At 57.8% G+C, this 111,017-nt stretch carries 129 protein-coding genes and 1 tRNA gene (2 of these 130 cut by a window edge); 94 read left to right on the plus strand and 36 right to left on the minus strand.

Annotated elements, in window-relative coordinates; translation table 11 throughout:
- The 6 genes from cbiE to BMY55_RS02520 all read left to right on the plus strand — a co-directional run.
- A protein-coding gene (cbiE, locus tag BMY55_RS02495; protein WP_091428020.1) for a precorrin-6y C5,15-methyltransferase (decarboxylating) subunit CbiE crosses the window boundary here: on the plus strand, positions 1–1,121 show its 3' portion. It extends 79 nt beyond the left edge of the window; 1,121 of the gene's 1,200 nt are visible here — the last part of the coding sequence; its start codon lies off the left edge, out of view; the stop codon is at positions 1,119–1,121.
- Complete coding sequence (gene cobI / locus BMY55_RS02500) at positions 1,118–1,819, plus strand: precorrin-2 C(20)-methyltransferase (protein ID WP_091428022.1); 702 nt, start codon at positions 1,118–1,120, stop codon at positions 1,817–1,819. The genes cbiE and cobI overlap by 4 nt, the downstream gene beginning before the upstream one ends.
- Positions 1,810–3,609 (plus strand): precorrin-3B C(17)-methyltransferase, encoded by a 1,800-nt coding sequence (cobJ, locus tag BMY55_RS02505; protein WP_091428024.1) that lies wholly within the window; start codon positions 1,810–1,812, stop codon positions 3,607–3,609. The genes cobI and cobJ overlap by 10 nt, the downstream gene beginning before the upstream one ends.
- On the plus strand, positions 3,606–4,397 hold the full coding sequence (gene cobM, locus BMY55_RS02510) for a precorrin-4 C(11)-methyltransferase (RefSeq protein WP_091428026.1): 792 nt from the start codon (positions 3,606–3,608) through the stop codon (positions 4,395–4,397). The genes cobJ and cobM overlap by 4 nt, the downstream gene beginning before the upstream one ends.
- 59 nt (positions 4,398–4,456) lie before the next feature.
- Positions 4,457–5,926, plus strand: coding sequence for a cryptochrome/photolyase family protein (locus tag BMY55_RS02515; RefSeq protein WP_091428028.1), 1,470 nt, complete (start codon positions 4,457–4,459; stop codon positions 5,924–5,926).
- A gap of 75 nt (positions 5,927–6,001) precedes the next feature.
- The gene (locus BMY55_RS02520) at positions 6,002–6,355 is read left to right on the plus strand and encodes a hypothetical protein (RefSeq protein WP_091428030.1); all 354 of its coding nucleotides are present in this window, start codon (positions 6,002–6,004) and stop codon (positions 6,353–6,355) included.
- A gap of 18 nt (positions 6,356–6,373) precedes the next feature.
- On the opposite strand, the gene BMY55_RS02525 is transcribed toward BMY55_RS02520, so the two are convergent.
- A complete protein-coding gene (locus tag BMY55_RS02525) occupies positions 6,374–6,916 on the minus strand; it encodes a L,D-transpeptidase family protein (protein ID WP_091428032.1) in 543 nt (180 codons plus the stop codon).
- A gap of 87 nt (positions 6,917–7,003) precedes the next feature.
- Positions 7,004–8,176 (minus strand): MalY/PatB family protein, encoded by a 1,173-nt coding sequence (locus tag BMY55_RS02530; protein WP_091428034.1) that lies wholly within the window; start codon positions 8,174–8,176, stop codon positions 7,004–7,006.
- A gap of 138 nt (positions 8,177–8,314) precedes the next feature.
- Here BMY55_RS02530 and def (BMY55_RS02535) point away from each other — a divergent pair, with 138 nt between their 5' ends.
- The 5 genes from def (BMY55_RS02535) to BMY55_RS02555 all read left to right on the plus strand — a co-directional run bounded on the left by def (BMY55_RS02535) (position 8,315) and on the right by BMY55_RS02555 (position 11,269).
- The gene (gene def / locus BMY55_RS02535; protein WP_091428035.1) at positions 8,315–8,836 is read left to right on the plus strand and encodes a peptide deformylase; all 522 of its coding nucleotides are present in this window, start codon (positions 8,315–8,317) and stop codon (positions 8,834–8,836) included.
- On the plus strand, positions 8,833–9,330 hold the full coding sequence (def, locus tag BMY55_RS02540) for a peptide deformylase (protein ID WP_091428037.1): 498 nt from the start codon (positions 8,833–8,835) through the stop codon (positions 9,328–9,330). Before def (BMY55_RS02535) ends, def (BMY55_RS02540) begins: the two co-directional genes overlap by 4 nt.
- Complete coding sequence (gene fmt, locus BMY55_RS02545; protein ID WP_091428039.1) at positions 9,327–10,226, plus strand: methionyl-tRNA formyltransferase; 900 nt, start codon at positions 9,327–9,329, stop codon at positions 10,224–10,226. Before def (BMY55_RS02540) ends, fmt begins: the two co-directional genes overlap by 4 nt.
- Positions 10,227–10,264: 38 nt before the next feature.
- The gene (locus BMY55_RS02550) at positions 10,265–10,504 is read left to right on the plus strand and encodes a GlsB/YeaQ/YmgE family stress response membrane protein (RefSeq protein ID WP_091428041.1); all 240 of its coding nucleotides are present in this window, start codon (positions 10,265–10,267) and stop codon (positions 10,502–10,504) included.
- 105 nt (positions 10,505–10,609) lie between these two features.
- Complete coding sequence (locus BMY55_RS02555; RefSeq protein ID WP_143064271.1) at positions 10,610–11,269, plus strand: porin family protein; 660 nt, start codon at positions 10,610–10,612, stop codon at positions 11,267–11,269.
- Positions 11,270–11,272: 3 nt separating this feature from the next.
- Here BMY55_RS02555 and rnhA read toward each other — a convergent pair whose 3' ends face one another.
- The 4 genes from rnhA to BMY55_RS02575 form a co-directional block, all read right to left on the minus strand.
- Entirely contained in the window at positions 11,273–11,728 is a 456-nt protein-coding gene (rnhA, locus tag BMY55_RS02560) for a ribonuclease HI (protein ID WP_091428044.1), read from the minus strand.
- A complete protein-coding gene (locus tag BMY55_RS02565; protein WP_091428046.1) occupies positions 11,721–12,341 on the minus strand; it encodes a glutathione S-transferase family protein in 621 nt (206 codons plus the stop codon). Before BMY55_RS02565 ends, rnhA begins: the two co-directional genes overlap by 8 nt.
- A 27-nt stretch (positions 12,342–12,368) precedes the next feature.
- Positions 12,369–13,319 (minus strand): 4-hydroxy-3-methylbut-2-enyl diphosphate reductase, encoded by a 951-nt coding sequence (ispH, locus tag BMY55_RS02570; RefSeq protein ID WP_091428048.1) that lies wholly within the window; start codon positions 13,317–13,319, stop codon positions 12,369–12,371.
- A gap of 129 nt (positions 13,320–13,448) precedes the next feature.
- On the minus strand, positions 13,449–14,009 hold the full coding sequence (locus BMY55_RS02575; RefSeq protein ID WP_091428050.1) for a LabA-like NYN domain-containing protein: 561 nt from the start codon (positions 14,007–14,009) through the stop codon (positions 13,449–13,451).
- 101 nt (positions 14,010–14,110) lie between these two features.
- Between BMY55_RS02575 and folK the strand changes: the two genes are divergently transcribed.
- From folK to recO, 11 genes are all read left to right on the plus strand, one after another.
- The gene (gene folK, locus BMY55_RS02580) at positions 14,111–14,707 is read left to right on the plus strand and encodes a 2-amino-4-hydroxy-6-hydroxymethyldihydropteridine diphosphokinase (protein WP_245744630.1); all 597 of its coding nucleotides are present in this window, start codon (positions 14,111–14,113) and stop codon (positions 14,705–14,707) included.
- A gap of 84 nt (positions 14,708–14,791) precedes the next feature.
- Positions 14,792–15,148 carry a DNA-directed RNA polymerase subunit omega gene (gene rpoZ, locus BMY55_RS02585; RefSeq protein WP_091428052.1) on the plus strand — a complete coding sequence of 119 codons (357 nt, stop codon included), beginning with the start codon at positions 14,792–14,794 and terminating at the stop codon, positions 15,146–15,148.
- Positions 15,149–15,182: 34 nt separating this feature from the next.
- A complete protein-coding gene (locus BMY55_RS02590; protein WP_091428053.1) occupies positions 15,183–17,321 on the plus strand; it encodes a RelA/SpoT family protein in 2,139 nt (712 codons plus the stop codon).
- 30 nt (positions 17,322–17,351) lie between these two features.
- Positions 17,352–17,999, plus strand: coding sequence for a DUF2062 domain-containing protein (locus tag BMY55_RS02595; protein ID WP_091428055.1), 648 nt, complete (start codon positions 17,352–17,354; stop codon positions 17,997–17,999).
- 43 nt (positions 18,000–18,042) lie between these two features.
- The gene (locus BMY55_RS02600) at positions 18,043–18,795 is read left to right on the plus strand and encodes a pyridoxine 5'-phosphate synthase (protein ID WP_091428057.1); all 753 of its coding nucleotides are present in this window, start codon (positions 18,043–18,045) and stop codon (positions 18,793–18,795) included.
- A gap of 31 nt (positions 18,796–18,826) precedes the next feature.
- Complete coding sequence (gene acpS / locus BMY55_RS02605; protein ID WP_091431947.1) at positions 18,827–19,240, plus strand: holo-ACP synthase; 414 nt, start codon at positions 18,827–18,829, stop codon at positions 19,238–19,240.
- A gap of 87 nt (positions 19,241–19,327) precedes the next feature.
- On the plus strand, positions 19,328–20,128 hold the full coding sequence (gene lepB / locus BMY55_RS02610) for a signal peptidase I (protein WP_407638992.1): 801 nt from the start codon (positions 19,328–19,330) through the stop codon (positions 20,126–20,128).
- Positions 20,125–20,811, plus strand: coding sequence for a ribonuclease III (gene rnc, locus BMY55_RS02615; RefSeq protein WP_091428059.1), 687 nt, complete (start codon positions 20,125–20,127; stop codon positions 20,809–20,811). Before lepB ends, rnc begins: the two co-directional genes overlap by 4 nt.
- Entirely contained in the window at positions 20,808–21,725 is a 918-nt protein-coding gene (era, locus tag BMY55_RS02620) for a GTPase Era (protein ID WP_091428060.1), read from the plus strand. The genes rnc and era overlap by 4 nt, the downstream gene beginning before the upstream one ends.
- Positions 21,722–22,054 (plus strand): DUF1491 family protein, encoded by a 333-nt coding sequence (locus tag BMY55_RS02625; RefSeq protein WP_091428062.1) that lies wholly within the window; start codon positions 21,722–21,724, stop codon positions 22,052–22,054. The genes era and BMY55_RS02625 overlap by 4 nt, the downstream gene beginning before the upstream one ends.
- Before the next feature lie 55 nt (positions 22,055–22,109).
- Positions 22,110–22,841 carry a DNA repair protein RecO gene (gene recO / locus BMY55_RS02630; RefSeq protein WP_091428064.1) on the plus strand — a complete coding sequence of 244 codons (732 nt, stop codon included), beginning with the start codon at positions 22,110–22,112 and terminating at the stop codon, positions 22,839–22,841.
- Positions 22,842–22,851: 10 nt separating this feature from the next.
- Here the strand turns inward: recO and BMY55_RS02635 are convergent, their stop codons facing one another.
- The 3 genes from BMY55_RS02635 to BMY55_RS02645 form a co-directional block, all read right to left on the minus strand.
- Positions 22,852–23,250, minus strand: coding sequence for an META domain-containing protein (locus tag BMY55_RS02635; protein ID WP_091428065.1), 399 nt, complete (start codon positions 23,248–23,250; stop codon positions 22,852–22,854).
- Positions 23,251–23,290: 40 nt separating this feature from the next.
- Positions 23,291–23,851: a TetR/AcrR family transcriptional regulator gene (locus BMY55_RS02640; protein ID WP_091428067.1), complete on the minus strand. Its 561-nt coding sequence runs from the start codon at positions 23,849–23,851 to the stop codon at positions 23,291–23,293.
- A gap of 146 nt (positions 23,852–23,997) precedes the next feature.
- The gene (locus tag BMY55_RS02645; RefSeq protein WP_091428069.1) at positions 23,998–25,647 is read right to left on the minus strand and encodes an acyl-CoA dehydrogenase family protein; all 1,650 of its coding nucleotides are present in this window, start codon (positions 25,645–25,647) and stop codon (positions 23,998–24,000) included.
- 229 nt (positions 25,648–25,876) lie between these two features.
- Between BMY55_RS02645 and BMY55_RS02650 the strand changes: the two genes are divergently transcribed.
- The gene (locus BMY55_RS02650; RefSeq protein WP_245744631.1) at positions 25,877–26,617 is read left to right on the plus strand and encodes a sulfite exporter TauE/SafE family protein; all 741 of its coding nucleotides are present in this window, start codon (positions 25,877–25,879) and stop codon (positions 26,615–26,617) included.
- 60 nt (positions 26,618–26,677) lie between these two features.
- Here BMY55_RS02650 and BMY55_RS02655 read toward each other — a convergent pair whose 3' ends face one another.
- A complete protein-coding gene (locus tag BMY55_RS02655; protein ID WP_091428072.1) occupies positions 26,678–28,276 on the minus strand; it encodes a phosphoenolpyruvate carboxykinase in 1,599 nt (532 codons plus the stop codon).
- A 361-nt stretch (positions 28,277–28,637) separates the two neighbouring features.
- On the opposite strand from BMY55_RS02655, the gene BMY55_RS02660 reads away from it, so the two are divergent.
- From BMY55_RS02660 to BMY55_RS02690, 7 genes are read left to right on the plus strand one after another with little or no spacing between them, the layout of a single operon-like run.
- Complete coding sequence (locus BMY55_RS02660; RefSeq protein ID WP_091431951.1) at positions 28,638–29,342, plus strand: response regulator transcription factor; 705 nt, start codon at positions 28,638–28,640, stop codon at positions 29,340–29,342.
- Between the two features lie 20 nt (positions 29,343–29,362).
- Positions 29,363–31,141: a sensor histidine kinase gene (locus tag BMY55_RS02665; RefSeq protein WP_091431953.1), complete on the plus strand. Its 1,779-nt coding sequence runs from the start codon at positions 29,363–29,365 to the stop codon at positions 31,139–31,141.
- On the plus strand, positions 31,138–31,587 hold the full coding sequence (locus BMY55_RS02670) for an HPr kinase/phosphorylase (RefSeq protein ID WP_091428073.1): 450 nt from the start codon (positions 31,138–31,140) through the stop codon (positions 31,585–31,587). Before BMY55_RS02665 ends, BMY55_RS02670 begins: the two co-directional genes overlap by 4 nt.
- A gap of 9 nt (positions 31,588–31,596) precedes the next feature.
- On the plus strand, positions 31,597–32,505 hold the full coding sequence (gene rapZ, locus BMY55_RS02675) for an RNase adapter RapZ (protein WP_407638993.1): 909 nt from the start codon (positions 31,597–31,599) through the stop codon (positions 32,503–32,505).
- 5 nt (positions 32,506–32,510) lie between these two features.
- Entirely contained in the window at positions 32,511–32,906 is a 396-nt protein-coding gene (locus tag BMY55_RS02680) for a PTS sugar transporter subunit IIA (protein ID WP_091428076.1), read from the plus strand.
- A gap of 3 nt (positions 32,907–32,909) precedes the next feature.
- A complete protein-coding gene (locus tag BMY55_RS02685; RefSeq protein WP_091428078.1) occupies positions 32,910–33,182 on the plus strand; it encodes an HPr family phosphocarrier protein in 273 nt (90 codons plus the stop codon).
- Between the two features lie 57 nt (positions 33,183–33,239).
- On the plus strand, positions 33,240–34,103 hold the full coding sequence (locus BMY55_RS02690) for a lysophospholipid acyltransferase family protein (protein ID WP_245744757.1): 864 nt from the start codon (positions 33,240–33,242) through the stop codon (positions 34,101–34,103).
- Between the two features lie 11 nt (positions 34,104–34,114).
- Here BMY55_RS02690 and BMY55_RS02695 read toward each other — a convergent pair whose 3' ends face one another.
- Positions 34,115–34,990 carry a 3-hydroxybutyryl-CoA dehydrogenase gene (locus BMY55_RS02695; protein WP_091428081.1) on the minus strand — a complete coding sequence of 292 codons (876 nt, stop codon included), beginning with the start codon at positions 34,988–34,990 and terminating at the stop codon, positions 34,115–34,117.
- 160 nt (positions 34,991–35,150) lie between these two features.
- Here BMY55_RS02695 and BMY55_RS02700 point away from each other — a divergent pair, with 160 nt between their 5' ends.
- The gene (locus tag BMY55_RS02700) at positions 35,151–35,978 is read left to right on the plus strand and encodes a DUF6473 family protein (RefSeq protein ID WP_091428083.1); all 828 of its coding nucleotides are present in this window, start codon (positions 35,151–35,153) and stop codon (positions 35,976–35,978) included.
- A gap of 61 nt (positions 35,979–36,039) precedes the next feature.
- Here BMY55_RS02700 and BMY55_RS02705 read toward each other — a convergent pair whose 3' ends face one another.
- The 6 genes from BMY55_RS02705 to BMY55_RS02730 form a co-directional block, all read right to left on the minus strand.
- On the minus strand, positions 36,040–36,966 hold the full coding sequence (locus BMY55_RS02705) for an electron transfer flavoprotein subunit alpha/FixB family protein (RefSeq protein ID WP_091428084.1): 927 nt from the start codon (positions 36,964–36,966) through the stop codon (positions 36,040–36,042).
- Positions 36,966–37,724 carry an electron transfer flavoprotein subunit beta/FixA family protein gene (locus tag BMY55_RS02710; RefSeq protein ID WP_091428086.1) on the minus strand — a complete coding sequence of 253 codons (759 nt, stop codon included), beginning with the start codon at positions 37,722–37,724 and terminating at the stop codon, positions 36,966–36,968. Before BMY55_RS02710 ends, BMY55_RS02705 begins: the two co-directional genes overlap by 1 nt.
- A gap of 192 nt (positions 37,725–37,916) precedes the next feature.
- Complete coding sequence (locus BMY55_RS02715; RefSeq protein WP_091428088.1) at positions 37,917–38,489, minus strand: cob(I)yrinic acid a,c-diamide adenosyltransferase; 573 nt, start codon at positions 38,487–38,489, stop codon at positions 37,917–37,919.
- Positions 38,489–38,695, minus strand: coding sequence for a twin transmembrane helix small protein (locus BMY55_RS02720; protein ID WP_091428089.1), 207 nt, complete (start codon positions 38,693–38,695; stop codon positions 38,489–38,491). Before BMY55_RS02720 ends, BMY55_RS02715 begins: the two co-directional genes overlap by 1 nt.
- A gap of 73 nt (positions 38,696–38,768) precedes the next feature.
- Positions 38,769–39,599 carry an SDR family NAD(P)-dependent oxidoreductase gene (locus BMY55_RS02725; RefSeq protein ID WP_091428091.1) on the minus strand — a complete coding sequence of 277 codons (831 nt, stop codon included), beginning with the start codon at positions 39,597–39,599 and terminating at the stop codon, positions 38,769–38,771.
- A gap of 130 nt (positions 39,600–39,729) precedes the next feature.
- Positions 39,730–40,323, minus strand: a complete 594-nt coding sequence (locus BMY55_RS02730; RefSeq protein WP_091428093.1) for an SH3 domain-containing protein — start codon at positions 40,321–40,323, stop codon at positions 39,730–39,732.
- Between the two features lie 237 nt (positions 40,324–40,560).
- Between BMY55_RS02730 and parC the strand changes: the two genes are divergently transcribed.
- From parC to BMY55_RS02755, 5 genes are all read left to right on the plus strand, one after another.
- A complete protein-coding gene (parC, locus tag BMY55_RS02735; protein ID WP_091428095.1) occupies positions 40,561–42,894 on the plus strand; it encodes a DNA topoisomerase IV subunit A in 2,334 nt (777 codons plus the stop codon).
- 3 nt (positions 42,895–42,897) lie between these two features.
- Positions 42,898–44,073, plus strand: a complete 1,176-nt coding sequence (locus BMY55_RS02740) for a DUF898 family protein (RefSeq protein ID WP_091428096.1) — start codon at positions 42,898–42,900, stop codon at positions 44,071–44,073.
- Positions 44,070–45,245 (plus strand): M48 family metalloprotease, encoded by a 1,176-nt coding sequence (locus BMY55_RS02745; protein ID WP_091428098.1) that lies wholly within the window; start codon positions 44,070–44,072, stop codon positions 45,243–45,245. The genes BMY55_RS02740 and BMY55_RS02745 overlap by 4 nt, the downstream gene beginning before the upstream one ends.
- A gap of 172 nt (positions 45,246–45,417) precedes the next feature.
- A complete protein-coding gene (gene tuf / locus BMY55_RS02750; protein ID WP_091428100.1) occupies positions 45,418–46,593 on the plus strand; it encodes an elongation factor Tu in 1,176 nt (391 codons plus the stop codon).
- A gap of 270 nt (positions 46,594–46,863) precedes the next feature.
- Complete coding sequence (locus tag BMY55_RS02755) at positions 46,864–47,502, plus strand: NYN domain-containing protein (protein WP_091428103.1); 639 nt, start codon at positions 46,864–46,866, stop codon at positions 47,500–47,502.
- A gap of 24 nt (positions 47,503–47,526) precedes the next feature.
- Here BMY55_RS02755 and BMY55_RS02760 read toward each other — a convergent pair whose 3' ends face one another.
- Positions 47,527–48,369 carry a class I SAM-dependent methyltransferase gene (locus tag BMY55_RS02760; RefSeq protein WP_091428104.1) on the minus strand — a complete coding sequence of 281 codons (843 nt, stop codon included), beginning with the start codon at positions 48,367–48,369 and terminating at the stop codon, positions 47,527–47,529.
- A 132-nt stretch (positions 48,370–48,501) separates the two neighbouring features.
- Between BMY55_RS02760 and BMY55_RS02765 the strand changes: the two genes are divergently transcribed.
- The 14 genes from BMY55_RS02765 to tuf (BMY55_RS02830) all read left to right on the plus strand — a co-directional run bounded on the left by BMY55_RS02765 (position 48,502) and on the right by tuf (BMY55_RS02830) (position 66,484).
- Positions 48,502–48,577: transfer RNA gene (locus BMY55_RS02765), tRNA-Trp, on the plus strand.
- Between the two features lie 130 nt (positions 48,578–48,707).
- On the plus strand, positions 48,708–48,899 hold the full coding sequence (gene secE / locus BMY55_RS02770; protein ID WP_091428105.1) for a preprotein translocase subunit SecE: 192 nt from the start codon (positions 48,708–48,710) through the stop codon (positions 48,897–48,899).
- A 153-nt stretch (positions 48,900–49,052) separates the two neighbouring features.
- Positions 49,053–49,586 carry a transcription termination/antitermination protein NusG gene (gene nusG, locus BMY55_RS02775; protein ID WP_091431954.1) on the plus strand — a complete coding sequence of 178 codons (534 nt, stop codon included), beginning with the start codon at positions 49,053–49,055 and terminating at the stop codon, positions 49,584–49,586.
- A 119-nt stretch (positions 49,587–49,705) separates the two neighbouring features.
- Complete coding sequence (gene rplK, locus BMY55_RS02780; RefSeq protein ID WP_091428107.1) at positions 49,706–50,131, plus strand: 50S ribosomal protein L11; 426 nt, start codon at positions 49,706–49,708, stop codon at positions 50,129–50,131.
- Position 50,132: 1 nt separating this feature from the next.
- Positions 50,133–50,831, plus strand: a complete 699-nt coding sequence (gene rplA, locus BMY55_RS02785; protein WP_091428108.1) for a 50S ribosomal protein L1 — start codon at positions 50,133–50,135, stop codon at positions 50,829–50,831.
- Positions 50,832–51,275: 444 nt separating this feature from the next.
- Complete coding sequence (gene rplJ, locus BMY55_RS02790) at positions 51,276–51,788, plus strand: 50S ribosomal protein L10 (RefSeq protein ID WP_091428110.1); 513 nt, start codon at positions 51,276–51,278, stop codon at positions 51,786–51,788.
- Between the two features lie 69 nt (positions 51,789–51,857).
- On the plus strand, positions 51,858–52,232 hold the full coding sequence (rplL, locus tag BMY55_RS02795) for a 50S ribosomal protein L7/L12 (RefSeq protein WP_091428111.1): 375 nt from the start codon (positions 51,858–51,860) through the stop codon (positions 52,230–52,232).
- A gap of 247 nt (positions 52,233–52,479) precedes the next feature.
- On the plus strand, positions 52,480–56,616 hold the full coding sequence (rpoB, locus tag BMY55_RS02800; RefSeq protein WP_091428113.1) for a DNA-directed RNA polymerase subunit beta: 4,137 nt from the start codon (positions 52,480–52,482) through the stop codon (positions 56,614–56,616).
- Between the two features lie 50 nt (positions 56,617–56,666).
- A complete protein-coding gene (gene rpoC, locus BMY55_RS02805) occupies positions 56,667–60,923 on the plus strand; it encodes a DNA-directed RNA polymerase subunit beta' (RefSeq protein ID WP_091428114.1) in 4,257 nt (1,418 codons plus the stop codon).
- Between the two features lie 148 nt (positions 60,924–61,071).
- A complete protein-coding gene (locus BMY55_RS02810; RefSeq protein WP_091428116.1) occupies positions 61,072–61,974 on the plus strand; it encodes a DMT family transporter in 903 nt (300 codons plus the stop codon).
- A 279-nt stretch (positions 61,975–62,253) separates the two neighbouring features.
- Positions 62,254–62,625: a 30S ribosomal protein S12 gene (rpsL, locus tag BMY55_RS02815; protein WP_091428117.1), complete on the plus strand. Its 372-nt coding sequence runs from the start codon at positions 62,254–62,256 to the stop codon at positions 62,623–62,625.
- Positions 62,626–62,637: 12 nt separating this feature from the next.
- Complete coding sequence (gene rpsG / locus BMY55_RS02820; RefSeq protein WP_091428120.1) at positions 62,638–63,108, plus strand: 30S ribosomal protein S7; 471 nt, start codon at positions 62,638–62,640, stop codon at positions 63,106–63,108.
- Positions 63,109–63,129: 21 nt separating this feature from the next.
- On the plus strand, positions 63,130–65,250 hold the full coding sequence (gene fusA / locus BMY55_RS02825; protein ID WP_091428124.1) for an elongation factor G: 2,121 nt from the start codon (positions 63,130–63,132) through the stop codon (positions 65,248–65,250).
- A gap of 58 nt (positions 65,251–65,308) precedes the next feature.
- Positions 65,309–66,484 (plus strand): elongation factor Tu, encoded by a 1,176-nt coding sequence (tuf, locus tag BMY55_RS02830; RefSeq protein ID WP_091428100.1) that lies wholly within the window; start codon positions 65,309–65,311, stop codon positions 66,482–66,484.
- Positions 66,485–66,747: 263 nt separating this feature from the next.
- Here tuf (BMY55_RS02830) and BMY55_RS02835 read toward each other — a convergent pair whose 3' ends face one another.
- Positions 66,748–67,239 (minus strand): hypothetical protein, encoded by a 492-nt coding sequence (locus tag BMY55_RS02835; RefSeq protein ID WP_091428127.1) that lies wholly within the window; start codon positions 67,237–67,239, stop codon positions 66,748–66,750.
- A gap of 310 nt (positions 67,240–67,549) precedes the next feature.
- Between BMY55_RS02835 and rpsJ the strand changes: the two genes are divergently transcribed.
- The 5 genes from rpsJ (at position 67,550) to BMY55_RS02860 (ending at position 70,417) form a co-directional block, all read left to right on the plus strand.
- A complete protein-coding gene (rpsJ, locus tag BMY55_RS02840; protein WP_091428130.1) occupies positions 67,550–67,858 on the plus strand; it encodes a 30S ribosomal protein S10 in 309 nt (102 codons plus the stop codon).
- 14 nt (positions 67,859–67,872) lie between these two features.
- On the plus strand, positions 67,873–68,607 hold the full coding sequence (rplC, locus tag BMY55_RS02845; protein WP_091428133.1) for a 50S ribosomal protein L3: 735 nt from the start codon (positions 67,873–67,875) through the stop codon (positions 68,605–68,607).
- The gene (gene rplD / locus BMY55_RS02850) at positions 68,604–69,221 is read left to right on the plus strand and encodes a 50S ribosomal protein L4 (RefSeq protein ID WP_091428135.1); all 618 of its coding nucleotides are present in this window, start codon (positions 68,604–68,606) and stop codon (positions 69,219–69,221) included. The genes rplC and rplD overlap by 4 nt, the downstream gene beginning before the upstream one ends.
- Positions 69,218–69,514, plus strand: coding sequence for a 50S ribosomal protein L23 (locus BMY55_RS02855; RefSeq protein ID WP_091428137.1), 297 nt, complete (start codon positions 69,218–69,220; stop codon positions 69,512–69,514). The genes rplD and BMY55_RS02855 overlap by 4 nt, the downstream gene beginning before the upstream one ends.
- A gap of 186 nt (positions 69,515–69,700) precedes the next feature.
- Positions 69,701–70,417 carry a L,D-transpeptidase gene (locus BMY55_RS02860; RefSeq protein WP_091428139.1) on the plus strand — a complete coding sequence of 239 codons (717 nt, stop codon included), beginning with the start codon at positions 69,701–69,703 and terminating at the stop codon, positions 70,415–70,417.
- 29 nt (positions 70,418–70,446) lie between these two features.
- Here BMY55_RS02860 and BMY55_RS02865 read toward each other — a convergent pair whose 3' ends face one another.
- The 3 genes from BMY55_RS02865 to BMY55_RS02875 all read right to left on the minus strand — a co-directional run bounded on the left by BMY55_RS02865 (position 70,447) and on the right by BMY55_RS02875 (position 71,838).
- A complete protein-coding gene (locus tag BMY55_RS02865; protein WP_143064272.1) occupies positions 70,447–70,722 on the minus strand; it encodes a hypothetical protein in 276 nt (91 codons plus the stop codon).
- 170 nt (positions 70,723–70,892) lie between these two features.
- Positions 70,893–71,159 carry a DUF6552 family protein gene (locus tag BMY55_RS17010; RefSeq protein WP_245744758.1) on the minus strand — a complete coding sequence of 89 codons (267 nt, stop codon included), beginning with the start codon at positions 71,157–71,159 and terminating at the stop codon, positions 70,893–70,895.
- Entirely contained in the window at positions 71,134–71,838 is a 705-nt protein-coding gene (locus BMY55_RS02875; protein ID WP_091428143.1) for an SDR family oxidoreductase, read from the minus strand. The genes BMY55_RS17010 and BMY55_RS02875 overlap by 26 nt, the downstream gene beginning before the upstream one ends.
- A gap of 97 nt (positions 71,839–71,935) precedes the next feature.
- Here BMY55_RS02875 and BMY55_RS02880 point away from each other — a divergent pair, with 97 nt between their 5' ends.
- The 6 genes from BMY55_RS02880 (at position 71,936) to rplP (ending at position 75,758) form a co-directional block, all read left to right on the plus strand.
- The gene (locus BMY55_RS02880; RefSeq protein WP_091428144.1) at positions 71,936–72,814 is read left to right on the plus strand and encodes a LysR substrate-binding domain-containing protein; all 879 of its coding nucleotides are present in this window, start codon (positions 71,936–71,938) and stop codon (positions 72,812–72,814) included.
- Between the two features lie 301 nt (positions 72,815–73,115).
- Complete coding sequence (gene rplB / locus BMY55_RS02885) at positions 73,116–73,958, plus strand: 50S ribosomal protein L2 (RefSeq protein WP_091428146.1); 843 nt, start codon at positions 73,116–73,118, stop codon at positions 73,956–73,958.
- Between the two features lie 3 nt (positions 73,959–73,961).
- Entirely contained in the window at positions 73,962–74,240 is a 279-nt protein-coding gene (gene rpsS, locus BMY55_RS02890) for a 30S ribosomal protein S19 (protein ID WP_091428147.1), read from the plus strand.
- A gap of 3 nt (positions 74,241–74,243) precedes the next feature.
- Complete coding sequence (gene rplV, locus BMY55_RS02895) at positions 74,244–74,624, plus strand: 50S ribosomal protein L22 (protein ID WP_091428149.1); 381 nt, start codon at positions 74,244–74,246, stop codon at positions 74,622–74,624.
- The gene (gene rpsC, locus BMY55_RS02900; RefSeq protein ID WP_091428151.1) at positions 74,624–75,331 is read left to right on the plus strand and encodes a 30S ribosomal protein S3; all 708 of its coding nucleotides are present in this window, start codon (positions 74,624–74,626) and stop codon (positions 75,329–75,331) included. Before rplV ends, rpsC begins: the two co-directional genes overlap by 1 nt.
- 13 nt (positions 75,332–75,344) lie before the next feature.
- Positions 75,345–75,758, plus strand: coding sequence for a 50S ribosomal protein L16 (rplP, locus tag BMY55_RS02905; protein ID WP_091428153.1), 414 nt, complete (start codon positions 75,345–75,347; stop codon positions 75,756–75,758).
- Between the two features lie 181 nt (positions 75,759–75,939).
- Here the strand turns inward: rplP and BMY55_RS02910 are convergent, their stop codons facing one another.
- Complete coding sequence (locus tag BMY55_RS02910; RefSeq protein WP_245744632.1) at positions 75,940–76,308, minus strand: hypothetical protein; 369 nt, start codon at positions 76,306–76,308, stop codon at positions 75,940–75,942.
- Positions 76,309–76,498: 190 nt separating this feature from the next.
- The gene (locus tag BMY55_RS02915) at positions 76,499–77,122 is read right to left on the minus strand and encodes a TIGR02466 family protein (RefSeq protein WP_091428155.1); all 624 of its coding nucleotides are present in this window, start codon (positions 77,120–77,122) and stop codon (positions 76,499–76,501) included.
- Positions 77,123–77,319: 197 nt separating this feature from the next.
- On the opposite strand from BMY55_RS02915, the gene rpmC reads away from it, so the two are divergent.
- The 30 genes from rpmC to BMY55_RS03060 all read left to right on the plus strand — a co-directional run bounded on the left by rpmC (position 77,320) and on the right by BMY55_RS03060 (position 98,949).
- Positions 77,320–77,520 carry a 50S ribosomal protein L29 gene (rpmC, locus tag BMY55_RS02920; RefSeq protein WP_091428157.1) on the plus strand — a complete coding sequence of 67 codons (201 nt, stop codon included), beginning with the start codon at positions 77,320–77,322 and terminating at the stop codon, positions 77,518–77,520.
- A 14-nt stretch (positions 77,521–77,534) separates the two neighbouring features.
- Positions 77,535–77,765, plus strand: a complete 231-nt coding sequence (gene rpsQ, locus BMY55_RS02925) for a 30S ribosomal protein S17 (protein WP_091428159.1) — start codon at positions 77,535–77,537, stop codon at positions 77,763–77,765.
- 84 nt (positions 77,766–77,849) lie between these two features.
- A complete protein-coding gene (rplN, locus tag BMY55_RS02930) occupies positions 77,850–78,218 on the plus strand; it encodes a 50S ribosomal protein L14 (RefSeq protein ID WP_011567679.1) in 369 nt (122 codons plus the stop codon).
- A 1-nt stretch (position 78,219) separates the two neighbouring features.
- On the plus strand, positions 78,220–78,525 hold the full coding sequence (gene rplX, locus BMY55_RS02935) for a 50S ribosomal protein L24 (protein ID WP_091428161.1): 306 nt from the start codon (positions 78,220–78,222) through the stop codon (positions 78,523–78,525).
- Positions 78,525–79,088 (plus strand): 50S ribosomal protein L5, encoded by a 564-nt coding sequence (gene rplE / locus BMY55_RS02940; RefSeq protein ID WP_091428162.1) that lies wholly within the window; start codon positions 78,525–78,527, stop codon positions 79,086–79,088. The genes rplX and rplE overlap by 1 nt, the downstream gene beginning before the upstream one ends.
- Before the next feature lie 19 nt (positions 79,089–79,107).
- The gene (rpsN, locus tag BMY55_RS02945; RefSeq protein WP_091428164.1) at positions 79,108–79,413 is read left to right on the plus strand and encodes a 30S ribosomal protein S14; all 306 of its coding nucleotides are present in this window, start codon (positions 79,108–79,110) and stop codon (positions 79,411–79,413) included.
- Between the two features lie 13 nt (positions 79,414–79,426).
- Positions 79,427–79,819 carry a 30S ribosomal protein S8 gene (rpsH, locus tag BMY55_RS02950; protein ID WP_091428166.1) on the plus strand — a complete coding sequence of 131 codons (393 nt, stop codon included), beginning with the start codon at positions 79,427–79,429 and terminating at the stop codon, positions 79,817–79,819.
- A gap of 12 nt (positions 79,820–79,831) precedes the next feature.
- Entirely contained in the window at positions 79,832–80,365 is a 534-nt protein-coding gene (rplF, locus tag BMY55_RS02955) for a 50S ribosomal protein L6 (RefSeq protein ID WP_091428168.1), read from the plus strand.
- Positions 80,366–80,376: 11 nt separating this feature from the next.
- Positions 80,377–80,736: a 50S ribosomal protein L18 gene (gene rplR, locus BMY55_RS02960; RefSeq protein WP_091428169.1), complete on the plus strand. Its 360-nt coding sequence runs from the start codon at positions 80,377–80,379 to the stop codon at positions 80,734–80,736.
- Between the two features lie 105 nt (positions 80,737–80,841).
- Complete coding sequence (gene rpsE / locus BMY55_RS02965) at positions 80,842–81,411, plus strand: 30S ribosomal protein S5 (protein WP_091428170.1); 570 nt, start codon at positions 80,842–80,844, stop codon at positions 81,409–81,411.
- A gap of 12 nt (positions 81,412–81,423) precedes the next feature.
- Positions 81,424–81,612, plus strand: coding sequence for a 50S ribosomal protein L30 (rpmD, locus tag BMY55_RS02970; protein ID WP_091428172.1), 189 nt, complete (start codon positions 81,424–81,426; stop codon positions 81,610–81,612).
- 830 nt (positions 81,613–82,442) lie between these two features.
- Complete coding sequence (locus tag BMY55_RS16865) at positions 82,443–82,586, plus strand: hypothetical protein (protein ID WP_177179276.1); 144 nt, start codon at positions 82,443–82,445, stop codon at positions 82,584–82,586.
- A 130-nt stretch (positions 82,587–82,716) separates the two neighbouring features.
- Complete coding sequence (locus BMY55_RS02975; protein WP_091428174.1) at positions 82,717–83,553, plus strand: DMT family transporter; 837 nt, start codon at positions 82,717–82,719, stop codon at positions 83,551–83,553.
- 135 nt (positions 83,554–83,688) lie between these two features.
- Positions 83,689–84,159, plus strand: coding sequence for a 50S ribosomal protein L15 (gene rplO, locus BMY55_RS02980; protein WP_091428176.1), 471 nt, complete (start codon positions 83,689–83,691; stop codon positions 84,157–84,159).
- 104 nt (positions 84,160–84,263) lie between these two features.
- Complete coding sequence (gene secY / locus BMY55_RS02985; protein WP_091428178.1) at positions 84,264–85,619, plus strand: preprotein translocase subunit SecY; 1,356 nt, start codon at positions 84,264–84,266, stop codon at positions 85,617–85,619.
- Entirely contained in the window at positions 85,616–86,260 is a 645-nt protein-coding gene (locus BMY55_RS02990) for an adenylate kinase (protein ID WP_091428180.1), read from the plus strand. The genes secY and BMY55_RS02990 overlap by 4 nt, the downstream gene beginning before the upstream one ends.
- 248 nt (positions 86,261–86,508) lie before the next feature.
- Positions 86,509–86,877 carry a 30S ribosomal protein S13 gene (gene rpsM, locus BMY55_RS02995; protein ID WP_091428182.1) on the plus strand — a complete coding sequence of 123 codons (369 nt, stop codon included), beginning with the start codon at positions 86,509–86,511 and terminating at the stop codon, positions 86,875–86,877.
- A 15-nt stretch (positions 86,878–86,892) separates the two neighbouring features.
- Positions 86,893–87,282 carry a 30S ribosomal protein S11 gene (gene rpsK / locus BMY55_RS03000; protein ID WP_091428184.1) on the plus strand — a complete coding sequence of 130 codons (390 nt, stop codon included), beginning with the start codon at positions 86,893–86,895 and terminating at the stop codon, positions 87,280–87,282.
- Positions 87,283–87,388: 106 nt separating this feature from the next.
- Positions 87,389–88,405, plus strand: a complete 1,017-nt coding sequence (locus BMY55_RS03005; RefSeq protein WP_091431958.1) for a DNA-directed RNA polymerase subunit alpha — start codon at positions 87,389–87,391, stop codon at positions 88,403–88,405.
- 147 nt (positions 88,406–88,552) lie between these two features.
- On the plus strand, positions 88,553–88,981 hold the full coding sequence (rplQ, locus tag BMY55_RS03010) for a 50S ribosomal protein L17 (RefSeq protein WP_091428186.1): 429 nt from the start codon (positions 88,553–88,555) through the stop codon (positions 88,979–88,981).
- A 184-nt stretch (positions 88,982–89,165) separates the two neighbouring features.
- A complete protein-coding gene (locus BMY55_RS03015; protein ID WP_091428187.1) occupies positions 89,166–89,777 on the plus strand; it encodes a helix-turn-helix transcriptional regulator in 612 nt (203 codons plus the stop codon).
- A gap of 60 nt (positions 89,778–89,837) precedes the next feature.
- Positions 89,838–91,160, plus strand: a complete 1,323-nt coding sequence (locus BMY55_RS03020) for a replication-associated recombination protein A (protein WP_091428189.1) — start codon at positions 89,838–89,840, stop codon at positions 91,158–91,160.
- A 78-nt stretch (positions 91,161–91,238) separates the two neighbouring features.
- A complete protein-coding gene (gene crcB, locus BMY55_RS03025) occupies positions 91,239–91,616 on the plus strand; it encodes a fluoride efflux transporter CrcB (RefSeq protein WP_091431960.1) in 378 nt (125 codons plus the stop codon).
- On the plus strand, positions 91,613–92,662 hold the full coding sequence (locus BMY55_RS03030) for an RluA family pseudouridine synthase (protein WP_091428190.1): 1,050 nt from the start codon (positions 91,613–91,615) through the stop codon (positions 92,660–92,662). The genes crcB and BMY55_RS03030 overlap by 4 nt, the downstream gene beginning before the upstream one ends.
- Positions 92,659–93,348, plus strand: a complete 690-nt coding sequence (locus tag BMY55_RS03035; protein ID WP_091428192.1) for an HAD-IA family hydrolase — start codon at positions 92,659–92,661, stop codon at positions 93,346–93,348. The genes BMY55_RS03030 and BMY55_RS03035 overlap by 4 nt, the downstream gene beginning before the upstream one ends.
- Positions 93,345–94,061, plus strand: coding sequence for an ATP12 family chaperone protein (locus BMY55_RS03040; protein ID WP_091428194.1), 717 nt, complete (start codon positions 93,345–93,347; stop codon positions 94,059–94,061). The genes BMY55_RS03035 and BMY55_RS03040 overlap by 4 nt, the downstream gene beginning before the upstream one ends.
- Before the next feature lie 207 nt (positions 94,062–94,268).
- Entirely contained in the window at positions 94,269–95,288 is a 1,020-nt protein-coding gene (locus tag BMY55_RS03045) for an amino acid ABC transporter substrate-binding protein (protein ID WP_091428196.1), read from the plus strand.
- Positions 95,289–95,409: 121 nt separating this feature from the next.
- Positions 95,410–96,672: an amino acid ABC transporter permease gene (locus BMY55_RS03050; protein ID WP_091428198.1), complete on the plus strand. Its 1,263-nt coding sequence runs from the start codon at positions 95,410–95,412 to the stop codon at positions 96,670–96,672.
- 1 nt (position 96,673) lies between these two features.
- A complete protein-coding gene (locus BMY55_RS03055; RefSeq protein WP_091428200.1) occupies positions 96,674–98,152 on the plus strand; it encodes an amino acid ABC transporter permease in 1,479 nt (492 codons plus the stop codon).
- An 11-nt stretch (positions 98,153–98,163) separates the two neighbouring features.
- The gene (locus BMY55_RS03060; RefSeq protein WP_091428201.1) at positions 98,164–98,949 is read left to right on the plus strand and encodes an amino acid ABC transporter ATP-binding protein; all 786 of its coding nucleotides are present in this window, start codon (positions 98,164–98,166) and stop codon (positions 98,947–98,949) included.
- Between the two features lie 143 nt (positions 98,950–99,092).
- Here the strand turns inward: BMY55_RS03060 and BMY55_RS03065 are convergent, their stop codons facing one another.
- From BMY55_RS03065 to argB, 4 genes are all read right to left on the minus strand, one after another.
- On the minus strand, positions 99,093–99,596 hold the full coding sequence (locus BMY55_RS03065) for a SixA phosphatase family protein (RefSeq protein ID WP_091428203.1): 504 nt from the start codon (positions 99,594–99,596) through the stop codon (positions 99,093–99,095).
- Positions 99,593–100,219: a ferredoxin gene (locus BMY55_RS03070; RefSeq protein WP_245744633.1), complete on the minus strand. Its 627-nt coding sequence runs from the start codon at positions 100,217–100,219 to the stop codon at positions 99,593–99,595. Before BMY55_RS03070 ends, BMY55_RS03065 begins: the two co-directional genes overlap by 4 nt.
- The gene (locus BMY55_RS03075; RefSeq protein WP_091428205.1) at positions 100,216–101,010 is read right to left on the minus strand and encodes a sterol desaturase family protein; all 795 of its coding nucleotides are present in this window, start codon (positions 101,008–101,010) and stop codon (positions 100,216–100,218) included. Before BMY55_RS03075 ends, BMY55_RS03070 begins: the two co-directional genes overlap by 4 nt.
- 67 nt (positions 101,011–101,077) lie before the next feature.
- Positions 101,078–101,938, minus strand: a complete 861-nt coding sequence (gene argB / locus BMY55_RS03080) for an acetylglutamate kinase (protein WP_091428206.1) — start codon at positions 101,936–101,938, stop codon at positions 101,078–101,080.
- Positions 101,939–102,054: 116 nt separating this feature from the next.
- Between argB and BMY55_RS03085 the strand changes: the two genes are divergently transcribed.
- Positions 102,055–102,789 (plus strand): SDR family NAD(P)-dependent oxidoreductase, encoded by a 735-nt coding sequence (locus tag BMY55_RS03085; protein ID WP_091431963.1) that lies wholly within the window; start codon positions 102,055–102,057, stop codon positions 102,787–102,789.
- A 7-nt stretch (positions 102,790–102,796) separates the two neighbouring features.
- Here BMY55_RS03085 and yihA read toward each other — a convergent pair whose 3' ends face one another.
- From yihA to rpmH, 8 genes are all read right to left on the minus strand, one after another.
- Positions 102,797–103,450, minus strand: coding sequence for a ribosome biogenesis GTP-binding protein YihA/YsxC (gene yihA, locus BMY55_RS03090; protein WP_091428208.1), 654 nt, complete (start codon positions 103,448–103,450; stop codon positions 102,797–102,799).
- A complete protein-coding gene (locus BMY55_RS03095) occupies positions 103,447–104,202 on the minus strand; it encodes an MOSC domain-containing protein (protein ID WP_407639073.1) in 756 nt (251 codons plus the stop codon). The genes yihA and BMY55_RS03095 overlap by 4 nt, the downstream gene beginning before the upstream one ends.
- Positions 104,199–106,010: a membrane protein insertase YidC gene (yidC, locus tag BMY55_RS03100; RefSeq protein ID WP_091428211.1), complete on the minus strand. Its 1,812-nt coding sequence runs from the start codon at positions 106,008–106,010 to the stop codon at positions 104,199–104,201. The genes BMY55_RS03095 and yidC overlap by 4 nt, the downstream gene beginning before the upstream one ends.
- A gap of 108 nt (positions 106,011–106,118) precedes the next feature.
- Positions 106,119–107,651, minus strand: a complete 1,533-nt coding sequence (locus BMY55_RS03105; RefSeq protein ID WP_091428213.1) for a putative bifunctional diguanylate cyclase/phosphodiesterase — start codon at positions 107,649–107,651, stop codon at positions 106,119–106,121.
- Between the two features lie 113 nt (positions 107,652–107,764).
- Entirely contained in the window at positions 107,765–108,616 is an 852-nt protein-coding gene (gene ttcA, locus BMY55_RS03110) for a tRNA 2-thiocytidine(32) synthetase TtcA (protein WP_091431965.1), read from the minus strand.
- A 143-nt stretch (positions 108,617–108,759) separates the two neighbouring features.
- The gene (gene yidD / locus BMY55_RS03115; protein ID WP_091428215.1) at positions 108,760–109,008 is read right to left on the minus strand and encodes a membrane protein insertion efficiency factor YidD; all 249 of its coding nucleotides are present in this window, start codon (positions 109,006–109,008) and stop codon (positions 108,760–108,762) included.
- Positions 109,005–109,445 (minus strand): ribonuclease P protein component, encoded by a 441-nt coding sequence (rnpA, locus tag BMY55_RS03120; RefSeq protein WP_091428217.1) that lies wholly within the window; start codon positions 109,443–109,445, stop codon positions 109,005–109,007. Before rnpA ends, yidD begins: the two co-directional genes overlap by 4 nt.
- Before the next feature lie 17 nt (positions 109,446–109,462).
- The gene (rpmH, locus tag BMY55_RS03125; protein ID WP_091428219.1) at positions 109,463–109,597 is read right to left on the minus strand and encodes a 50S ribosomal protein L34; all 135 of its coding nucleotides are present in this window, start codon (positions 109,595–109,597) and stop codon (positions 109,463–109,465) included.
- Between the two features lie 257 nt (positions 109,598–109,854).
- On the opposite strand from rpmH, the gene BMY55_RS03130 reads away from it, so the two are divergent.
- Both BMY55_RS03130 and BMY55_RS03135 read left to right on the plus strand, forming a co-directional pair.
- Entirely contained in the window at positions 109,855–110,592 is a 738-nt protein-coding gene (locus BMY55_RS03130; protein ID WP_091431966.1) for a TVP38/TMEM64 family protein, read from the plus strand.
- A 1-nt stretch (position 110,593) separates the two neighbouring features.
- Positions 110,594–111,017, plus strand: partial view of a dihydrolipoyl dehydrogenase family protein gene (locus BMY55_RS03135; protein ID WP_091428221.1) — the 5' end (the start) only. Its footprint extends 947 nt past the window's final position; only the first 424 of its 1,371 coding nucleotides appear in the window; it begins with the start codon at positions 110,594–110,596; the stop codon falls past the right edge of the window.

The following is a 111,017-nucleotide window of genomic DNA, read 5'->3' on the forward strand; positions in this document are numbered from 1 at the left end:
TTGACGCTGCTGAAGTGATCGTCGGCGGCACCCGCCACCACGACCTGATAGATGGTGATGCAGAGCGCTTGGCCTGGCCGTCGCCTTTCGACAGTCTGATTGACGAACTGACCCAACGATCCGGCAAGCGCGTGGTTGTGCTGGCTACGGGTGATCCGCTTTGGTATTCGGTCGGGGCAAAAATTGGCCGTCACATTGACCCGGCGCAGATCGTTTATCACCCGCAAGTGGGCGCGTTCCAACTGGCCGCCGCGCGCATGGGCTGGTCGATGGCCGATCTGGAAACGCTGACCGTGCATGGCCGCCCGGTCGAGCAGATGATCGCCTTCATTCAGCCTGATATCCGGCTTCTGATCCTGACCACCGGTGCGGAAACGCCAGGCCAGATCGCGCGCTTTCTGAGCGAACGCGGCTTCGGCAAGTCACGTATGACCGTGCTGGCCCATATGGGTGGCAAGGACGAGGCACGCTTTGATGGTCTGGCAGAAAGCTGGAACCACGAGGTGCCGGAGTTCAACACGCTCGCCGTCGAATGCGTCGCCGCCCCCGATGCGGCCTTGCTGCCGCGTGTGCCGGGGCTGGCGGACAAGCTGTTCCAGAGCGACGGCACCATGACCAAGCAAGAGGTGAGGGCGATCACACTTGCCAAGCTGATGCCGATGCGTGGCGCGCTTTTGTGGGACATCGGCACTGGCTGCGGCTCGATCGCCATCGAATGGATGCGCGGCGCACGCTATGCCCGCGCCATCGGGATCGAACCGCGCGCCGACCGCCGTGCAATGGCCGCCGCGAACGCCTTGGCGCTAGGTGTGCCGAAGCTGGATTTGGTCGAAGGCGAAGTGCCCGCCGCGCTGGACGGTTTGGAAGCGCCCGACGCGATTTTCATCGGCGGTGGGCTGTCGGAACAGGTTTTCGATGCCGCTTGGGCCGAGTTGAAACCCTTGGGGAGACTGGTCGCAAACACCGTCACCATCGAAAGCGAGATGTGCCTGACCGCGCTGCATCAAAAACATGGTGGCCAACTGGTGAAGCTGTCCGTCGAACGCGCAGAGCCTTTGGGTCCGCATTCCGGCTGGAAACCCTTGCGCCCCGTCACCCAGTGGAGCCTGATCAAAAGATGAGCGGAACACTTTATGGTGTGGGTCTTGGGCCGGGCGATCCCGACTTGATGACCCTTAGGGCTGCGCGGCTGATCGGGGCTGCCAAAGTGGTCGCCTTCCCGACGCTGGAAGGCGGTGCCAGTTTTGCCCGCTCTATTGCTGCGCATCTGATCGCCAAGGACGCGGATGAAATCGCGATGGACATTCCGATGACCGTCGAGCGCGCCCCTGCGCAAAAGGCATATGATGCGGGTGCGGCCAAGATCGCCGCACGGCTTGACGCTGGGGACGACGTGGTTGTTCTGTGTGAAGGGGACCCGTTCTTTTATGGCTCGTTCATGTATCTGTTTGCGCGGTTGGCAGATCGGTTCCAGACTGAAATCGTCCCGGGTGTCACATCCGTCACTGCCTGTGCGGCCCGCGCCCGCAGCCCCTTGGTGGCGCGGAACGAGCGGTTGACCGTCTTGCCCGGCCCGCTTCCAGAAGACGAGTTGCGCGCCCGTATCGAAGGGGCCGAAAGCGTTGCCATCATGAAAGTTGGCCGCCACCTGCCCAAGATTCGCGGCGTGATCGAAGCGCTGGGTCTAGTTGACAAAGCCACCTATATCGAGCGTGCTTCACTGCCGGAGGAGGTCGTGCTTCCGCTGGCGGACGCCCCCGAAAAGGCCCCCTATTTCTCGATGATCCTTCTTGCGAAAGGAAATGATCCATGGCTGTGATGCCTGTTGTAATTTGCCTGAACAGGTCGGGTGAAAACCTGGCTCATCGCGTTGCAAACATATTGGGCGCTCAGGTGCATGGACGTGAGGGTCGTGTCAAAAAGGCGGATGCGTTTTTCCCCAACGCGCTGGATCACGTGCGGATGTTGTTTGCCGCAGGCACACCCATCGTGGGTGTCTGTGCTGCCGGGATATTGATCCGCGCCGTTGCCCCCCTTCTGGCCGACAAAACGACCGAACCGCCGGTTGTGTCCGTGGCCGATGATGGGTCGGTCGTGGTGCCGCTTCTGGGCGGGCATCGCGGGGCGAACCGTTTGGCCAGCCGCATCGCGGAAGACATCGGAGCGACCGCTGCCGTCACCACCGCGGGCGATGTGTCGTTGGGTGTTGCGCTGGACGAACCGCCTTTGGGCTATCGCCTTGCCAACCCCGAAGACGCGAAAGAGGCGATGGCGGAACTGCTTTCAGGCCGGGGCGTGTCCATCGTGGGAGAAAACATTTTCGACATTGAAGACACCGGCGGCGCGGTCGAACTGATCGTGACCGAAGCACCGGTTCAGACCGGCCCGACCCGTCTGGCCTATCACCCGCAACGCTTTGCGCTGGGCGTGGGCTGCGCGCGGGGGGCGGACCCGGACGAGCTTTGGCAGAACGTCTCCGCACAGCTTGACGCGGCCAATATCGCGCCGGGCGCGATTGCCTGCGTGACCTCGCTGGACCTGAAGGCGGACGAGCCTGCGATGAACGTTCTGGCCGCGCGTCTGGGGGTGCCCTTCCGCGTCTTCACCGCCGCAGAACTGGAAGCCGAAACCCCACGTCTCGACAACCCGTCCGACGTGGTGTTTGCCGAGGTCGGCTGCCACGGCGTGTCAGAAGGCGCCGCGCTGGCCGCCGCAGGCCCGGATGCCGAACTTGTCGTGCCCAAGGTGAAAACCGCCAACACCACCTGCGCCATTGCGCGAACGCTTGCGCCGATCACCGAAATGCGCGGTCGGTCGCGCGGCAAGCTGTCCATCGTCTCGATCGGCCCCGGTCAGCACACATGGCGCACGCCCGAGGCCAGCCGCTTGTTGCAAGAGGCCGAGGAGCTTGTGGGCTACGGTCTCTATATCGACCTGATCGGCCCGCTGGCCGCAGGTAAAACCCGGTCTGACTTCCCGCTGGGCGGCGAAGAAGATCGCTGCCGCTATGCGTTGGAACAGGCGGGCAAGGGCAAGAACGTCGCGCTGGTCTGTTCGGGTGATGCTGGCATCTATGCGATGGGGGCCTTGGTCTACGAATTGTTGGATCGCGGCCCCGAAGAAAAAGGCGTCAGCGCCGCCGCGCGCCGGGTTGAAGTTGTGTCCACCCCCGGTGTGTCCGCGTTGCAAGGCGCTGCCGCGCGTGCCGGTGCGCCACTTGGTCACGATTTCTGCGCCATATCGCTGTCCGATCTTCTGACACACCGCGAAGACATCGTGAAGCGTTTGCATGCCGCTGCCGAAAGCGATTTCGTCATCGCCTTCTACAACCCCGTATCGAAGAAACGCCGCACCCTGCTGGCCGAGGCGCGCGATATTCTGTTGAAGCACCGCCCGGCAGATACGCCGGTGATGCTGGCATCCAATCTGGGTCGCCCCACGGAACATATCCGCTATCGCAAGCTGTCCGAGCTTGAGGTGGACGAGGTTGATATGCTGACCGTGGTTCTGGTTGGATCGTCAAACTCGCGCCTTGCCCAATTGGGCGAAGGTCCCCGCATGTTCACGCCGCGCGGCTATGCCCGCCGCATTGATGGAGATCTGTCATGACCGTCTATTTCATCGGCGCCGGTCCCGGCGATCCCGAACTTTTGACCCTGAAAGCGCAGCGCATCATCGGCGAATGCCCGGTCTGCCTTTACGCGGGCTCTCTGGTGCCGCCAGAGGTCGTCGCCTGCGCGCCCGAAGGGGCCAAGGTGATGGACACGGCGGCGATGACGCTGGACGACACACATGCCGAGATCAAGGCGGCCCACACGCGCGGTCAGGATGTGGCGCGGGTGCATTCCGGCGATCCCTCGCTGTATGGCGCGATTGCCGAACAGATCCGGCGTCTGAACGCCGACGGGATCGACTATCATGTCATCCCCGGCGTGCCTGCCTATGCGGCTGCCGCTGCGGCCTTGGGGCAGGAACTGACCATCCCCGAGATTGCGCAATCCATCGTGCTGACGCGGATGTCGATGCAGTCCACCTCGATGCCTGAAGGGGAGACGCTTGAGAACTTCGCCAAGACCGGCGCGACGCTCGCCATCCACCTTGCCGTCCGTAACATGCGCGAGATCGAGCGGGTGCTGACCCCCTACTACGGTGCTGATTGTCCCGTCGTCGTGGCCTATCGGGTCGGCTGGCCGGATGAGATGTTCATTCGCGGCACCGTCGCCGATATCCGCAAAAAAGTGCGGGCCGAGAAGATCACCCGCACCGCGCTGATCCTTGTCGGCCCTGCGCTGGATCGTGGGCGAGATTTCAAGGATTCGGCGCTTTATGATCCGGCCAGACCGCATGTGTTGCGCCCTGTGGTCGGTGTCGATCTGGTCGAGGATCACAACACCTGATCCAAACCCGGCAGTTGCGCGTATAACTCCTTAGACGTGGCCCAACACAAGGACAGGGGATGAGCACATCTGAGCCTTCCAATGCGATCTTGCTGTTTCGCGATGATCTGCGGCTGTCGGATCACCCCGCCCTGACCGCTGCGGCGCAGTCCGGCCAGTGCCTGACCTGTGCATTCATTCTGGACCCGAATGCACCCTATCCGCCCGGTGGCGCGCGGCGCTGGTGGCTTCACCACGCCTTGAACGCATTGACCGCGCAACTGGCCGATCTGGGTGGGAAACTGGTGCTGCGCACCGGCGCGACGGCTGATGTTCTGGCCGACCTGCGCAAAGAAACCGGCGCGACCCATATCTATTGGAGCAGACGCTATACGCCCGATGAGATCGCCAGCGACACCGCGTTGAAGGCCGATCTGACTGCCGCAGGCTGCACGGTGCAGAGCCATCCCGGCCGATACCTGTTGGAGCCTTGGCGGGTCACGACAAAATCCGGCACGCCGTTCAAGGTGTTTTCGCCTTTCTGGCGCGCCAGCCGCGATGAAATTCGCGCCGTGGGGCTTGGCGACCCGTTGCCGGTGCCGAAAAACATCACGTTCGCCGATGAAGTCGCTACCGCTTCGCTTGAGGATTTCGACCTGCTGCCGACCGCGCCCAACTGGGCAAAAGGGTTCGAGGCGCTGTGGCACCCCGGCGAAGAGGGCGCGATGGCACGGCTGGACGCGTTTCTGGAAGAGGGCGCGCAAGGCTATGCCAAGGGCCGGGACTTCCCAGCAGAACCGCACACCTCGCGCCTGTCGCCTTACTTGCAGTCCGGCAATATCAGCCCCCGTCAGATTTGGGCGGCGCTCGATCGCGCCGAACATCTGGGCCAGATGTCTGGTCGCGACGCCGAGAAATTCCGCGCAGAGTTGGGCTGGCGTGACTTCGCAGCCTATCTGCTGTTTCACAACCGCGACTTCGAAGATACCGAGTTTCAGCCCAAGTTCCGTAGCTTCCCATGGCGCCATGACACGGACGCCCTGATCGCGTGGCAACGCGGCCAGTCGGGCTATCCCATCGTTGATGCCGGGATGCGCGAGCTTTGGCAGACGGGGTATATGCACAACCGCGTTCGCATGGTGGTCGCGTCCTTTTTGGTGAAGCATCTGCGGATCGACTGGCGCGCCGGGCGCGATTGGTTCTGGGACACGCTGCTGGACGGTGATCTAGCATCGAACGCGGCAAGTTGGCAGTGGGTGGCGGGATGCGGGGCGGATGCAGCCCCCTATTTCCGCGTTTTCAACCCGATGACGCAGGCCGAAAAATTCGACCCGGATGGCGGCTATATCCGTCAGTATGTGCCTGAAATTGCGGCCCTGCCCGACAGATATCTGGCTGCCCCATGGAAGGCCCCTGAAGATGTGCGCGCCAAGGCGGGCGTCGAGATTGGCCGGACCTATCCGGCCCCGATGGTGGATCACGCCACCGCCCGCCGCGCCGCATTGGAGGCGTTTGAAAGCCTGCCCTCGCCGGGTGATGATCTGGTTTGAACGCCGATCAGATTCAAAACCTTCACTTGACCGTTACACTTTCCATGCCATCATGTGTTGGGTTCGGAGGGGAACATGTTGGAATTTTTGCCAAAAGAAGTGCGTGAGGGACTGGAAGCCGCACGTAAGAAGGACCTCAAGAAGAAAAGTAGGCTTCGGATTCGTGTGAATGAAGAAGTCTTTCCGGTGCTCGATTTCTGGGAGGGCGGCTTCGCTCTTGATGCCGAACGAGCGCCCCACCTGCGCGGACTTGTTGACCTGTATGACGGATCACGCCACCTGTATCAGTGCCTGATCATCGCGTCCGAAGAAGACAACGGCCAAATGAGATACGAATTCAAATGGCGGGCCGAAGCCCATGACAAAGCCCCCCTGGATTTTGCGCAGGAAGAAAACGCGCCGGTTGCGCTGATTGAAGGGGAAGGCTGACCGGTCTGCCCTCAGAGGTCAGGGTCTGATCTCGACGAGTGTTCCGATGGGGGTGACGGCCCAAAGCTCTTCTATTTCGGCATTGGACAACGCGATGCTGCCATTGGTCCAGTCCTTTGTGATCGGATCCGGGCTGTTTCGCTTGTTTGGTTGGCCGTGGATGAAAATATCCCCGCCAGAATCACCCCCGTCGGCAATGGTGCGCGCGCGATCCTTGGGCAAGGGGTAGTCGATGCCCAGCGACAAGTGAAACGCACTTTTTTCGTTGCGGCGATCAATCCTGAATATGCCTTCCGGGGTCATGCCATCCCCTTGTAATGCCTTGTCACCTACGGGCGAAAAGCCCAATGCAATCTCATAGGTGCGGACAGCGGTGTCGGCCTGAAACACGATCATCCTGCGGTCTGATTTTTCAATCACGATACGGTCGATCTGGCCGATGATCGGCTCAAGTGTCGTGGGGGGTGCAGGGGGCGTGTAGCGATCCCAAAGGAAGAAGCCCAACACGCCGATAAAGACAAGAAGTGAAAGTCGAGAAAAGAAATGCGCCAAACCGTTCATGGCGCGCGTGTGTGCCAAGCGCGCCTTGTGTTCAAGGAATAACTTGCGGTGAATTTCGCGTTAGGCGGTTCTCTGCCGGTCGAAATGCTATTGTAGGTCGCTGAAAGCCTGCTTCATTCGCGTTACGGCTTCTTCCACCCGCGCGCCTTGTGTGGCGAGGTTGAAACGCTGATACCCATCGCCGCCCGTGCCGAAGCCGGGGCCGGGGCTGACGGCAATGCGTGCGTCGTCGCGGATACGCGCCGCAACCTCTTCATGCGACATGCCGGTACCGGAGAAATTGACCCAGGCCAGATAAGTGGCCTGCAACGGCATCGAGGACACACCCGGAATGCTGTTGATGCCTTCGTCAAACAGGGCTTTGTTTCGCGTCAGGTGGGCGATCTGTTCGTCAACCCACGCCGCCCCTTCAGGCGAATACGCGGCGGTGATCATCGCCAAAGCCAACATGCCGGGTGCATAGTCAAGTTTACTAAGCTGATTGTGCATCTCGGCCCTGAGCCTGCTGTCCGCAATGATCAAGTTGCCGGTGCGCTGACCGGCGATGTTGAAGGTCTTTGACGGTGCAGTTAGTGTCACCAACCGCGATCGTGCGTCAGGTGCCGCGACGGCCATCGGAACGAACGTGTTTCCAGGATAGACCAGATCGTGGTGGACTTCATCTGACACCAGTAACAACCCATTGCGATCTGCAAAATTGGCAACAGCACGCAGTTCATCTTTGGTCCAGACCCGGCCTGATGGGTTCTGTGGCGAACACCAAAGGAGAATCTTTTCGTTGCCTGTCAGGCGCGACTGCGCGTCGTCCAGATCAAGCTCGTACTGGTCCCCGGCCAGGGCCAGCGGACACTCCACCACCTGGCGGTTGTTCTTTCTGATCTTCAGTGCAAACTCATGGTAAACGGGTGTGAAGATCACGATCCCGTCGCCCGGTTCGCTCCAGACGTTCAGGCACAGTGCAATCGCGTTGCCCAAACCCTGACTGGTCAGGACCCAATTCGGGTCGACATCCCAGCCGTGCCGGGTCTTCATCCACCAAGCGACGGCGTTCAGATACTCGGGATATTCCCAGGAATAGCCAAAAACACCATGATCTGCGGCGCGCTTCACCGCGTCAATCACGCAAGGGGCGGTGGGATAGTCGCTGTCAGCGGTCCACATTGCCAACCCGTCTTCGGGAGATACGCCAAACAACTTCTCCATCTTGTCCCACTTGGACGAATGGGTGCCGCGACGGTCGGTGATCTTGTCGAAACTCATTGGGTCTCCTTTCTGGTGGCACGGTAGCGGTTTGGACGTCAGGCGCAAGTCGAGTTGCGCCATGTGTGACAAGAGGTTTCACCGCTTCGCCCTGACGCAACCATTGCGCAGCGCGCGCTCATCCCCTAAATCCTCCGCATGAGTATTAAACCGATCCTTATTCACCCCGATCCACGGCTTAAAAAAGTCGCCGAAGTGGTGCCAGATTTGTCTGACGACCTGCGCCAATTGGCCGACGACATGCTGGAAACTATGTATGACGCGCCGGGCATTGGTCTGGCCGCGCCGCAGGTGGGCGTGCTGACGCGACTGATCGTGATGGACTGCGTGCGTGAGGATGACGAGCCTCCGCAGCCTGTGGTCATGTTCAATCCCGAGGTCATATTGTCCTCGGATGATCTGAACACCTATGAAGAAGGCTGTCTGTCGATCCCCGAGCAATATGCCGAAGTCACCCGCCCCAAAGAGGTTTCGGTCCGCTGGGTCGACCGTGACGGCAACGTGCAGGAGCAGGACTTTGACGGGCTGTGGGCCACTTGCGTGCAGCACGAGATCGACCACCTGAATGGCAAGCTGTTCATCGACTATCTGAAACCGCTGAAACGGCAGATGATCACGCGCAAAATGCAAAAACTGAAACGTGAAATGGCGCGGATGTGACCCATCGCCCGTTTCTGAGATATCCGCACAAATGCCTGCGCACCGCAGCTGATCCGGTGACCGAGGTGACGGATGACACCCGCGCGATATGGGACGAGATGATCGAGGCGATGGACGCCATGCCGGGCGTTGGTCTGGCGGCGCCCCAACTCGGGATTATGCAGCGTTTGGCGGTGGTGGATGCCTCAAACGAACGCGGCAAGGCGGTCAGGATGGCGAACCCGGAGATACTGTATCGGTCCATCGAGTTTCGTGAGCACGAGGAAGCCAGCCCGAACTTGCCCGGTGTTTCGGCGGTGATAAGTCGCCCGCGCGCGGTGACGGTTCGGTTTCTTGACGAAAACGGAGCAGCGCAGGAGCAGGATTTTGTCGGCATCTGGGCCACCTCGGTTCAACACCAGATCGACCATTTGAACGGGCGGATGTATTTCGATCACCTGTCCAAGGTGAAGCGCGATATGCTAATCAAGAAAGCAAGGAAACTGGCGCGATGAGGCTTGTGTTCATGGGCTCGCCCGATTTCTCGGTGCCGGTGCTGGAGGCTCTGGTGGATGCCGGCCACGAGATCGCCGCTGTCTATTGCCAGCCACCACGCCCCGCCGGGCGCGGCAAGAAGGACAGGCCCGGTCCGGTCCATGCCCGGGCCGCGGAACTGGGGCTTCAGGTGCGCCATCCGGTGTCGTTGAAGGATGCCGATGAGCAGGCGGCGTTTGCCGCGTTGAACGCTGACGTTGCGGTGGTCGTGGCCTATGGCCTGATCCTGCCGCAAGCGGTTCTTGATGCGCCCAAGCATGGCTGTCTGAACATCCATGCGTCGCTTCTGCCGCGCTGGCGTGGGGCAGCGCCCATTCATCGCGCGATCATGGCAGGAGATCCGGAAACCGGCGTTTGCATCATGCAGATGGAGGCTGGATTGGACACCGGCCCTGTTCTGCTGCACGAGGTGACACCGATCGGCGCACAGGAAACCACGGCGGAACTGCATGACCGCCTGTCGGCCATCGGTGCACGTCTGATCGTCGAGGCGTTGGGCCGCCTGCCCGATCTGACCCGGGTGCCGCAAGCTGAAGACGGTGTCACCTATGCCCACAAGATCGACAAGGCCGAGGCGCAGATTGACTGGACCCGTCCGGCCGTTGAAGTGGATCGCCTGATCCGCGGGTTGTCGCCATTCCCCGGTGCGAAATGCGATATGGGGGGCGAACAGGTAAAGTTGCTCGCTTCACGTGTCTTGGATGGTTCGGGCAAGCCCGGTCAGGTTCTGGACGGGTTCACCATTGCCTGCGGTGAGGGCGCGGTTGAAATCCATCGCGCCCAACGTCCCGGCAAACGTGCGATGGAAGCCGAGGATTTCCTGCGGGGTTTTGACCTGCCCGACACGGTGAAATAGCTCTTACATTCCGGGGCGAAGCGCCCCATATTTCAGACATGCCGGTAATCATGCTGATCATCTTCGGAGCCGCCGCCGGGTTCTTGGCGACAAGGATCATGAATCTGCGCACCGACGTGCCGACCACCATTGCCATTGGCGTGGCCGGGGCGTTGATCGGAGGGTTTGTCCTGCGGTCCATTGCAATGATTGGTGGTCTGGCCTTTGGTTTTGTAGGCGCGGTCGTGGGTGCCATTCTCCTGATCTGGATTTGGCAGAAGTATAAGGACCGAAAGTAAGGCGTTACGGGCTTAAGGTGCGGCGTTGTTTGGGCGCGAAAAGCCTTGTCTTGAAATGTTTTCTTAATCATTGATTAACCAATCGCCAGCAACCTGACGACTATGGTGCTTCGGTTTTTCATCTGCGTTCTGCCAATGCTTTTTGCGTCCGGCGATCTTGCCCAAGCGGGTGCGTGGCCGCGCGACAAGGGCGGGGCGTTTTTGTCCGGGCAAGCGCGACAGAACGCCGACACGTTGGACGAAGCTCCGGTGATCAGCGTCTATGGTGAATACGGGCTGACGGATCGTTGGACCATTGGTGGCAAGCTGGATTATGCGCTTGCCTCCAATGATATATTGCAAATGAAAGCCTTTGCGCGATGGCATCTGCCAAACAGCGACGAGCCGTGGCAAAAAGCGGTCAGTTTGGCGGTCGAAGGGACCAAGGACGACCCCTACGTCTCGCCTTCGTTCCATTTGGGGCGGGGGATTGAGACCGCGATTGGCCCCGGTTGGCTGGATATAGAGTTGACGACCACTTTGTCCGTCTTGGATGCGCAGATGGACTACAGTGCGTTTGCGCAGATTGGCGTGAAACCAAGTCAGCGCCTGATGACGATGGTCGCCCTGGACGTCACCGGGATCGATGCGGATGCGCAGATCGACCTGATCCCGTCGGTGGCGTGGGAATACAAGCAGGGCAAACACCTACAACTTGAATGGACTTATGCGCTGGATGGTGCGGTTAAGCACGAAGTCGCAGCGGGAATATGGCTTGAGTTCTAGGCTCTATCTGCTCTTGAACGGTTCCATCCCCGCGCGTGCCAGTTCATCAGCGCGTTCGTTTTCGGGGTGGCCGGCATGGCCCTTGACCCATTGCCACGTTACCTGATGACGCGCTTGCGCTTCGTCCAGCCTTTGCCAAAGTTCGACATTCTTCACGGGTTTCCTGGACGAGGTCCGCCACCCGTTCCGCTTCCAGCCATGGATCCAACCGGTGACACCGTTCTTCACATAGGCGCTGTCGGTGATGACCGTGATCGCGCAGGGTTTGCCAAGGGTTTCCAGCGCCATGATGGCAGCCATCAGCTCCATCTGGTTGTTGGTGGTTTCCGACGCGCCACCCTTCAACTCCCGCTCTTTGATCACCGCGCCGTTCTCATGCGCCTGCAACAATGCGCCCCAACCACCCGGACCGGGATTGCCAGAACAGGCGCCGTCGGTGTACGCGACAAACTCAGCCATGGGCTGGACCTGTCAGCGGCTCGTAGCCCGGCAGAGTGCTTGTCCGCTTCAGCCAATCGCGCAGCGCGGGAAAGGGCGACAGATTGAAGCCGCCCCGGTCCTCGGCGGTGTGGGTATAGGCATACAAAGCGATATCCGCGATGGTCGGGGTGTCGCCCGCAAACCAGTCTTGATCGTGAAGCCCGTGCTCCATCAATTCCAAGATACCGTTGCCGGATTCAAGAAGCTGGTCGAGAAGTTCCGGCGTCGCTTCATCCGCAAGATGGGGATAGCACCGCAAGGATGCGCGCACGGCTATGGCCGGTTCATGGCGGTTCTGTTCGAAGAACATCCACGACAGCATACGCGCCTGCGCCAAGGGGTCGTCAGGGATCCACGGTGTGCCGCTGGCCAGATACCACAGGATGGCGTTGCTTTCGCTTAGCACCTCGCCGGTGTCCAGATGCAATGCCGGCACCTTGCCCAGAGGCAGTTTCCCTTCGGTCTTCGCGGCCTGTAGGTCGGGCGATCGGGTTTCACACGGGACGTGATGATATCGCCGACCCAGCAACGACAGGAGCAGCCGCACCTTATAACTGTTGCCGGAACTTGGCATGGAATAGAGGGTCAGCATGTTCGATGTCCTAACGGCGGTGGCAGATCAGGCGGTTTCACGCAGGACGCGGGGCACTTTGAACTCTACGTTCTCTTGTGCGGTTTCGACCCGTTCGACCGTGACGTCAAAGCGGTCGCGGAACGCGTCGATGACTTCGTCTACCAAGACCTGAGGGGCAGACGCCCCGGCGGTCAGGCCGACCGTTCGAATGCCATCGATGGCGCGCCAGTCAATCTCGGTTGCGCGCTGCACCAGCATGGCATAGGCGCAGCCATTGGCGCGCGCCACTTCGACCAACCGGCGCGAGTTGGAGCTGTTGGGCGCACCGATCACCAGAAGCGCATCGACCTTGGGCGCGACCGCTTTCACAGCTTCTTGCCGGTTGGTGGTCGCGTAGCAGATGTCTTCTTTATGTGGGCCGATGATCTTTGGGAACCGGGTGCGCAAAGCCTTGACCACAGCGGCGGTATCATCGACCGACAGGGTGGTCTGGGTGATATAGGCAAGCTGTTCGGGGTCGCGCGGGGTCAGGGTGGCGACATCGTCGGTAGTTTCGACCAACAGCACTTCGCCTTCAGGCAATTGCCCCATCGTTCCGATGGTTTCCGGGTGGCCTGCATGGCCGATCATCACCATTTGCAGGCCGTTCTGGTGGTGCCGCTCGGCCTCGATATGCACTTTCGAGACAAGCGGGCAGGTGGCGTCGACATAGACCATCTCGCGACGGCTGGCTTCGGCGGGCACGGCCTTCGCGACACCATGGGCCGAGAAGATGACGGGGCGGTCATCGGGCACCTCGTCCAGGTCCTCGACAAAGATGGCGCCCTTGGCGCGCAGCCCATCGACCACGAATTTGTTATGCACAATTTCGTGGCGCACGTAGATCGGCGGCCCCCATTTCTCGATCGCCATTTCGACGATCTTGATGGCGCGATCCACCCCGGCACAAAACCCGTTGGGCGCGGCAAGATAAAGTGTAAGAGCAGGCTTGGTCATGGCATCCTCCGATGCGGGGAGGGGTACGCATTTTATGCGCCAAGGTCCAGTCGGAAGCGGTGCCGGACACGGAAATGTAAAAGGCCGGAGCAATCCCCGGCCTTCGCTGCCCCTGATCAGACGGTGGGATCAGTCCTCGGTCCGCTCGGGTCGGTCAAACTCGCGTGGCGGACGCCCAATCACATCTTTCAGCTCTTCCAGCTCGATAAAATTATCGGCTTGGCGGCGTAATTCATCGGCGATCATCGGGGGTTGGCTGCGGATCGTGGACACGACCGACACACGCACGCCCTGACGTTGCAGCGCCTCGATCAGAGGGCGGAAATCGCCGTCACCCGAAAACAGAACAGCATGGTCAATATGCGGCGCGAGCTCCAGCGCGTCCACGGCCAGTTCGATATCCATGTTGCCTTTGACCTTCCGCCGCCCCATCGAGTCGGTGTATTCCTTGGCTGGCTTGGTCACCATCGAGAAGCCGTTGTAGTTCAGCCAATCCACCAGCGGGCGGATCGGAGAATACTCCTCATTTTCCAGAAGGGCTGTGTAGTAGAACGCGCGGAGCAGTTTGCCCCGGCGCATGAATTCTTGGCGAAGTAGCTTGTAGTCGATGTCAAATCCCAGCGATTTGGCGGCCGCATAGAGGTTTGAACCATCGATGAACAGCGCGAGCCGTTCGTCCCGGTAGAACATAATATTTCCTTTCCAATTCGCTTCGCCGAATAATCCCGTGAGTGGTAAATGTGAAATCAATCAACGAAGAAACATATCTTGCAATCTAGGGAAACAATACGGTGCCGCAAGCAATTAATTCGCGTATAACCTGTCCAAAAGTGCTGGTTTCATTAGGAAGTAACGCGACGTCAAGGCGGCGAGAGTCGGCAAAAATCTTACGCGATGCGGTTGAACATCTGGCGGCACAAGGATTTAGAATCACCAGAGTCAGCCGGTATTATAGCACGCCTTGCTTTCCGGCTGGTGCCGGCCCCGATTTCGTGAATGCGGCGCTTGGGATCGACACAGATTTACCGCCCGACGAAATACTGTCCGCACTGCATCAGGTCGAAGCCGGTTTCGGTCGCGAACGGCCATCACGCTGGGCGCCACGCACATTGGACCTGGATCTGATAGCCTGTGGTGGCATTATTCTGCCCAGCAAATCTGTTCTAGCACACTGGATGAACTTGCCACTGGACGACCAGAAAACCCGGGCACCAGATCAGTTGATCCTACCGCATCCACGTATGCATGAACGCGCCTTTGTGCTGATTCCCCTTGCCGATGTTGCCCCGGACTGGCACCACCCGATAACGGGCAAGACTGTGCAACAGATGGCCGATGAATTGCCAGATGAAGAAAAAAAGGGTGTTTTGCCGTATTCGCACCCGTAATGCGGGCCTGTTTTTGCTTGTAACCCGCTTGCAACGGCCCTAGATAGGCGGTTCACATCCCCTTGCAAGGAATGGAGATTGATCATGGCCCGCGTGACGGTTGAAGATTGCGTAGATAAAGTCCCGAACAGGTTTGAGCTTGTAATGCTCGCCTCGCATCGCGCCCGCGAAATTTCGGCTGGGGGCCAGATCACTGTCGATCGCGACAATGACAAGAACCCTGTCGTGGCCTTGCGTGAGATTGCGGATGAAACGCAAACCGCCGATGAACTGCGCGAGCGTATGATCGAGAGCCATCAGACTCAGATCGAAGTTGATGAGCCGGAAGAAGACAGCATGGCCCTGCTGATGGGTGCGGAAGCTGCTGACAAGCCCGCCGAGGACGATCTGTCGGAAGAAAAACTTCTGCGCGCATTGATGGAAGCGCAAGGTCAGGGCTAAACGGATCTAAGATCCCCGCGGGGTGGCGGACCGGATGAACGACCTTCCAGATCTTGACCTTGATCTTGATGGGCTGATCGAACGGATCCGCCGCTATAACCCCAAATCCAATCACGAACTGATCCGCGCGGCGTATGAATACGGCGCGCGTATGCATGATGGCCAGACCCGCCATTCAGGCGAGCCATACTTCACACACCCGTTTGCTGTCGCTGAAATTCTGGCGGATATGCAACTGGATGATGCCACGATCATCACCGCTCTGCTGCATGACACGATTGAAGACACCCGGTCGACCTATTCCGAAGTGACCAAGATCTTCGGGGCAGAAGTGGCAGAACTGGTCGATGGCGTGACCAAGCTGACCAATCTTCAACTCAGTTCGTCCGAGACCAAGCAGGCGGAGAATTTTCGCAAGCTGTTCATGGCCATGTCCAAGGATTTGCGGGTGATTCTGGTGAAGTTGGCCGACCGGCTGCACAACATGCGCACGATCCGCGCCATGCGGCCGGACAAGCAGGTTCAAAAATCGCGTGAAACCATGGATATCTATGCCCCGCTGGCTGGTCGCATGGGGATGCAGTGGATGCGCGAAGAACTGGAAGACCTTGCCTTCCATGTTCTGAACCCTGAAGGCCGCAACTCGATCATGCGGCGCTTCCTGCGGCTTCAGAAGGAAAGCGGCGATGTGATCGAAAAGATCACCGGCGATATCCGGCTGGAACTGGACAGGGCTAAGATCAGCGCCGAAGTCTTCGGGCGCGCCAAGAAACCATTTTCGATCTGGCGCAAGATGCAAGAGAAGAATCAGAGCTTCTCGCGCCTGTCGGACACTTATGGGTTTCGCATCATCACCGACAGCGAAGCGGATTGTTACCGCGTTCTGGGGGTGATTCACCAACGCTGGCGCGCCATTCCGGGTCGGTTCAAGGATTACATCAGCCAGCCGAAATCCAACGGATATCGGTCGATTCACACGACCGTTTCGGGTCGTGACGGAAAGCGCGTTGAAGTGCAGATCCGCACCCATGCGATGAATGACGTGGCCGAAGCGGGGGTTGCGGCGCATTGGTCTTATAAAGACGGGGTGCGCGCCGAGAACCCATTCGCGGTTGATCCGGCCAAGTGGATTTCATCGCTGACCGAACGGTTTGAAGCAGCGGAAGATCACGACGAGTTTCTTGAGCATGTGAAGCTCGAAATGTATCAAGACCAGGTGTTCTGTTTCACCCCGAAAGGCGAGGTGGTGAAGCTGCCGCGTGGCGCCACGCCGTTGGATTTCGCTTATGCAATCCACACGCGGATCGGGGACAGCTGTGTGGGGGCCAAGGTCGATGGCATTCGGGTCCCACTTTGGACCCGGATCAAGAATGGCCAATCGGTCGAAATCATGACCGCCGAAGGGCAAAGCCCGCAAGCCACCTGGATTGACATCGTTGTAACGGGCCGTGCCAAGGCCGCCATTCGTAAAAGCCTGCGCAGCGTGGATCGTGAACGCTTTGTGCGACTGGGGCGCGAACTTGCGCGCGTGGCATTTGAACATGTCGGTCGCAAAGCGACAGACAAGGCGCTGGCGACCGCTGCCAAGCAACTGCGTCTGGACAATGTCGAAGAGCTGTTGGCACGTTTGGGTTCTGCCGAATTGCAGGCGCGCGATGTCGTCGCAGCCCTGTACCCCGAAAGCGTTGAGGCCGAAGCCGAGGTCGATGGTGATTCGGTGGTTGTTGGACTTGAAACCGGGCAGGACTTCGCCCGCGCGCAATGTTGTCAGCCCGTGCCGGGGGAACGCATTGTCGGGATCACCTATCGCGGAAAGGGCGTCATGGTGCACACCATCGACTGCGACGCGCTTGCTGATGTGGCCGAGGACAGTTCCCGCTGGGTCGATTTACATTGGCATTCCGGGCAGCACCCGGCCATTCATACGGTCAGCATAGATATGACCATTTCAAACGACGCGGGGGTTTTGGGCCGGATCTGCTCCTTGATTGGTGAGCAGAAGGCCAATATCTCGGATTTGAAGTTTCTGGATCGGAAACCTGATTTCTACCGCCTACTTGTTGATGTAGATTTGCGCGATATTGAACATTTGCACGCCATTATGCTGACATTGGAAGCAGATAGTGATGTTGCCGATGTTCACCGACACAGGGACATCGCCCGCAAACCGTAACCCGCCAATTTTGGCCGAAAGGGACCATCCGTGTTCAAAAGAAATCCGCGCTCATACCTGCGTATCATTGCGGAATTCTTCTATCCACGGGGCGGATGGTATCGGGCGTCGCAATACGTGATACACCGCATTCGGCGCCTGCCCGACCCGGCGCACAGGATTTCGCGCGGGATTGCAGCCGGTATCTTTGCCTCGTTCACGCCGTTTTTCGGACTGCATTTTCTGACGGCCGCGATCCTGTCGTGGATCATACGCGGCAATGTGCTGGCGTCATTGCTGGCGACTTTTGTCGGCAATCCGTTGACCTTCCCGTTGATCGCCGAACTTTCCGTCAATCTGGGAAATGCAATTCTGGGCCAGTCCACAAATGTACATCTGCCCGAGATCGCGGCACAGTTTGCGGCGGCCACGTCTGACTTCTGGATGAATATGAAAGCGCCGTTTACCGATCACGTTGTTGATTGGTCGCGCTTGTCAGCGTTTTTTCATCGCGTGTTCCTGCCCTATCTGGTCGGCAGCATCATACCGGGCATCGTGGCTGGCGCCATCGGTTATGCAGTGTCAAACCCCGTGATCCACGCCTATCAGCGTCGTCGCATAAAAAAGCTGAAGGAGCGGTATGAAAAACGTCTGAAAGCCGCACGAGACAAGGCTGGCGAAGCCCGGGAAAAACCGTAAGACTTGGCGCGGTAGACGATTGTATTGAACGGAGGTGCGCGACATGGCCAACCAGATCAAAAAGCTGCGCCTGGGTGTGAATATTGACCACGTCGCAACGGTGCGAAACGCGCGAGGTTCGGCCTATCCTGACCCGGTGCGCGCCGCGCTTCTGGCCGAACAGGCCGGGGCTGATGGTATCACCGCGCATCTGCGCGAAGATCGGCGGCATATTCTGGACGGCGATATTGATCGCTTGATGGAAAAGCTGTCCGTGCCACTGAATTTCGAATGTGCCGCGACTGACGAGATGCTGGACATCGCGTTGCGGCACAAACCCCATGCAGTCTGCCTTGTGCCTGAAAAGCGCGAAGAGTTGACAACAGAAGGCGGGCTTGAGGTCGCGCGGCAGGACACCCGGCTTGCCGAATACATTGCGCCGCTGCGGGATGCCGGGTGCCGCGTGTCACTGTTCATCGCGGCTGACCCGGTGCAGATCGAAGCCTCGGCGCGGGTGGGGGCAGCGGTGGTTGAGTTGCACACAGGTGCTTATTGCGACCTGCATGCCGAAGGTCGGCTTGATGAACGCGATGCCGAGCTTGCGCGACTGCGAAAAGGGGCCGCGCTGGCCCATTCGCTGGGGCTTGAGGTGCACGCGGGGCACGGTCTGACCTATGACACTGTGAAACCCATCGCTTCGATGCCCGAAGTGGTCGAGCTGAACATCGGGCATTTCCTGATTGGCGAAGCAATATTCCGTGGCCTTCCGGATGCGATGGCCGAGATGCGCGGTCTGATGGATGAGGCGCGCGGATGACGCTGCCGCCGCGCCCACATCGGAGGTCCGAATGATCCTTGGCATCGGCACCGATCTTGCGAATATCGACCGAATTGCCGTGACGCTTGAACGCTTCGGTGATCGGTTCCGCAATCGCGTATTCACCAAAGTCGAGCTTGCCAAAGCCGCCCGCCGCCGCGACGAGGCCGGAACATTGGCCAAACGCTGGGCGGCGAAGGAAGCCTGCTCAAAAGCCTTGGGCACCGGGCTTGCGATGGGGATAAGCTGGCGCGACATGGCGGTCAGCAACCTGCGCACGGGCCAACCTGTGATGGCGGTCACTGGCTGGGCCGCCGACCGACTTTCCGAGATGACACCAGAGGGGCACGAGGCGATCATTCACGTCACGCTGACAGATGATCACCCTTGGGCGCAGGCCTTTGTGGTGATCGAAGCGCGACCGGTTGAAAAGCGGCAAGCATAGCGCGGCGACGCCCCTCAAAACTTGACACTTCCTCCGCATCCGCTCATATCGCCACTCATCCCCAATGGGCTGGCATAGATCGGTCCGATGAAAGAGGCAGACGTGAACATGGCTGAAAAGAAACAAGACGGCATCTGGGAAACGATCAAGACGATCTTCTGGGCGCTGATCATCGCTGGTGTGTTCCGCACATTGTTCTTCCAACCCTTCTGGATTCCCACCGGGTCCATGAAAGACACGCTTCTGATTGGAGACTTTCTGTTCGTGAACAAGATGGCCTATGGCTATTCGCGCTATTCCTGCCCGTTCTCGTCCTGCCCGATCTCGGGTCGGTTGCTGGGGTCCGAGCCCGAGCGTGGCGATGTCGTTGTGTTCCGCCACCCGTCGCTTGGCACCGATTACGTGAAACGCCTGATCGGGCTGCCGGGTGACAAGATACAGGTTACGAATGGCATTCTGTTCATAAACGGGGAAGAAGCGAAACAAGTGCCCGACGGCACGTTCGAGGAAATCAAACAAGCGCAGGGACGCTTTGCGACCTTCCCGCAATGTGCCAACAGCCCGGTCGGGCAGGGCGGCACCTGTATCAAGGAAAAAGCCATCGAAACGCTGCCCAACGGCGTCACCCATTCCGTCTTGAATGTGCGCAACACGCGTCTGGACAACACGAATGTGTTCACGGTGCCGGATGGCGAGTATTTCTTCATGGGTGACAACCGCGACAACTCGACCGACAGCCGCGTCAGCCCCAATGCGGGCGGCGTGGGCTTCGTGCCTGCTGAATACTTGTTGGGCCGCGCGGATCGCGTCATGTTCTCGGCGGCGGGCAAGCGGCTGTTCTATTTCTGGACGTGGCGTTATGATCGGTTCTTCAAGGCGATCGAGTGAAGCTGTCAAGTGATCTTCAAGCCTTTCAAGGCCGTATCGGGTATGAGTTCAAAGACCTCGAGCTGCTGATCCGCGCGCTGACACACGGGTCGTTTTCATCGGCCACACGACCCGACAACCAGCGGCTGGAATTTCTGGGCGACCGGGTGCTTGGTCTTGTGATGTCCGAAAAATTGCTGCGCGACGATCCTGACGCGCCCGAAGGCACTTTGGCCCCGCGCTACAACGCGCTGGTGCGCAAGGAAACCTGCGCGGATGTGGCGCGGCAAGTCGATATCGGCGCGGTGCTGAAACTGGGCCGGTCAGAGATGAAGACCGGCGGGCGGCGCAAGCAAGCCCTGTTGGGTGACGCGATGGAGGCCGTGATTGCAGCGGTTTACATGGATGGTGGGTTGGATCAGGCCCGCGAAATGATCCTGACGCTGTGGGGCGACCGGATCGACAAGGTCGAAGATGACGCACGTGACCCCAAGACCGCGTTGCAGGAATGGGCGCAAGCGCGCAAGATGCCCCCACCGGCATATATAGAAACCGCGCGCGAAGGGCCGGACCATGCGCCGGTGTTTACGATCAAGGCTGAACTGTCGAACGGACGTTCTGCCGATGCCACGGCAAATTCAAAACGCGCCGCCGAGCAGGCGGCCGCCCGCACGCTGCTGAAGCAGTTGGAGAGCAAGAAATGACAAGCCAACCGCAACGTGCCGGTTTCGTCGCCCTGATCGGGGAACCCAATGCCGGGAAGTCGACACTGACGAACCAGATGGTCGGAGCCAAGGTCTCGATCGTGACGCACAAGGTGCAGACGACGCGCGCGCGCATCCGTGGGGTGGCCATCGAGGGCGACACCCAGATCGTGTTTGTGGACACGCCGGGCCTGTTCCAACCGCGCCGTCGGCTTGACCGGGCCATGGTCGCCGCCGCATGGGGCGGCGCCGCGGATGCGGATATCACCGTTCTGCTGGTCGAAGCCCATCGCGGCGTGACCGAAGGTGTGAAGCGCATTCTTGAGGGGCTGGAAGAGATGGGCAAAGGCCGCACCGTCGCGCTGGCCATCAACAAGATCGACAAGGTGAAGGCCGAGGTGCTGCTGGCCTTGGCGAAGGATCTGAACGATCGCTATGATTTTGCTGAAACCTTCATGATCTCGGCCGAAAAAGGTCACGGGGTGCCAGCCTTGCGCACGTGGTTGGCAGAACATCTGCCGGAAGGGCCATGGCTGTATCCCGAGGATCAGATTGCCGATCTGCCCATGCGCATGATCGCCGCAGAAATGACGCGCGAGAAGCTGACCCTTCGACTTCATCAGGAACTGCCCTACCAGCTGACGGTCGAAACCGAGAATTGGGAAGAACGCAAAGATGGCTCGGCCCGTGTGGACCAGATCATCTATGTCGCCCGCGACGGTCACAAAGGCATTATTTTGGGCAAGAAAGGCGAGACGATCAAAGCGGTCAGCCAATCCGCCCGAGCCGAGTTGGAAGAATTCATGGGCCGCAAGATCCACCTGTTTTTGCAAGTGAAAGTGCGCCCGAACTGGCTGGATGAAAAAGAGCGCTATTCGGAAATGGGGCTTGATTTCAAGGACGGCAACGTTTGACTCGGCTGACCGCGGATCTGTGGGTTGCGGCCTATCTGACGCGGTTGCGCCTGTCTGACATTCCCGCGTTCATTACCCGCAAAGGGGACGCGACAGCCGGGGCAGTTCTGGTGAAGATGAACACGCTGGACGGGCGGGCGGTGGCCTATCAACGCAGTTTCGATTTGATGACCGGTGATCGGTGCTGGGTCGCCCTGACTGGCGGCGACGAGGCCGATGTTGACGCAGCACTGGAGCGCCAAAAGAGCTTCGACCCTGATCTTTGGGTGATCGAGGTTGAAGATCGGGCGGGCCGCCATCTGCTGGATGAACCGGGCCTGTCGGATTGACCCCCATTGCCAAGCACGCGACGAAGGCTAGTCTGACCGCAGGAGGGTGACAGGCATGGATTGGCGGGACCAAGGCGCGCTTTTGTCCGTGCGCAAGCATGGCGAAACCTCGGTGATTATTGATGTGTTCACCGAAAAGCACGGGCGCCATGCGGGCGTGGTGCGTGGCGGCACCAGTCGGAAAATCGCCCCGATCCTGCAACCCGGCGCGCAGTTGGATGTCGCGTGGCGGGCGCGGCTGGAAGAACATATCGGCAGCTATACGGTTGAACCCTTGCGCAGTCGCGCGACGGTGTTATCGGACCGCACTGCGCTGGCTGGACTGAACGCGATCACGTCGCTGCTGACGTTTTCCCTGCCCGAGCGCGAGCCTCACCCGCAGCTTTATCGGCGGACGCAAGCGATGCTGGACCTGCTGGGAGCGAACGAGGCATGGCCGACTGCTTATCTGAAATGGGAACTGTCGTTGCTGGATGATCTCGGTTTCGGGCTGGACCTGTCATCCTGTGCCGTGACCGGGGCGATGGATGATCTGACCTATGTGTCCCCCAAAACCGGGCGGGCCGTGTCGGCTGAGGCGGCGGGCGAATGGGCTGACCGTCTGCTGCCCTTGCCACCCGAACTATTGGGTGCGGGCAGCGGCGCACGTGAAAATATTCTCGCCGGGCTTCAGACCACCGGCTTTTTTCTTGGTCAATGGCTGGCGCATGCCTTGGGCAACAATCCGTTGCCCGAACCACGCGCAAGGCTGATTGATCGCCTCAAACGCGAGGTGCGTGACGATTGACCAAGGCCTGTCAGCGTTGCGACAGGAAAACCATCTGACCACCGGTTTCGTTTGACATGATCAGCATATCGCCCTGCACCTCAATCTGACGCATCTCGGTCAGAGCAGTGAAATACTGGCTTTCGTGGTCTAAAGCGTCGCAAGCTCGGCGAGTCGCGGCGATTGGGCCGATCTCGAACCAAGGATAAGGCGCTTTCTGCTCGCTTGAATAACTGTTGCAGGGGGCTTCGCCGACGATCTGACCGGGTTTCGGGAAGGTGATCGTTGCATTGGAGTCGAAGGGCTTTCGATCAATCTCAAGCAGCGTCCATACGGTTTCACGGTCGGCATAGCCGGAAATCGTTTCATCCGTGCACGCGGACAGAGCGAGGGACGCGAGCGCGGCGGGGATGAGCAAAGTCGGTTTCATGCTGTCAACTTACGCCGCAAGGGTCATATTGCCAACGTGATCAAGCGTCACGAAGGGCAAGAATTGCGGCCATCAGCGTGGACATGGCGTTCTTGTTGCCCGTCGCGTCTGTGGCGGACAGAGCATCCATACCCACAAATGAGCTGTAGATAATCCGCGCAAAATCGGGGTTTGTCAGGTCCAGTTCGCGCAGGATGTCTTCCAGCAATGCCATCCGCTTTTGATCGACACGATGCACCGCTTCCGAGGCCAAAGGATTACCATACGCCCACGCACGGATTGCTGTTTCGGCCAGATCACCATCGGCTTTCAGCCCTGGCGAAGCCGCCATGTCGCCGAGTTGATACAGCCGTTTGACCGGATCGTTGTCGTCGGACAGTTTACGCGTAATCGCGTCAATGGCGTGGTCTTCCCACGTAGCAAGAAGTCTTTTATGGAAATCTGGAACGTCCTGGAAATGCCAGTAAAAAGACCCCTTTGTCGTTCCTAACGCGCGGGCCAGGGGTTCAGCTTTCAGCGCCTGCGGCCCGTTGGAGGTCAAGGCGGCCAGGCCCGCCCTGATCCAGTCGTCTGCATTTAGGCGTGGTTTGGTGGCGGGCATGAAACTGCTCCAATATGGTGCATACGGTTACGTAGGGATATCCGAGTCGCGAAGCAAACATACGCCAGCGTATTGTAGTATGCAACCGGGTATAATACCGCGCAGGCCACCGTGTTTGGTCGGCTCGGGCCGCAAACCGCAGTGTGCTAGCCCAACAAGCGGCGTGCAATCACCTGTGCCTGAATTTCGGCGGCACCTTCGAAAATGTTCAGGATTCTTGCGTCGCACAAAACGCGGCTGATTTGATACTCAAGCGCGAAACCGTTGCCGCCGTGAATTTGCAGCGCGTTGTCAGCGCAAGCCCACGCCACACGCGCACCCAGCAGTTTGGCCATACCAGCTTCAAGGTCGCAACGTTGGTCGTGATCCTTTTCCCACGCCGAGAAATAGGTAAGCTGCCGGGCCACCATGATTTCGACCGCCATCATCGCCAGCTTATTAGCAACGCGTGGGAAGTTGATCAGGGATTTGCCAAACTGCTTGCGGTCCTCGGCATACTGCATGCCGATTTCCAGCGCGTTCTGGGCCACGCCGATGGCGCGGGCGGCGGTTTGGATGCGGGCGGCCTCGAAGGTTTTCATCAGTTGCTTGAAGCCCTGGCCTTCCTCGCCTCCGAGCAGATTTTCGCCCTTTACCTTGAACCCGTCGAAACCGAGTTCAAATTCCTTCATCCCGCGATAGCCAAGCACTTCGATCTCGCCGCCCGTCATGCCTTCGGTCGGGAAGGGGTTTGCATCGTCGCCGGGCTGTTTTTCGGCAAGGAACATCGACAGGCCACGGTGATCGGTGCTGTTCGGATCGGTGCGCGCCAGAAGCGTCATCACATGGGTTCGTGCGGCGTGGGTGATCCAAGTTTTGTTGCCGGTCACTTCATAATCGCCATCTGCGTTCTTCACAGCGCGGGTGCGCAGAGAGCCAAGGTCGGACCCCGTGTTGGGTTCTGTAAAAACCGCCGTCGGCAGGATTTCGGCGGACGAGATCTTGGGCAGCCAGTGTTCCTTCTGCGCATCCGTGCCACCGGCAAGGATCAGTTCTGCGGCAATTTCAGAGCGGGTGCCCAAAGAACCGACGCCGATATAGCCGCGGCTGAGTTCTTCAGACACCACCACCATGGAGGCCTTGGACAGCCCCATTCCGCCAAATTCCTCTGGAATGGTCAGGCCAAAGACGCCCATCTCCGCCAATTCTTCAAGGATTTCCATCGGAATGTAGTCATCTTTCAGGTGCCATTCATGCGCGTTCGGAACGACCCTGTCATCGGCATAGCGACGGAAGGTTTCGCGGATCATCTCAAGCTCTTCGTCCAGCCCGGTGGCCCCGAAAGTGGCGTGGCCGGCATTGTCGCGCATCAGGGCAACCAGCCGCGTGCGGGCGGCCTGGCTGTTGCCTTGGGCGACAAGCGTGTCAATCGCATCAGTGTTCAATGCAGAGCCGTCTATCCCCATATCGGACAAGCGCGCCATTTCATTCTGACTCATCATGATCCCGCCCTTTATCTGGGCAAGATACTCCCCGAAGGCGATTTGCAGGATCAGCTTCTCCATCTCGCCGAGCCTTCCATCGTCCTTCAGACGACCTGCCCAGGCGTTCATCTGGCGCAGACTTTCGGTATAGGTGGCAAGCCACGACAGGGCATGGGCAGCGGCTTGATGATCTTCCAGCATTTTGCCCGAGACACGATCACCTTCCGTCACCATGTCGCGCACCGATGCCTTTGCGGCGTCAAATACGGTTTCGACCGGTGCCAGTGCGTCGGCGGTAAGGGTCAAAAGGTCGTCGATCAGAGCGCCTGTCATCGCTGTCTCCTGTCACAATCTGAGCCGGGATTCGGCTGCGTATTTCGCATTTGCAGAGAAATAATCTTTTTGCAGGTGCAGCGCAATAAAAATACGTCAGATATGGTCAAAACGAACAAAAGTGACGCAGTAATTTATCTGCTGCACCACCGTTCGGGCTTCGATAGAAGGAAGGGAACGCGCATATCGTTACGGAAACACATTGGGACTATTGACCGAAATACCGCAGTTGACTCTGCTCCTGGCCGCATTTGTCGCCGTGTTTGCCGGGTTCGTAAAGGGGGCTGTCGGATTTGGAATGCCCCTTATCATGATCTCGGGTCTGGCCACTATGCTTCCGGCTGAGCAGGCCTTGGCGGCATTGATCGTGCCGACGGTCGTGACAAATGGATACCAAGCCTTTCGGCAAGGTCTGATGGCTGCATGGCAGGCCGTTGCCAAATTTCGCGTCTTTCTGATCGCCCTTTTGATCTGCTTGACGCTCAGCGCCCAGCTTGTGACCGTGTTGTCCCAATCAGCGCTGTTCATCTTGATCGGCGTACCGGTCGTGGCATTTTGCTTGATGCAACTCAGCGGGTGGAAACCGACGCTCCGCCCGAAGGATCGCAAGCGGGATGAAAGCCTGATCGGTGCCTTCGCCGGCCTGTCGGGCGGATTATCGGGCGTCTGGGGGCCTCCAACCATCGCATATCTGACGGCGATCAATACGCCAAAGGCAGAACAGATGCGGGTGCAGGGGGTGATCTATGGCGCCGGTGCCGTTGCCCTTTTTGCGGCCCATCTGAAATCCGGGGTTCTGAATGCGCAGACCTTGCCGATGTCGATCTCGATGCTGTTTCCGGCGCTGATCGGGATGGCGCTGGGTGGCGTGCTGCACGACCGGATGCCGCAGGCGACGTTCAAGCGGGTAACACTGATCGTGTTGACGGTGGCGGGGTTGAACCTGATCCGCAGGGGGGTGTGGGGCTAGGCTGAACGTAAAACGCGCCCCGAAGATCGAGGCGCGTTTGAAAGCGTGTCGAAGAGCCGCTTAGCCGATCGCGACGGCTTTCACATCGTCGTCGATATCGCCTTCATACTGAACGAAGTTCTTGGCAAACATATCGACCAGTTTCTGGGACTGCGCGTCATAGGCAGCGGCGTCCTGCCACGTGCGGCGCGGGTTCAGCAGAAGGTCTGGCACTCCTTCAACGGTTACGGGCACTTCAAATCCGAAATTGTCGTCCTTGCGGAACTCCGAATTGGCAAGCGATCCGTCCAGGGCCGCAGTCAACAATGCACGCGTGGCGCGGATTGGCATACGCGAGCCGGTGCCATATGCGCCCCCGGTCCAGCCGGTGTTAACCAGCCAGCAGGTTGCGCCATGCTTGGCAATCTTGTCGCGCAGCAACGCGCCATATTCTGCCGGGCGGCGCGGCATGAAGGGTGCGCCGAAACAGGTCGAGAATGTGGGTTCCGGCTCGGTCACACCCTTCTCGGTCCCGGCCACTTTCGATGTGAAGCCTGACAAGAAATGATACATCGCCTGCGCCGGGGTCAGCCGCGCGATGGGAGGCAGCACGCCAAACGCATCACAGGTCAACATGATGATATTCTTGGGATGTCCGCCCACCGCGGTTTTCGACGCATTCGCGATATAGTGCAGCGGATAGGCGCAGCGCATGTTCGCGGTCAGGCTATCATCCTCAAAATCCAGCTCCTTCGTTTCCTCGTCATAGACCATGTTCTCGATCACGGTCGCGAACTTGGTGGTGGTCGCATAGATCTCCGGTTCTGCTTCGGGCGACAGGTTGATGGTCTTGGCGTAGCAGCCACCTTCGAAGTTGAAGGTGCCGGTGTCCGACCAGCCGTGTTCGTCATCGCCAATCAATGTGCGTTCGGGGTCCGCCGACAAAGTGGTCTTGCCGGTGCCCGACAATCCGAAGAAAATTGCGGTGTCGACGGGATTTCCAGTGGCGTGGTTGGCCGAGCAATGCATCGGCATGACACCTTTTCCCGGAAGGATATAATTGAGAAGCGTAAAGACAGACTTCTTGTTTTCGCCCGCATATTCGGTGCCGCCGATCAGGATGATCTTGCGGTCGAAGTTCAGCGCGATGACGGTTTCCGACCGGCAGCCGTGTCGTTTGGCGTCGGCTTTGAACGACGGGCAGTTTATGATGGTGAACTCGGGTTCGAACTCGTCCAGTTCTTCGCGGTCGGGGCGGCGCAGCATGTGGCGAATGAACAGGCTGTGCCATGCCATTTCGGTCACGAGGCGTACATCCAGCCGGTACGCGGGGTCAGCACCACCGAACAAGTCCTGAACATAGTAGTCCTTGCCCTTCATGTGATCCAGCATGTCATCATACAGAACGTCGAACTTGGCGGGATCCATCGGCGGGTTGTTTTCCCACCAGATATGCGGCTCGACGCTGGGGGTTTTGACGACAAACTTGTCCAGGGGCGAACGGCCCGTGTGTTTGCCGGTCGTGACCAGGAACGCGCCGCCCTGCCCCAAGCATCCTTCGCCACGCTCCAGCGCGGCTTCGATCAGAGCAGGTTCCATCAAGTTGTAATAGACATTGCCCAGCCCCTTGATGCCTTGATCTTCCAAGCGGCGTTCTGGGTTCACCCGTCCAGTGGTCATATTTTACTCCTGTCGCCGGTCCGTCTGTCCCCGGCGTATTTAGGGTTCACATGAAACCGCGTGGCACCCACCACGCGCGCCAACCCTCATGTGAACGAGAGCCGGTAATCGCGCTATAGCATGGTGCCTTTCAAATGGAACAGGTCGCTTTAGTGCAGTTAGCGCAACCAAGCACCTGTTTGCGCAATCATGTTGCGCGCAGGGTGGTTGCAATGTGCGGTAAATTCGCCAGCATTCTGATCAATTCATGCGGCAGACCTGCGCCTGGCGCCACGATTCGCAGTTACATATTGATTCGCATGACCGAAAACAGGACAATGGCGCAAAACAAAATAAACATGAGCAGTGTAAGGAGACCCCTATGTCGAGAATCGCTTTGGTGGACGATGACAGGAACATCCTGACTTCCGTCGCGATCACTCTCGAGGCCGAGGGCTTCGAAGTCGAAACCTACAATGATGGCCAAAGCGCGCTTGATGCGTTTATGCAGCGACTGCCCGATATGGCCGTTCTGGACATCAAGATGCCGCGGATGGATGGAATGGATCTGTTGCAGCGTTTGCGGCAAAAAACAAAGACCATGCCGGTGATCTTCCTGACCTCCAAAGATGACGAGATTGACGAGGTGCTTGGCCTCAGGATGGGCGCGGACGATTACGTGACCAAACCTTTCAGCCAGCGACTTCTGGTGGAACGTATTCGTGCCTTGTTGCGGCGGCAGGAGGTGATTGCCAAAGACGACGCGGGCGACGTGGAAGAAAGTAAATCGCTTATTCGTGGCGATCTGACGATGGACCCGCTGCGTCATGCTGTGTCATGGAAAGGCAAGGACGTATCCTTGACCGTGACCGAGTTCTTGTTGCTTCAAGCCTTGGCCCAGCGCCCCGGCTTTGTCAAAAGTCGTGATCAACTGATGGATGTGGCCTATGACGACCAAGTCTATGTCGATGATCGCACCATCGATAGCCACATCAAAAGGCTGCGCAAGAAAATGCGGACCGCCGACGACGATTTTTCGGCAATCGAAACGCTGTATGGCATCGGTTATCGGTATAACGAGGAATAACGCCGCGTGCGTTGGACAAGATGGTGACAAAGGTGAAGGACACCAAAGCCACAACCCGAAGCGATCTTGTTCTGGGTGAGGACTGGGTCTCGCCGAGTGGCGAGATGGATTATGAACTGCGCAACAAGCGGGCGCAGCGCGGGCTGATCTCGATCAACCGGTCGCCTTTGGCGCGCAAGATCATCACGTTCAATCTGCTTGGTCTTGTTGTCCTGGTTGCGGGGGTTCTGTATCTGAATCCCTTTCGTGACAGCCTTCTGATTCAACGCGAACGGGGCTTGGTGGTCGAGGCTGAACTGATCGCGGACGTGTTCGAAGCGCAGCTTGTGCAGGCCAGTGAAAATCAGGCAGTCACAGCACCCGAGCAGCCGAACTTACCTGCGCCTGAAGGGGAGGTGATGGCTGAGGTGGTGGTGCCCGCCGCACCCGACTTCGCTGAAACGCTGTCCGATTTGCAGCTTCCGGTGGGTCTGGAAGTTTTCGTTTTCGACGCGAACGAGGCTTTGTTGGCGCGATCTGTTGGTGTGCCACCGGCGGAACCGACACCGGTTGACGATCTGGGGCGTGAGATCGGGTCAACCATCATCACCGATCTGCTGAACGCTGTGTGGGAAGGTGTGTCCGGCATTGTCGCAAAGGGCGATGGTCAGTCCCTGCCGCTGGACACCGAAGTGATGGCACGGACGCTCTATCCCGGTGCCATGAACGGCGCGACGCGGGTTTCGAACGGTGTCGATGAAAATGGCGGCACGGTGTTCTCGGTCGCGACGCCCATCCTGCAAAACGGGGTTCCGGCCGGTGTGGTCGCGATCACCAGTGCAACCGGAGAGCTGGATTTGCTTGTCCGCGCCGAGCGTGAGCAGTTGTTGCAAATGTTTGTCATCGCGATCCTTGTATCAATCGGTCTGAGCCTTGTTCTGGCCTCGACCATAGCAAACCCGTTGTCTGACCTTGCTGCTGCGGCAGAACTTGGGCGCGACAAGGATTCCAACAGTGTTCGAACTGGCCGGGTTCGCATCCCTGATCTGACCGCGCGGCCCGATGAAATCGGTCGTTTGTCCGGCGCGCTTCGGGGGATGGTGGCCGCTCTTTACGACAGGATCGATTCCAACGAACAGTTCGCGGCGGACGTGGCGCACGAGATCAAGAACCCTCTGGCCAGTCTGCGGTCGGCCATCGGCACGTTGCGGCTGGCCAAGAAAGACGAACATCGCGGAAAACTGCTGGACGTGATTGACCACGATGTGCGCCGGCTGGACCGTTTGGTCAGCGACATTTCGAACGCATCTCGGCTGGACAGCGAGTTGGTGAAGGAAGAAGAGGAAGAGTTCAACCTTCTGAAAATGCTGCGCAACCTGACCGAGTATCTGGGCAATGAAGGCAGCGACAAAGGTGTTGAGTTCATCACCGACCTGCCGCCGGACCCGATCTTTATCCGAGGGTTGGAAGCCCGGTTGGCGCAGGTGTTTGTGAACCTGATCACCAATGCGCTGAGCTTCTGCGACGAAGGTGACGCGATCCGCGTTTGGGTTCGCAGACGAGAAAACCGTGTGCTGGTGGTGATTGAAGACACCGGTCCAGGCATCCCCGAACAGGCGTTGAGCAAGATTTTCAAACGGTTCTATTCGGAACGCCCTGAAAGCCAGTTTGGCAACAATTCGGGCTTGGGGTTGGCGATCTCGAAGCAGATTGTCGAAGCCCATGGCGGTGTGATCTGGGCGGAAAATATTCGCCCTACAGACGCCGATCTCACGTCTGACCCGTTGGGGGCGCGTTTCGTGGTTGGCCTTCCGGTGTGACCGACAATGACCCGATGAAGCCGCTTGGCTTTCATGCAACGACGATTGCCGTTGGCGATGCGGCCGCGATGATCGTTGGGCCGTCAGGCTCGGGAAAGTCTTCGCTTGCGTTGCAGTTGATCGGGCTGGGGGCAAAGCTGGTCTCGGATGATTACAGCCGCGTCAAAGTCAGGGAAGATGGGCCGATCGTTCTGGCCCCTGACCGCCTGCAAGGGGTGATCGAAGCGCGTGGCGTCGGGCTTGTCAATGTTCCATGGAAGGCGTCGGCACGTTTGCAACTGGTCGTTGATCTATCCAGGGACGAACTGGCGCGCCATCCGGCTTCACGACACCTCACAAACATTGGCGGATATGATATCGACCTTGTTTTGCGGGTTGACGCGCCTTACTTCGCATGTGCGCTATACCACCTGCTGAAATCCGGCAGGTATGACGAAACAAGCTAGGCGATGATGATGACCGACGACAATGCCAACACGGGACAGAAAGTGGTTCTGGTCACCGGCCCATCCGGCGCCGGGCGAACCACGGCTATCCGCGTGCTGGAAGATATCGGCTATGAGGTCATCGACAATCTGCCCTTGTCCTTGATTGGCCGGGTTCTGGGCGGCCCGGCACTGGATCACCCGCTGGCGCTGGGCGTTGATGTGCGTAACCGCGATTTTTCCACCGAGATGATGTTGCAGGTTATCGAAGACCTGCGCGAAAATGAAAACCATGATGTCGAGGTGTTGTATCTGGACTGCTCGCGCGAGATGTTGATCCGCCGCTATTCGGAAACCCGGCGTCGTCACCCGCTTGCCCCGGCAGAAACGCCGGATCACGGCATCACCCGCGAGATCGAGCTTCTGGCCCCGATCCGGGGCCGCGCGGATGTGCTGATTGACACGTCGGACCTGTCGCCGCATGACCTTAAAGAGGAACTGATGCAATGGCTGTCGCAGTCGGGTGCGGAAAATCTGGCGGTGTCTGTCCATTCGTTTTCCTACAAGCGGGGCGTGCCGCGTGGGCTTGATATGGTGCTGGATGCACGGTTCCTGCGCAATCCGCATTGGGAACCGTCGCTTAGATCGCTGGATGGCCGCACTGATGCCGTTGCAGATTATGTCGCCAAGGATCCGCGGTTTGACGAGTTCTTCACCCGTGTCGCAGAGTTGGTGGACTTTCTGATCCCCGCATATGGCGATGAGGGGAAATCGCATCTGGCAATCGGTTTCGGGTGTACCGGAGGGCAACACCGCTCGGTTGCCCTTACGGAAAGATTGGCAAAGACGCTTGCACACAAGGGTTGGCAAGTGTCAATTAGACATCGGGAATTGGAACGCCGCGCCGAAACGGGGCCGGCGTCGAAGCAGTTGGGGTAACGAGCGTGATCGGCATCGTGATCGTCGCGCATGGCGGGCTTGCAAGGGAATATCTTGCCGCTGTCGAACATGTTGTCGGCAAACAACCCGGTGTGCGTGCAATCTCGACCGCGGCGGATTGCGACCGGGACAGCAAACAATCCGAGATTGCCGAAGCTGCCAATGCCGTCGACGAAGGTGATGGTGTGGTGGTCGTCGTCGACATGTTTGGCGGATCGCCCGCCAACCTGTCGCTTCCGGCGTGTTGCAAGGCCGACAGAAAAATCCTGTATGGGGCCAATTTGCCCATGTTGGTAAAGCTGGCCAAGACCCGACATCTGCCGATTGACATGTCCACGAGCAAGGCGCTTGCAGCGGGTCGAAAATACATCGACTGTATTGATGGTATACAGGAGTTGTAGTGTATGAGCACGAGCCGCGAATTGGAGATCATCAACGTCAAAGGGCTGCACGCACGTGCATCGGCCAAATTCGTTGATACGGTCGAAAACCATGACGCGACCGCCCGCGTATCCAAAGATGGGATTGATGCCGAAGGGGATTCGATCATGGGTCTGTTGATGCTGGCAGCGTCGCAAGGCACGAAGATCCACGTCGAAACCTCGGGTCCGCAAGCTGCCGAACTGATGGCGGCATTGACCGAACTGGTTGAAGACAAGTTCGGCGAAGGCATGTAGGGCGCGTGCCGCGGGTTGTATATGGGACAAGACGTCGTGAATAACGCAGACAGCGATATGGTCGAAAGCAGTCAGGATGACCTGTCTCACGACCAGTATGACCGTCGCAACCTGACCTATGCCAATTCCCTGAACAACCCGGTCCAGTCCTACGTGATCCGGATTGTCGAATGGTTCACCGGCAAGATCTCGATCCTGCGCATGGTCCGAAAACTGGAAAAGCGGGGCGCACCGAAGGGGCAGGCGTTCTGGGGTGCCTGTCTGGACGTGATGGGCATTCGTGTCGAAACGCCTGAAGATCAACTGCGGAATATTCCACCCGACGGTCCGGTGATTGCGGTTGCCAATCACCCGCATGGATTGGTGGACGGGATGGTGTTGGCTGAACTGATCGGTCGTCGCCGTCAGGATTATCGCATTCTCAGCCGCTCGGTTCTGGATGGGTTGGATCAGGTTGCGTCGTCCTACATGATCCCCGTGCCATTTCCACATGATCCTGAAGCGCAACAAAAGATGGTCGAAATGCGCGCCAAGACCATGGCGCACCTGAAAGCCGGCGGGCTTGTAACCCTTTTCCCGTCTGGTGTCGTTGCGTCGTCAAACACGCTGTTCGGCCCGGCGATTGAGCGGGAATGGAATGTCTTTACCGCGCAATTGATCCGCCGCTCCGGGGCCAAGGTGGTGCCGATCTACTTCCCCGGCGCGAACTCACGCTGGTATCAGATCGCCAACCGGTTGTCGGCCACCATGCGGCAGGCCTTGTTGCTGCATGAGATCGTCAAAAGCTGCAACCGCCCGCAGAAACCTGTGATCGGGACGGTGCTGACGGATCAGGAAATGGCGCGTCTGCACACCGATCCACGCGGCTTCATGGGCTGGCTGCGCGCTCATACGCTCGCCTTGGGCAAGCCTAGCGATTAGTCAGATCGCCGTTACCGTGTTGGAACGGGCGTGTCACCGCGATAGTCATAAAACCCACGTTTGGATTTCCGGCCAAGCCATCCAGCTTCGACATATTTGGTCAGAAGCGGGCAGGGGCGGTATTTGGTATCCGCCAACCCGTCATGCAGAACGTTCATGATGGCAAGACAGGTGTCCAGCCCGATGAAATCTGCCAGTTCCAGTGGCCCCATCGGGTGATTGGCACCCAGTTTCAACGATGTGTCGATGCTCTGCACGGATCCCACACCTTCGTAAAGCGTGTAAACCGCCTCGTTTATCATTGGCATCAGGATGCGGTTGACGATGAAGGCTGGAAAATCTTCGGCGCTGGCGGCGGTTTTGCCCAGACGCTCCACAACGCCATGGCAGGCTTTGAACGTTTCCTGGTCAGTTGCGATGCCCCGGATCAGTTCCACAAGCTGCATCACCGGAACCGGGTTCATGAAGTGGAACCCCATGAACCGTTCCGGGCGGTCCGTGCCGCTGGCCAGCCGCGTGATCGAGATGGACGAGGTATTCGATGTCAGGATCGTTTCAGGTTTCAGATGCGGCAAAAGTCCGTCGAAAATCTTCTTCTTAAGGGCTTCATTTTCGGTTGCTGCTTCGATGATCAGATCGGTTGCGCCGATGTCCGGTAATTTCAACGTGGTCGAGATCAGGCCCAGTGCTTTATCACGTTCTTCGGATGTGATCGCGTCGCGTGAAACCTGGCGCTCCATGTTCTTCGCGATACGCGCCATGGCTGCATCCAGACTGTCCTGACTGATATCGTTCAGGCGCACCTCGTAACCGGCCAGTGCCATCACATGCGCGATGCCGTTGCCCATTTGCCCGGCACCCACAATGCCAATCGTCTCGATGCTCATCTGATCCCTTTCATTGTCTTGCGACAGAGTATGCGGCAGCGCGGCGGGGGTGCAAGGGTTAAGCACCACCTAAAAAGATTAGCTGCATTTGAGGGTTAGCCAATTGAAAACCAGTTTATGCGAATCATCGTTTCGGGTGAATTTAATTGGAGTGGGTGGAATGGCTTACGATACCTTGGGCAAAGGTCCTCTGAACTATCAACTGTGCAGATACGGGACGTCGAAAATTCTGTTTCGTGGTCCGAAAAAGAAGCTGGCCACGCCATATATTGCGGTGCTGGGCGGGACCGAGACATTTGGCAAATACCTCCCGCATCCCTATCCGGACCTGCTGCAATTGGAGCTTGGTTTGCAGGTCGCGAATTTTGGATGTCAGAATGCCGGGGTGGACGCCTTTTTGCATGATCATGGGTTGCTGACGCTGTGCAACCGCGCCAAAGTAACCGTGTTGCAAGTGCCCGGCGCGCATAACATGTCGAACCGGTTCTATTCTGTGCACCCACGACGTAATGACAGGTTTCTGCGCGGTTCGAACCTGTTGAAAGAGCTGTATGGCGAGATTGATTTAACCGAGTTCAACTTTACGCGCCATCTTTTGACGGCTCTGCACGACACATCGGCTGAACGGTTCGCCAAGATCGTGCAAGAGCTGCGCACGGCATGGGTTGCGCGGATGAAACTTCTAATCGCGAAGCTGGACTGCGAAGTCGTGCTGCTGTGGCTGGCCGATCACCGGATCAGCGAAGGCGCGCAGAACGGCATCAATGGGTCGGACCCGCTGTTTGTCGATCGCGACATGGTGCGAGCCATCGCGCCTTTTGTCGCGGATGTTGTCGAGGTTGCGGTGTCTCGGCAACAGAAGGAAGATGGGCATCGCGGGTTGGTCTATGCCGATATGGACGAACCAGCCACACGCGACATGCTGGGCAACATCGCCCATCAAAACGCAAGCCGCGCCGTGCATGACGCCATTGACCGGCTTCGGTAAGTCGGGAACGAAAAAGGCCCGCACAAATGGCAGGCCTTAGTCTATTCTGATCGTTCAAACGTCAGAGCTTTTCGGTCAGTTCCGGGACGGCTGTGAAGAGGTCAGCGACCAGACCAAAATCGGCGACCTGGAAGATCGGCGCCTCTTCGTCCTTGTTGATCGCAACGATGATTTTCGAATCCTTCATGCCAGCCAGGTGCTGAATGGCGCCCGAAATGCCGACCGCGATATACAGGTCCGGGGCGACGACTTTGCCGGTCTGACCCACCTGCCAGTCGTTCGGGGCATAACCCGAATCGACCGCTGCACGTGATGCACCAACGGCCGCACCCAGCTTGTCTGCAAGTTGCTCGATCAGTTTGAAATCCTCTTCCGAGCCAACGCCACGACCGCCGGACACGACCACACCAGCCGAGGTCAGTTCGGGCCGGTCACTTTCGGCAACCTTGTCCTCGACCCATTCCGACAGGCCGGGGTTTTCGGCGGCCGAGATGGTTTCAACCGAAGCGGACCCACCTTCGCCAGCGGCGTCAAATGTCGATGTCCGAAAGGTGATGACCTTTTTCGCATCTGACGATTTCACGGTCTGAACGGCGTTGCCCGCATAGATCGGGCGCTCGAACGTATTGGCATCAACCACACCCGATGCGTCCGAAATCACCATAACGTCCAACAACGCGGCCACGCGGGGCATCACGTTCTTGGCGTCGGTGGTGGCCGGGGCAACGATATGTTCGTAATCGCCAGCCAACGATACGATCAGGGCTGCGGTCGATTCTGCCAGACGATGACCCAGCGATGGATCCTCGGCGACCAGCACCTTGGACACGCCGTCGATTTTCGCGGCAGCGTCACCCGCCGCAGCGGCCGAGGCACCAGCAGCGAGAACGGTCACATCACCCAGCGCTTTCGCGGCCGTGACAGTCTTGGCGGTGGCGTCCATCGCCAGTTCGCCATTGTTGACTTCTGCGAGAAGAAGAACAGCCATTATACAGCCCCCGCTTCTTTAAGTTTCTCTACCAGTTCGTCGACCGAACCCACGATGATGCCAGCGGCCCGCGCGGCGGGTTCGGTGGTCGAAACGATTTCAAGGCGCGGCGTGACGTCGACGCCGTAATCGGCGGCGGTTTTTTCGTCCAGCGGCTTCTTCTTCGCCTTCATGATGTTCGGCAGCGAGGCATAGCGCGGTTCGTTCAGACGCAGATCGACGGTGACAATGGTTGGCATCGAAACCTTGATGGTTTGCAGACCGCCATCCACTTCGCGGGTCACAACGGCCTTGTCGCCGTCAATGTCCAGCTCGGATGCGAACGTGCCTTGTGACCAACCCAGCAGGGCTGACAGCATCTGGCCGGTAGCGTTCATGTCATTGTCGATGGCTTGCTTGCCTGCCAGAACCAGGGTCGGCTGTTCTTCTTCAACAACCTTCGCCAAGATTTTTGCAACGGCCAACGGTTCGATGTCGTTATGAACATCATCGGCAGCGACCACCAGAATGGCGCGGTCAGCACCCATCGCCAGCGCGGTGCGCAGGGTTTCCTGAGCTTGCTTCACGCCGATCGACACGACGACGATCTCTTCGGCCTTGCCGGCTTCTTTCAGGCGGATGGCTTCTTCGACGGCAATCTCGTCAAAGGGGTTCATCGACATTTTTACGTTTGCAAGATCGACACCGGATCCGTCCGCTTTTACACGAACCTTCACGTTGTAGTCGATCACGCGCTTCACAGGCACAAGCACCTTCATTGGCGTGTCTCTCCCAATTAGGCCCCGGATGGGGCGGTCTCAGTTCTTCTTCCGTTTATCGGGTCAGGGGCGCTGAAAACAGCGCAAAATCGTCACGTTCTGTCCAAAGGACGCCGCGTTTTTTGCTTTTGACGGGGATTCGTTACAAGAATGTTTCCAAAAGGCGGCATGGCGGCGATGAGCTTGGAAAGCCTAGCGGTTGGCACCGGGCACCCAAAGCACGTCGGCTTTGCCATCGTCATTTGCCACGCGTGCGGCGACAAAGCACCAATCCGACAGGCGGTTCAGGTATTTCACGGCTACCGGGTTTATATCTTCCTGCGTGGCCAAATGGGTGGCCAGACGTTCGGCACGGCGGCTGACGGTGCGCGACAGGTGCAGATGGGCAGCCAGCGCCGATCCACCCGGCAAGATGAAGCTGCGCAGCGGCTCCAATGCCTTGTTCATCGCGTCGATCTCGGCCTCAAGCCGATCAACTTGTTCCTGCGCCATGCGCAGTGGCGGGTATTCGGCTTCGGCATCCTTTGTCATTTCCGGGCGGCAGAGGTCTGCCCCCAGGTCGAACAGATCATTCTGAATGCGCGCCAGGGCTGCGTCGATGTCACCATCGGCATGCAGTCTTGCCAGTCCGATCGTGGCATTGGTTTCGTCCACGGTGCCATAGGCATCCACGCGCGCCGAATGTTTCGCGACTCGCGATCCGTCACCCAAAGCCGTCTCGCCCTTGTCACCCGTGCGGGTATAGATTTTGTTCAGAACAACCATCAGCCTGTACCTCCGCGCAGCCAGACAAACAGAAGGATCAATGCGATGGCAATGGCCTGTGCTGCGACCCGCCATCGCATCATCTTGTTGGAGTATTTTCGCGAGGTCTCGCCGCCGATACCGAACGATCCGATGCCCAGCATCAGGATGATCAGCACCGCAGCGCAGGCCAACACGACAATAACAAATAACGGGTCGTCGAACATGAAAGATCCTCGGTCCTAGTTCCTGATCAGATAGCCCTGTGAGGTGGAAATTGCGAGGGGCAATCGGTTGAGGTCAGCCATTTGGCGTCAAGCGATCGCCCATCCGGGTCGACAGAACCCGCCGGGCAATCCCCGCGATCCGAGTCGCGGTGGTGACATAGTATCGCGGCTTTGGCTTCGGATGTTCCAGCGCGTGGATCAGCTTGTCGGTAACGGCAGACGGCGGCAGTTCGAACCGATCCGGTGTGCCGCTGTCATCATAAAGCCGTTCGCGCAGCTTGCGATACAGGCCAGCACGTGGGCTGTTTTCCCAGTCGATCCAGCGTTCGAAATGCGGTTGTGCATTCTGGCGGATCTTCGTGGTGATCGGGCCCGGCTGGATCAGGATCACTTTAATGTCGGTGCCCCGCATCTCAAGTCGCAAGGTATCAGTCAGGCCTTCGAGTGCAAATTTGGATGCCACGTAAGCGCCGCGCCAGGGCATTGCAGCAAAACCAAGAACGGACGAGTTATTGACGATCCGGCCATACCCCTGCGCCCGCATGATAGGCAGGACCAGCCGTGTCAGGTGGTGATAGCCGAACAGGTTTGTTTCGAAAATCGACCGCAGCGCGTCCGTGGGCAGATCTTCGACCGCGCCGGGGATTGCGAAGGCACCGTTATTGAACAATGCGTCAAGCGTGCCACCAGTGCGTTTGGTGACTTCTGCGACAGCAGCGTCCATGCTGGCCTCGTCCGCGTGGTCCAGCACGAAACTCTCTAAGCCTTCAGAGCGCAGGCGGTCGCAATCGGCGTCTTTCCGGCAGGTGGCAAAGACGCGCCAGCCGCGCTTGGCCAATGTGTGGGCCGCGACATATCCGATGCCAGAGGAGCAACCGGTGATAAGAATGGATTTGTCTGTCATGGCCACTGCGTTGTCTGATTGGTTGCGTTGGCGACACTAAGACGGCAGGGCTCCGGCGGGTCAACGGAAAACGACGGGCGGATCAAGCAGGTCGCTTATTTTGTCTGCGTTCAATGTGGTCGGAAAGCCGCTAGAATTGAGGGTCCAGGAAACTTGATGCCATGAAGCCACGTTCCCCGGTTGCGACCACTTTGATCTGGCTCCAACCACCGGCGGCGGTGCCCATGTCATAGACTTCGGTCCCGCGCGTCAGTCTGGCGACAACACCGTAGCTTGTCGACGGTCCCGCGCGCATATTTACAGTCGTGCCGCTGACGAGCGCGGTTGGAAAAGCCTCTGTTTTCAGGCTCGCTGCCGCTGGTGCCGGCTTTGTAATCTTCGATGCCATCTGCCGGGCCGCCGCTTCTGCACGTTCGGCGGGCGTTTGCGGTGCAGACGCGTTTTCAACGGTGACAGGAACGACCGTCAATCGCGCGGGAGCTGCTGCGACCGGCGGTGTAACGGTTGGTGCCGCGTTCGCCGTTGCGATGATTTCACCCTCTGCGGTTTCGGGCGATGCCGAGATCCCAGCATCAAGCGATGCGGACACGGGCACAATCGTGTCCTGCGCGATCGTCGGTTCACGCCCGATACGATCAACTGGCAAATCGCCGTCCCGTCCGAAATGGACCATCGCGACGCCAAGCGCCCCGACTGTCAGGCAGCTTAGTTTGATAATTCCCACAATATTTCCCCTTAACCAAATACCCTTGACGAGATCTTTTCGATCTTCTGTTCAACTATTTAACGCAAAAACCCGCGCGCGGTTCCGAATGTCAGCCCCTTACCGACATATCTCAAACTGGAGTTCGTCTAGCTGGTGTTAAAATGAACACCGTGTCATGCAAAATATCAGGGGAAAGATCGTTATCCTTTCCCACAGTAGCTTTACCCTTCTCACAGCACTCGATACACAACAATTATGAACGATTTGACCGACGACAGCAATAAAAAGTCCCTTTCTGTGTCCGAGCCTTTGCGCCGGGCGATTGGGGATCGTTATCTGACCTATGCCCTGTCAACCATCATGCACCGGGCCTTGCCTGACGCGCGCGATGGATTGAAACCAGTGCACCGCCGCATCCTTTACGCGATGTCGCGGTTGAAGCTGGCATCGGGTGGCAAGTTCTTGAAATCAGCAAAGATTTCCGGCGATACGATGGGGGATTTTCACCCGCACGGGGATGCGGCGATCTATGATGCGATGGCGCGTTTGGCACAGGATTTCGCAGTGCGCTATCCGCTGGTCGACGGGCAGGGCAACTTCGGCAATATTGACGGGGACAACCCGGCCGCAAGCCGATACACCGAAGCCCGCATGACCTTCGTCGCCGAGGCGATGTTGAACGGGTTGGATGAAAATGCCGTCGACTATCGCGACAACTATGATGGTCGTCTGACGGAACCGGTGGTTCTTCCGGCTGAGTTTCCGAATCTGCTGGCCAATGGGTCGTCCGGCATTGCTGTCGGGATGGCCACCAACATTCCGCCCCATAACATTGCCGAGTTGATCGACGCCTGTTTGCATCTGATCAAGGTGCCGGATGCCCGCGACGATACGCTTTTGAACTATGTGCCAGGGCCGGATTTTCCGACCGGCGGCATCATCGTTGAACCACGCGAGAACATTGCCCAAGCCTATCGCACCGGGCGCGGGTCATTCCGTTTGCGCTGTAAATGGGAAATCGAGGATCTGGGCCGTGGTCAGTGGCAGATCGTCGTGACCGAGATCCCGTATCAGGTTCAGAAATCCAAGCTGATCGAAAAGATTGCCGAGTTGATCCAGACCAAAAAGGTTCCGATCCTGGGTGACATTCGTGATGAAAGCGCCGACGACATCCGCATTGTGCTGGAGCCGAAATCCAAGAATGTGGATGCCGAGCTTCTGATGAACCTGATGTTCCGCAACTCGGACCTTGAGACGCGCTTCAGCCTGAACATGAACGTGTTGATCGACGGTGTGACGCCGAAGGTCTGTTCGATGAAAGAGGTGCTGCGCGCGTTTCTTGACCACCGCCGCGATGTGCTGCTGCGTCGCTCGCGACACCGGATGGAGAAGATCGACCACCGGCTTGAGGTGCTGGAAGGCTTCATCGTCGCCTTCCTGAACCTTGATCGCGTGATCGACATCATCCGTTATGATGACGACCCCAAACCCGCCTTGATGCGCGAGGATTGGGGCCGCGATCACGTCCGCGCGATGAACGAGGCGGACTATGTCAGCCCGGCACCGGGCGAAGGCGAGTTGTCCGAGGTTCAGGTAGATGCAATTCTGAACATGCGCCTGCGTAGTTTGCGCCGCTTGGAGGAAATCGAGCTGGTGCGCGAGCGTGACGCTTTGATGGAAGAACGCGCCGGGCTTGAGGACTTGCTGGACAGCGAAGACGTTCAATGGGCGCGGATATCTGACCAGTTGAAAGAAACCAAGAAGCTGTTTGGCAAGAATTATGAAGGCGGTGCCCGTCGAACCCAGTTTGCCGAAGCGGGCGAAGTCGAAGACGTACCGCTGGAAGCGATGATCGAGAAAGAGCCGATCACAGTTGTCTGTTCGCAAATGGGCTGGATTCGCGCCATGTCGGGGCATATCGACCTGACGCGCGAGTTGAAGTTCCGCGACGGCGACGCGCCTCGTTTCGTGTTTCATGCCGAAACCACCGACAAGCTGCTTGTATTTGATTCGAACGGCAAATTCTTCACACTTTCCGCGGCCAGTCTGCCGGGCGGGCGGGGCATGGGCGAACCCCTGCGCCTGATGGTCGATCTGCCGAACGAGGCCGAGATCATAGACCTGTTTATCCACCAGCCCGGACGGCGGTTGCTTGTCGCGTCGACCGAAGGGAACGGGTTTATCGTCAACGAAGACGATGTTCTGGCGCAGACCAAGAACGGCAAGCAGGTGCTGAACGTGGGCGATGCGCGGGCTAAGATTTGCAAACCGGTCGAAGGCGATCACGTCGCAATCGTATCCGAGAATCGCAAGCTGCTGGTGTTCCCGGTGGCCGAGATCAACGAGATGACACGCGGCAAAGGCGTGCGACTCCAGAAATACCACAGCGCCCGCGGCAAGCAGGGCGTGCTTGAACTGGATGGCGGGCTGTCCGATGCCAAGACCTTTGATTGGGAGGTCGGGCTTTCATGGCCCGCCACCGGCGACCGCACCCGGACCGAGGTGAATATGTCGCCCTGGTTGGGCAAGCGCGCCGGAGTAGGTAAAGCTCCGCCACACGGTTTCCCGCGTGACAACAAGTTTGACTGACCAATGCCGCCGGCCAATCTGCATATCACATACTCGGGACGCAAAGGTCCGATGCTGGGATTGGCGCTTAGAACTGGCATCCTGACCATCCTGACGCTGGGCTTCTATCGGTTCTGGGCCAAGACCCGTCTGCGCCGATATTACTGGAGCGCCATCCGTCCCGGCGGCATACCGTTGGAATATGTAGGCGACCCGCTGGAGAAACTTCTGGGTTTTCTGGTCGCCGTGGTTTTCATGGCGTTTTACATCGGCGTCGTGAACCTTTTACTGATGTATGTCAGCTTTGCGCTGCTTAATGGAAACGTCGCAGCCTATCTTCTCAGCCTGGCAGGTTTGGCGCCTATCGTATTCTTCGCGCAATATCGCGCGCGCCGCTATATCTTGGCGCGCACCCGCTGGCGGGGTATTCGCTTCGGGTTGGAGCCGGGGGCATGGGGCTATGCGTGGCGCGCCATGGTGCATTGGGGGCTTGCCATTCTGACGGCCGGATTGGCGTGGCCGCTGACCACGCTTTGGCTTGAGAAGTATCGGGTTGGTCACACCTATTATGGCGATCAGATATTTGTTCAGGGCGGGCGGCGTGGAATGCTGTTCGGCTCCATGAAGCACATTTACTATCCGCTTGGACTGTCCGCAGTTGCCGGGGGAATGGCTGCCGCATTTGAGAACTCGGCCTGGCTTGTGACCTTTGTGCTGACAGTGCCGTGGTTTGTTTATGGCTTGGCCTATTGGCGTGCCGACAGTTTCAAGCGCATGACCGAGACGAAAGAGCTGGGCGCGATGCGATTTCGCACGTCCCCGCGGCCCTGGACCATTGTGGGCATCTATGCGCTGGGCTGGTTTCTGATTTATTTGGTCTTCACGGGTCTGGCCCTTATCGTCACGGGGATCATTCTGGTTGCGGTCGGGGGTGTAGGAGTTGATATCGAGAACCCCGAACAGTTCGAAGCAATGCTAACGGCCGGCACTCCCGTGTTGATCATCGTCTACTTCGCGATCTTCCTCGGGTATCGGGCGATGACCCATGCCTGGATCACGCTGCCGATCGCCGCGCATTTTGCAGAGGTGACACAGATTCTGAACGCCGGAGATCTGCACCAGATCGTGCAACGTGACCGTGATGAGTTTGCCGAAGCAGAAGGGTTTGCCGAAGCCTTGGACGTGGGGGCAGCAATTTGACCGAAACACAATCAGCCGCCACCACTTTTGCGGATTTTGTTGCCGGGGAACGCGCCGTTTTGAAGCGCGTTTCGGTGCGCCTTCTGGCAGATGGGCTTGAGCTTGCGCAGCCCGATGGCCAGTCGCTGATCTGGCGCTGGGCTGAGTTGCGGGCCGAACCCGATCAGGCGGACACGGATGCGTTGGTGGTCAGTCGCTCTGGCGACAATATCGCGCGGCTTTACCTTCGGGATAAGAATGTTGAGGCTCAGCTTCGAACCCGCGCGCCACATCTGAAAAAGCGCGACCGGGCAATCCCGGTCTCCAAGCTGGTGACATGGGCGGGCGGCGCGGCCGCATCAGTGGCGGCGATCATCTTCGTGCTGGTCCCGATGATGGCCGCGCAACTGGCCGTGATGTTGCCGCCCGAGGGCGAAAAGGCGTTGGGTGACACCACATTCGAACAAATCCGATTGGCGTTGGACGAAACCGGGCTGGTTGGAACCCCGATCTGCGAAGCGCCCGCCGGGAACGCGGCGATGCAGGCCATGTATGACAGCCTGAACCCGGCATCCGATCTGCCATATGACGTCCAGATTCACATTCTTGATCACGACATGATCAACGCGTTTGCCTTGCCGGGTGGACGTATTGTCTTTTTCCGCGGATTGATCGAACAGGCCGAAAACCCGGAAGAGATTGCAGCCGTTCTGGCCCATGAAATTGGCCATGTCGTAAACCGCGACCCGACTCGCGATGCGCTGCGGTCGGCTGGCTCACTGGGCGTGCTGGGTCTTCTGTTTGGCGATTTCGCTGGCGGGACAATCGCACTTTTCCTGGCAAATCAACTGATCAATGCATCTTATAGCCAATCGGCCGAGGCTACCGCCGACGACTATGCCTATAACCTGTTGGACAATGCCGGCGTGTCACCTGCGGCGCTGGGCACAATGTTTGAAAGGTTGTTGGCGGAATATGGCGATGCCGAAGGGATTGTAGCCCATTTCATGTCGCATCCGCAGATGGGTAAACGGATCGCGGCGGCGCAGGCGGCGGTGGTTGACGGTCGGACCTATGGGTCCATCCTTGAACCCAGCGCCTGGCGATCCTTGCAGACGGTTTGCAGTGGCGAACCCGCGGCGCGATCTGACCCGACTTTGCCGGACAAAAAGGCTTGGCCCGGCAGCGACTAGGTCCATGTTGCAAAGTCATACGACGGTTCGGGGATTCCGAAATGAAACAATCGTATGTTTCCGGACCATACGGGCCACGGAAGCCTTGATTTTCCCGACGTGAACGAGTAGTCAGCGCGCGATATTGAACCCGGGTTCGGCGAAACCCCATCAGACACAAGGCTTATGGCACATGGCTAAGGAAAAGTTTGAACGCTCCAAACCGCACGTCAACATTGGCACGATTGGCCACGTTGACCACGGCAAGACGACGCTGACCGCTGCGATTACCAAGTATTTTGGTGACTTCAAGGCGTATGATCAGATTGACGGCGCACCGGAAGAGAAAGCACGTGGTATCACGATCTCGACGGCGCATGTTGAGTATGAGACGGACGCGCGTCACTACGCCCATGTCGACTGCCCCGGCCACGCTGACTATGTGAAGAACATGATCACCGGTGCGGCGCAGATGGACGGCGCGATCCTGGTTGTGAACGCAGCCGACGGCCCGATGCCGCAGACGCGCGAGCACATTCTTCTGGGCCGCCAGGTTGGTATCCCGACCATGGTCGTGTTCATGAACAAGGTTGACCAGGTTGACGACGAAGAGCTGCTTGAGCTGGTCGAGATGGAGATCCGCGAACTCTTGACCGAATACGGCTATCCCGGCGACGACATTCCGATCATCGCAGGCTCGGCGCTGGCTGCTCTGGAAGGCCGCGACGCCAATATCGGCGAAGACAAGATCCGCGAACTGATGGCGGCTGTTGACGAATTCATCCCGACGCCGGCCCGCCCGGTTGACGGTGCGTTCCTGCTGCCGATCGAAGACGTGTTCTCGATCTCGGGCCGCGGCACGGTTGTGACCGGTCGTGTTGAGCGTGGTGTTGTGAATGTTGGTGACGAGATTGAGATCGTCGGCCTGAAGGACACGCAGAAGACGACCTGCACGGGCGTTGAGATGTTCCGCAAGCTCTTGGATCGCGGTGAAGCTGGCGACAATGTCGGCGTTCTGCTGCGCGGCATCGACCGTGAGAAGGTCGAGCGTGGCCAGGTTCTGTGTAAGCCGGGCTCGGTGAACCCGCACACGAAGTTCGAAGCCGAGGTCTATATCCTGACCAAGGAAGAGGGTGGCCGTCACACGCCGTTCTTCGCGAACTACCGTCCTCAGTTCTACTTCCGGACCACAGACGTGACCGGCACGGTTGAGCTGCCGTCGGGCACCGAAATGGTGATGCCGGGCGACAACCTGAAGTTCAACGTTGAACTGATTGCGCCGATCGCGATGGAAGAAAAGCTGCGCTTCGCCATCCGCGAAGGCGGCCGCACCGTTGGGTCCGGCGTTGTGTCGAAGATCATCGAGTAATCGAAACTCCGATGCTTGACCCGGAAAGGGCGTCCTTCGGGACGCCCTTTTTGTGTCACGCCGAGAGATGATCCCGAGACGCACAATCAAACACGTGTCGAAGATCATCGAGTAAGAACGCCCCGCGTTCTGACTGGCGACAGGCGATCTGGCGGCGACGCCAAATCTGCCGAGAGCCTGATAGCGATCGCAATTCTTGAACGGAAAGGGCGCCTGAAGGCGCCCTTTTTCATTTGAGTTGCTCTTGCTCAGCAGTGTTCACTCTATAGTATGGAAAATGGATCATCCATTGTAAGGCGTGCAGCATTGTTGTTCTTGTTTCTGGTAACTCTTCTGTCTTTTCTGTTCACAGCTTTTGCGGTTTCGAAACCCGGATGGGATGATCTCCTGTTGCTCTCGGTGCCGATCACGCTTGCTGGCTTGTTCTTATTGCTGCGGCTGCTTCAGAGACAGACGTCATCGAGGCAGAGAAAACCCAAGCGACCAGCCCAAAAGAAAGTGTGGGCAATCGTTGATGGGTCGAATGTGCTGCACTGGGCAGATGGAGAACCCAGCATTGACCCGCTGCGTGCGGTAACGCGGCGATTGTTGGAACTTGGATTCTCTCCTCGGGTCTTCTTTGATGCCAACGCAGGGTATCTTCTATCTGGTCGGTATCTGCATGATCGTGATTTTGAGAACATCCTGCGTTTGCAGAGTTCATCCGTAACAGTTGTCGCGAAGGGAACGATCGCGGACGAGGCGATTTTACGTGAAGCGCGCAGATTAAATGCGATCGTTGTGACAAATGATCGTTATCGTGATTGGGCTGAAATGTTTCCCGAAGTGCAGACCAATGGATTTTTAATGCGTGGAAAATACACTTCGAACGGTTTGATGTTGGACGTTGATGTCAAAGTTGCCTCGTAATACGAACGAGGACAACGGATCGCCTCAAAGCTTATCCGGATCCACCATCAAATACCCCGTCCGCACCCCCGGATTTGCCTTGATGGCGCGCTTCATCCGGTAAATACGCTGCTTCCTGCGCCAAGTGCGGGCAAGTGGTTGAACTTCGGTCAGGCTGCCGAGTAGCGCGTCGTCGTCAAGGTCGCTGACCTTGCCCGCTGTCAGTGCCTTGTCATCAATCGGGCGGATATTCTGGAAGATCACGGTGTCGTCGGGGCAGAAGGCCACCGGCCTGAACCAGTCTTTCATCAGGTGCATTTGCACCGGGATCCACGGAAGGCGCCAGTGGAAGTAATCTTGCTGCACCACCAAAGATTGCCCCGGTATCAGATGCGGAAAGAACCGTTCGGCGATGCCGTCGGTGGTTTCGGTCGATTTCGCGGCGTCCATGACCAGCAGTTCAATTGGCGATCCGTCCCAGGTTTTTGTCAGGATGTCACCGCGATGCAGGGTGACGCGTTCCTCCCACGGTTCCAGAAGATCGCGGGCCAGCCAATAGATGTCAGTCCCTTTGAACGGCGCGATACCCTTGCGATAGAGTTCCGCGGCTTTGGTGCGTTCATCCGCTTTGAAGCGGTCATATGCATGAATCCAATGGGATTTTCCAGCGTCCATATGCCCATCGGCAAGACGCGCGGTTGATCCGCCGACGAAGCAGCCCAGATCGACAACGGCCCCAATATCTTGGGTCCAATGCGATGTAAGCCAATAATAGAGTTTTTGTTCCCGCTTCGCCAACATGGTCGGCACGCTCTGGGTTTGCTCCATCTCGGCCCGGTCGATGGCGCGCCACGGCGCATCGTTGAATTCGTTGGTATCCCGTATCATCTGGATTCCGTGTTACCGCATCATCTGGCAGGTAAACAGTCGAAGATTTAAGGTCGGGTTGCTTTCTTCGCAGATTGTCGCTGAAATCGCTTGAAAACATCTGCGCCTTGCCGTAATCCGACCCTCGGTCCTAGGGGTATAGCTCAGTTGGTAGAGCGACGGTCTCCAAAACCGTAGGTCCCGGGTTCGAACCCTGGTGCCCCTGCCATTTCCACCGCTTCGTTGACCTTGACCACGTCATTTCGGCTTTATTGTCGGGGCGCAGGGCTGACGAGGCTTGAAAACCCCGCGCGCATTGCGTAATTGACCGCCTGACTCATAAAAGGTTGAGAAACAAGATGACCAATCCGCTGCAATTCATTCAGCAGGTGCGTGCCGAAGTGTCCAAGGTGACATGGCCGACCCGCCGCGAAGTGCTTCTGACCACAGGGATGGTGTTTGTGCTGGCTGCGCTGACGGCGCTGTTCTTCTCGCTTATTGATCTGGGTATTCGCAGCGGTCTGGCTGTTGTGCTTGGTCTGTTTGGCTGAGTTTTCGCCTGACCCCTTGAAATGAGCACGTTTCAGGGGTAGTCCGGGCGACACTTCGGGACGGGCGTGTGGCGATTCGAGTTGCACGCCGCTTTTTTGTTCCCGAAAACGGAATTTGAATGGCCCAATGGGCGCAAGAAGGCAGAGGCTGATATGGCGAAACGGTGGTATTCGGTGAGCGTGCTCTCGAACTTCGAAAAGAAGATTGCCGAGCAGATCAAGACCTCGGTCGAAGAAAAAGGTCTGGGCGATGAGATCGACGAGGTTCTGGTCCCCACCGAAGAGGTGATTGAAGTTCGCCGTGGCAAGAAAGTGACCACCGAACGTCGGTTTATGCCGGGCTACGTGCTTGTTCATATGGAGATGTCGGACGAAGGCTATCACCTGATCACGTCAATCAATCGCGTGACCGGGTTCCTTGGTCCGCAGGGCCGCCCGATGCCGATGCGTGATGCCGAAGTCAATGCGATCCTGAACCGTGTTGAAGAAGGCGTTGACGCGCCGCGCACCCTGATCCACTTCGAAGTGGGCGAGAAGGTGGCGGTGACGGATGGTCCGTTTGAAGGCTTTGACGGAATGGTCGAAGACGTTGATGACGATAACCAGCGCCTGAAGGTCACGGTGTCGATCTTTGGCCGGGCCACCCCGGTCGAACTGGAATACACGCAGGTCACGAAACAGACCTGACGCGTTAGCCGCCCCATCGGGCGGGCGTGGGAGGGGCCGGGATCGCGATCCCCAATCCAGACCACGACAATGGAAGGCAAAGGGACGCGTCCCGGAGCTGTTGTAAAAGGAGAAGCCAGATGGCTAAAAAACTCGCTGGCACGATGAAGCTGCAGGTTCCTGCAGGTCAAGCCAACCCCAGCCCGCCCGTCGGCCCCGCATTGGGTCAACGCGGCATCAACATCATGGAATTCTGCAAGGCATTCAACGCCAAGACGCAGGAAATGGAGCCCGGTGCGCCGTGCCCGACCGTGATCACCTATTACCAGGACAAGTCCTTCACCATGGATATCAAGACGCCGCCTGCGTCTTACTACCTGCGCAAGGCGGCTGGCCTGAAGTCGGGTGCGAACAAGCCTGGTCACGAAACCGTGGGCACCGTGACCGCCGCTCAGGTGAAAGAGATCGCCGAAGCAAAAATGAAAGATCTGAACGCGACTGATATCGAAGCTGCGATGTTGATCGTTCTGGGCTCTGCCCGGTCTATGGGCATCGAGGTGAAGTAAGATGGCGAAATTGGGTAAACGCACCAAAGCCGCACGCGAAGCATTCGCCGGCAAAGAAAACGTTTCTGTCGAAGAAGCTGTCGCTCTGGTCAAGAGCAACGCCAAAGCAAAGTTCGACGAGACAATCGAGATCGCCATGTCGCTGGGTGTCGACACACGTCACGCAGACCAGATGGTTCGCGGTGTGATCGGCCTGCCGAACGGCACCGGTAAAACCATGCGGGTCGCCGTGTTCGCACGTGGTCCCAAAGCGGAAGAAGCTCAGGCAGCCGGTGCCGACATCGTCGGCGCAGAAGACCTGATGGAAACCATTCAGGGCGGCACCATCGAGTTCGATCGCTGCATCGCAACGCCGGACATGATGCCGATCGTGGGTCGTCTGGGCAAAGTCCTTGGCCCTCGCAACCTGATGCCGAACCCGAAGGTTGGCACTGTGACCATGGATGTGAAAGAAGCCGTGGAAGCAGCAAAAGGTGGCCAGGTTCAGTTCAAAGCTGAAAAAGGCGGCGTGGTTCATGCGGGTCTGGGCAAGGCGTCGTTTGATGAAGCCAAGCTGGTCGAAAACGTGCGTGCCTTCATTGACGCCGTTCAAAAAGCCAAGCCGACCGGTGCCAAAGGCACTTATATGAAAAAGATCGCGCTAAGCTCGACCATGGGTCCGGGCGTTACCATCTCGGTGGACAGCGCGACGGGCAACTGATCGTCAGTTGACGCAATACCTTGAAGGGCGCCCGATGTGGCGCCCTTTTCGTATTTGCCATCCCCTTTTGCGCAACGGATGATTTCGTGCTAGTGTTCAAAGAGTTTTGGGCGACGCCTCACAACGCGCGCCCGATTAGGGGTTGGAATACCCCGGCAAACGTCCTAAGTAACCCATGCAGTCCAGCGTGCGATTCGTCGTGCGCTGTTTTGCATTTCGTCCGAGACGGTGGGTGACACTGGTGGGCCGTGCTGAAAAGCGACCGCGCGCAAGGGTCATAATTCCTGCCTGAGATGGGAAATGAACAAAAGAATTCTCGTGGCCCTTTGGCCCTGGGGCGATTTTGCGAAGGACCCGTATCACGGACCCGATTGCCGGGTTTTCTCTGAAAATCTGGTGAAATAAGAGCCGGAGGGTCTGACCCTCCATACTTGGAGTAAAACTGTGGATAGAGCCCAGAAAGAGAAAGTGGTCGAGGAACTCGGCCAGATCTTCGAAAGCTCTGGCGTCGTAGTGGTTGCCCACTACGCGGGTCTCACGGTTGCCGAGATGCAGGACCTGCGTTCGCAAATGCGCGAAGCTGGCGGGTCGGTGCGTGTTGCCAAGAACAAGCTCGCCAAAATCGCCTTGGAAGACAAGCCGGCCGCTTCAATCGCCGACCTTCTTTCGGGCATGACCGTTCTTGCCTATTCCGAAGACCCCGTGGCTGCGGCCAAGGTCATGGAAGGCTACGCCAAGACCAACGACAAACTCGTTATTCTTGGTGGTGCCATGGGCGAGACGGCGCTGGATACGGCCGGTGTCAAAGCTGTTGCCGCTATGCCGTCGCGTGACGAGCTTATTGCTTCGATCGTTGGCTGCATTGGCGCGCCTGCTTCGAACATCGCCGGTGCCATTGGCGCGCCTGCTTCGAACATCGCATCCATCTTGTCCACAATCGAGGACAAGGCTGCTTAAGCAATCTGAGCCCCGTGTAGCGGAATATCGCCTCACGTTGGAACACATCTAATAACGGAAAGAAGTCAAATGGCTGATCTGAAGAAACTTGCTGAAGAGATCGTGGGTCTGACCCTTCTCGAAGCACAAGAACTGAAAACCATCCTCAAGGACGAGTATGGCATCGAGCCCGCAGCTGGCGGCGCAGTGATGATGGCTGGCCCTGCTGGCGACGCTGGCGCAGCTGAAGAAGAAAAAACCGAGTTCGACGTCGTTCTGAAGAACGCTGGTGCCTCGAAAATCAACGTGATCAAAGAAGTTCGCGGCATCACCGGTCTTGGCTTGAAGGAAGCCAAAGAGCTGGTCGAAGCTGGCGGCAAGATCAAAGAAGGCGTGGACAAAGCCGAAGCAGAAGACATCAAAGGCAAGCTGGAAGCAGCTGGCGCCGAAGTCGAGCTGGCCTAAGCCTTGCGCTTTCGGGTCGCTTGAAGACCCGCAAATTATGGCTGGGCCCGGAGAAATCCGGGTCCAGCCGAACCTGTCTTGAAGAGGGCCCGAAGGATCGGGCGCTCTTCTGGGAAAGGTTCAATGGATCGGGAGGAAGCCCTTGGGACGGTTTCCGGGAATTGGTCCGAACCCCCAATCTCGGACGAGGCGTTGCCGGTGACCCAACGGTTGGCGCATCAGTTGAGAAATGAAAGGTAATTACCTTATGGCGCAGACCTATCTTGGCCAGAAACGCTTGCGTAAGTACTACGGCAAAATCCGTGAAGTGCTTGAGATGCCGAACCTGATCGAGGTTCAGAAAAGCTCTTATGATCTTTTCCTGAATTCCGGCGATCAGCCGCAGCCGATGGACGGCGAGGGCATCAACGCAGTTTTCCAGTCGGTTTTCCCGATCAAGGATTTCAATGAAACCGCTATTCTTGAGTTCGTGAAATACGAGCTGGAGCAGCCAAAATTCGATGTCGAGGAATGCCAGCAGCGCGACCTGACATATTCGGCCCCGTTGAAAGTGACGCTTCGTCTGATCGTGTTTGATATTGATGAAGATACCGGCGCGAAGTCGGTCAAGGACATCAAGGAACAGGACGTGTTCATGGGGGATATGCCCTTGATGACGCCGAACGGAACGTTTGTCGTGAACGGCACCGAGCGTGTGATCGTGTCCCAGATGCACCGGTCCCCCGGTGTGTTCTTCGATCACGACAAGGGCAAGACGCATTCGTCGGGCAAACTGCTGTTTGCGTGCCGCATCATTCCCTATCGCGGTTCGTGGCTGGATTTCGAATTTGACGCCAAGGACATCGTTTTTGCGCGCATCGACCGTCGCCGCAAACTGCCTGTGACGACCCTGCTTTATGCGCTGGGTCTGGATCAGGAAGCGATCATGGATGCCTATTACGACACTGTTCAGTACAAGCTGAAGAAGAACAAGGGTTGGGTTACCAAGTTCTTCCCCGAGCGTGTTGCCGGCACCCGTCCGACGCAGGATCTGGTCAATGCCAAGACCGGCGAAGTGATTGCCGAGGCTGGCAAGAAGATCACCCCGCGAGCCGTCAAGAAACTGATGGAAGATGGCAAAACCATCGACCTGCTGGTACCGTTTGACTCGATCGTTGGCCGCTATGTCGCCAAGGACATCATTAACGAAGAAACCGGCGCGATCTATGTCGAAGCCGGTGACGAGTTGACGCTGGAACACGACAAAGACGGCGAGTTGATTGGCGGGTCGCTGAAAGAGCTTCTGGATGCCGGCATCACCGACATCCCGGTTCTGGACATCGACAACATCAATGTTGGTCCCTACATCCGCAACACCATGGCCGCCGACAAGAACATGGGTCGCGACACCGCGCTTATGGACATCTACCGCGTGATGCGCCCGGGTGAACCACCCACCGTTGACGCCGCGTCGGCCCTTTTCGACACGCTGTTCTTCGACAGCGAGCGTTATGACCTGTCGGCCGTCGGTCGCGTGAAGATGAACATGCGTTTGGATCTGGATGCAGAAGACACCCAGCGTACGCTGCGTCGCGAAGATATCGTTGCCTGCGTCAAGGCGCTGGTTGAACTGCGTGACGGCAAGGGCGACATCGACGATATCGACCATTTGGGCAACCGTCGTGTGCGCTCGGTCGGTGAACTGATGGAAAATCAGTATCGCGTTGGCCTGCTGCGCATGGAACGTGCGATCAAGGAACGCATGTCGTCGGTCGAGATTGACACCGTCATGCCGCAAGACCTGATAAACGCGAAACCGGCGGCGGCTGCCGTTCGTGAATTCTTCGGCTCGTCGCAGCTGTCGCAGTTTATGGACCAAACCAACCCACTTTCGGAAGTCACTCACAAACGCCGTCTGTCGGCGCTTGGGCCGGGTGGTCTGACCCGCGAACGCGCTGGGTTCGAAGTGCGCGACGTGCACCCGACCCACTATGGTCGTATGTGTCCGATTGAAACGCCGGAAGGGCCAAACATTGGTCTGATCAACTCGCTTGCCACTTTCGCCCGCGTGAACAAATACGGCTTCATCGAAACGCCTTATCGCAAGGTTGTGGACGGCAAGGTCACGGACGAAGTGAACTACATGTCCGCCACCGAAGAAATGCGTCACACCGTGGCGCAGGCCAACGCGCATCTGGACGAAAACGGCCGTTTTGAAAACGATCTGGTGAACACCCGTCAGTCGGGTGAATACACCATGGCGCAGCGAGAAAGCGTTGACCTGATCGACGTGTCGCCAAAACAGCTGGTCTCGGTCGCCGCTTCGCTTATTCCGTTCCTGGAAAATGACGACGCCAACCGCGCCCTGATGGGGTCGAACATGCAACGTCAGGCGGTTCCGCTTCTGCGGGCCGAGGCACCGTATGTCGGCACCGGCATCGAGGGCAAGGTTGCCATCGATTCAGGCGCGGCCATCCAAGCCAAACGTGGCGGTGTGATTGACCAGGTTGACGCGACACGTATCGTCGTGCGTGCCACCGAAGACCTTGGTCTGGGGGATGCGGGCGTCGATATCTACCGTCTGCGCAAGTTCCAGCGTTCGAACCAGAACACCTGCATCAACCAGCGTCCGCTGGTGAAAGTGGGTCAGCAGGTGTCGAAAGATGAAGTCATTGCGGATGGTCCGTCTACGGATATGGGCGAATTGGCTCTGGGCAAGAACGTGGTTGTCGCGTTTATGCCCTGGAATGGCTACAACTACGAAGACTCGATCCTGATTTCCGAGCGTATCGCGCGTGATGACGTGTTTACCTCGGTCCATATCGAGGAATTCGAAGTCGCCGCCCGTGACACCAAGCTTGGGCCGGAAGAAATCACCCGTGACATTCCGAACGTCGGTGAAGAGGCGCTGCGCAACCTTGACGAGGCTGGCATCGTTTACATCGGTGCAGATGTGGAACCGGGCGACATTCTGGTCGGTAAGATCACACCGAAGGGCGAAAGCCCGATGACGCCGGAAGAAAAACTTCTGCGTGCCATCTTCGGTGAGAAAGCATCGGACGTTCGCGACACTTCGCTTCGTGTGAAGCCGGGCGATTTCGGCACCGTTGTCGAAGTGCGCGTCTTCAATCGCCATGGTGTCGAGAAAGACGAACGTGCGTTGCAGATCGAGCGGGAAGAGGTCGAAAGCCTTGCCCGTGACCGTGACGACGAACTGCACATTCTGGAGCGCAACATCTATGCGCGCCTGCGCAGCATGATCGAAGGCAAAGTTGCCGTGAAGGGACCGAAAGGCGTCAAATCGGGGTCGAAAATCACCGACGAGCTTCTGGAAAGCCTGAGCCGCGGCCAATGGTGGCAACTTGCGCTGGAAGACGAAGACGATGCCAAGATCGTCGAAGCCCTGAACGAGCAGTTCGAAGCACAGAAACGTGCGTTGGATGCTCGCTTTGAGGACAAGGTCGAAAAAGTCCGTCGTGGCGACGACCTGCCGCCGGGTGTCATGAAAATGGTCAAAGTCTTCGTTGCTGTGAAGCGCAAGCTTCAGCCGGGCGACAAGATGGCTGGCCGTCACGGGAACAAGGGTGTTATTTCCAAGGTTGTTCCTATGGAAGACATGCCGTTCCTTGCTGACGGGACGCCGGTTGACTTCTGTCTGAACCCGCTGGGTGTGCCGTCGCGTATGAACGTCGGTCAGATTCTTGAAACCCATATGGGTTGGGCCGCGCGCGGTCTGGGTCTGAATATTGACGAGGCTCTGGGTGAATATCGCCGCTCTGGCGATCTGACCCCGGTGCGCGAAGCGATGCGCATAGCCTATGGCGACGATGTCTATGAAGAAGGCATCTCCGGTATGGACGAAGATACATTGGTCGATGCGGCTTCAAATGTGACGCGCGGTGTGCCGATTGCCACGCCGGTCTTTGACGGCGCGAAAGAGGCTGACGTGAACGATGCGCTGACGCGTGCCGGTTTCGACACCTCGGGCCAGTCGGTCCTGTTCGATGGACGCACCGGCGAACAGTTCTCGCGCCCTGTGACAGTCGGCGTGAAGTATCTGCTGAAACTGCACCACCTTGTGGACGACAAGATCCACGCGCGTTCGACCGGCCCGTACTCGCTTGTTACTCAGCAGCCGCTGGGTGGTAAGGCGCAGTTCGGTGGTCAGCGTTTTGGTGAAATGGAGGTCTGGGCATTGGAAGCATATGGCGCGGCCTACACGCTGCAAGAGATGCTGACTGTGAAATCGGATGACGTTGCCGGACGGACGAAAGTCTATGAAAGCATCGTGAAGGGCGAGGACAACTTCGAAGCCGGCGTACCGGAATCGTTCAATGTGCTTGTCAAAGAAGTCCGCGGCCTCGGCCTCAACATGGAACTCCTGGATGCAGAGGGCGAGGAATAGGGCGTCCTGCCTTATCCCTCCCCTCCCTCCCTTAATGTAAGGAACGCAAAATGAACCAGGAACTGACAACAAACCCGTTCAACCCGCTGGCAGCCCCCAAGACCTTTGACGAAATCAAGGTGTCGCTGGCCAGCCCGGAACGGATCCTTTCGTGGTCGTATGGCGAGATCAAGAAGCCCGAGACCATCAACTATCGCACGTTCAAGCCTGAACGTGACGGCCTGTTCTGCGCCCGTATCTTTGGCCCGGTCAAGGATTACGAATGTCTGTGCGGCAAGTACAAGCGCATGAAGTATCGCGGCGTCGTCTGCGAGAAATGCGGGGTGGAAGTCACCCTGCAAAAGGTCCGCCGCGAGCGTATGGGCCATATCGAACTGGCCGCGCCCGTCGCGCATATCTGGTTCCTCAAGTCGTTGCCGTCGCGCATCGGCCTGATGCTGGACATGACGCTGCGCGATCTGGAGCGCATCCTGTATTTCGAGAACTATGTGGTGATCGAACCCGGTCTGACGGATCTTCAATACGGTCAGTTGATGACCGAAGAAGAGTTCATGGACGCACAAGACACCTATGGCATGGACGCCTTCACAGCCAATATTGGTGCTGAAGCCATCCGCGAAATGCTGGCCGCGATAGATCTTGAGGCGGAAGCCGAACAGCTGCGCGCCGATCTGGCCGAAGCCACGGGTGAACTGAAACCCAAGAAGATCATCAAGCGTTTGAAGATCGTTGAATCCTTCATTGAATCGGGCAACCGCCCGGAATGGATGATCCTGACCGTCATCCCGGTCATTCCGCCCGAGCTGCGCCCGCTGGTGCCGCTGGATGGCGGTCGTTTCGCGACGTCGGATCTGAACGATTTGTATCGTCGCGTGATCAACCGGAACAACCGCCTGAAGCGTCTGATCGAACTGCGCGCACCCGACATCATCGTTCGCAACGAAAAGCGGATGTTGCAGGAATCTGTTGATGCGCTGTTTGACAACGGCCGTCGTGGTCGCGTGATCACCGGTGCCAACAAGCGTCCGTTGAAATCGCTGTCCGACATGCTGAAAGGTAAGCAAGGTCGCTTCCGCCAGAACCTTTTGGGGAAACGTGTCGACTTCTCGGGTCGTTCGGTCATCGTGACCGGCCCGGAACTCAAACTGCACCAATGCGGTCTGCCCAAGAAGATGGCGCTCGAGCTGTTCAAGCCGTTCATCTATTCGCGTCTTGAAGCCAAAGGGCTGTCTTCCACCGTCAAGCAAGCCAAGAAGCTGGTCGAAAAAGAGCGTCCCGAAGTCTGGGATATTCTGGATGAAGTGATCCGCGAACACCCCGTCATGCTGAACCGCGCGCCCACGCTGCACCGTCTTGGTATTCAGGCGTTCGAACCGATCCTGATCGAAGGTAAGGCGATCCAGCTTCATCCGCTGGTGTGTTCGGCATTCAACGCTGACTTTGATGGCGACCAGATGGCCGTTCACGTGCCGCTGTCGCTGGAAGCTCAGCTTGAGGCCCGTGTGTTGATGATGTCGACGAACAACGTTCTGTCGCCCGCCAACGGCGCGCCGATCATCGTTCCGTCGCAGGACATGATCCTTGGTCTTTATTACATCACGATGGAACGTGAAGGTATGAAGGGCGAAGGCATGATCTTCTCCGATGTGGACGAAGTTCAGCACGCTTTGGACGCTGGTGAAGTGCATATGCACGCCAAGGTTCAGGCCCGCATGAAACAGATCGACGAGGAAGGCAACGAAGTGACTGTTCGCTTCGAAACCACGCCTGGTCGTATCCGCCTTGGTGCGCTTCTGCCCCTGAATGCGAAAGCACCGTTCAAGCTGGTGAACCGTCTTCTGCGGAAGAAAGAGGTGCAGCAGGTCATCGACACCGTTTATCGCTACTGCGGTCAGAAAGAGTCTGTGATCTTCTGTGACCAGATCATGTCCATGGGCTTCAAGGAAGCCTTCAAGGCTGGCATTTCGTTCGGCAAGGACGACATGGTCATCCCGGACAGCAAATGGCCGATCGTGGACGAAACCCGCGAACAGGTGAAAGGGTTCGAACAGCAGTATATGGACGGCCTGATCACATTGGGCGAGAAGTATAACAAAGTTGTTGATGCCTGGTCGAAATGTAACGACAAAGTCACCGACGCGATGATGGACACGATCTCGTCCGCCAAGCGTGATGAAAACGGTGCCGAAGCGGAACCGAACTCGGTTTACATGATGGCACACTCTGGTGCGCGCGGTTCTGTCACCCAGATGAAACAGCTCGGCGGTATGCGTGGCCTGATGGCAAAACCTTCGGGCGAGATCATCGAAACGCCGATCATCTCGAACTTCAAAGAAGGTCTGACCGTGCTTGAGTATTTCAACTCGACCCACGGTGCCCGTAAGGGTCTGTCAGATACGGCTTTGAAAACCGCGAACTCGGGTTATCTGACCCGTCGACTGGTTGACGTGGCGCAGGACTGTATCGTGCGCATGGTCGATTGTGGGACCGAAAACTCGATCACAGCAGAAGCTGCTGTCAACGATGGCGAAGTTGTTGCGACTTTGGGTGAACGCATTCTGGGCCGTGTCGTCGCCGAGGACGTTCTGGTTCCGGGCACTGACGAAGTGATCGTTGCCAAGAATGAACTGGTAGATGAACGCAAAGCCGACGAGATTGAAGCCTCGGGCGTGGCGACTGTGCGGATGCGCAGCCCGCTGACGTGCGAAGCCGAAGAAGGCGTTTGCGCCAACTGCTACGGTCGTGACCTTGCACGCGGAACGCGTGTGAACACGGGTGAAGCGGTCGGTATCATCGCGGCACAGTCGATCGGTGAGCCGGGCACGCAGCTGACAATGCGGACGTTCCACATTGGCGGTGTTGCCCAAGGTGGTCAACAGTCGTTCCAGGAAGCCAGCCAGGACGGTAAGGTCGAATATCGCAATGCGAGCATTCTGGAAGACCGTGACGGCGAGATTGTTGTCATGGGTCGGAACATGGTTCTGGCCATCATCGACGGCAATGGTGTGGAGCGTGCCACGTTCAAACTGAGCTATGGCTCGAAGCTGCACGTCAAGGACGGCGCGAAAGTAGCCCGTGGCGACAAGCTGTTTGAATGGGATCCGTATACGCTTCCGATGATCGCTGAAAAAGACGGGACGGTGAAATTCGTCGATCTGATCAGCGGTATTTCGGTGCGTGACGAAACCGATGATGCAACCGGTATGACACAAAAGATCGTGTCGGACTGGCGTTCTGCGCCGAAAGGCAACGAACTGAAGCCGGAAGTGATCTTGGTGGGTGAAGATGGTGAGCCCGTGCGCAATGACGCGGGCAATCCTGTCACTTATACGTTGTCGGTTGATGCCATTCTATCAATTGAAGACGGCTCGGCAGTGAAAGCCGGTGACGTGATCGCGCGTATTCCGCGCGAAGGTGCCAAGACCAAGGACATCACCGGTGGTCTGCCGCGTGTTGCAGAATTGTTCGAAGCCCGTCGTCCGAAAGATCACGCAATCATCGCCGAGATTGATGGTTACGTGCGCTTTGGCCGCGACTACAAGAACAAGCGTCGCATCTCGATCGAGCCGGCGGATGAAAGCATGGAGCCTGTCGAATACATGGTGCCCAAAGGCAAGCACATTCCGGTTGCGGAAGGTGACTTCATCCAGAAGGGTGAATACCTCATGGACGGCAACCCCGCGCCGCATGACATCCTGTCCATCATGGGTGTCGAAGCACTGGCTGATTACATGATCGACGAGGTTCAGGACGTCTATCGCCTGCAAGGTGTGAAGATCAACGACAAGCATATCGAGGTGATCGTTCGCCAGATGCTACAGAAGTGGGAGATCTTGGACTCGGGTGAAACCACGCTTCTGAAAGGCGAACATGTCGACAAGGCCGAATTCGACGCTGCAAACGAAAAGGCTGCGGCCGAAGGTCGCCGTCTGGCATCGGGCGAGCCGATCCTGTTGGGGATCACCAAGGCGAGCTTGCAGACGCGTTCGTTCATCTCGGCAGCCTCGTTCCAGGAAACCACCCGCGTTCTGACCGAGGCTTCGGTTCAGGGCAAACGCGACAAGCTGGTTGGTCTCAAGGAAAACGTCATCGTGGGTCGTTTGATTCCGGCAGGCACCGGCGGTGCCACCCAACGCGTGCGGTCCATCGCGCAAGCTCGCGACATGAAGGTGATCGAAGAAGCCCGCGCTGAAGCCGAAAAAGCCGCTGCGCTGGCTGCACCTTCCGAAGATGTTTTCGGCGACGTGTCCGAAGATGATAACGGGCTGGTCGAAACACCGGAATTCGGTGGTTCAGAACAACCCTGATCGACCTCGACTTGAACTGGAAGGCCCCGCCATCTGGCGGGGCTTTTCGTTTGCAAGCCCCTTCCATCTTTGAATAGGGTGCTGGCCATACGGTTGCCCCGTTTGATCGGGCACGATTTCACCTTACAGAACCATAAATGGAAGCCGGATGCCAGTGTCAGACAACATGAAGGGTGCGGCATTGATGGCCGGTGCGATGGCCGGGTACACATTCAATGATGCCTCCATGAAAGCTTTGTCCGGTGATATGCCGCTGTCACAAGCGGTTTTCCTGCGCGGCATCGTGACCAGTTTGATGTTGCTTGGTTTGGGGTTGGCCCTTCGGTCGCTGACCTTTCGGCTCAGCCGCCGAGAATGGAAGCTGATGCTTCTGCGGTCGTTGGCCGAAATGGGGGCCACCTATTGTTTTCTCAGTGCGTTGTTCAACATGCCGATTGCTAACGTCACTGCGGTTTTGCAGGCGTTACCCCTGACCGTCGCGCTGGCTGCCTGGGCGTTTCTGGGGGAACCTTTGGGATGGCGACGCCTGTTTGCCATCCTGGTTGGCTTTGTCGGCGTCGTCTTGATTGTCAAACCCGGGGGGGACGGGTTCACGGCGTGGTCTGTATACGCATTGCTCGCAGTCGGGTTCATCACACTCCGTGACCTTGTTGTCCGGAAAATGTCCCCGACAACGCCGTCGATGACCGTGGCCTTGGTGGCATCAGTCGCAATCACGGTGGCATTCGGCATGGTTTCGGCCACGGTCGAGTGGTCGCCGATCACGGTCAGAAGCGGAGGATTTCTGGTTCTCGCGGCCTCGTTTATTTTCATGGGTTATCTGTTTTCCGTGATGGTGATGCGGGTGGGCGATATCGGCTTCATCGCGCCCTTCCGATATACAGGGCTGATCTGGGCTTTGATCATTGGTCTTATCTTTTTCGGCGAATGGCCGGAGGTGCTTACCCTTATCGGCGCCGGGATCGTGGTTGCAACCGGCCTGTTTACCCTGTTTCGCGAACGGCAACAGTCCCGACAGGCAAGGGCGAAGGGGTTTCTGCGACATCCCTGATTGAACCGCCCTTGCAAACTCGTGGCCAGCGGTTGACAGGGGGCACGACTCCTCATATACGCCCCCCATCCAGCTGGGTTTTTCCCGGCACCATCAGAATTGAGGGATCAAGGTCGGCGCTACTTTTAGGCACTGATCCTCTGTGAACCAACCGCGTCGCTTGCCTCGGAATGGAAGCGGTCGCGGATTTTCGCTTTGCAGACGTGCTGGGCGAGGAAATGTAAACCGCGCGGGGACACTCGTGCAAACACATGTGTTGAGAAACGGGAAAAGAGCCCTATGCCAACGATTCAACAGCTGATCCGCAAACCGCGCCAGCCTAAAGTAAAACGCTCCAAGTCGATGCACCTGGAGTCCTGCCCGCAAAAACGTGGCGTTTGCACGCGCGTTTACACAACCACACCGAAAAAGCCGAACTCGGCCATGCGTAAGGTTGCCAAAGTGCGCCTGACCAATGGTTTCGAGGTTATCAGCTATATCGGTGGTGAAAGCCACAACCTGCAAGAACACTCGGTGGTTCTGATCCGCGGCGGTCGTGTAAAAGACCTTCCGGGTGTGCGTTATCACATCGTTCGCGGTGTTCTGGATACCCAGGGCGTCAAAGACCGTAAGCAACGTCGTTCGAAATACGGCGCCAAGCGTCCGAAGTAAGGAGATCCGGGAATGTCTCGTCGTCACGCCGCTGAAAAGCGCGAAATCCTGCCCGACGCCAAATTTGGTGATCGTGTGCTGAGCAAATTCATGAACAACCTGATGATCGACGGCAAGAAGTCGGTCGCAGAAACAATCGTCTATAACGCGCTGGATCGCGTAGAAGACAAGATCAAGCGCGCACCCGTGGAAGTGTTCCACGAGGCGCTGGACAACATCAAACCGTCGGTCGAGGTTCGCTCGCGTCGTGTTGGTGGTGCAACCTATCAGGTTCCGGTCGAAGTGCGCCCCGAGCGCCGCGAAGCTTTGGCGATCCGCTGGTTGATCACCGCCGCCCGCAACCGCAACGAAAACACAATGGAAGAACGCCTTGCCGGCGAGCTTCTGGATGCTGTGAATTCGCGCGGTACTGCCGTCAAGAAACGCGAAGACACCCACAAAATGGCCGACGCCAACAAAGCGTTCAGCCATTATCGCTGGTAAAGCCAAGGAAGGAAGAAAACCATGGCACGCGACTATCCTCTCGACCGTTACCGCAACTTCGGCATCATGGCGCATATCGACGCGGGTAAAACCACCTGCTCGGAACGCATCCTGTTTTACACCGGCAAATCCCACAACCTCGGTGAGGTGCACGATGGTGCGGCCACCATGGACTGGATGGAGCAGGAACAGGAACGCGGCATCACCATCACCTCGGCTGCAACAACCACTTTCTGGGAACGCACCGAAGATGGCGAAACTGCTGACACGCCGAAGCACCGTCTGAACATCATCGACACTCCAGGCCACGTTGACTTCACCATTGAAGTTGAACGTTCGCTGGCCGTGCTTGATGGTGCCGTCTGTGTTCTTGACGCCAACGCTGGTGTTGAACCCCAGACCGAAACCGTGTGGCGTCAGGCTGACCGCTACAAGGTTCCGCGCATGGTCTTCGTCAACAAGATGGACAAGATCGGCGCTGACTTCTTCAACTGTGTTCGCATGATCGAAGACCGCACCGGCGCCCGGGCTGTTCCTGTCGGTATTCCGATCGGTGCCGAGACCGAGCTGGAAGGTCTGATCGACCTTGTGACCATGGAAGAATGGCTGTGGCAGGGTGAAGATCTTGGCGCATCGTGGGTCAAAGCTCCGATCCGCGACAGCCTGAAAGACATGGCCGACGAATGGCGCGGCAAGATGATCGAAGCGGCCGTCGAAATGGACGACGATGCGATGGAAAACTACCTCATGGACGGCGCTGAGCCGGACGTGAAAACCCTGCGCGCTTTGCTGCGCAAGGGCTGCCTGTCGCTGTCATTTGTTCCGGTTCTGGGTGGCTCTGCCTTCAAGAACAAAGGTGTTCAACCGCTTCTGAACGCGGTGATCGACTATCTGCCCAGCCCGATGGACGTTGTTGATTACATGGGCTTCAAACCCGGTGACGAAACCGAAACCCGCAACATCCCGCGTCGTGCGGATGATGAGATGGCGTTCTCGGGTCTGGCGTTCAAAATCATGAACGACCCTTTCGTTGGCTCACTGACCTTTACCCGCATCTACTCGGGTGTCCTGAACAAAGGCGACACGCTTTTGAATTCGACCAAAGGTAAGAAAGAGCGCGTTGGTCGTATGATGATGATGCACTCGAACGAACGCGAGGAAATCACCGAAGCGTTCGCGGGCGATATTATTGCGCTGGCAGGTCTGAAAGACACCACGACAGGTGACACGCTGTGCGCTGTCAACGATCCGGTGGTTCTGGAAACCATGACCTTCCCGGATCCGGTGATCGAGATTGCGGTCGAGCCTAAAACCAAGGCCGACCAGGAGAAGATGAGCCAAGGTCTGGCCCGTTTGGCCGCTGAAGACCCGTCCTTCCGTGTGGAAACTGATCTGGAATCGGGTCAGACAATCATGAAGGGCATGGGCGAACTTCACCTGGACATCCTGGTGGACCGTCTGAAGCGTGAATTCAAAGTGGAAGCCAATATCGGTGCCCCGCAGGTTGCGTATCGCGAGACGATTTCGAAAGAGGTCGAGCATACCTACACCCACAAGAAACAATCGGGTGGTTCGGGTCAGTATGCCGAGGTGAAGATGATCATCTCTCCGACCGAAGCTGGCGAAGGTTATTCGTTCGAAAGCCGCATCGTTGGCGGTGCCGTACCGAAGGAATACATCCCAGGCGTTGAAAAAGGCATCAACTCTGTCATGGACAGCGGTCCCTTGGCTGGCTTCCCCGTGATCGACTTCAAGGTTGCCCTGGTCGATGGTAAATTCCACGATGTTGACTCGTCGGTTCTGGCCTTCGAAATCGCTGCACGTATGTGTATGCGCGAAGGTATGCGTCTGGCCGGCGCCAAGCTGCTTGAACCGATCATGAAAGTGGAAGTGATCACGCCCGAGGAATACACCGGTGGTATCATCGGCGACCTGACCTCGCGTCGTGGTCAGGTGTCGGGTCAAGAGCCGCGCGGCAACGCGATTGCGATTGATGCCAATGTGCCGCTGGCGAACATGTTTGGCTACATCAACACTCTGCGCTCCATGTCTTCGGGCCGCGCGCAGTTCACGATGCAGTTCTCGCATTACGATCCGGTTCCGCAGAACATCTCGGACGAAATTCAGGCGAAATTCGCCTAATCGAACAAGCCGGGCAGGGGGTGTCCTTGCCCGGCGCATAGATTAATAGGAGGCCATCATGGCTAAGGAAAAGTTTGAACGCTCCAAACCGCACGTCAACATTGGCACGATTGGCCACGTTGACCACGGCAAGACGACGCTGACCGCTGCGATTACCAAGTATTTTGGTGACTTCAAGGCGTATGATCAGATTGACGGCGCACCGGAAGAGAAAGCACGTGGTATCACGATCTCGACGGCGCATGTTGAGTATGAGACGGACGCGCGTCACTACGCCCATGTCGACTGCCCCGGCCACGCTGACTATGTGAAGAACATGATCACCGGTGCGGCGCAGATGGACGGCGCGATCCTGGTTGTGAACGCAGCCGACGGCCCGATGCCGCAGACGCGCGAGCACATTCTTCTGGGCCGCCAGGTTGGTATCCCGACCATGGTCGTGTTCATGAACAAGGTTGACCAGGTTGACGACGAAGAGCTGCTTGAGCTGGTCGAGATGGAGATCCGCGAACTCTTGACCGAATACGGCTATCCCGGCGACGACATTCCGATCATCGCAGGCTCGGCGCTGGCTGCTCTGGAAGGCCGCGACGCCAATATCGGCGAAGACAAGATCCGCGAACTGATGGCGGCTGTTGACGAATTCATCCCGACGCCGGCCCGCCCGGTTGACGGTGCGTTCCTGCTGCCGATCGAAGACGTGTTCTCGATCTCGGGCCGCGGCACGGTTGTGACCGGTCGTGTTGAGCGTGGTGTTGTGAATGTTGGTGACGAGATTGAGATCGTCGGCCTGAAGGACACGCAGAAGACGACCTGCACGGGCGTTGAGATGTTCCGCAAGCTCTTGGATCGCGGTGAAGCTGGCGACAATGTCGGCGTTCTGCTGCGCGGCATCGACCGTGAGAAGGTCGAGCGTGGCCAGGTTCTGTGTAAGCCGGGCTCGGTGAACCCGCACACGAAGTTCGAAGCCGAGGTCTATATCCTGACCAAGGAAGAGGGTGGCCGTCACACGCCGTTCTTCGCGAACTACCGTCCTCAGTTCTACTTCCGGACCACAGACGTGACCGGCACGGTCGAGCTGCCGTCGGGCACCGAGATGGTGATGCCGGGCGACAACCTGAAGTTCAACGTTGAACTGATTGCGCCGATCGCGATGGAAGAAAAGCTGCGCTTCGCCATCCGCGAAGGCGGCCGCACCGTTGGGTCCGGCGTTGTGTCGAAGATCATCGAGTAATCGAAACTCCGATGCTTGACCGGAAAGGGCGTCCTTCGGGACGCCCTTTTTGTGTCACGCCGAGAGATGATCCCGAGACGCACAATCAAACACGTGTCGAAGATCATCGAGTAAGAACGCCCCGCGTTCTTACTGGCGACAGGCGATCTGGCGGCGACGCCAAATCTGCCGAGAGCCTGATAGCGATCGCAATTCTTGAACGGAAAGGGCGCCTGAAGGCGCCCTTTTTTCGTGTTGCATAATGTGTTTGATGGATCGTGAAGTTACCCATCCAGACGTTTGACAACATGATCTGCGAAGGCAGCGATCATACCGTCATAGTATTCCTTGCTGTCCGTCGTCAGCGCGGTCACGTCAAAATCCTCGGGCAAGAACAGGATGGCCTGTTCGAACGTCACCGACAGGTCATAGGTTTCGAACTTTGAATTGTCGTTCGGGCTGAGGATCTTCACAGTGCCTGACAACGATGAATCAGCCACACCGGCTGCGGATTGCAGTGTGCTGGCCAGTTCGACCTCATCAATGTCGATGCTGATGCGCACACCTTCATCATCTGTCTGACCCACCAAACGCTCGACAATCGCGTTTTCCAGATCGTCCGAGATCATGTTCCAGTGCTCGGCAGCCGTGGCGTTGGCCAAGTCCTCCAACTCCACTTCAACCTCGACCTCTTTCACCATGGTCATGTCCGCAAACGCAGCGGTGGTCAGCATGGTTGCGGCCATCAGGCCAGCGGTCAGTGTCTTAAATCTCATCATCGGATTACTCCTTTTCTGTGACGAAGCACCATTGGCGCCTTTCACTGAAACAACGTAACCAAGGCACAATGGTTCCATGGAAGAAGATGCTGAATGCTGGCGGCCGCTAAACCCAAGATGGATCAGATCGAATATCGTCATTGCCCCTTGCCACACTCACCCAACCCCTGTAAGACGCGCGAGTTCGCTGAGGAAAGCGACCAGGCGGGATTCGGTCCCGCTTTCGTTTTTCCTCGGGGTTCGACGAGGGCAGGGGGAATGAGCCGCCTGTCGTCCTATCAACTCTCTGCCTGAAAGGGCGAATGCTATGACAAGTCAAAACATTCGTATCCGTCTGAAGGCGTTTGACTATCGCGTGCTGGATGCCTCCACACAAGAGATCGTCAACACTGCCAAACGGACCGGTGCAAACGTTCGCGGCCCCATCCCGCTGCCGAACAAGATCGAGAAGTTCACAGTTCTGCGTGGACCTCACGTTGACAAGAAATCCCGCGACCAGTTCGAGATCCGCACGCACAAGCGTCTGCTCGATATTGTCGACCCGACTCCGCAGACCGTGGACGCGCTGATGAAGCTCGACCTGGCTGCTGGTGTTGACGTCCAGATCTCGGTCTAAGGAGGGTATCACAGATGCGCTCTGGAATTATCGCAAAGAAAGTCGGCATGACCCGGCTTTTCATGGAAGACGGAAAACAGATCCCTGTAACCGTTCTTCAACTGGACAACCTGCAAGTTGTGGCCAACCGCACCGCAGAACAAGACGGGTACACCGCTGTTCAGCTGGGTGCCGGTGACGCCAAGGCAAAACGCACATCCAAGCCGATGCGCGGATACTTCGCCAAGGCTGGCGTGGCCCCCAAGCGCAAGCTGGTGGAATTCCGCGTGGACGCCGACAACCTGATCGCCGTTGGCGAAGAGATTTCGGCCGAGCACTATGTGGAAGGTCAGAAGGTCGACGTTGCGGGCACTTCGATTGGTAAAGGTTTTGCCGGTGCCATGAAGCGTCACAACTTTGGCGGCCTGCGCGCCACGCACGGTGTGTCGATCAGCCACCGTTCGCACGGTTCGACCGGTCAGTGTCAAGATCCGGGCCGCGTGTTCAAAGGCAAGAAAATGGCCGGACACATGGGTTCGGTTCGTGTGACCACGCAGAACCTGGAAGTCGTGAAGACCGATGCCGATCGTGGCCTGGTGTTCATCAAGGGCGCTGTCCCCGGCTCGAAAGGTGGCTGGGTCACCGTGAAAGACGCCGTGAAGAAAAAACTTCCCGAGAACGTTCCGTTCCCGGCGGCGCTGAAGTCGGCTGCAACTGCTGCAACTGAAGCTCCTGCGGAAGAAGCACCCGCGGAAGGTGGTGAAGCATGAAATTTGACGTAATCAAACTGGACGGCAAGAAGGCTGGTTCGGTCGAGCTGGACGAGGCCCTGTTCGGTCTTGAACCGCGCGCCGATATCCTGCACCGTGTGGTCCGCTGGCAGCGTAACAACGCACAAGCTGGCACCCACAAGGTGAAAACGCGGTCCGAGGTCAAATACTCGACCAAGAAGATCTATCGCCAAAAAGGCACCGGTGGCGCGCGTCACGGTGCCCGGTCGGCCCCGATCTTCCGTGGTGGTGGTATCTATAAAGGTCCGGTTGTTCGCAGCCACGGCCATGATCTGACCAAGAAATTCCGTAAACTGGGTCTGAAACACGCCCTGTCCGCCAAAGCGCAAGCTGGCGAACTGGTTGTGATTGACACCGCAGACGCTGATGGCAAAACTGCTGCACTGGCCAAAGCGGTGAAAGATCTGGGCTGGAAACGCGCTCTGGTTATCGATGGCGCTGAAGTGAACGAAAAGTTCGCTCTGGCGGCTCGTAACATCGAGGGTCTGGATATCCTGCCGTCGATGGGCGCCAACGTCTATGACATCCTGAAGCGTGACACGCTTGTGTTGACCAAAGCAGGTGTCGAAGCTCTGGAGGCTCGCCTGAAATGACCGATAAAGCTGTACTCTACGACGTGATCCGTAAGCCGCTCATCACCGAGAAAGCAACCATGGCATCGGAAAATGGTGCTGTTGTTTTCGAAGTGGCGATCGGCGCCAACAAACCGCAGATCAAGGAAGCTGTCGAAACCCTGTTCGGTGTGAAGGTGAAAGCCGTCAACACATCGATCACCAAGGGCAAAGTCAAACGCTTCCGCGGCCAGTTGGGCAAGCGTAAAGACGTCAAAAAAGCCTATGTGACCCTGGAAGAGGGCAACACGATCGACGTGACCACCGGTCTTTGATCGTCAGGCTGACATGAGACATGAAAGCCCCCTGCCGAAAAGCGGGGGGTTTTTCGTTGCGGGTCTATCTTGCCACGCTTTTTGCGTGCATTGCGCACTACACAGGATTTTGACTCGCGATTTACTTTTACATGAATAAGTTAGAAGGCTCGATGATCTGCTCATCTTGAAACGAGGTATCTGCCCATGTTGACGCGACGACATTTTGTTATCACTTCTGCCGCATTGTTTTCGGCGCCAATTGCTTCACCGCTCTGGGCGCAGGATGCGACGACCACACAGGCTTCGGCGACGTCGCCCGTCATTATCAATCGGCGTCCGGTTTCGGATCGGTCGAAATGGGCTGCTTATGATGCGCAGGTAACGCCTGCGAATTATGATCCTGCTACGTCTAATCCTTGGGGCCTGCACCCGCGTTTTCTACCCAAGCTGGTGCAAGCCAAACCAGGGCTGAGGCCGGGCGATATTCATGTCGATGCAGTGGCGCGCTATCTTTACCATATTCGGGACAATGGCACTGCGATGCGTTTTGGCGTCGCGATCGGGCGTGGAAATCTGTACGAGCCCGGCACTTACACCATCCGGCGCAAGGCCAAATGGCCGACATGGGTTCCCACCCCGGCAATGGTGAAACGTGATCCCGATGTCTATGGACCGCTTGTGAATGGCATGGATGGCGGCCCCAACAATCCGCTGGGGTCCAGAGCATTCTATCTTTACGTAGGAAACCGGGACACCTATCTGCGCATTCACGGTTCACCAGAGCCACGATCGATCGGTGGACGGGCCAGTTCGGGCTGTGTGCGTATGGTGATGCCGCATATCATTGGGCTGTATGAACAGGTCGATATCGGCGTGACCGCATATCTTTATCCGGCTGAAACCGTCACGGCGCGCAGTTAAGGCGCGCCGTCCTTCACGTCGCGCGGTGATCAGCTACGCTTGGTGCAAATCGGCTGACCTGCGCGGTTGCGCAGGGGCAGATAGGTTGCTTCGACTGGACCCTGATGGCGATAGACGAAACACCCGTCCGAAGCATTGATTTGTACGTCGCTCAGGTCTTGATAGGGTGCTGCAATCGCGCGCACATTTTCCGGCACCGGGTTCAGCGGTCGAGAGGTCGCATTGCCGCCCACCCCCTCCGGGTTAACGCAAGCCGAAAGTGTAACCACAGCGGCGCTCGACAGAATACCCAACTTCTTCATCATGAATTTCCCCATTGACTACTTTTGGAGAGGATGGAGGATTTTACGACGAAGGGAAAGGGGGTAGTTCTGGGGGGCAGCGCAAGCGCTCCAGTTCGCGGCGGGCGTGATCTTGGAATGATCGCGGGCACAGACCGCTTTGGGCCAGATTCGGTCGCGTGGCGTATCTCTTCCTAGCTATTTGTCATGCCTGCGATCATGGCGATCAGTGCCACCAGATGAACAAGCATCAGGGCCTTATCGTTCCATAAAGCTCCCACCGCAAACCATCCCAGAACGCCCGCCAAAAACAGATAGAGATTCCATGGCGTCCAGCCAAATCCGGTCGCTGTGTAACCTATGATTTGGATGGCTGACGCTCCCCATTTGATTGCGAAAACAACGTGCTCACGAGACCCGGATTGCAGAATCGCGTCAGACCGCACGGGTGAGCCCCCCATCAATGCGCAGGTTTTGACCTGTCATGTAACCACCACCTTCAGACGCGAGAAACGATATCAGCGATGACACTTCATCAGCGCGCCCATAGCGACCCATGGGAATGCGCGCCTTGCGATCTTCAGTCTCGGGAAGGCTGTCGATGAAGCCGGGTAAGACGTTGTTCATACGGATGTTGTCGGCAGCATATCTATCAGAGTAGAGCTTCGTGAACGCCGCAAGCCCAGCACGGAACACACCCGATGTTGGGAAAAGTCGGTCGGGTTCAAATGCGGCAAATGTCGAGATGTTGATGATCGCGCCTCCGCCCTGCGCCTGCATCAACGGGGTCACAAGCCGTGTCGGGCGGATGACATTCATCAGATAGACGTCCAGCCCTTGATGCCAATCATCATCGCTGATGTCCAATACGGGCCCCTTTGGGCCGTGCCCCGCCGAATTCACCAACACATCGACGCGACCCCAACGGTCCTGAGCGCCCTGAACGAGCGCGGCGAGATCATCGCCATTCAGATTCGATCCCGTAACGCCAAAACCACCCAGCTCTGCCCCAAGTGCTTCACCTTTTCCTGACGATGACAGGATGCCAACCTTAAATCCATCCATTGCCAGGCGTCGGGCCGCATCTGCGCCCATGCCGCTTCCACCTGCCGTGACCAGGGCTACTTTTTCTACTGACATGTTTGCCTCCGAAGTTTGATAGGCTATTATTACATGAAGCATTCTTGTCATTCGATTGAGAATTGATGTTTTCTGCCAGTAGGAATACTATCGGAAAATGACCGCACTGCCTTCTCTAAATGCGCTGCGCGCCTTCGATGCGGCCGGGCGCCGACTAAGCTTTCGCGCGGCAGCCGATGAGATGGGCGTCACACAAGGGGCTGTGGCTCAGCAGGTGCGCCAGCTTGAAGCCGATCTTGGTATCGCGCTCTTTGACAGAGTGCCCAAGGGATTGGTGCTGACATCTGCTGGCCGTCGCTATCACAAAAGAATCGCGGATGCGTTTTCCGACCTGCGTGCCGCGACCGCAGAGTTGAAGCCAGAACCCGGAAAGGTCACGATCAGCGTTACTCCGACCTTTGCGTCGAAGTGGCTCATCCCGAACTTACCGGACTTTTCTGAGAAGCACCCTGAAATCGACCTGCGGATTCTGGCGACGGAAAAAGTGTCGAGCTTTCACAGTGACGGCATCGATCTTGCCATTCGCCAGGGCGAACCTCCGTTCGGTGCGGCGTTGAATGCAACGCTCTTGTTCGAACAAGATGTGATAGCAGTGGCAGCACCTAAGCTGGTGGAGTCAGAACAACCTTCCTTTGGTCCGCAAGCTCTATCGCGCTTGCCGAAAGTCCATGACACACACGATCTTTGGCCAAAGCTCTTGGCGGAATTGGGATTGTCCGACCAGAACAAACGTGGATTGCGACTAAGCCAGACAGCTTTGGCCGTTGATGCCGCTGTCTCAGGCCAAGGCGTTGCCTTGGTCAGTCGTTTTCTTGTTTCCGGCGACATCGAAGCCGGTAATTTGTCCGAGATTTGCACCTTGCATGATGTATCGACGCAGGATTTTTATCTTCTGTCTTTGCGCAGATCGACACCAAATGCTGCGATCGAAACGGTCATTTCGTGGCTGACATCACGTGCAAAGAATGTCGACTAGTCGGTGATGAACCTTTTCAAGATGCGTAGAGGTTGGACATAGGCGCGGACGCTGAGAGCTCCAGCCCCGCCCAGCGGCCGGGCAGGCAACCATTGCCCTTCGCCGAACGAGGGGACGGTGGCACCAGTTCATATGAAAACCCCGCTTCATCCTCTAGACACCCCAATGCAACCCTGATACATCGCGCAGGTCGCGTGGCCTCGGATTCGTTCCGGGGCCTTGTAACATTTGGAATTTGGGGACCTTCGGGGCCCTTTAACTCAGGCAGGTGACTGCCTCAAAGCAACGGAAGACAGAAAGCATGGCACTCAAGTCGTACAAACCGACGACGCCAGGCCAGCGTGGGCTGGTTCTGATCGACCGTTCGGAGCTTTGGAAAGGTCGCCCGGTTAAGTCCCTGACAGAGGGTCTTACGAAATCGGGTGGTCGGAACAATACCGGACGGATCACGTCGCGCCGCCGTGGTGGTGGTGCAAAGCGTCTCTATCGTATCGTGGACTTCAAACGTAACAAGTTTGATGTCGCCGCCACAGTTGAGCGGATCGAATACGACCCCAACCGCACAGCCTTCATCGCACTCGTGAAATACGAAGACGGCGAACAGGCTTATATTCTGGCCCCGCAGCGTTTGGCTGTCGGCGACCAGATCATCGCATCGGCCAAGGCCGACGTGAAACCCGGTAACGCAATGCCCTTCTCGGGTATGCCCATCGGTACCATCGTGCACAACATCGAGATGAAACCAGGCAAAGGCGGCCAGATCGCCCGTGCAGCTGGCACATATGCTCAGTTTGTTGGCCGTGACGGCGGTTACGCTCAGATCCGTCTGAGCTCGGGCGAACTGCGCCTCGTGCGTCAGGAATGCATGGCCACCGTTGGTGCCGTGTCGAACCCCGACAACTCGAACCAGAACTACGGTAAAGCCGGTCGCATGCGCCACAAAGGCGTCCGCCCAAGCGTCCGTGGTGTTGTCATGAACCCGATCGACCACCCTCATGGTGGTGGTGAAGGCCGGACTTCGGGTGGTCGTCACCCGGTGACGCCGTGGGGCAAGCCGACCAAGGGTGCGCGCACTCGCAACAAGAACAAGGCGTCGTCGAAGCTGATCATCCGCTCGCGTCACGCCAAGAAGAAGGGGCGTTAAGATATGGCACGTTCTGTCTGGAAAGGCCCTTTTGTTGACGCTTACGTCCTCAAAAAAGCCGAGAAAACCCGCGAGTCGGGTAAAAACGAGGTCATCAAGATCTGGTCGCGTCGTTCGACCATCCTGCCCCAGTTCGTGGGTTTGACCTTTGGCGTTTATAACGGTCAGAAGCACATTCCGGTGAATGTGACGGAAGACATGATCGGCCAGAAGTTCGGTGAATATTCGCCGACCCGCACCTATTACGGTCACGCGGCTGATAAAAAAGCGAAGAGGAAGTAAGCCATGGGTAAGGATAAGAATCCCCGCCGCGTGGCCGATAACGAAGCTATGGCCAAGACCCGTATGCTTCGCACGTCCCCGCAGAAACTGAACTTGGTTGCTGGCATGATCCGCGGCAAGAAGGTTGACAAGGCTCTGACCGACCTGACCTTCTCGAACAAGCGGATTGCTCAGGATGTGAAGAAATGCCTTCAGTCCGCCATCGCCAATGCCGAAAACAACCACAACCTTGACGTCGATGAACTGATCGTCGCCGAGGCCTATGTGGGCAAGAACCTGACCATGAAACGCGGACGTCCCCGCGCCCGTGGCCGTTTCGGCAAAATCATCAAACCGTTCGCGGAACTCACCATCAAGGTGCGTCAAATTGAGGAGCAAGCTTAATGGGTAACAAAGTCAATCCCGTCGGCATGCGCCTTCAGGTCAACCGCACTTGGGACAGCCGCTGGTATGCAGACACGAAAGATTACGGCGATCTTCTTATGGAAGACCTGAAGATTCGTGACTTCATCAAGACCGAATGCAAGCAAGCCGGCATCAGCCGTGTGATCATCGAACGTCCGCACAAAAAGTGCCGCGTCACGATCCACACTGCCCGCCCCGGCGTGATCATTGGCAAGAAAGGCGCAGACATCGAAACCCTGCGCAAGAAAATCGCCAAGATCACCGACTCGGAACTGCACCTCAACATCGTTGAAGTGCGCAAGCCCGAGCTGGACGCCGCATTGGTCGCAGAATCGATCGCGCAGCAACTTGAGCGCCGTGTGTCCTTCCGCCGTGCCATGAAGCGCGGTGTGCAGAACGCAATGCGTATGGGCGCCCTCGGTATCCGCGTAAATGTCGCTGGCCGTCTGGGCGGCGCCGAGATTGCACGGACCGAGTGGTATCGCGAAGGCCGTGTGCCACTGCACACCCTGCGCGCTGACATCGACTATGCACATGCAGAAGCAATGACGCCTTACGGCATCATCGGCATCAAAACCTGGATCTTCAAAGGTGAAATCATGGAGCACGATCCTGCTGCCCGTGATCGTCGCCAGGCAGAGCTTCAGGAAGGTCCCGCGCCCCGTGGCGCTGGCGGCCGTCGTTAAGGAGGGCTGAGATATGCTGCAACCAAAGCGTACAAAGTTCCGCAAGATGCACAAAGGCCGGATCAAGGGTGAGGCCAAAGGCGGTTCTGACCTGAACTTCGGTTCTTACGGTCTGAAAGCGACAGAGCCTGAGCGTGTGACCGCACGCCAGATCGAAGCTGCCCGTCGTGCCATGACGCGTCACATGAAGCGTCAAGGCCGCGTCTGGATCCGCATCTTCCCGGACACCCCGGTAACCGCCAAGCCCATCGAAGTTCGTATGGGTAAAGGTAAAGGTTCCGTGGACCGTTGGACCTGCAAAGTTAAGCCGGGCCGCGTGATGTTTGAAATCGACGGCGTCAATGACGATGTGGCACGCGAGGCCCTGCGCCTTGCCGCCATGAAACTGCCGATCAAATCACGCGTCGTGGTTCGCGAAGACTGGTAAAGGTTGAAAGAGCAAGGCGCTTTCTAACTAACGCGGTGTAGCGAGTTCCCGAAGGAAACTCGCGGGCCGCACCCCGGTTGAAGAAAAGAAACCCCCGCCGAGAAATCGGCGGGGGTTTTCGTTTGTGCGCTGACAAAAACGCATAGCCGGACTGGTCAGTCGCAGTTCGACCGACAGTCGCTTATCGCAACAACTCATCCATCAACCCGATCACCTCCAGCACTTTGAACGTGGTGGGATCGGCGCGATAGATCATCTCGCCCACGCGATAATAGCGATAGCGGGGATCAAGCCGATAGCGGTCGTAATCGGTGAAGCGCCGGTACTCGTAGTCGTCCAGATGATCGCCAAGCCGCGGTTTCGCGTGTCCGGGCGGGATGCAGGGCGGGTTTTTCTTGGCAAGGCCGGGCGGGCAGTCTTTGGCAATGGCACCCATGTTCTTCACATGACCCTTCCCTTGACCTTGGCCCTTGCCGTTACCGGCAAAGCTGGCCGTTGCCATCAGTGGAACCAAGACAAGAGCCAAGGCAGTTTTTGTTGCGGTTTTCATCATTCAATCCGTCCATATGTTTGCGTGGCCATGGGTTAAACAACGGCCAGCCACTCTGAGGGTTCCAATCGCTCTAAGGTTGGGCAAGACCGGATTGATATACAATATCACCCGCTGGTTTGCGTGTGCGGATTGCGGCTTTCCGCCCGTATCAGGATCTGGTTACGCGGAATGGCTCCGACGCACGCGCTTACTCACCCCACTTGTAGTTGAAACTCACCGACAACCGTTCCTCATCCCCGGTGTTCTGCATCACCTCGTGGCGCAGCCAGCTTTCCCACAGCAGCACGTCACCCTCGGACGGGCGTTTGGTGATGAAGTTTTGCAACTCCTCGCGGGCGTCCTTGCGACGCGGAGGAGCGGCCATCATCATGGCGTGGCGTGGGTCTTCATAGCGCAACGCGCCAGCCCCTTCTGGCAGGGCCAGATAGGTAGTGCCGGATATCACCGAATGGGGGTGGATATGGGCCGAATGGTAGCCACCGGGCGGCAGGATGTTGATCCAGATGTCCTCCATCACCAATTCGCGCCCGTCCAGATTGAACTCCAGATCCTCGGCGAAGGCGGCGACGTGCTTGTCCAAGCTGTCGACCAGATCCTTGAAGATCGGGAACCGCCACGGCAAGTCGGTCAGGGATGCGTAGGAGGTATAACCAGGATACCCCTCGGCCTCGCACCATTCCTGCCCCGCCTCGTCATCCTCGGCGATGGAATAACAGCTGTCGTAAAGCTCATCCTGGCTGACTTTGGGGTCAAACTCGGACAGGTGAGCATGGTAAAGGCGGGTCACGAAGAGGGAGGATATGTTGGGCATAGCCGTTCTTTAGCGTAAGAAAACAAAGAGCGCGAGATGCAAACTTTCCCTTGCCCCCACCCGCTATCCCACCTATAGACCCACATCTCATGGATTCCGGCGACGGGATTCGTGTGTTTTGACATTCACCCACCAGACATAGGGTGACCTGCCGCAAACAGGGCAGAGCTCTCTGGTGCAAGGAAAGGAACAGGCGAATGAACGCCAAGGAACTGCGTGATCAGTCTCCTGACCAGCTGCGTGAAAAGCTGGCAGAGCTGAAAAAAGAGGCCTTTAACCTGCGTTTCCAGCAGGCCACCGGTGCCCTCGAAAACACTGCCCGTATGCGTCAGGTGCGTCGCGACGCTGCCCGCGTCAAAACCGTTCTGAACGAACAAGCCCGCGCCGCGGCTGAGTAAGAGGAGCCTGAAGAATGCCCAAACGTATCCTGCAAGGTGTTGTCACCTCGGCCGCCAACGAACAAACCGTCACTGTTTCGGTTGAACGCCGTTTCAAGCACCCGCTGCTTCAGAAAACCGTCCGTAAGTCGAAGAAATATCGCGCTCACGACGAAAAGAATGCCTTTAAGGCAGGCGACACCGTCCGCATCATCGAATGCGCGCCGAAGTCGAAAACCAAACGTTGGGAAGTTCTGGAAGGCTAAGTTCTGCCTTCCCGGACGACTTAACAAGTCGAAACCCTGGGGGTTACGCCACGCATCGGCGCCCCAAAGGTCGGGAGAAACCACATGATCCAGATGCAAACAAATCTGGATGTTGCTGACAACAGCGGCGCTCGCCGTGTTCAGTGCATCAAGGTTCTGGGTGGTTCCAAGCGTAAGTACGCATCCGTTGGCGACATTATTGTTGTCTCGGTTAAGGAAGCCATCCCGCGCGGTCGCGTAAAGAAAGGTGACGTCCGTAAGGCCGTCGTCGTGCGCACCGCCAAGGAAGTCCGTCGTGAAGACGGCACCGCCATCCGCTTCGACCGCAACGCGGCCGTTATTCTGAACAACAACAACGAGCCTATCGGCACCCGTATCTTCGGCCCGGTTGTTCGCGAACTTCGCGCGAAGAACTTCATGAAGATCATCTCGCTGGCTCCGGAGGTGCTGTAAGATGGCTGCTAAGTTGAGAAAAGGCGACAAGGTTGTCGTTCTGGCCGGCAAAGACAAGGGCAAGCAAGGTGAGATCACCAGCGTGGACCCAAAAGCTGGCAAAGCCGTTGTTGACGGCGTGAACATCGCCATTCGCCACACACGTCAGAGCCAGAACAGCCAAGGTGGCCGCATCCCGCAAGCGATGCCGATCCAACTGTCGAACCTGGCCCTGTTGGACAAGAACGGCAAAGCAACGCGCGTTGGCTTCCGCGAGGAAGACGGCAAAAAAGTGCGGTTCGCCAAAACCACAGGGGAGAATGTCTGATGCTTGATACTGCAAACTACACCCCCCGCCTGAAAGCCATCTACAAGGACAGCATCCGTGCCGCCCTGAAAGAGGAATTCGGTTACAAGAACGACATGCAGATTCCACGTCTGGAAAAAATCGTTCTGAACATTGGTTGTGGCGCCGAGGCCGTTAAGGACTCGAAAAAAGCCAAGTCGGCTGTGGCTGACCTGTCTGTGATCGCGGGCCAACAGGCCCTGACGACGAAAGCCAAGAAATCCATCGCTGGTTTCCGTGTCCGCGAGGACATGCCGCTGGGTGCGAAAGTAACCCTGCGCGGCGACCGGATGTATGAATTCCTGGACCGTCTGATCACCATTGCGATGCCCCGTATCCGCGACTTCCGCGGTGTTCCGGGCACCTCTTTCGACGGTCGTGGCAACTATGCCATGGGCCTGAAAGAGCACATCGTGTTCCCGGAAATCGACTTTGATAAGGTTGATGAAAACTGGGGCATGGACATCGTGATTGCCACCACCGCGAAAACCGACGCGGAAGCAAAGAGCATGCTGAAGCATTTCAACATGCCCTTTAACAGCTGATCCGCGGGAAGGACTAGACATGGCTAAAAAAGCAATGATCGAACGCGAAAAGAAGCGTCAGAAGCTGGTGGAAAAATATGCCGCCAAGCGTGCTGCGCTGAAAGAGATCGCAAACGACGAAAGCAAGTCGATGGAAGAGCGTTTCACCGCCCGCCTGAAGCTTGCACAACTGCCGCGCAACAGCTCGGCGACCCGGCTGCACAATCGCTGTCAGCTGACCGGTCGTCCGCACGCTTACTATCGTAAGCTCAAAGTATCGCGGATCGCGCTGCGGGAACTTGGCTCGAATGGCCAAATCCCCGGCATGGTGAAATCAAGCTGGTAAGGGAGAGACAGATATGAACGATCCTATCGGCGATATGCTCACCCGTATCCGCAACTCGCAAATGCGCGGCAAGTCTGTTGTTTCGACACCGGCTTCCAAGCTGCGTGCGTGGGTTTTGGACGTCCTTCTTGATGAGGGCTATATCCGCGGCTACGAAAAAGGCACTGACGAGCGTGGGCACCCCACCCTCGAAATCAGTCTCAAATACTACGACGGTGTTCCGGTTATCCGCGAACTCAAGCGGGTTTCGACCCCTGGCCGTCGCGTCTATATGGGCGTGAAAGACATTGCGCAGGTCCGTCAGGGCCTTGGCGTTTCGATTGTCTCGACCCCCAAAGGCGTCATGTCCGATGCAAACGCTCGCAACCAGAATGTTGGTGGCGAAGTGCTTTGCACCGTCTTCTAAGGAGGCTCTCGAATGTCTCGTATTGGTAAAAAACCGGTCGAACTGCCTGCTGGCGTATCCGTCACGCAGTCTGGTCAGACCGTCGAAGTGAAAGGCCCGAAAGGCGTCCTGAGCTTCACCGCAACCGATGATGTCACCATCACCGTTGAGGACAACCAGCTTAACGTCGAGCCGCGTGGCAAGTCCAAGCGCGCCCGTCAGCAGTGGGGCATGAGCCGCACGATGGTTGCCAACATGGTGACTGGTGTCACCGACGGCTTCAAGAAAGAGCTGGAAATCAACGGTGTTGGTTATCGTGCTCAGATGCAGGGCAATGTCCTGAAACTGAACCTCGGCCTGTCGCATGACGTCGATTACGTTGCACCGGAGGGCGTCACCGTGACCGCTCCGAAGCAGACCGAAATCGTCGTTGAAGGCATCGATCCACAACTCGTCGGCCAAGTCGCGGCCAACATCCGCGCGTGGCGGAAACCCGAGCCATATAAAGGCAAAGGTATCAAATACAAAGACGAGTATATCTTCCGCAAGGAAGGTAAGAAGAAGTAAGGACCAGACAGATGGCAAACAGCAAACGGACCCTGTTCCTCAAGCGCCGCCTGCGCGTCCGGAACAGCCTGCGTAAGCACAACGTGGGCAAGATGCGCCTGTCGGTGCACCGCTCGAACAAGAACATCAGCGCACAGCTGATCGACGATGTGAATGGCGTCACCCTGGCTTCGGCTTCTTCTCTCGAGAAGGATCTGGGCGTGGTTGGCAAGAACAACATCGACGCAGCCGCGAAAGTGGGTGCTGCGATTGCGGAACGCGCCAAGAAAGCCGGCGTCGAAGAATGCTATTTCGATCGCGGCGGCTTCCTGTACCACGGCAAAGTGAAGGCTCTGGCCGACGCTGCGCGTGAAGGTGGTTTGAAGTTCTAAGAAACCTGTGGGGGGCGGAAACGCCCCTCCGATGATCCGGGGGCATCGTGCCCACCTGGATTGAGTATAGCGGCGTATATATCGCCACCATGAAAGGATGTTCTGATGGCAGAACGTGAAAACCGCCGGAACCGTCGCGACCGCGACGAAACCCCGGAATTTGCCGATCGTCTGGTTGCGATCAACCGCGTGTCGAAAACCGTTAAGGGTGGTAAGCGCTTTGGCTTCGCAGCCCTTGTCGTTGTAGGTGACCAAAAAGGCCGTGTCGGCTTCGGTAAAGGTAAAGCGAAAGAGGTCCCCGAGGCTATTCGCAAAGCCACCGAGCAAGCCAAGCGTCAAATGATCCGCGTGCCGCTGCGCGAAGGCCGCACCCTGCACCACGACATCGAAGGTCGTCATGGCGCTGGTAAAGTGGTCATGCGCACAGCACCTGAAGGTACTGGTATTATTGCCGGTGGTCCGATGCGTGCCGTGTTCGAAATGCTGGGCATCAAAGACGTTGTGTCGAAGTCGATCGGTTCGCAGAACCCATACAACATGATCCGCGCCACCATCGACGGGCTGCAAAAAGAAGCCAGCCCCCGCATGATCGCCCAACGTCGCGGCAAGAAAGTCGCCGACATTCTGGGCGCTAAATCTGAAGCTCCGGCAGACGCCGAAGCTGCAGACGCGTAAGGAGACTGATCCATGGCTAAAACCATCGTCGTCAAGCAGATCGGTTCCCCGATCCGTCGCCCCGCCAAACAGCGCCAAACGCTGATCGGTCTGGGTCTGAACAAGATGCACAAAACTCGCGAACTCGAAGACACCCCTGCCGTGCGCGGCATGGTCGCGTCGATCTCGCACATGGTTGAGATCATCGAAGAGAAAGGGTGAGAACCGGTCCGGGTCTTCTGACCCGGCAATCGTTCCAGTGGAACGATTGAGGTTCGAACGGGCGGAGCCCCGGCTTAGACCGCCTCTTGAAGATTTGAAGCACCCCGGTCAGAAATGGCTGGGGTGTTTTTGCTTCTAGGTTTAACTGCGCATGCCTAGGGATACATACGATGCTTGCTCAATGCGTGCTACGTCTTTGTATAAATACGGTATTTTGGCTAGAAGGCAGCTTCTGCCCAAATGAGTTGTGGATACTCGCAAGGTTTTTGTTGACCTGCTAGGGCTTACTGGTGCGATATTACCCCTCACGGGGTGACACACGATAGCCGGGAGTGTGTCATGACACCAGAACCACCTACCTCAATAACAGATAAGATGTTGCAGCTCATAGCGAACGCAGAGATGACATTTGGCATCGCAGGTGGAAACGGTGTTGGGGCATTCCTGCTTGCACTTGCTGTCGTCATTTTTCTGTTTCGCCCGCCATCGGCACTCCAAAACCTTTCTGGTGTAATTAAGGCGTGGCGTAGGCGCGACTAATGCGAGCAACCGGCTGGATGCATTTTCTGGCTCAGGCGGTCTGTTAGTACGTAAAACGCCCGGCACCGCCGGGCAGCGCGCGACCCTCCCCGTCGTGTCAAAGGCACGCCTCTGGCGTGACAGGGCGCTTCCCGCCCACCCAGGGTCAGGCGCCGTCCTCTATTGTGCATTCTCGACAACTCAACCCATGCACTCCCCGCAACCCGGCCTTTCGGATTCGGCTGTGGTCCTCGACCCGCGCCCCTCCTATCAGGGCGCTAACACATCACCCCCCGTTTAGGACCAAAAACATGAACGCCCTTGTTATCCCTGTCGCCCCGTTGGCAAATGCCATCGCCGAGGTGATCATCGCCGCCCAAACCGCGGCTCATCGCTTCCTGACCTCGGACACTGTTCCGACCTGGACCGAGTATCTGCGCAGCTGCAACAAGTAAGTCAGCTTGCGCATTGCCTGACGAACCCCGGCCACCCGCCGGGGTTTTGTCTTTTCTCAGGCCGTGCATAAAGATTGGCAGCGCAGGCGGTCCAAGGGTAAAGCTGGACCTTTCACGACGGAACACGGATGTGCAACTTTTCCTGCTGACAGTGCTGACCATGACGGCTTTCGCGGCCAATTCGATTCTGAACCGGGCGGGATTGGCGGGCGAGCATATCGGGCCTGCCGGGTTTGCTTTGATCCGGGTGATCGCCGGGGCGATCATGTTGTGGGGGCTGCTTTGGGCCAAGGGTCGCAAAGCACCTCCGCGGCCCGCGCCGGATTGGGCTGCGGTCGTGGCGCTGGTGACCTATCTCGTCGGGTTTTCGTTTGCCTATGTGGCGATGGACGCAGGGCTGGGTGCGCTTGTCCTGTTCGCGGGCGTTCAGATCACCATGTTTGTCGGCGCCATCTTTGGCAGCGACCGCTTTCCTGCGCGACGTTGGGGCGGAATGGTCGTATCGCTCGGTGGATTGACCTATCTGGTCTGGCCGGGACAGGTGCAGTTGTTCGATCCCCTGGCGCTTGGCCTGATGGCGGTGGCCGCTGTGGGATGGGGCATTTATTCGTTGATTGGGCGCAGGGCGGTTGCGCCGCTGGCGTCAACAGCGTGGAATTTCATCTATGCCACCCCATTTGTCGCGCTTGCGACTGTCTTGTTTGTGACGGACGAGGTCTTCACGACAACCGGCGTTTCCCTTGCGATCGCATCCGGCGCGGTGACATCGGGGTTGGGATATGCGCTGTGGTATCGTGTGCTGCCTTCTCTGGGCGCCAGCACCGGGGCGTTGGCGCAACTGTCCGTGCCCGTTATCGCCATGCTGGCGGGCGTGGTTCTGCTGGGCGAGGTGCTGACACTGCGCGCCGTCGTGGCATCGGTATTGGTTTTGGGTGGCATCGCCGTCGGCCTTCTGCCCCGCAGATAGGAACGCCGCACTTGCACGGCAGGCGGCAAGGGTCTATACGCCCCCGGTGGCGTGGTGCGCCACAGAATCAAAACCAAGAAAAGCCGTGTTTGGCCCCTTCCGCTTCGTGGGTCAGTTCCGGCAAGGAGAAGCGAAATGAAATTGAATGAACTGCGCGACAATCCTGGCGCAACCAAACCCCGCAAACGCGTTGGCCGTGGCCCCGGCTCTGGCATGGGTAAAACTGCCGGCCGTGGTATCAAAGGTCAGAAGTCGCGTTCGGGTGTGGCCATCAATGGCTACGAAGGCGGGCAAATGCCGCTTTACCAACGTCTGCCCAAGCGTGGATTTAACAAGCCGAACCGTAAAAAGTTCGCTGTGATCAACCTGGGTCTGATCCAGAAATTCATCGACGAGAAAAAGCTGGACGCCAAAGACATCACCGAGGACACTCTGGTTGCTTCGGGTCTGGTGCGTCGCAAGCTGGACGGTGTACGCGTTCTGGCAAAGGGCGAACTGACCACCAAAGCCACGATTAACGTCACCGGCGCGTCGAAGTCAGCTGTCGAAGCTGTCGAAAAAGCTGGCGGTAAATTGATCGTCGCGGCGAAGGCCGACGCTGAATAAGACCTTGTGAGGGGCGACGCTGCCCCTTACATATCTTGCTATGTTTTCAAGCGCCGCCGGAGCCGGGAACGGTCCGGCGGTGTTTTACTTGACGAGGGGGCCTTATGGCATCTGCAGCAGAACAAATGGCCGCAAACATGAGCTGGGGCGCCTTTGGCAAGGCGACCGAGCTGCGTCAGCGGATATTCTTCACGATCGGGCTTCTGATCATTTACCGCCTTGGCACCTATATCCCCATTCCGGGGATTGATGGCGCGGCCCTGCGCGAGTTCATGGACCAGGCGCAGTCCGGCATTGCGGGCGTGCTTGGCATGTTCACCGGCGGTGCGCTCAGCCGAATGGGCGTGTTCGCCCTTGGGATTATGCCCTATATCTCGGCCTCGATCATCGTGCAGCTTCTGTCTTCCATGTGGGAACCCCTGAAGCAGCTGAAGAAGGAAGGCGAGCAAGGCCGCAAGAAGATCAACCAATACACCCGTTACGGCACGGTTCTGCTGGCCACTGGCCAGGCCTTTGCCTTGGCAAACAGTCTGCAAGCCGGTGATCTTGTCACCAACCCCGGTGGGTTCTTCATTGCCGCCTGCGTGATCACCCTTGTCGGTGGCACCATGTTCCTGATGTGGCTGGGCGAACAAATCACCGCACGCGGCATCGGCAACGGCATCTCGCTGATCATCTTCGTCGGCATCGTCGCCGAAATCCCGGCAGCCTTGGCGCAATTCCTTGCCTCTGGCCGGTCTGGCGCGATCAGCCCCGCAGTGATCATCGGTGTGCTGGTGATGGTTGTGGCCGTGATTGGCTTTGTCGTGTTCATGGAACGCGCGCTGCGCAAGATCCATATTCAATATCCGCGCCGTCAGGTGGGCATGAAGGTCTATGACGGTGGGTCGTCGCACTTGCCGATCAAAGTGAACCCCGCGGGCGTGATCCCGGCGATCTTTGCATCCGCTCTGCTGTTGCTGCCGACCACGATCTCGACCTTCTCGTCGGGGCAGGCGGGGCCGGTTATGTCGGTTGTCTTGGCTTATTTCGGGCCGGGTCAACCACTCTATCTGCTGTTCTTCACGGCCATGATCGTGTTCTTTACCTTCTTCTACACCCGCGAGGTGGCGTTCAAGACGGATGAGGTCGCCGACAACCTGAAAAGCCAGAACGGCTTTGTGCCCGGTATCCGCCCCGGCAAGAAAACCGCCGAGTATCTGGATTATGTCGTCGTGCGTCTGTTGGTTGTGGGATCGAGCTATCTGGCCGCGGTCAGCCTGCTGCCGGAAATCCTGCGCAGCCAGTTGGCCATTCCGTTCTATTTTGGCGGCACCTCGGTTCTGATCGTTGTGTCGGTGACAATGGATACGATCCAACAGGTTCAATCGCATCTTCTGGCGCATCAGTATGAAGGCCTGATCGAGAAGTCGCAGCTTCGCGGCAAGAAACGCTCGAAAAAAGCTCCGTCGCGTCGATGAATATCATTCTGCTTGGACCGCCCGGTGCCGGAAAAGGCACGCAAGCCCGCATTTTGGAAGACGAGCGTGGCATGATCCAGCTGTCGACCGGTGACATGCTGCGCGAAGCAAAAGCGTCGGGCACCGACATGGGCAAGAAAGTGGCCGCGATCATGGACGCGGGCGAGCTTGTCACGGATGAGATCGTCATTGGCCTGATCGAAGAAAAGCTTGAAGGCGAGCACGGCGGTGGCTTCATTTTCGACGGCTTCCCCCGGACGCTGGCGCAAGCGGATGCGTTGGGCGACCTGTTGGCCAAACACAATGCCAAGCTGGATGCTGTGATTGAAATGCGCGTGGATGACGAGGCGCTGGTGGCGCGCATCACTGCGCGCTCAACCTGCGGCAACTGTGGTGAAGGCTATAACGACATCTCGAAGCCGATCCCGGCGGATGGCAAATGTTCGAACTGCGGCGGCACCGAGTTCAAGCGCCGTGCAGATGACAATGAAGAAAGCCTGCGCACCCGGTTGATGGAGTATTACAAGAAGACCTCGCCGTTGATTGGATATTACCACGCCAAGGGTGATCTGCGGTCGGTGGACGGGCTGGGCGAAATAGCCGAGGTGAAGGCAGCGATCGCGAATGTGTTGGACGCCTGAGTCGCACAGTTGGTCCGAATTCATGTGAATGGCTCGGATATTTCGACCTATGAACAAAGACGGGTTGACGCCCTCCTCAATCCCATCTAAGTCACCCCATCCCTAACGGGAATCGGTGTGTATTCGGGGTCGCTCCCCTATCCCACCAGATCAGAAATTCAGCGCGGCCCGCAGGAATAATCCGGCGGGCTTCCGTTGTGAAAAAAGGTTCCGGCATTACGGAACCGCAACGAAAAGGAAAGTGACACGTGGCACGTATCGCCGGCGTAAACATCCCGACCCACAAACGGGTCCCGATCGCCCTGACATATATCACCGGAATTGGTCACACTTCGGCCAAAGCCATCTGCGAAGCTGTGAAAATCGATCCGACCCGCCGTGTGAACGAGCTGTCGGATGCCGAAGTTCTGGCCATCCGCGAGCACATCGACGCGACCTATACCGTCGAAGGTGATCTGCGTCGAGAAGTGCAGATGAACATCAAGCGTCTGATGGATCTGGGGGCCTATCGCGGTCTGCGCCATCGCCGCAACCTCCCTGTGCGCGGTCAGCGTACACACACCAACGCTCGTACCCGCAAAGGCCCCGCAAAGGCCATTGCCGGTAAGAAGAAATAAGGGAGGGTTTGACCAATGGCTCGCGATAAAATTCGTACAAAGCGTAAAGAGCGTAAGAACATCGCATCCGGTGTTGCTCACGTGAACTCTTCGTTCAACAACACCAAGATCCTGATTTCGGACGTTCAAGGCAACGCCATTTCGTGGTCGTCGGCTGGCACCATGGGCTTCAAAGGGTCGCGTAAATCGACACCTTACGCTGCCCAGATGGCGGCTGAAGATGCTGGCAAGAAGGCGCAGGAACATGGCGTCAAAACGCTGGAAGTCGAAGTGCAAGGCCCCGGTTCGGGCCGTGAATCGGCTCTGCGTGCTTTGGCTGCAGTCGGTTTCAACATCACGTCGATCCGTGACGTGACGCCGATTGCCCATAACGGTTGCCGCCCGCCGAAACGCCGCCGCGTGTAATCAGATTATTTCGCCGGGCTGCGGTTGTCGCGGCCCGGTTTCCGTCATTTTAACCTCGGGCGTCCTGCCCTTTGGACATGGGGACAGGACTGGTATGGAGGGACGCATGATCCATAAAAATTGGGCCGAATTGATCAAGCCGACACAGTTGGACGTAAAGCCGGGCAACGACCCTGCGCGTCAGGCAACTGTTGTGGCCGAGCCGCTTGAGCGCGGTTTTGGTTTGACATTGGGCAATGCCCTGCGGCGGGTGCTGATGAGCAGCCTGCAAGGTGCCGCCATCACATCGGTGCAGATCGACAATGTGCTGCATGAATTCAGCTCGGTCGCAGGTGTGCGTGAAGATGTCACCGACATCGTTCTGAACCTCAAAGGTGTCGCGATCAACATGGAAGTCGAAGGGCCCAAGCGCCTGTCGATTTCGGCCAAAGGTCCGATGGTTGTAACCGCTGGCGATATCTCGGAAACTGCTGGTATCGAGATCCTGAACAAGGATCATGTGATCTGTCACCTTGACGACGGGGCGGACCTGTTCATGGAACTGACCGTCAACACTGGCAAAGGCTATGTCGCGTCGGATAAGAACAAGCCGGAAGATGCGCCGATCGGCCTGATCCCGGTCGATGCGATCTATTCGCCGGTCAAGAAGGTCAGCTATGACGTTCAACCGACCCGCGAAGGCCAAGTGCTGGACTATGACAAGCTGACCCTGAAACTGGAAACCGATGGGTCTGTTACCCCGGAAGATGCCGTGGCCTTCGCCGCACGCATTGTACAGGACCAGCTGTCGATCTTCGTGAACTTCGACGAGCCGGAAGCGGCTGGCCGCCAGGACGAAGACGATGGGCTCGAGTTCAACCCGCTTCTGCTGAAGAAAGTGGACGAACTGGAGCTGTCCGTCCGTTCGGCAAATTGCCTGAAGAACGACAATATCGTGTATATTGGCGATCTGATCCAGAAGACCGAAGCCGAGATGCTGCGCACCCCGAACTTCGGCCGCAAGTCGCTGAACGAGATCAAGGAAGTGCTTTCGGGCATGGGTCTGCACCTCGGCATGGATGTCGAAGAATGGCCGCCTGAGAACATCGAAGAACTGGCCAAGAAATTCGAAGACCAGTTCTAAAGAAATCAGGGGCTGCCTTGGTGGCCCCTTAATGCCTGCAATAGCAGGGAACATCCGGGCAATCCTGCCCCAAGGAGAGGGACCGACACGCATCGGTTCTCGGACAAAGCACCGCTCGTTCAAGAGCACCAAAGAAGGATTAAGAAAATGCGTCACGCTCGTGGTTACCGCCGCCTGAATCGCACCCATGAACACCGCAAGGCGATGTTCGCCAACATGGCTGGTTCGCTGATCGAACACGAACAGATCAAAACAACCCTGCCGAAAGCCAAAGAACTGCGCCCGATCATCGAGAAGATGATCACGCTGGCAAAACGTGGTGACGTTCACGCTCGCCGTCAGGCTGCGTCGCGTCTGAAGCAAGATCAGCATGTCGCAAAACTGTTCGACGTTCTGGGCCCGCGCTTTGCTGAGCGCCAAGGTGGCTATGTCCGCGTTCTGAAAGCTGGCTTCCGCTATGGTGACATGGCACCGATGGCAATCATCGAGTTTGTTGACCGCGACGCAGATGCCAAAGGCGCTGCCGACCGCGCACGTCTGGAAGCAGAAGAAGCTGCTGACGCGACCGACGAATAAAGATCGCGCCCAACTGGGATTTCGGAAACCCCGCGCTGTTTGCGCGGGGTTTTTGTATGCGGATGACGCATATTTTGCTTGAAACCTAATCTAACGGAAAGAAAAACAGCGGAAACAATTTTAGGTTGTTTGACTCCTGCACAACTGTCTAAAAGGATAGGTGTGGGGATTGGGGATAAGAACGATGGTCGAAGATTTTGGCCTTGATCAAGGGCTGGCCAAGTTGTCGGACTTGGCACCCAAGGGCTATGCGCTGGGGCTGCACATTCGGTACGCGTCGGCGCATATTATGATTCAGACATACGACCCGCGCTGGAGCCAACTTTACACCGAGAAAGGATATATGTTGGCGGACCCGATGGTGTTCTGGGGTTTTGGCAACGAAGGCACCATCCGGTGGAGCGCGTTGGACCTGCCTGACCCGCATGGGATCCTGTCACAAGCTGCCGGTTTTGGTTTGAAATACGGCGTGGCGGTGTCGCATGGGTCGACGGCATCGCGCACAATTGGTGGTTTCGCGCGTGATGATCGAGAATTCACGGACGCCGAGATCGAGATTATCCACAATCTGGTAGTCGAATTGCACGAGAAGTCGACGCCGCCGGAACAACTGACTTCAGCGCAGCGGATGGCATTGCGACTGATCGCCAAAGGCAGCCGACATGCCGAGGCGGCAGCCCTTTTGGGCATCTCGGAAAGTGCGCTGAAGGCCCGGTTGCGCAGCGCGCGCGAAAAGCTGTTTGTTCGCACCACCGCCGAAGCAATCCAGCGCGCGCAAGAATACAACCTTCTATAGCTTGACCCGCCGGGTCATTTTCACCTTTCAACGACCCCGATGCACCCCTAGGTTTGGATCATGGCTGACCTGTTCGATAATGATCCCGCGTCCAAGACGCCTGAGGGTGGAAAAGACGCCCCGCGCCCCTTGGCCGACCGGCTCAGGCCGCAATCGTTGTCCGAGGTTATCGGGCAGGAACAGGTACTTGGGCCAGATGCACCGCTTGGCACGATGCTCGCAGCCGGAAGCCTTGGGTCGCTGATCTTCTGGGGTCCGCCTGGCGTTGGCAAAACCACCGTTGCGCGTCTTCTGGCGCAGGAAACCGATCTTCATTTCGTTCAGATCAGCGCAATTTTCACTGGTGTGCCCGAGCTTCGCAAGGTCTTTGAAGCGGCACGCCACAGGCGATCAAATGGTCAGGGCACTCTGCTGTTCGTGGATGAAATCCACCGCTTCAACAAGGCGCAACAGGACGGGTTCCTGCCACATATGGAAGACGGCACCATCCTTCTGGTTGGGGCAACCACTGAAAATCCATCCTTCGAACTGAACGCCGCTGTGTTGTCACGATCGCAAGTGCTGGTGCTGACCCGCCTGACGCTGGCCGATCTGGAACGGCTTGCCCAGCGGGCCGAGAAGGAGCTGGACCGCCCCTTGCCGCTGACCGGCGAGGCACGCGAGGCATTGCTTGAAATGGCTGACGGGGACGGGCGCGCGCTGCTGAACCTGATCGAGCAGATTTTTGCGTGGAAGATCGACGTCAAGCTGGACGTTGACGGGTTGTCCACCCGGTTGATGAAGCGTGCTGCGATTTATGACAAATCTGGGGATGAGCATTACAACCTGATCTCGGCCCTGCACAAATCGGTACGCGGATCGGACCCGGACGCTGCGCTTTACTGGCTGGCGCGAATGCTGACGGGTGGCGAAGACCCCCGTTACCTTGCCCGACGCGTCACCCGCATGGCGGTGGAGGACATCGGGCTGGCCGATCCGCAAGCCCATCGCGTCTGTCTGGACGCGTGGGAGACGTATGAGCGGCTGGGCAGCCCCGAAGGCGAATTGGCGCTGGCACAGGCGGTGACCTATCTGGCATTGGCTCCGAAATCCAATGCAGCCTATGTGGCTTACAAAACGGCGATGGCTGCGGCGAAGAAAACCGGGTCCGAACCACCACCCAAGCATATCCTGAATGCCCCGACGCAATTGATGGAGGAGCAGGGCTATGGCGCCGGATATGCCTATGACCACGATGCACCAGACGGGTTTTCGGGGCAGAACTATTTCCCCGACGGGGTCAAGCGGGGCATCTATTACGTGCCGGTTGAGCGGGGGTTTGAACGTGAATTGAAGAAACGTGTCGACTATTTCGCACGGCTTCGATCCAAGCGGGTCGATTAAGTCGTCCATCACGGTCAGAGGGTCGCAAAGTCCACCCAGATGCTTGACAAGCGCGGCCTGTGGCCTCAGTCAGACCGCATGATGACACCCCTGTTTCAAGTTGCCCTTGGTGGCGCAATCGGTGCCTCGGCCCGGTATCTGACCGGCAACGCGGTCACGCGATGGCTGGGCCATGGTTTTCCGGCTGGCACACTGGTCGTGAATATCCTCGGTTCGTTCCTGATGGGCGTTCTGGTGGTGGCACTTGCCCGCAAAGGCGGTCAGGCGGCAGCACCTTTCCTGATGACGGGGCTGTTGGGCGGGTTCACCACATTCTCTGCGTTTTCACTGGATGCGGTCACGCTGTATGAGCGGGGGCAAGTCGTGGCTGCCAGCGGATATGTGGTCGGGTCCGTAGTGCTGTCGCTGGCGGGTCTCGTCGCTGGTCTGCTTGTCGCACGAATGGTGCTGACATGAGCGGCGTTCAAGTGATCACAATCGGCCCGGACGAGGCTGAACAACGGCTGGATCGCTGGGTCAAGCGAATGTTTCCGCATGTCGGGCAGGGGCGGATCGAGAAGGGATGTCGCAAGGGCGAATTTCGCGTGAATGGTGCGAAGGTCAAAACCTCGACCCGTATCGCACCGGGCGACGAAGTGCGGGTGCCCCCGTTGCCGGTGCCGGAAGGCGGACAGGACCGTCCGAAACCCCAGCCGCGCGTGTCCGATGCCGATGCAAAGTTGATCAGGTCCTGTGTGCTGTATCGTGACGATCATATCATTGCGCTGAACAAGCCGCCGGGACTTCCGAGTCAGGGTGGCAGCAAACAGTCCCGCCATGTGGACGGGCTTGCCGAGGCGTTGAAATTCGGTCGCGAGGATAAGCCGCGGCTTGTGCACAGGCTCGACAAGGACACGTCAGGCGTTCTGCTGTTGGCGCGCAGCCAGAAGATGGCCGCTGAGCTGACACAGGCGTTCCGAGCGCGCGATACCCGCAAGATCTATTGGGCCTTGGTGGCCGGCGTCCCGCAACCACGTTGGGGCACGTTGCGTTGGGGGCTGGTCAAAGCACCGGGCCATGGCGGCAAAGGTGAAGCGGAAAAGATGATCTGCGTGCATCCGCGGCATGTGGACGAAACACCCGGTGCCAAGCGAGCGACCACCGATTATGCGGTGCTGACAACGTTGGCCAGCCGTGCGGCGTGGGTGGCGCTGGTGCCGGTGACGGGCCGAACCCACCAGCTTCGCGCCCATATGGCCGAGCTTGGTCATCCGATTGCCGGTGACGGGAAATACGGTGGGTCAAGCCAGGAAAACCTGGGCGACGGGTGGGGCGCGCAATTGGGCGGCGAGTTATCGAAGAAACTGCATCTGCACGCCCGCTCGATCACGTTCACGCACCCGGTGACAAAGAAACAGGTGACGATCACCGCGCCGCTGCCCGAACATATGCAGCGGACGTGGGACTATATGGGCTGGCAGGATGGCGACGTGTCCGCCGACCCGTTCGAGGATTTGGAATGAGGGATGCGCCGTTGCGATTGGCTGTGTTCGATGTCGATGGCACGCTGATCGACAGTCAGGATTTTATCGTCGAAGCGATGAACCGCGCGTTTCGAGCGATGGGTGTACCCCTGCCCACGCGGAACGAGGTGCTGTCGATTGTGGGGCTGTCGCTGCATGACGCTATCCAGCGTCTTGTGCCGGGCTTGAGCGCGCCTGAAGTCGCCGAGGCGTCACACCAATACAAGGACATGTTTATCCAGTTGCGCGCGGAAAAAGGGGGCGAGGCATCCGCTCCAATGTATCCGGGCGCGCGGGTGGCGCTGGAGCATCTGCACAGGCGGGACGAGGTGTTGCTGGGCGTGGCAACCGGCAAGGCGCGGCGTGGGCTTGAACATGCCTATGACGCGCATGACCTGCGGCGCTTTTTCGCGACCAGCCAAACGGCTGACAACCATCCGTCGAAGCCTCACCCCTCCATGTTGCATGCGGCGCTGGCCGAAACCGGTGCCGAAGTCGCGCAGGCTGTGATGATCGGCGACACGAGCTTCGATATGGAAATGGGCCGCGCTGCCGGCTATCGCACCATCGGTGTCACCTGGGGGTATCACTCGCGGGAAGGGTTGATTGCAGCCGGCGCCGATCTGTTGGTTGATACCTATGCGGATCTGACAGCAGCCTTGGACGAACTTTGGGGACAAGCATGAGCGACTGGGCGGCAAAACGTTTTTGGAAGCAGGCGCAGGTCGTTGAAACCGAGGGTGGGTATTCGGTCGAACTGGATGGTCGCCCCATCAAGACGCCCGCCAAGAAACCTCTGCGCGTGCCAACTTTGGCGTTGGCCGGGGCAATTTCCAAGGAATGGGACGCGCAGGTTGATAAAATTGATCCTGCCACCATGCCCGTCACCCGCACCGCAAATTCGGCATTGGACAAAGTCGCGCACCAATTCACAGAGGTGGCTGACATGTTGGCCGCCTTTGGTGACAGCGACCTTCTGTGCTATCGCGCCACCCATCCCGAAGAATTGGTGGCCCGTCAGTCGGAACTCTGGGACCCGCTGCTGGACTGGGCGGCGGATGCGTTGGATGCGCGGTTGCGTCCCGTATCGGGAATCATGCACCAACCACAGGATGGTGATGCGTTGGTCCGGCTCACGAAACAAGTGCATGCACTGTCGGATTTCGAGCTGGCGGGCTTCCACGACCTGGTGGCGATCAGCGGATCACTAGTATTGGCGCTAGCCGTTACCTCCGAAAGGTTATCTGTGAACGAGGCATGGGAACTGTCCCGGCTGGATGAGTCCTGGCAAGAGGAACAATGGGGTGTTGACGAAGAAGCCTCGGAACTTGCAGAGAAAAAACGTATCGACATTGTGAACGCGGCGTGGTTCTTCCACGCCAGCCGCCGCGAAACATAACGCAACCAATACGTTAGCCTCGATAATATTCTTGCTTTCCTCTAGGTTAAGCATCGCAATTCGCGATGTTGCCCTTGACGATAACTGATCAATTCTTTCAAACTCCTACCCATGTTGAGAGGGGTCTGTCCTTTCGCAGACATGGATGTGGCCAATATGGCTGCGCAATAGCCCGAAACAACGGGCAACTATCAGGAAGAGGTAAACATGAAAAAAACCGTTTTTCTTGGCGCACTGACTGTCGCCAGCTTGGCTGCTGGCGCTTCGGCAGCTGCGACCCTTGATGATGTCAAGGCGCGTGGCAAGCTGAACTGTGGTGTGACCACCGGTCTTGTCGGCTTCGCCGCACCGGACGCAAACGGCAAGTGGGAAGGTTTCGACGTCGGTATCTGCCGCGCTGTGGCTGCTGCTGTGCTGGGTGACGCAAACGCGGTCGAGTTTGTTCCGACCACGGGTAAGACGCGCTTCACCGCTCTGGCTTCGGGTGAGGTCGATCTGCTGGCACGTAACACGACCTGGACGCTGTCGCGCGACGTCGACCTGAAGTTCGACTTCGTTGGCGTGAACTACTATGACGGCCAGGGTTTCCTTGTCTCGAAAGAGATGGGTGTAAGCTCTGCCAAGGATCTGGACGGTGCAACCGTCTGTATCCAGACTGGCACCACCACCGAGCTGAACCTGGCGGATTTCTTCCGCGCAAACAACATCAGCTATGAACCCGTGCCGATCGAAACCAACGCTGAAGGTCAGCAACAGTATCTTGCTGGTGCGTGTGACACCTATACCACCGACGCTTCGGGTCTGGCCGCGACGCGCGCCACTTTTGAAGACCCGTCGGCACACGTTGTTCTGCCGGAAATCATCTCGAAAGAGCCGCTGGGTCCGCTGGTCCGTCACGGCGATAACGAGTGGGGCGACATCGTCCGCTGGACGCTGAACGCGCTGATCTCGGCAGAAGAGCTGGGCATCACGTCGACCAATATCGGTGAACTGTCGGCGGCAGCGGGCGACAACCCGGAAATCAACCGTATGCTGGGCACCGAGGGCAACCTGGGCGAAATGCTCGGCCTTGATGCGGACTGGGCCAAGCGCGCCATCATGGCAGGCGGCAACTATGGCGAGTTGTTTGCCAAGAACATCGGCGAAAGCACCCCGATCGCTTTGGCCCGTGGCCTGAACGCTCAGTGGAAAGATGGCGGTCTGATCTACTCGCCGCCCTTCCGCTAAAACATCCTGGGAAAGGGCGTGGAGCTTCCACGCCCTTTTCGTTTCTATATGAACGCACCTTGGCACCGCGGCTCGATCCGCAGTTAAACAAACAAAGCCAAGGGCAACGGGGACGTCATCAATGACAACTATAACCGACCCTCATCAGGGCCAGTTCCGGCTATCAATGCTGTTGTATGACAGCCGGTATCGCTCGATGACCATCCAGATTGTCGCTTTGATCGGCTTTCTGATGCTTATCGGCTGGCTGCTGTCGAACACCGCCCAAAACCTTGCCGATCTTGGGAAAGAACCCAGTTTCAGCTTCATGATGGAACCTGCGGGTTACGACATCAACCAACGTCTTCTGGATTATGATTCACAAGACACCCATTTGCGCGCATCGCTTATGGGACTTCTGAACACACTTCTCGTTGCTGTGATGGGTTGTATTGCCGCCACCGTGATCGGAGTGATCATCGGTGTTCTGCGCCTGTCGCCAAACTGGATCGTGTCGCGGCTGTCCGCCGTCTATGTGGAAGGTTTCCGCAATGTGCCGGTCCTGCTGTGGATCGTGTTCATCATGGCGGTTCTGATCGAAACCCTTCCGCAACCCAGTGCCTTCCGCAAAGGCGAGGCGACCATGTCCCTGGGGGATAGCGTGGCGGTCACAAACCGCGGGATATACATTCCCGAACCGCTGTTTTCGCGCAGCTTGGGTGACGTTCATCTTCTCGGCACTTCCAGCCTTCGTTTCGATGTCAGCCTTGACCTGCTCGCTCTGCTGGCCGTGCTGATTGCGGGCATTCTGACCTCGGTGCTGATCAAACGCCGGGCAGACGTCGTTCAAGAGGCCACGGGCGTGCGCCCCCGCACATGGCATTGGCGTCTGGGCGCCATCGTCGTGCCGTTTCTGTTGGTCCTGATGGTCCTGGGGTTCTATCTCGGCTATCCCGCCCTGAAGGGTTTCAACTTCCAGGGCGGCACCCATCTTCGCAATTCGTTGATCGCCCTATGGCTCGCGCTATCGCTTTATACCGGGGCCTTCATCGCCGAAATCGTGCGCGCAGGAATTCTGGCCGTTTCCAAAGGTCAGACCGAAGCCGCCAGCGCGCTGGGACTTCGCGCAAACCGCACCATGAGCCTTGTGGTCCTGCCGCAGGCTCTGCGGGTGATCATTCCGCCGCTGATTTCGAACTATTTGAACCTTACAAAAAACAGCTCGCTGGCGATTGCCGTGGGCTACATGGACATCACGGGCACCTTGGGTGGCATCACAATGAACCAGACAGGTCGCGAGCTCGAGACGGTTCTGCTGCTCATGCTGGTGTATCTGACGATCTCGCTGACGATCTCAGCGGTGATGAACTGGTACAACGAATCCGTGAAGCTGAGGGAGCGCTGATATGTCTGATCTATCTTATGTCCGCTCAGAAATGTTGCCCGAACGCGCCCCGCCTGCATCGCAGATTGGCGTCGTGGGCTGGGCACGCGTCAATTTGTTCAACGGGATCGGCAACTCGATCCTGACCATTCTGGCGCTTGTCTTTCTGTGGTCGGTTCTGTCGTTTCTGATCCCATGGGTGTTTGCACCAACATGGAACAGCGCGTCCCTGAACGAATGCCGCGAGATTTTTGGCGCCGATGGCGGCCATAGTTCGGCCTGCTGGGGGGTGATCCGGGAACGCTGGGTGCAACTTCTTTTCGGCTTCTATCCTGAAGCAGAACGCTGGCGGCCAGTCGTAGCCTTCGCGCTGCTGTTTGTGGCGCTGATCCCGGTGCTGTTCAACATGATCTCGCGTCGGATGAACTGGGTGCTGCTTCTCGCGGTGCTTGGACTGGCCGCGCTTTATCTGGCCGGCGTGCTGGGGATCATCCTTGGATTGGCATTGTTGGGCGCGGCTGGTTACATCGGCTTCCAGGCATTTTCGACCACGAAAGAGGATCGTGCCGCCCAAATTGCGTCAGGCGCAAAGCGCCTTCCCAATCCGCTGATCTTCTCGGCGATCTTCCCCTTCATCGCGCCTTGGCTGCTTTGGGGCGGGTCGATCTGGTTGCCAATTGGTGCGGCTTTGGGCTTTGTGGTCGGCTACTTTGCGTTTCGCTTTCTCGCGCCCATCACAGGCACTTTGGCTGGGTTGATCATCGCTGTCTTGGCGGCGCTGGCCTGGTGGATGGTCTTCACGGTTGGGTTCGCAGATCTTGTGCAAAGCATCATTCCCATCGGGCTTGAGGCTGTTGAAAGCCGTAACTTCGGGGGCTTCATGCTGTCGATCACCATCGGCGTCGTTGCCATTGCCTGCTCGCTGCCCATCGGCATCGTCTTGGCCTTGGGCCGTCAGTCGGATTTGATGATCGTCAAGGCGCTCTGCGTGGGCTTTATCGAGTTCATTCGCGGTGTGCCGCTGATCACGTTGTTGTTCGTGGCGTCCACGCTGTTGAACATCTTCCTGCCACCCGGCACTAACTTCGATATCATCCTCCGGGTGTTGATCATGGTGACGCTCTTCGCCGCGGCCTATATGGCCGAAGTGGTTCGGGGCGGGCTCGCAGCCCTTCCCAAGGGCCAATACGAGGCCGCAGACGCGCTTGGGCTTGATTACTGGAAAGCGCAACGCCTGATCATCATGCCGCAAGCCCTGAAGATCTCGATCCCCGGGATCGTGTCGACATTTATCGGCGTGTTCAAAGACACGGTTCTGGTGTCGATCATCGGCCTGCTTGATCCGTTGGGACTGTCAAATGCTATCCGTGCAGACCAGGACTGGAACGGAGTGGTGTGGGAGCTTTACGGCTTCATCGCCTTCATGTTCTTCGTCTTCTGTTTCTCAATGTCGCGCTATTCGATGTATCTCGAACGCCGGCTTCGCACGGACCACCGTTAAAGGAGAGACTTATGTCTTCTATTACTCTCGAAACCCATGCCGATCGTTCCAAGATGGAAGTGTCGGACGAGGTTGCCATCGAAATCAGTGGCATGAACAAGTGGTACGGATCCTTCCACGTGCTGCGCGACATCGACCTGACTGTCTATCAGGGCGAACGAATCGTTATCGCCGGGCCGTCTGGTTCGGGTAAATCGACACTGATCCGATGCATCAACCGGCTTGAGGAACATCAGGAAGGTAAGATCATCGTGGATGGGACCGAGCTGACCTCGGATCTGAAAAACGTCGACAAGGTGCGATCGGAAGTGGGGATGGTGTTTCAGCACTTCAACCTGTTCCCGCACCTGACCATCCTGGAAAACTGCACGCTGGCGCCGATCTGGGTGCGCAAGACGCCCAAGAAAGAGGCGGAAGAAGTCGCGATGCACTTCCTTGAGAAGGTCAAGATCCCCGAACAGGCCCACAAATATCCGGGCATGTTGTCGGGGGGCCAGCAACAGCGGGTGGCCATCGCCCGCTCGCTCTGCATGATGCCGCGGATCATGCTGTTTGACGAACCGACCTCGGCGCTTGATCCTGAGATGATCAAGGAAGTGCTGGAAACCATGGTTGAACTAGCCGAGGAAGGCATGACCATGCTCTGCGTGACCCACGAAATGGGCTTCGCGAAAGAGGTCGCCAACCGCGTGATCTTCATGGATGCCGGTCAGATTGTGGAACAGAACGAACCCAACGAATTCTTCAACAACCCACAGAACGAACGGACCAAACTGTTCCTCAGCCAGATTCTCTGATCTGCACACCCGTCAACCAAGAAACCCCGCACCGTCCCGTGCGGGGTCTTTACGTCTGCGGCCGGCCGTTTCTTCTGGCCAAAAATATCCCGGGGTGAGCGGCAACGCCGCGAGGGGCGGCGCCCCTTTTTCAAATTATCGCCTCAGATCAGCTCGCGCGGGATGACAAAATCAACGACCCGCCCGGTTCCCCAATCCACTTCCGTCCATTTGTCCAAATCAAATTCTATCACAGACGTTGCAGCTGTTGGGTAGTGTTGAAACTTTGGGTGGGGATGACGTGTGATAGCCAGCCGTCTGGCCATGAAAGCAGAGCCAGGGTTGTGGGCGACGATCATCACCGTGTCCGTCTCGGCCGATTTGAGCGCGATTAGCATCGTCTCTGGGTTTGCAAGATACAGCGCGCGGGAATAGGTCGCCTTGGGGGCTTTGATGAACTTGTCGGCGATCAGCGCCCATGTTTCACGCGTGCGCGCGGCGTCCGAGCACAGAACCGTGTCAGGCACATACCCCTGCGCCGCCAGCCAGCGCCCGATGGCCTTGGCCGAGGCGCGCCCGCGCTTGTTCAACGGTCGGGAATGATCATCCAGATCAGCGTCACCCCAGCTGGATTTAGCATGTCGGGTCAGGATCAGGGTCAATGTCATGTTGGGTTAAACGCTTTCATGTGAAATGCAGACTGAGCGGCCAACCTGCCATAGTTTTGGCTGACGGGGCAAGCACGGCGCGCGGCGCATCCCGACCCCATGCAATCAGTGCTGTCGTCGCCGTTCAGATGGGCAAGGCATGTGGTGATATCGTATCCATTTGATCCCAACGCGCCAACCGGGCAAGCGCTGCGGCACGGGGCCGGGCAGTCATTGCAGGGACAGGTAGCAGCGGTCTGAAGGTCCATGTGACCGGTCAGTCTGATCGCGCCGCGATAGCTGACCCACAGACCGGCGGTGTCATGAACCAACAGTGTTACCGGCGATTGCCACGCCCGACCAGATCGCAAGGCCCAGTCAAAAAATGGCGGATAGGGTGGCCCGTCAGATGGAAAGATTGCCTGTCCTGCCCAACGGTTGGCCAAATCAGTGATCGCGCATTTCGACCAACGATCCATCGGGTCGGGCAAACCGTCGGCATATTCGGCACTTTCGGTGAATCGAGCCCAGAACCCCGGCTCAAGTGGACCCAGCAGAACTATCGTGTCCGGTCCATCATGCAGTGCCCCGAAAACATCCAACTGAAGGGTGCGTGCTTCACGCGTCAGATCGACTAGGGTCACTTGCGGCGAAACGGCAGCAGCAGGCTCCAGCCCAGTTTTGATGGATTGTCGTCTTGCCATTCCAGCCCAATCACCATGTCATCATGCCCATCCCGGGGTTGATCTGTGTATGTCTTGAACATACGATCCCAAATCGACAAGCAGAAGCCATAGTTACTGTCTGTTTCATCTCTGTGAATGGAATGGTGAACGCGATGCATGTCTGGCGTCACCAATACCAACCGGAGCCACCGATCAAGACCCAGCGGCAATCGCATATTGGTGTGGTTGAACATGGCCGAACCGTTCAGAATGACCTCGAAAAGGATCACGCCCAGGGCTGGTGCGCCCAGAAGGTAAACCATACCGATCTTGATGACCATGGACGCTGCGATCTCGGCTGGATGAAACCGAAGTGCAGTGGTGACATCAAAATCTCGGTCGGCGTGATGCACTCGGTGCATCCGCCACAAGACGGGCACCTTGTGAAACACGACATGTTGCGCCCAGATCGCCAGATCAAGGATCAGCATGGCCGCGATGACCTCGACCCACGCGGGAAAATCTACCGTGTTGAAGACCCCCCAGCCCTGTGCTTCCGCATCCAGCGCAGCGCCAACCGCCAGCAATGGCATCAACAGTGCCATCAGGCGCAGGGTCAGGCTGTCGATCACGATGATTGACAGGTTTGTAAACCAGCGCGTCTGCCGTGGCTGTGTGCGGGGGCGACGCGGCACCTTGGCCTCGATAATCGCGAACAGTGCGAACAGGCCAAGAAAGGTGCCCAGCCGAAGAATGAGTTCGTATTCCATGGGGTGAATTTATGGACTGCCACACCAAGCGCAAGACAAATTCGCGCGATATGGCGTGTTGCGTCGATCAGGCGCGGATCAGTGACCCCGCACCGAGATCGGTATAAAGCTCCAACAAGCAGGCATTGGGCGCGCGACCATCAAGGATAACCACCGCCCTTACGCCGCCATCAATCGCGGCCAGCGCGGTTTCGGTCTTGGGTATCATCCCGCCCGCAATCACGCCAGAGGCAGTCATGTCGCGGATTTGCACAGGCGTCAGTTGGGTCAGAACCGCGCCATCGGCGTTCTTCACACCTTCGACATCCGTCAAAAGAAGCAGGCGATCCGCCTTCAGACCAGCCGCAATCGCCCCGGCCATCGTGTCGCCGTTTATGTTGTAAGTCTCGCCATTCCGACCAGCACCCAGGGGGGCGATCACCGGAATCGTTTCTGCCGCGGCAAGATCATGCAGGATCGACACATCCACTTCGGAGGGTGTTCCAACGAATCCAAGATCCGGGTTCGTCTGATCGCAAGTGACAAGTCCCGCATCTTTGCCGGACAGGCCCACAGCCTTGCCGCCCTCGGCGTTGATGGCTTGCACGATCCGCTTGTTGACCGCGCCGGACAGAACCATCTCGACCACCTCAACTGTGGCCGCATCCGTCACGCGCTTGCCGTTCACAAACTCGCTTTTGATCTGCAACCGATCCAGCATCGCGTTGATCATCGGCCCGCCGCCATGCACGACCACGGGTTTTACACCCACCTGACGCATCAGGACAATGTCGCGCGCAAAGCTGGCCATCGCCTCGTCATCGCCCATGGCATTGCCGCCAAACTTGATAACGACGGTTGCGCCGGTATAGCGCTGCAAATAGGGCAGGGCTTGGGACAGGGTGCGCGCTGTGGCGATCCAATCGCGGTTCATATCTTGGGTCTTCATTCCAATATCCTCGTGCCCCACCGTGTTAGAGCCTTGGTTCCTCCATGCCAAGTCCCATTGCGCGCGGCCGGTGTGCTGATAGGGTTGCGGCGAAACCGACCGAGGGAACCCTGATCATGGCTGATAGACAAAAGACCCTTTTGCTGACGGGGGCCAGCCGTGGCATTGGCCACGCAACCGTGCGTCGGTTCAATCTGGAGGGCTGGCGGGTGATCACCTGTTCGCGGCACCCTATCCCCGAGGAATGCCCATGGGGTGGGGCCGGTGAAGATCACGTGCAACTGGATTTGTCCGACCCCGCCGACACGATCAATGCGGTCGGGGTCATTCAGGACAAGCTGGACGGCCGGTTGGATGCATTGGTCAACAATGCCGGCATTTCACCGAAAGGACCGGATGGTGAGCGATTGAGCACATTGAACACAGACCTGATGGACTGGGGCAAGGTGTTTCACGTCAATTTCTTCGCCTCGGTCGTTCTGGCCCGAGGGTTGAAGGATGAACTGGCCGCCGCGAAGGGTGCGGTTGTGAATGTGACATCAATCGCGGGTGTCCGCGTTCATCCGTTTGCCGGTGCAGCCTATGCAACATCGAAGGCCGCATTGGCCGCGCTGACCCGTGAAATGGCGCATGATTTCGGCCCGCTAGGAGTGCGTGTGAACGCCATTGCGCCGGGTGAAGTCGAAACCTCGATCCTGTCGCCTGGGACCGACAAGATTGTCGAGAAGGTGCCAATGCGGCGATTGGGCCAGCCGGAAGAAGTCGCCGCCGCGATCTATTTCCTGTGTTCGGATGACAGCTCTTACATCTCGGGAACCGAGATTGAAGTGAACGGCGCACAACACGTCTGATTGCACGTTAGTCCAGCGTGGCGATGATTGCGCGCAAGGTTTCGATCCCCAGTCCTTTGTCGGACGAGGTCAGCACCAGTTCGGGAAAGGCAGCCGGGTGTTTGGACAACGCGCCACGCACCTGGGCCAAGATATTCTCGCGATCTTTTTCTTTCACCTTGTCGGCTTTGGTCAAAACCGCCTGAAAGGTCACGGCGGATTGGTCCAGGAGCGACATGATCTCGTCATCTACGGGTTTCACGCCGTGACGCGCATCGATCAAGACGAAGGCCCGCCGCAAGTTCTGTCGGCCCGAGAGGTAGGACTTCAACAGTCGCTGCCATTTCTCGACCACCTTTACCGGCGCATTGGCATAGCCATAGCCCGGAAGGTCCACCAGATAGGGGCCATCAGTTGTCGTGAAGAAGTTGATTTCCTGCGTGCGGCCAGGTGTATTCGATGCGCGCGCCAACCCTTTGCGTCCGGTCAGGGCATTGATCAGGCTGGACTTTCCAACATTGGAGCGCCCCGCGAAACACACCTCGATCCGATCCGGTGCCGGCAAGCCGTCCATCGCGACCACACCTTTCAGGAAATCGGTTTCGGCCGCGAACAAAAGGCGTCCGGCCTCACGATCCTGTTGATCGGGCTCGTCTGCAAGGGGAAAGGGAAGCTGGTTCATGCGATGACCTCGACCGGGCTGTCGACGTGAACACGACCGGGTTTGGTGACATAGCCATAGACGCCGAATTCCTGATGGTCCCAGCCTTGATTCAACGCGCCCAAGGTGTCGGCATCGCGTTGGCCGGTGCGCGGGTTGGCAGCGGTGGCAAGGCACCGTGTGATTTCTTCCCTGACCTCTATCTCGACCTCACCGACACGAACGGTTTTACCGACCCAGTCCTTCTCCTCCCACGCGTCAAAGCCTGTCAGGAACAGGTTTCCACGCCAGCGCAGCGGCGACAATTCTTGCCCAAGCTGCTTTTCGACCGCGGCATGAGAGGCCAGATTGATCAGCGAGACCGACGGAAAATCCGTGTCTGTCATGCCGCGATCCGCCTTCACGATGCGGACGGGTGCTGCCCGATTTGCTGGGCAAAGGGGGATGACCCATTCGATGAACCGTGCGTGATCCTCGGCTCGGTCGGGGTTGAATGTGACGCCGGGCTGACTTGGATGGGTTAGCGTGACCGTGTTACTGGCAGCATCAAAACTGGCCTCCAAAGCCATCAAAGACGGCGCCTTCGCCCCGCGCGAAAAGTTTGAACATGGCACCCATCTGTTGGAATGTTCTAACTTGGTAGCCTCATGTGCCACGGCCCAATGACGATCATAGGGCAGACATTCGTCTGCCCTAAGCGTCACGTGCAAAAGGGGTTCACGCCCGTGCGACTTGATCGGATGCCGCCAGATTTCGGCGACATGCGCCATTATCCCACGTCCTTCGACTTGCGTTTGAAGGTTTTCAATACATTGCCCAGCACATTGGGCTTGTGCCCGTGGCTGCGCATGATGGTGTATTGCTGGATAAAGGTGATCGTGTTGTTTGCAATCCAGTAAACCACAAGGCCCGATGCAAACTGTCCCAGCATGAACATGAACACCCATGGCATCCACGCAAAGATCATTGCCTGAGTCGGGTCGGTGGGCGCGGGGTTCAGCTTCTGTTGCAACCACATCGAGATACCAAGGATAATCGGCAACACACCCAGAGACGCGATCGCCAGCAGGCTTTCCGGCCCCGGAGGCGCAAAAGGCAATAGGCCAAACAGGTTCAGGATCGAGCTGGGATCGGGCGCAGAAAGGTCTTTGATCCAACCGATCCAGGGCGCGTGACGCAGCTCCAGCGTCACGAAGATCACTTTATAGAGCGAGAAGAAGATCGGGATCTGAAGCAGGATGGGCAGACAGCCCGAGGCCGGGTTGACCTTTTCCTTCTTGTAAAGCTCCATCATTTCTTGCTGAAGTTTTGCCCGGTCATCGCCGGCACGTTCTTTCAGCTTCTCCATCTCAGGCTGAAGCTCTTTCATCTTCGCCATCGAGACATAGGATTTATAGGCGAGCGGGAACAAGATTGCCTTGATCACAAGTGTCAGACCGATAATCGCCCAACCCATATTTCCGATCACGCCGTTCAACCAGTGAAGGACGGCGAAAATCGGTTTTGTCAGAAAGAAGAACCAGCCCCAATCAATCGAGTCGATGAATTTATAGATGCCGTCTTCGTTCTGATAGGCGCGGATGGTTTCCCATTCTTTCGCACCGGCGAACAGCCGGGTCTCGACACTGGCCGAGGCACCGGGCGCGACGTCCTGCGTCGGCATTCTGATCTGTGTCTGATAAATGTCCGATTTTTCGGCATAGCGCACGACAGAGGTGAAGTCCTGACCCGGTTCCGGGATCAGCGTGGTCATCCAATAGTGATCGGTGAAGCCGATCCAGCCATTTTCTTCCACTTGAGCCACGTCGGCCCGCGCGCCTTCGCGTTCGTCAAATGAAAGATCGGCCACATCGGAATAGTCGGTTTCTTCCAGTTCTTTATCGACCTGACGAATGACGCCTTCATGTAGGATAAAAAATCCTTTCAGGTTCGACGGTTCACCGTGACGCGCCAACACACCATAAGGTGCCATGCGGTGGGCGGTATTGCTTGTGTTCTCGACCGACTGATTGATGGTGAACATGAAGTTTTCGTCGACGGAGACAGTGCGACGGAACACCAGCCCATTGCCATTATCCCAGCGCAACGTAACCGGCGTTTCCGGCGTCAGTTTGGTGCCGGTTTCCACTGTCCAGATGGTGGTTGGACCGGGGACGTCTTCCAATGTCGTCTGTCCGCCCGGTGTCCAGCCATACAGGGCGTAATACGCCTCGGCCTCGCCCGTGGGGCGCAGCAGTTTGACGATGTCACTGTCTTTCGACAGCTCGACGCGATAATCTTTCAGCTTAAGGTCATCCAGGCGTCCGCCAAGTAGGGAAATCGATCCGGCGAGCTCGGGCGTGTCGATTTCGACGCGGCCAACATTGGCCTGTTCGGCCGATACATCTGTGGTTGTGGCAGCAGTGGCAGCCGCGCTGTTGGTGTCAGGAAGGGCGGGAACGACTTGACCTTCGTCGGTCACCTGCTCGGTCGGCGTGGTGCTTTCGACGGGTTCAGCCGGAGGAAACATGATCATCCATCCAGTGATGACGAGAAAACTCAGCACTGTTGCCAGGATCAGGTTCTTGTTTTGGTCGTCCATCGGGGCCTACCACTCATCAATTTCGGTCAGAGTGGTTCAACAGGGCAGGGCGCAAAAGGTCAAGCAGTTTTAAGGTGCGCACCCCGTGCATTCCGGAAGATCCAGGCCTTATGCAAGCTTGGGAACAACCATATCCGGCGCCCTTTTTTGTTGATGCATCAAAGCCCATTCCAGAAACGCAGGGGCAGGCATCGGCTTGGCAATCACATAGCCCTGTGCATGGTCACAGCCCAATGTGGCAAGCATTGCATGTTCTGCATGGGTTTCGACCCCCTCTGCAACCGTGCCGATATCCAGTTGTTTCGCGATGGTCAGGATGGCCGAGATCATGTTTTGTTGGTCCGGGTCGGTGTCGATATGGGTGACGAAGGATCGGTCGACCTTGATCCGATGGACGTTGAAGCGTGCAATGCTGGCGATTGCCGCGTTCCCTGTGCCGAAATCGTCAAGATCTATCTTGCATCCCGAAGCCGCCAACGCATTGACGTTGTGGATCGCGACGTCGTCTTCGGTTTGGGCGATTACATTTTCAAGAATTTCGATCACCAAGCGTTCGGGTGGGGTGTCGAACCGATCCAGTTCCCATTTGATTTTCTCGCTTAATGTGGGGTTGTTCAACTCGTCGGCCGAGACATTGACCGCTACAGCCGGCACAATCAGCCCATCACGATCCCAGTCGCGCACAGCCGACAGCGCATCAAACAGTACGACTTCACCCAGTCGCTCCATCAGCCCCGCCTTGGCGATGGCGGGTAAAAACGCCCCGGGTGCGATTGGCCCCATGGTTGGGTGTTGCCACCGTGCCAGTGCCTCGCAGCCGGTGATGCGTCCCGTTTTCACACAGACCTGAGGCTGAAACCACGGTTTGATCTGGCCTTCATCCAACGCACAAAGCAGAGTGTCGCGGGTGTGTTCAACCCGTCCGACACGTGGAGCCATACCGTTAGAAAAGGCGCGAATCGATCCTGGCCCGGACTGAATCGCAACGGCAAGCGCACTTTCGGCAGCAGCAAGTAGCGCCTCGCCTGTGGCTTCGGGCGACCGGCCCGGCAAGGCGAAGCCCACGCAGGACGACAGCAAAACCCGAGTCTGACCCAGCGAGATCGCGTCGCTGACAGCGGTCTGAAGCCGGGCCGCCAATTGCAGCGTGGCTTCCAGGTCTGCGCGCTGCCGCTTGTCGATCGAGAAGCCAAATCGACCCGGCTCCAGCGCGCAGACCAGATCGGATTCACGCAAAGCTGTCCGCAATCGGTCCGACACAGCACGAAGCACATGGTCGATGCCATCCGTGCCAAGCTGTTCGGCCAGTTTTCCAAAATCGTCGATTTCAATGACGATGCACGATTTCTCAAATTCTGCATTGGGTCTGAAGCCAAGGTCCAATTGTTCAAGCAGCTTGACGCGTCGCGGCAGTCCGGTGGTCGTGTCAATTTTTTGAAGCACTGGCGGCGATGGACGAGTCATTGCGCCGCCGATGGCCAGCAGACCCGGAAACAGGATGGCGACCAGAAACATCAGTTGTTCGCCGCCATACCAGTAGGCGAAAACCATGATCGCTGGCAGAAAGGCTGCCAAATGCGGTGCTTTCAATACCGCGCGAATACGTCGTTTTACTTCCTCTGCACCCTGAACTACCGCCATGACAGGTTCCTTTTGTCGCGCGTCACACACCCATGTCGGCAATGCAAATGCCACCCTGGTCAGGGACAAAATAGGAACGTGTGGTCAATCAGAGGTTAATCTGTGCCGGAAAATTAGAGCGAATTGTCCTGATCTTCTGCCGTGCTTAGCATCAGACCTTTGAAGTCGAACAGTTGCGGGTCCAGCAGGTGGCTGGGGCGCGTGTTCATCAGGGCTTTGAACATGATTTGGCGGCGACCGGGAAAGTTCGCCTCCCACCCGTCCAGGATTTTCTTCACCTGCTGTCGCTGCAATCCGTCTTGCGACCCGCACAGATCACAAGGGATAATCGGATAGTTCATCTGGGTGGCGAACTTCTCGCAATCTTTTTCGGCGACGTGGGCAAGTGGGCGATATACGAACAGGTCGCCTTCTTCGTTCACAAGCTTTGGTGGCATGGTGGCCAATCGCCCACCGTGAAACAGGTTCATGAAGAAGGTTTCCAGAATGTCGTCACGGTGGTGTCCCAGAACCACGGCCGAACAGCCTTCTTCGCGCGCTATTCGATACAGATTGCCACGGCGCAGTCGCGAACAAAGCGAACAGAAAGTGCGCCCTTGCGGGATCTTGTCCATGACGATCGAATAGGTGTCTTCGTACTCGATCCGGTGGGGCACCTGCATCTTTTCAAGGAACTCGGGCAGGACGGTGGCGGGGAAACCCGGCTGCCCCTGGTCAAGATTGCAGGCTACAAGCTCGACCGGGAGGACACCGCGCCATTTCAGCTCGTACAGCGCGGCCAGCATCGTATAGCTGTCTTTGCCACCAGACAAGCAGACCAGCCATTTCGCCCCGCGTTCGACCATGCCGTATTGGTCCAAGGCTTCGCGCACATTTCGCATGATGCGTTTGCGCAGCTTCCTGAACTCGGTGGTCGAGGGTGCGCCGTGAAACAGCGGGTGAATGTCGTCCAGTTGGTCGCTGATGATATCGGTCATGGGCGGGCGTCTAAGCACTTTGGCGGCGTCTGGCAAGCGTTCGTAATATTTGCGGCGTGCTCTTGTGACCGCCGGGATATCAAGAACCGTGTTCAAAAGCCGCAGGCCGTGTTCGTCGGGCCACGATCCGGTCAGTCCGGGGGTTTGCAGTCGTGATCAGCGCCAGGCACCGGGTCATAGCCGCACGACCCCCACGGATTGCAGCGCGCAATCCGTTTTGCGGCCAACCATCCACCTTTGATCGCCCCATGCATCTGCAACGCCTCAAGCGCATAGGCGCTGCATGTCGGTTGATATCGGCAACTCCAACCGACCCATGGGCTAAAGACCATTCGATAGGCGCGGATTGGAAGTGACAAGAGATAGGCGGCGGGGTTCATGATTTCTGACGCGGCGTGTGTATTTGTCTAATGGCGCGGACCAGGTCCGCTTGCAGTTCAGTGTAATCACGACTGGCGGTCCTTACAGCGCGACCGATCAGCACGTAGTCCCATCCCGGCTTGCCATGGGTCGGCAGAATGTCGCGGGCGATTGCGCGCAAGCGGCGTTTGGCGCGGTTCCGGGCGACGGCGTTGCCGACTTTCTTCGAACATGTGAAACCAACGCGAATCTGCGCGGGCGGGGCCGCTTCATCGGCGCATCGCTTGCGTGCTTGCAACAGAAAGGCAGGTGCAGGTGCGCGCCGGGCGCGGGCGGCGGCCAGAAAATCACGCCGCTCGGTCAAGGTCGCAATCTTTGGATCATCTGTACAAACGGAAACCGCCGCAGGCCCTTCGGCCTCGGCGGTCTTCGTAATGTCAGCTTTGGGCGCAGACATGACTGCGACCCGACGGCTTATGCGCTCAGCGACTTCCGACCGCGTGCACGGCGCGCGTTCAGAATCTTACGGCCAGCCGCAGTTGCCATACGCGCACGGAAGCCGTGGCGGCGTTTGCGAACCAGGTTCGAAGGTTGGTAGGTGCGTTTCATCGCCCGTCTCCGTCAATTGCTTCCCAATCCCGGTGGATTCGGAGCGTGTGTCATTCGAAGCCCGGTCTATAGGGGTCATTGACAGGCAAGTCAAATGCCTGATGCAGAATTTTCCGGCCATTGTTACAGGCGGGAACGATTTGGTCATCTCGGTTCAACCACGCGTGATGTGGGTGGGCAAGGGGGGTATTTCACCCCATCCTGTTGCGAACCCCACGCGGCCCGACGCCGCACAGGCACCGGAGCCGCATATGATGATGATCGAACCAAAGACGCAGACGCCCAAACAAGTCCAGCACCCCTTGCTGCGCCGCCTTCCGATTATCGCCATTCTGATCGTCGCCATTGTTGGGGCCTTCACCCTCCGCGATTATCTAAGCTTCGAGACACTGGCGCAGAACCGCGAGGCGCTTCTGGCGTTTCGCGACGCCAACTATCTGATGACGGTGCTGGTGTTCATACTGGCCTATGTCTTGATCGTCGGCTTTTCACTGCCCGGCGCGACAATTGCCACGTTGACCGGCGGGTTCCTTTTTTCAACCTTTCCCGGGGTGTTGTTCAACGTGACTGGCGCCACGATAGGGGCCGTGATCATCTTTCTGGCGGCCCGCTGGGGATTGGGCGAGAAGCTGGCCGCCCGGATGGAAGCCAGCGAGGGTAAGGTGAAGGCGATCAAGGATGGAATCGACGAAAATCAATGGTCGGTTTTGTTCCTGATCCGGCTTGTCCCCGCGGTGCCCTTCTTCGTGGCCAACCTGATCCCCGCATTGGTCGGGGTGCCACTCTATCGCTTTGTGTTCTCAACGTTCCTTGGGATCATGCCTGGTGCGCTGGTCTATACATCCGTCGGCGCCGGGCTGGGCGAGGTTTTCGCCCGTGGTGAAACCCCCGATCTGGGTATCATTTTCGAACCCCACATCCTTCTGCCCATATTGGGACTGGCGGCGCTGGCCGCCCTTCCTATGGTGCTGAAGCGTTTCAAAAAAGGAGCCTGAGATGGTCAAACGTATCATAGTTGATGTTTGCGTCATCGGGGGTGGATCTGGCGGTCTGTCGGTGGCATCAGGCGCGGTTCAGATGGGCGCCTCCGTTGTGCTGCTGGAAGGCCACAAGATGGGCGGAGACTGCCTGAACTATGGCTGTGTGCCGTCCAAGGCGCTGCTGCACGCAGCGAAGTCGGGGATGGGTTGGGACGACGCCCACGCCCATGTGCGCCAGACCATCGCGACCATTGAACCGCACGATTCGGTTGAACGGTTCGACGGGTTGGGCGTGCGCGTCATTCAGGATTATGGCCGGTTTATCTCGCCGACCGAGGTCGAAGTGGGCGACGATGTCATCGAAGCGCGCCGCTTTGTGATTGCCACCGGCTCGTCGCCCTTCGTGCCACCCATTCCGGGGTTGGACAAGGTACCGTATC

Source organism: Aliiroseovarius sediminilitoris (genome assembly GCF_900109955.1).
Lineage (GTDB): Bacteria > Pseudomonadota > Alphaproteobacteria > Rhodobacterales > Rhodobacteraceae > Aliiroseovarius > Aliiroseovarius sediminilitoris.

Coding starts and splice junctions, on each gene's coding strand:
- cobI (WP_091428022.1), top strand. CDS start 1,118: ATGAGCGGAACACTTTATGGTGTGGGTCTTGGGCCGGGCGATCCCGAC.
- cobJ (WP_091428024.1), top strand. CDS start 1,810: ATGGCTGTGATGCCTGTTGTAATTTGCCTGAACAGGTCGGGTGAAAAC.
- cobM (WP_091428026.1), top strand. CDS start 3,606: ATGACCGTCTATTTCATCGGCGCCGGTCCCGGCGATCCCGAACTTTTG.
- BMY55_RS02515 (WP_091428028.1), top strand. CDS start 4,457: ATGAGCACATCTGAGCCTTCCAATGCGATCTTGCTGTTTCGCGATGAT.
- BMY55_RS02520 (WP_091428030.1), top strand. CDS start 6,002: ATGTTGGAATTTTTGCCAAAAGAAGTGCGTGAGGGACTGGAAGCCGCA.
- BMY55_RS02525 (WP_091428032.1), bottom strand. CDS start 6,916: ATGAACGGTTTGGCGCATTTCTTTTCTCGACTTTCACTTCTTGTCTTT.
- BMY55_RS02530 (WP_091428034.1), bottom strand. CDS start 8,176: ATGAGTTTCGACAAGATCACCGACCGTCGCGGCACCCATTCGTCCAAG.
- def (WP_091428035.1), top strand. CDS start 8,315: ATGAGTATTAAACCGATCCTTATTCACCCCGATCCACGGCTTAAAAAA.
- fmt (WP_091428039.1), top strand. CDS start 9,327: ATGAGGCTTGTGTTCATGGGCTCGCCCGATTTCTCGGTGCCGGTGCTG.
- BMY55_RS02550 (WP_091428041.1), top strand. CDS start 10,265: ATGCCGGTAATCATGCTGATCATCTTCGGAGCCGCCGCCGGGTTCTTG.
- rnhA (WP_091428044.1), bottom strand. CDS start 11,728: ATGGCTGAGTTTGTCGCGTACACCGACGGCGCCTGTTCTGGCAATCCC.
- BMY55_RS02565 (WP_091428046.1), bottom strand. CDS start 12,341: ATGCTGACCCTCTATTCCATGCCAAGTTCCGGCAACAGTTATAAGGTG.
- ispH (WP_091428048.1), bottom strand. CDS start 13,319: ATGACCAAGCCTGCTCTTACACTTTATCTTGCCGCGCCCAACGGGTTT.
- BMY55_RS02575 (WP_091428050.1), bottom strand. CDS start 14,009: ATGTTCTACCGGGACGAACGGCTCGCGCTGTTCATCGATGGTTCAAAC.
- rpoZ (WP_091428052.1), top strand. CDS start 14,792: ATGGCCCGCGTGACGGTTGAAGATTGCGTAGATAAAGTCCCGAACAGG.
- BMY55_RS02590 (WP_091428053.1), top strand. CDS start 15,183: ATGAACGACCTTCCAGATCTTGACCTTGATCTTGATGGGCTGATCGAA.
- BMY55_RS02600 (WP_091428057.1), top strand. CDS start 18,043: ATGGCCAACCAGATCAAAAAGCTGCGCCTGGGTGTGAATATTGACCAC.
- acpS (WP_091431947.1), top strand. CDS start 18,827: ATGATCCTTGGCATCGGCACCGATCTTGCGAATATCGACCGAATTGCC.
- lepB (WP_407638992.1), top strand. CDS start 19,328: ATGAAAGAGGCAGACGTGAACATGGCTGAAAAGAAACAAGACGGCATC.
- era (WP_091428060.1), top strand. CDS start 20,808: ATGACAAGCCAACCGCAACGTGCCGGTTTCGTCGCCCTGATCGGGGAA.
- recO (WP_091428064.1), top strand. CDS start 22,110: ATGGATTGGCGGGACCAAGGCGCGCTTTTGTCCGTGCGCAAGCATGGC.
- BMY55_RS02635 (WP_091428065.1), bottom strand. CDS start 23,250: ATGAAACCGACTTTGCTCATCCCCGCCGCGCTCGCGTCCCTCGCTCTG.
- BMY55_RS02640 (WP_091428067.1), bottom strand. CDS start 23,851: ATGCCCGCCACCAAACCACGCCTAAATGCAGACGACTGGATCAGGGCG.
- BMY55_RS02645 (WP_091428069.1), bottom strand. CDS start 25,647: ATGACAGGCGCTCTGATCGACGACCTTTTGACCCTTACCGCCGACGCA.
- BMY55_RS02655 (WP_091428072.1), bottom strand. CDS start 28,276: ATGACCACTGGACGGGTGAACCCAGAACGCCGCTTGGAAGATCAAGGC.
- BMY55_RS02660 (WP_091431951.1), top strand. CDS start 28,638: ATGTCGAGAATCGCTTTGGTGGACGATGACAGGAACATCCTGACTTCC.
- BMY55_RS02665 (WP_091431953.1), top strand. CDS start 29,363: ATGGTGACAAAGGTGAAGGACACCAAAGCCACAACCCGAAGCGATCTT.
- rapZ (WP_407638993.1), top strand. CDS start 31,597: ATGACCGACGACAATGCCAACACGGGACAGAAAGTGGTTCTGGTCACC.
- BMY55_RS02685 (WP_091428078.1), top strand. CDS start 32,910: ATGAGCACGAGCCGCGAATTGGAGATCATCAACGTCAAAGGGCTGCAC.
- BMY55_RS02690 (WP_245744757.1), top strand. CDS start 33,240: ATGGTCGAAAGCAGTCAGGATGACCTGTCTCACGACCAGTATGACCGT.
- BMY55_RS02695 (WP_091428081.1), bottom strand. CDS start 34,990: ATGAGCATCGAGACGATTGGCATTGTGGGTGCCGGGCAAATGGGCAAC.
- BMY55_RS02700 (WP_091428083.1), top strand. CDS start 35,151: ATGGCTTACGATACCTTGGGCAAAGGTCCTCTGAACTATCAACTGTGC.
- BMY55_RS02705 (WP_091428084.1), bottom strand. CDS start 36,966: ATGGCTGTTCTTCTTCTCGCAGAAGTCAACAATGGCGAACTGGCGATG.
- BMY55_RS02710 (WP_091428086.1), bottom strand. CDS start 37,724: ATGAAGGTGCTTGTGCCTGTGAAGCGCGTGATCGACTACAACGTGAAG.
- BMY55_RS02715 (WP_091428088.1), bottom strand. CDS start 38,489: ATGGTTGTTCTGAACAAAATCTATACCCGCACGGGTGACAAGGGCGAG.
- BMY55_RS02720 (WP_091428089.1), bottom strand. CDS start 38,695: ATGTTCGACGACCCGTTATTTGTTATTGTCGTGTTGGCCTGCGCTGCG.
- BMY55_RS02725 (WP_091428091.1), bottom strand. CDS start 39,599: ATGACAGACAAATCCATTCTTATCACCGGTTGCTCCTCTGGCATCGGA.
- parC (WP_091428095.1), top strand. CDS start 40,561: ATGAACGATTTGACCGACGACAGCAATAAAAAGTCCCTTTCTGTGTCC.
- BMY55_RS02740 (WP_091428096.1), top strand. CDS start 42,898: ATGCCGCCGGCCAATCTGCATATCACATACTCGGGACGCAAAGGTCCG.
- tuf (WP_091428100.1), top strand. CDS start 45,418: ATGGCTAAGGAAAAGTTTGAACGCTCCAAACCGCACGTCAACATTGGC.
- BMY55_RS02755 (WP_091428103.1), top strand. CDS start 46,864: ATGGAAAATGGATCATCCATTGTAAGGCGTGCAGCATTGTTGTTCTTG.
- BMY55_RS02760 (WP_091428104.1), bottom strand. CDS start 48,369: ATGATACGGGATACCAACGAATTCAACGATGCGCCGTGGCGCGCCATC.
- secE (WP_091428105.1), top strand. CDS start 48,708: ATGACCAATCCGCTGCAATTCATTCAGCAGGTGCGTGCCGAAGTGTCC.
- nusG (WP_091431954.1), top strand. CDS start 49,053: ATGGCGAAACGGTGGTATTCGGTGAGCGTGCTCTCGAACTTCGAAAAG.
- rplK (WP_091428107.1), top strand. CDS start 49,706: ATGGCTAAAAAACTCGCTGGCACGATGAAGCTGCAGGTTCCTGCAGGT.
- rplA (WP_091428108.1), top strand. CDS start 50,133: ATGGCGAAATTGGGTAAACGCACCAAAGCCGCACGCGAAGCATTCGCC.
- rplL (WP_091428111.1), top strand. CDS start 51,858: ATGGCTGATCTGAAGAAACTTGCTGAAGAGATCGTGGGTCTGACCCTT.
- rpoB (WP_091428113.1), top strand. CDS start 52,480: ATGGCGCAGACCTATCTTGGCCAGAAACGCTTGCGTAAGTACTACGGC.
- rpoC (WP_091428114.1), top strand. CDS start 56,667: ATGAACCAGGAACTGACAACAAACCCGTTCAACCCGCTGGCAGCCCCC.
- BMY55_RS02810 (WP_091428116.1), top strand. CDS start 61,072: ATGCCAGTGTCAGACAACATGAAGGGTGCGGCATTGATGGCCGGTGCG.
- rpsL (WP_091428117.1), top strand. CDS start 62,254: ATGCCAACGATTCAACAGCTGATCCGCAAACCGCGCCAGCCTAAAGTA.
- rpsG (WP_091428120.1), top strand. CDS start 62,638: ATGTCTCGTCGTCACGCCGCTGAAAAGCGCGAAATCCTGCCCGACGCC.
- fusA (WP_091428124.1), top strand. CDS start 63,130: ATGGCACGCGACTATCCTCTCGACCGTTACCGCAACTTCGGCATCATG.
- tuf (WP_091428100.1), top strand. CDS start 65,309: ATGGCTAAGGAAAAGTTTGAACGCTCCAAACCGCACGTCAACATTGGC.
- BMY55_RS02835 (WP_091428127.1), bottom strand. CDS start 67,239: ATGAGATTTAAGACACTGACCGCTGGCCTGATGGCCGCAACCATGCTG.
- rpsJ (WP_091428130.1), top strand. CDS start 67,550: ATGACAAGTCAAAACATTCGTATCCGTCTGAAGGCGTTTGACTATCGC.
- rplC (WP_091428133.1), top strand. CDS start 67,873: ATGCGCTCTGGAATTATCGCAAAGAAAGTCGGCATGACCCGGCTTTTC.
- rplD (WP_091428135.1), top strand. CDS start 68,604: ATGAAATTTGACGTAATCAAACTGGACGGCAAGAAGGCTGGTTCGGTC.
- BMY55_RS02855 (WP_091428137.1), top strand. CDS start 69,218: ATGACCGATAAAGCTGTACTCTACGACGTGATCCGTAAGCCGCTCATC.
- BMY55_RS02860 (WP_091428139.1), top strand. CDS start 69,701: ATGTTGACGCGACGACATTTTGTTATCACTTCTGCCGCATTGTTTTCG.
- BMY55_RS02865 (WP_143064272.1), bottom strand. CDS start 70,722: ATGATGAAGAAGTTGGGTATTCTGTCGAGCGCCGCTGTGGTTACACTT.
- BMY55_RS17010 (WP_245744758.1), bottom strand. CDS start 71,159: ATGGGGGGCTCACCCGTGCGGTCTGACGCGATTCTGCAATCCGGGTCT.
- BMY55_RS02875 (WP_091428143.1), bottom strand. CDS start 71,838: ATGTCAGTAGAAAAAGTAGCCCTGGTCACGGCAGGTGGAAGCGGCATG.
- BMY55_RS02880 (WP_091428144.1), top strand. CDS start 71,936: ATGACCGCACTGCCTTCTCTAAATGCGCTGCGCGCCTTCGATGCGGCC.
- rplB (WP_091428146.1), top strand. CDS start 73,116: ATGGCACTCAAGTCGTACAAACCGACGACGCCAGGCCAGCGTGGGCTG.
- rpsS (WP_091428147.1), top strand. CDS start 73,962: ATGGCACGTTCTGTCTGGAAAGGCCCTTTTGTTGACGCTTACGTCCTC.
- rplV (WP_091428149.1), top strand. CDS start 74,244: ATGGGTAAGGATAAGAATCCCCGCCGCGTGGCCGATAACGAAGCTATG.
- rpsC (WP_091428151.1), top strand. CDS start 74,624: ATGGGTAACAAAGTCAATCCCGTCGGCATGCGCCTTCAGGTCAACCGC.
- rplP (WP_091428153.1), top strand. CDS start 75,345: ATGCTGCAACCAAAGCGTACAAAGTTCCGCAAGATGCACAAAGGCCGG.
- BMY55_RS02910 (WP_245744632.1), bottom strand. CDS start 76,308: ATGAAAACCGCAACAAAAACTGCCTTGGCTCTTGTCTTGGTTCCACTG.
- BMY55_RS02915 (WP_091428155.1), bottom strand. CDS start 77,122: ATGCCCAACATATCCTCCCTCTTCGTGACCCGCCTTTACCATGCTCAC.
- rpmC (WP_091428157.1), top strand. CDS start 77,320: ATGAACGCCAAGGAACTGCGTGATCAGTCTCCTGACCAGCTGCGTGAA.
- rpsQ (WP_091428159.1), top strand. CDS start 77,535: ATGCCCAAACGTATCCTGCAAGGTGTTGTCACCTCGGCCGCCAACGAA.
- rplN (WP_011567679.1), top strand. CDS start 77,850: ATGATCCAGATGCAAACAAATCTGGATGTTGCTGACAACAGCGGCGCT.
- rplX (WP_091428161.1), top strand. CDS start 78,220: ATGGCTGCTAAGTTGAGAAAAGGCGACAAGGTTGTCGTTCTGGCCGGC.
- rplE (WP_091428162.1), top strand. CDS start 78,525: ATGCTTGATACTGCAAACTACACCCCCCGCCTGAAAGCCATCTACAAG.
- rpsN (WP_091428164.1), top strand. CDS start 79,108: ATGGCTAAAAAAGCAATGATCGAACGCGAAAAGAAGCGTCAGAAGCTG.
- rpsH (WP_091428166.1), top strand. CDS start 79,427: ATGAACGATCCTATCGGCGATATGCTCACCCGTATCCGCAACTCGCAA.
- rplF (WP_091428168.1), top strand. CDS start 79,832: ATGTCTCGTATTGGTAAAAAACCGGTCGAACTGCCTGCTGGCGTATCC.
- rplR (WP_091428169.1), top strand. CDS start 80,377: ATGGCAAACAGCAAACGGACCCTGTTCCTCAAGCGCCGCCTGCGCGTC.
- rpsE (WP_091428170.1), top strand. CDS start 80,842: ATGGCAGAACGTGAAAACCGCCGGAACCGTCGCGACCGCGACGAAACC.
- rpmD (WP_091428172.1), top strand. CDS start 81,424: ATGGCTAAAACCATCGTCGTCAAGCAGATCGGTTCCCCGATCCGTCGC.
- BMY55_RS16865 (WP_177179276.1), top strand. CDS start 82,443: ATGAACGCCCTTGTTATCCCTGTCGCCCCGTTGGCAAATGCCATCGCC.
- rplO (WP_091428176.1), top strand. CDS start 83,689: ATGAAATTGAATGAACTGCGCGACAATCCTGGCGCAACCAAACCCCGC.
- secY (WP_091428178.1), top strand. CDS start 84,264: ATGGCATCTGCAGCAGAACAAATGGCCGCAAACATGAGCTGGGGCGCC.
- BMY55_RS02990 (WP_091428180.1), top strand. CDS start 85,616: ATGAATATCATTCTGCTTGGACCGCCCGGTGCCGGAAAAGGCACGCAA.
- rpsK (WP_091428184.1), top strand. CDS start 86,893: ATGGCTCGCGATAAAATTCGTACAAAGCGTAAAGAGCGTAAGAACATC.
- BMY55_RS03005 (WP_091431958.1), top strand. CDS start 87,389: ATGATCCATAAAAATTGGGCCGAATTGATCAAGCCGACACAGTTGGAC.
- rplQ (WP_091428186.1), top strand. CDS start 88,553: ATGCGTCACGCTCGTGGTTACCGCCGCCTGAATCGCACCCATGAACAC.
- BMY55_RS03015 (WP_091428187.1), top strand. CDS start 89,166: ATGGTCGAAGATTTTGGCCTTGATCAAGGGCTGGCCAAGTTGTCGGAC.
- BMY55_RS03020 (WP_091428189.1), top strand. CDS start 89,838: ATGGCTGACCTGTTCGATAATGATCCCGCGTCCAAGACGCCTGAGGGT.
- crcB (WP_091431960.1), top strand. CDS start 91,239: ATGATGACACCCCTGTTTCAAGTTGCCCTTGGTGGCGCAATCGGTGCC.
- BMY55_RS03030 (WP_091428190.1), top strand. CDS start 91,613: ATGAGCGGCGTTCAAGTGATCACAATCGGCCCGGACGAGGCTGAACAA.
- BMY55_RS03035 (WP_091428192.1), top strand. CDS start 92,659: ATGAGGGATGCGCCGTTGCGATTGGCTGTGTTCGATGTCGATGGCACG.
- BMY55_RS03040 (WP_091428194.1), top strand. CDS start 93,345: ATGAGCGACTGGGCGGCAAAACGTTTTTGGAAGCAGGCGCAGGTCGTT.
- BMY55_RS03045 (WP_091428196.1), top strand. CDS start 94,269: ATGAAAAAAACCGTTTTTCTTGGCGCACTGACTGTCGCCAGCTTGGCT.
- BMY55_RS03050 (WP_091428198.1), top strand. CDS start 95,410: ATGACAACTATAACCGACCCTCATCAGGGCCAGTTCCGGCTATCAATG.
- BMY55_RS03055 (WP_091428200.1), top strand. CDS start 96,674: ATGTCTGATCTATCTTATGTCCGCTCAGAAATGTTGCCCGAACGCGCC.
- BMY55_RS03060 (WP_091428201.1), top strand. CDS start 98,164: ATGTCTTCTATTACTCTCGAAACCCATGCCGATCGTTCCAAGATGGAA.
- BMY55_RS03065 (WP_091428203.1), bottom strand. CDS start 99,596: ATGACATTGACCCTGATCCTGACCCGACATGCTAAATCCAGCTGGGGT.
- BMY55_RS03075 (WP_091428205.1), bottom strand. CDS start 101,010: ATGGAATACGAACTCATTCTTCGGCTGGGCACCTTTCTTGGCCTGTTC.
- argB (WP_091428206.1), bottom strand. CDS start 101,938: ATGAAGACCCAAGATATGAACCGCGATTGGATCGCCACAGCGCGCACC.
- BMY55_RS03085 (WP_091431963.1), top strand. CDS start 102,055: ATGGCTGATAGACAAAAGACCCTTTTGCTGACGGGGGCCAGCCGTGGC.
- yihA (WP_091428208.1), bottom strand. CDS start 103,450: ATGAACCAGCTTCCCTTTCCCCTTGCAGACGAGCCCGATCAACAGGAT.
- yidC (WP_091428211.1), bottom strand. CDS start 106,010: ATGGACGACCAAAACAAGAACCTGATCCTGGCAACAGTGCTGAGTTTT.
- BMY55_RS03105 (WP_091428213.1), bottom strand. CDS start 107,651: ATGGCGGTAGTTCAGGGTGCAGAGGAAGTAAAACGACGTATTCGCGCG.
- yidD (WP_091428215.1), bottom strand. CDS start 109,008: ATGAACCCCGCCGCCTATCTCTTGTCACTTCCAATCCGCGCCTATCGA.
- rnpA (WP_091428217.1), bottom strand. CDS start 109,445: ATGTCTGCGCCCAAAGCTGACATTACGAAGACCGCCGAGGCCGAAGGG.
- rpmH (WP_091428219.1), bottom strand. CDS start 109,597: ATGAAACGCACCTACCAACCTTCGAACCTGGTTCGCAAACGCCGCCAC.
- BMY55_RS03130 (WP_091431966.1), top strand. CDS start 109,855: ATGATCGAACCAAAGACGCAGACGCCCAAACAAGTCCAGCACCCCTTG.